Below are 115,343 nucleotides of genomic sequence, written 5' to 3'. Positions count from 1 at the left end.
CCAACGTTGTTTTAATCTGTTCATTATTTGTTTGTAGTGATTACAAATATACTAACATTTATCTGGAAGGAACATGCCCTGCCAGTTTTTGTTTGTAAGTATTTTGGAAGTAAATCATGTAATTGTATATCAGGTAGTTGACTTCGTATCCGTATCGGATATGTGGCTGATAATCAATGGTCATCTCATATAAATTTGGATTATAACGCTGAGGTTGTAAAACGCGATTGTTCCATTCTGTTACATAAACCTGATTTTTATTTTCCAGATAGCTGAGTGAATAATAATTTCTTGGCAATGCCATTGAGGCGAGCCAAAAACTAAATCCATTATCTATAATTATAACTTCATATTCTAAGGAATCATTTGCAATTCGTACTGTATCATTTACAGCTGCTTTTATTGGAGTATCAGTTGTCGCAATTTTGTTCTTAGAAGATGTTGAACATGCAATGATTGTAAATAAAACCCCTATCGTGTAAACAAAATTCTTCATGGCTTAAATTTTGAATATTAAATTTACGGAAAAACAGATAAAGGTTTCTATTATTTAACATTTGTGATTATAATGATAGTGTTATCAAATAAAAACAAGAAAACTTTCTATCAAAAAAAAGAAAGGGGATTTATTAATCAGTGTTAATAAATCCCCCAAAGTTATTAGTTATAATAAATTAACTCAATAAAGTAATGATTTGTGAAGCTAATTCAGTACCAATTCTGTCCTGAGCTTCTCCTGTTGCAGCCCCAATATGCGGAGTCAGTGAAATTTTAGAGTGCATTAAGATTGCCATTTCAGGTTTTGGTTCGTTTTCAAAAACGTCTAATCCAGCAAATGCTACTTTTCCTGAATCTAATGCTTTTACAAGTGCTACTTCGTCAATAACACCTCCACGTGCACAGTTTACGATTCCAACACCATCCTTCATGATTTCAAATTCTTTCTCACCAATGATATAACCATCCTGAGCAGGAACGTGCAAAGTGATGAAATCAGATTCTTTTAATAAAGACTCTAAAGACTGAGGAACAATAGTAGTCGTAATAGACTGACCATCAAAAAACTCCACTTTTACATCTACAGACGGAATAAATCCATCAGCAGCAATAACTTTCATGCCTAAACCAAGAGCCATTTTTGCAGTTGCCTGACCAATACGGCCAATTCCAACAATACCTAATGTTTTTCCTCTTAACTCAGTTCCGTTTGCGTAAGCTTTTTTCAAACCGTCAAAGTTTGAATCACCTTCCAAAGGCATATTTCTGTTTGAATCATGTAAAAAACGAACGCCGGAAAGTAGGTGTCCGAATACTAATTCAGCAACTGATTCTGATGAAGAAGCAGGCGTATTAATTACGTGAATCCCTTTGCTTTTAGCATAATCAACATCGATATTGTCCATACCAACACCACCACGTCCGATGATTTTGATACCAGGACAAGCGTCGATAATATCTTTACGAACTTTAGTTGCACTACGAACTAAAATTACGTCCACATTGTTTTCATTAATAAAGTTAGCAACTTGTTCCTGAGCTACTTTTGTAGTGATAACTTCAAATCCACCTTTTTCTAAAGCTAGAATTCCGCTTTTAGAAATTCCGTCATTGGCTAATACTTTCATTTTAGTCTATTTGTTTTGATTATTATTAATCGTTTAAAATAAATAATAATATGAATGATATAATTTTCTTTTTTATTTAGAAGCTAATTCCTGCTATTCATTTCAATCTTTTATGTTTTAAAAGAAAACATAAAAGGATTTCCATTTCTATCAGGGCTATGGCTCCGGTATTCAATTGATGTTTTTCGGAAATTAAACTTTACTTTCCAAAGCTTTCATTACATCTACCAATACCTGTACACTTTCGATAGGCATTGCGTTGTAAATAGAGGCTCTGTAACCACCAACAGAACGGTGTCCAGGCAATCCTGAGATTCCGGCTTCTTTCCATAATTTATCAAACGTTTCTGTATGATCAGGATTTGTAAGAAGAAAAGTAACGTTCATGTTAGAACGGTCTTCAACAGCTGCAGCACCTTTAAATAATGGGTTTCTGTCGATTTCATTATAAAGCAACTCAGCTTTAGCGTTGTTTAATTTTTCAACAGCAGCGATACCGCCTTTTTCTTTAATCCATTGTAATGTTAATAATGAAACATAAACAGCAAATACAGAAGGTGTATTGTACATACTTTCTGCTTTGATATGTTTGGTGTAATCCAGCATACTCGGAATTGTTCTTCCGTTTTTCCCTAAGATTTCTTCCTTAACTACAACTAAAGTAGTTCCTGCAGGCCCCATGTTTTTTTGAGCTCCGGCATAGATTAAGTCAAATTTAGAGAAATCTAATTCGCGTGAAAAAATATCAGAACTCATGTCGCATACAACCGGAATATTGGTTGCAGGGAATTCTTTCATTTGGGTTCCAAAAATGGTGTTGTTGCTTGTACAGTGAAAATAATCTGCATCGGCCGGTATTTCATAACCTTTTGGAACATAAGTATAATTGTCGTCTTTTGAAGAACCTACGATAACAGTATCCCCAAAAAGTTTAGCTTCTTTGATGGCTGCTGTCGCCCATGTTCCAGAATCTAAATAAGCTGCTTTTCCGTTTTCTTTCATCAGGTTGTAAGGAGCCATTATAAATGCTGTACTTGCTCCGCCCTGTAAAAATAAAGCCTGGTATCCTTTGTCTGTAAGGCCTAATAAGTCTAAAGCCAATGCACGGGCTTCGTCCATAACCGCAACGAAATCTTTGCTTCGGTGCGAAATTTCAAGAATTGATAATCCTGAATTATTAAAATCTAAAACTGCTTTTGATGCTTTTTCAAAAACTTCCTGAGGTAAAATACTTGGTCCTGCGCTGTAGTTGTGTTTTTTCATGGTATAGTTAAAAGTCCAAATTTTAAAAACGCAAATTTCGGGAATACAAGCCGAAAAACCGTTAAATTATTCGCAATAATTACAATTTTTTATCCGATGTTATTAACAAAAACGATATAGTATCTACGTTGTCTGCATAATCCCATAATTGCGGAGTCTGAGTTTTTCCGAATGAAATACTGTCTTTAATCAGATTGTTGCTTACAATACACTGAATTTGCTCAGATTCAGCTTCAAGACGATTTTTAAGATCCTCAATATTTTCATAAAATTCATAAAAAACGCTTGAAATAGGAGAAGCATAACTGGAATCTTCTTTAATTGTCAAAAAGCCATTGTCAAGTAATTTGAAATTACTCATTAAAAAAACAGCCTTATTGTAGTCGTAGTTATTCGCATATTTTTCATAATGGATAACATCCTGATATTTGAAAATAGCTTCAAAAAAAATATCGAATTTGTAATCTTTCGGAACAAAAATTTTGGATACATTTCGGCATCCTAAACCAAAATAGCGAAAAATATCTTCTCCTAAAGCTTCTAAATCTTCTTTTGTTTCCTGACCGTTTAAAACAGCAACAGAATTTCTGTTCTTGCGGATTATCGAAGGTTTATCTTTAAAATAATATTCAAAATAACGGGCAGTATTATTACTTCCGGTTGCAATGACGGCATCAAAATTTTCTAATTTTCCTTCCACGAAAACAATCTTGTCTTTTAGACTGTGATCAGTAAAAATTAAATATTTGGCTAAAAATGGCAATAAATGCTGATCATTTGAAGATGTTTTTACGAGAGCTTTATTCCCCGTAATTAATACGCATAAAAAATCATGAAACCCTACTAACGGAATATTTCCGGCTAAAATTAAGGCTACTGTTTTTTCTTTTTTATTATCCTGAGAGAACTCCGTAGAATAGCCCGAAAGCCATTTGTCGATATTTTCTTCAGTCAAAGCATCTGTCCATGATTTTATGGCGAAATATACTTGCTCAGGTGTGTACCAACCATTGTGTGATTGCGAAAGTTCAATGAGTTTTATAAAATCATCAAAAAACAAATCATTACCTAAAACAGATTCATTTTGAGTGTTTTTTTCTTCTGAAAACTGACTCAAAAACCGACCAAGTGCTATAAAAGATTGTTTTTTTTCGTTTTGTAACATAAGTAATTTGTTTATGAAAGGTTTTGATTGTAATTTTGCACAAAAATAAGCTATATTAAGTTATAAGGCAAAGCAGAATAAAATGTTTGGCATTTTTAGTAAAGTCTTGTAATTTTTAACCCGTAACCAAGAAAAAAATGGCAATAATTATAACCGACGAATGCATCAATTGTGGGGCTTGTGAACCAGAATGCCCTAATACAGCAATTTATGAAGGAGCTGATGACTGGAGATATAAAGACGGAACAAGTCTTTCCGGAAAAGTAATTTTACCTGACGGAACAGAAGTTGACGCAGATGATGCTCAAACACCAATTTCTGATGAAGTGTACTATATCGTACCCGGAAAATGTACAGAATGTAAAGGTTTCCATGATGAACCTCAATGTGCAGCTGTATGTCCTGTTGATTGTTGTGTGCCAGACGAAAACCACGTTGAAGACGAGGAAACACTATTAAACAGACAGGCGTTTCTACACGCAGAATAATATTCAAAATTATACTATATCAAAATCCTGAGTGTTAAGCTTAGGATTTTTTTTATTTCTAATAAAATATTCAATTATTTCGTATTTATCTGGTTTTTAATGTTTTATTTTTGTTAAATTTGGCAATAATTTTTGTATTTTTATAATAACCATGAGAAGACTAATAGTTATATTTATTCTGTTATTTAGTGTTGATTTTTTTGCGCAAAGCACTGAATATTCTATTGTTATAAAAGATATAGAAACGTTGATGCCTATTGAAAATGCTACGGTTTTTATTATGAAAACTAAACAGACTTTAATAAGTAATAAAGATGGAAAAGTAACTTTTGAATTGAATGGGGCTTCAAATGTTCAGGTTTCTGAAACAAATTATGAAAAACTAACGCTACGCTGGGCAACTTTAAAGGAAGATCAGTTTGTAGTTTATCTTAAAAATACCCATAATAAATTAGATGAAGTAGTTGTATCAACTGAAAATCCTCAAAAAACACTTCAAAAAATCGTTTCTAATTCAAGGCACAAATTAGCTGATTCTTACCGCTTAAAGGTGTACGTGAGAGAGTTTTTTTTGTTAGATAACAAATACTCATATTATAATGACGGACTTGTAAATTTTCAGTTTTCTGTTAGTCAGAAAAAAGCAACAACAACATTGCTTGTTGAGCAAAACAGGTCTTATGGTTTGTTGGAGGCTGATATCAGTGCAGATTTACGAGGTTATAATTTGAATAATATTATGGAAAATTATTGCAATTTAAATTATTTCGATCCTCTTTTAGATTCAAAAGCAAAAAAAGAATACAGTTTTACAACCAAGGGACATCCAAACAATAAAAGTTATTATATAATGTCTATAGCGCCTTTGGATAATTCAAAAACAGCTCTTGATACTTACGAAATAGTCTATGATCCCGAAAAAAAGCTGATTATAGAATTTAGTGTCATTATTGAGCCAAAAAATTTATCGGAAATAGTCGAAAATGAACAAATTGGTGCTAAAAATGTAACACGATCAATTGTAAAAGTGAGCTATAGGGCAGAAGGTCAGGATTATTATCTCTTGACTGCGAATGAAGAGATAGGGTATGATTTGGTTTTAAAAGAGGAAATCAAGAATATTCAGGTCCGTAATAATTTTATAACAACCAGCTTCAACAGACAGAATTTTACTTATAAGGAAAGCGATGTTTTTAAAGAAAAATCACTTTTCAACAAAAAAAATAAAGTGCTGACTAAATATTGGGACATTTCCGGATTTACAGCAACAGATGAAGAAAAGGCAATTATAGATGCCTTAGAATTTAAATTATAACTTTATAAAAAAAATCCTGAGTTTTATAGCTCAGGATTTTTTTGTTTAGATAATATGATTTAAAAATTAAATCCAAGCCTTGCATAGTAATATGCTCCACTGAATCCCATTTGTACTGCATCCCAGTAACCGCCGGCTTCCACCCAGTCATCTTGCTGGTCTGGATAAATATTTAGTAAGTTGTTGGCACCAATACTTAATTTGGTGGATTTACAAAGTTTAAAACCTAAAGTCAGATCGGTTACTATTTTTGCTCCATAAGTATCTGTAGCAGCTTTTTTTCTGTTAGCAAATAATTGAGCAGCAGTTTCTGATGGATCAGTTCTGAAATCTTCATCGGTTAAACTGGAATCAGTCATTTGATAATCTAACAGCTTTACTTCGCTAAACCTCGTAAATGCTAATCCGGCATCAAACCATTTTCTACCATAATTTAAGTTTAGACCAAATTTATTTGGAGGTGCTGAGGCTAATAAAAATGCTTTGTCACGTTCCCCAAAAAACGTTTGTTCATCTAAATTGCCATTTTTCACCTTATCGATTTTCATATCATTAATGTTTCCAACTAAAGTAGCTCCAAATCTGTTTTCGTTAATTGTTTTTTTCCAACCTAAAACAATATCTACACCTTTAGTTTTGGTATCTACTCCATTTACGAAAAACTGTGCTGCATCAACACCAAGGTTATATTGAGTTGCATCAAAATATCCTGTTAGTACAATTCTGTCTTTTACATTAATCAAGTAACCATCAACAGTGGCTGTAAAATCGCCAAAACTTGCTGTGAATCCTAATGAGGCATTAATTGCCTTTTCTTCATTTAAACTACCAATTCCAAATGCTTTAGTTACAGGACTATTGTTTGAAGATAACAATACTTCTGTGGCTCCTGCAGAACTAAAGTTGGTAAAACGTAAGTTGTAATAAATCTGTGCTAAAGATGGCGCACGGAATCCGGTACTTACTGAACCTCTTAAATTAATTTTATCTGTAATTTTAAGGCGTGATGCTAATTTACCATTTATAGTGCTTCCAAAATCACTGTAATTTTCAAAACGTACTGCACCGCTAACCATAAAAGCCTTGGAAATATCTAATTCGGCATCACTATAAAGGGAGAAGTTATTGCGGCTTTTATCAACCTGATTCGCAGGACTATATCCAGGAAAGCCCTGAGAACCTCCCGGTCTTGCAATAGTTGGCGATGAATCAGGATCTGTAGGGTCATAATCAGGATTTGGAATAGTTGGAGGACTTTGAGTTGTTGGATTAGTAATCGGATTGCCATTTGTATCATAAGTTGCGTAAGAACCTATTTCTCCGGCAAAAATTTCAAATTGCTCCACTCTGAATTCGGTTCCAAAAGCTATATTTAAGCCTTCAAGAATGTCTCCATAGTTTTTCGAAACATCTAAATTTGTAGTATTTTGCAGCAAACTATGACCTCCGGCATCAAATTCTGTCGGGGAATTTTCTTCAAGGGAAGCATTCAGAGTGCCTTTTATATCGTAATGAAATTTGTTTTTCCCCAGGGTATTGCTAAAATCCCATTTCCATCCTCCGGATGTTTCGGTCCTTATTCCGGCAGCAATGGAGTTATCATTAATTTTTGAGGTAATTCTTGGCGTGTATCCTCCGGGATAAATTTCTTCTACAACTCTTTCGCCATCATTTCGGGTAAAGGCATAAGCATCGGTATTTCTAAAGTTACTTCCTCCAAAAGCATAAAATTGAGTTTTATCAGAAATGGGAACAGCCAGATTTACAAATAAATTTACCCCCTGAATAGATGCTTCACCAAACCCTTTTCTGAAATCAAAACCAGGACGTAATGTTTTATTTTTATTTAGAAACTCTCCTGTTACATTCACATAACCGCCTTTGTTACCAATTGGAACTCCGTAATTAGCAGATACTTTGACAGAACCACCGTCAAAATCCTGATCTTTTCCAAAAGAATTACCATTTCCGTTTTGGTCTAATCTATAACCTTTTGTATTTGCAGTACCTTCTGGAAAATCTCCTTTTGCATGTGTATTAAATGCCCCGTAAGTTATGGCTCCGGTAAATTCTTTTACATTATCATTAGTGACAATATTGATAACCCCTGCAATGGCATCAGAACCATATTGCGCAGCAGCTCCATCTCTCAGTATTTCAATTCTTTTGATGGAAGCAGCCGGAATTGCATTTAAATCAGTTCCTGTATTTCCACGTCCGCGTGTTCCAAATAAATTAATCAAAGAGGATTGATGTCTTCTTTTTCCATTAATTAAAACCAAAGTCTGATCTGGCCCCATTCCTCTTAATGAAGCAGGATCAACGTGGTCAGCGCCATCAGAACCAGATTGCTTATTCGCATTGAATGAAGGAGCGACATATTGTAGCAATTCGTTAATTTCAAGTTTTCCACTTTGGGTGGTAACCTCTTTCACATTGATTACATCAATCGGAACAGCCGAGTTTACAACGGTTCTTTTGGTGCTTCTTGAACCAACGACTACGACATCGCTCAAGATCTGGCCACCGTTTTCGTCAAGGGTGACCTCTATTTTATTGCCAGATGCCGGTTTTTCTACGGAAGCATAACCAACATATGTAAAAATTAATACAGCACCTTCCTTCACTTTAATAGTAAAGCCGCCTTCATAATCGGTAGAGACACCGTTTGTTGTTCCTTTTTCGACAACATTTACACCGGGAAGAGGTGTGCCTGACTTATCCTTAACGAAACCCGAGACTTCTGTTTGTGCAAAAATAAAAGCTGAATTTATCAGAAATAGTAATAATACAATCTTTTTCATGGTTGGTTTAATTTTTTGGTTTGTTTTTGTTTGTTGTTTGTATAAAATTAATGTTTTTTAACAAAATAGTAACAAAAAGTTTAAAAATTTCAATGTAAGCTATAATAAATACATTAATGCACATTTTTGATTCAATCAAGAGTTATTAAATCTTATATTTGCAAAATTTTTATGCTAAAAAATATCAGTTTGGCAAAAAATAAACAAACAGAGAATTCATAAAGGATTAAATTACAAGCATTAAAGCATACCCTGAATAAAAAGGGCTAATAAAATAAATAGAAACAAACAGATGAAAGCAGGAATTGTAGGATTGCCAAATGTTGGAAAATCAACATTATTTAATTGTTTATCTAATGCAAAAGCGCAAAGTGCCAATTTTCCGTTTTGTACAATCGAACCGAATATTGGAGTTGTAAACGTTCCGGATCCGAGAATCAATAAATTGGAAGAATTGGTAAAGCCAGAGCGTGTACAAATGGCAACTGTAGATATTGTTGATATTGCAGGTTTGGTAAAAGGCGCAAGTAAAGGAGAAGGTCTTGGAAACCAGTTTTTAGGAAACATTAGAGAGTGTAACGCTATCATTCATGTACTGCGTTGTTTCGACAATGATAATATCGTACACGTTGACGGAAATGTAAATCCAATTCGTGACAAAGAGACTATTGATATCGAATTGCAGTTAAAAGATTTAGAAACAATCGAAAAACGTCTGGAAAAGGTAAAACGTGCTGCAAAAACAGGAAATAAAGAAGCGCAGACAGAAGAGGCTTTATTAAACCGAATCAGGGAAGCATTATTGCAGGCAAAATCAGCCAGAACAATCATTCCTCAAAATAATGACGAAGAAGTTTTGATGGAAAGCTTTCAGTTAATTACAGCAAAACCAGTTTTATACGTTTGTAATGTTGACGAAAGTTCTGCAGTAAGCGGGAATAAATATGTAGACCAGGTTCGTGAATTGGTAAAAGATGAAGATGCTGAAGTTATTATCCTTTCAGTAGGAGCAGAGGCTGATATTACAGAATTAGAAAGCTACGAAGAGCGCCAGGTTTTTCTTGAAGATATGGGATTGACCGAACCGGGAGCTTCCGTTTTAATTCGTGCAGCTTACAAACTTTTAAAACAACAGACTTACTTTACAGCAGGTGTAAAAGAAGTTCGTGCCTGGACCATCAATATTGGCGCAACAGCACCTCAGGCAGCCGGAGTTATCCATACCGATTTTGAAAAAGGATTTATTCGTGCAGAAGTTATTTCTTATGACGATTACGTTCAATATGGTTCTGAGGCAAAAGCTAAAGAAGCAGGAAAATTTAAAGTAGAAGGAAAAGAATATGTGGTGAAAGATGGAGATGTTATGCACTTCCGTTTTAACGTATAGTTTTCTTAGAGAATAGAATAAAGAAGAAAGAAAATAGAAAAAACTGCTGGAGAAATTCAGCAGTTTTTTTATGCTTTAAAATATTAAGACACGAATAAAAAAATCCGTTTAAATCCGCGCTTTCGCGAAAGCGAATCAGTAAAATCCGCGTGCTATTTCAAAAGGCAAAATTTTTGGCTCAAAAATTGGTTAAAGAAAAATCAACCAATAACTAAATCTAAAACCAATCAAAATGCTAAAAAAAACTTTCAAATTTATCGGGTGGACACTTTTCGGGATTTTTACTTTTATCGCGTTGTATATTTCATCAGTTCTGCTGATTTCAAAAATAACTGTGAATTCAGATATCACCGCCTTAGAAGAACAAAATGCTATTCCAATTTACATCCTTTCTAATGGGGTTCATACAGATATTGTAGTTCCGGTTAAAAACGAAATCAAAGACTGGCGAAACGAAATCCAGTTCAGTCAGACGCAATCAAAAGATTCTTTGATGAATTATATCGCTTTCGGATGGGGAGACAAAGGATTTTATCTGGATACGCCGGAATGGTCAGATTTAAAGGCAAGTACAGCCTTAAAAGCCGCATTTGGTGTAAGTTCATCTGCAATGCATACCACCTTTTTTAAACAATTAAAAGAAGGAGATGACTGCAAACGCATTCTGATCTCAAAAGAAAACTATCAAAATCTGGTGACTTATATTTCAGGTAGTTTTAGTGATTCTGTCCATCCACAATGGATTCAAGGGCACAGTTACGGAAAAAAAGATGCTTTTTACGAAGCAAAAGGGAGTTATAGTCTTTTTTATACCTGCAATACCTGGGCAAATAATGCTTTAAAAGCGGCAAACCAAAAAGCTAGTTTATGGACGGTTTATGATAAAGGGATTTTTTGCCATTATAAATAAACACATGGCAAAAATGTAAAATTAGGTTAAAAATCAGAAATTAATTTTTTTTAATTATTGTTTAAATTTGAGAGAATATCAAAAAATCAGCAAATGAAAAATCATAATATTCTCTCTAAAACGTGGTATCTGCTAAAAAGGACTTTTTTAGAATTTATAGAGGATGACGCTATAAAACTAAGTGCTGCCTTATCGTATTACACCATTTTTGCTTTGCCACCACTATTGATTATTATTATCACTATTTGTGGTTTCTTTTTTGGAGAAGAAGCAGTAACAGGGCAGTTGTATGGCCAGATAAATGAACTGGTTGGAAACGATGCGGCTAAACAAATTCAGGAAGCAATCAAAAATGTGCAGCTTTCAGACAGTAATGTTTTTGTAACGGTTTTTGGTGTGATTATGCTGCTTATAGGGGCTTCAGGAGTTTTTGCTGAGATTCAGAGTTCTATTAATTATATATGGGGATTGCGCGCAAAACCAAATAAAGGCTTACGAAAATTCATTCAAAATCGATTGATGTCGTTTTCGATGATAGTGTCAGTAGGGTTTTTAATGCTGGTTAGTTTAATGCTTAATGCCACTTTGGACATTTTGAATGCCAGGTTAAAGATTTATTTCCCTGAAAGTACTGTTTATCTCTTTTATGTTATCAATATTTTAATCGTTTTAGGAAGTATCGCACTTCTTTTTGCTATTATTTTCAGAACATTGCCTGACGGAAATATAAAATGGAAAGATGCCTTTATTGGTGCCGGATTTACCTCAATTCTATTTATGATTGGTAAGTTCGCTATCGGGTTTTACTTAGGTAGTTCTACCATTGCAAACGTTTATGGTGCTGCTGGATCAGTAGTTATCATATTAGTTTGGGTATATTATTCGGCTATTATCTTATATTTTGGAGCAGAGTTTACCAAAGTTTATGCGAAAACTTTTGGCGGTAATATTTCTCCTAACGATTATTCGGTAGAAATTAAGAAAGAAATTTTAGAAGTATCTCAATAAAAAACTGGGTGCATATTTGACACCCAGTATTCTTATAAGTTATTGATATTTTTTATCAGTCAGGGTTTTCATAAACGCCACCAAAGCAGATTCCTCTTTTTTGCTTAGTTTAAGCTGGTCAAAAGGAAGAGTTTGATTCTCAACTGGGTAACCTAAACCTTTTCCGCCTCCTTTATTATAAAAATCGACAACTTCTTCTAATGTGGTAAATACGCCGTTGTGCATATAAGGTGCAGTTTTGGCTACATTTCGAATAGAAGGTGTTTTAAAGGCATTCTTAAGCTGATCCATTCTAAACTGATTGTATTTCCCTAAATCCGGACTTATTTCTTTTGCGGTTTTATCTTTTGGTGTTCCAATTACTTCCTGTTCGGTTTTACTGTAATTTGGAGGCACAGTTCCGTTAAATAAAGGAATAAAGTGACAGGTTGCACATTTTGCTTTACCTGCAAAAAGATTAAATCCGAGTTTTTCTTCTTCACTAAAATCATTTGATTCCCCTCTCATATATAAATCAAATCTGGAATCAAAATCATTCAGTGAACGGATATAAGAAGCGATAGCATTCTGCAATTGCCATTCTTCGATTTTATTGTTTTTAGGAAAAGCTTTTTCAAATAGACCTTTGTACTTTTTATCTTTATTCATTAAAGGAATAATCTGGCTAAACGAACCATGCATTTCCTTTTCGTTTTGTACAACATCTACGCTTTGCTTTTCTAAATCGATCTGTCTTAAATCCCAAAACAATGCATTTTGTAAACCTGCATAAGTAAGGGTTGGGGTATTTCTAGGCAAATCGAATCCGTCTAAAGAAAGATTTGTTTTGCGTCCGTCTGTAAACGCTTTTTCAGGAATATGGCAGGTTGCACAGCTTCTTTTTTGATCTTTTGAAATGGTAGTATCATAAAATAACTGATTTCCTAAAGCAACTTTATCCTCTGAATAAGCATATTCTGAAGAAGGAATAAAAGCATTAACATTAAATGCACTTTTTTCAAAAAGAGTAGCAGCATTTGAGTTGACTGCACTGTTTTTATTTACAGTATCAATGTTATTTTGCTTTTGTAAATCAAAAATGATTTTTGATATTGTATTTAGATATTCTTTAATAAATGTTGTTCTGTCAAAGTTGTTAAAAACTTTGTTTTTAGTACAATACAAAATACTATTTGAAATTGTTTTTTTTAATTTTGATTTTAATTCTAAGGATTGCTTAGAGTTGTTTTTGCAGGTTTTTAAAATGATTGTTTGAATCGAAGCAAGGGCAGGAGCAACTTCATTTATTGATTCCTGAGCTATGGGCGAATCAAAACCTGTGATTCCTAATGCTAAAATTCGGTAAACCTCAAATCGGGCAGCATCGATGATATGTTTGTCTCCAATACTTATTGCTTCTAAATGTTGTTTTACCTGAAGGATATTGGCGCGCATTATCGTTATTTCCCTCAACAAATCTGTTTTATTACTTGTATCATATTCAGGAAAAATAAATTCTTCAATGACCTGAAAACCATTTGGCGGGAGAAATTTGTTTTCTTCGACTTCAAGTTCATCCAAAGCGGGACCATTAATAAATCTGGCTGTTTCAGGTACAAAATACTCAACTGCCCATTCTGTTTTTTTGTATAAAACTCTTGTTTCCTTAAAACAATCCTGAATTTTTTTGGAATCTTTTTCGTTTTCAGCAAGCTTTTTGAAAAGCACTATTTTGTTTTCAAGTTTTTCCAGATCAATCAAAAGATCCTGTTTAACAGAAGTTTCAGTTTTTTCTTTTGTACAGCTTGTAAAAAAAGTCAGAAAAGAGAAAAGAATAGAAAAAAATATGTTTTTGATAAAATCAATTTTCATTGTAGGATACTTTAATAAATAACAAAAACAACCCAATAGAAAATTGGATTGTTTTTGTTGCAATTGTGGTAAATTATCTTTGTACGTTACGAATAATTACGGTTTGACCTCCTTCTTTATTTGTACTCACTCCTGAACCATCAGCATTTTTGAATGTATCATTTTGCCAGGTATGGGCATGAATATTCAATGTAAAAGTATTTGGAACACCAATAACATCTGAGATATCTTCCATTGCGCCATATTCCCAGCTTCCAAATCTCATTTCGCCAGATTGGTTGTACAATGAATTCCATGCAGCGTCTGTACGTTTATGGTTCATGGTTAACCACGGTTTATTTGTTTTGGAAGCAATATTATATTGCCAGATGTAAGAGTCATGTTTGGCATCTGCATAATAACTATCGCCATCTTCCTGAATGTAAACATAATTTTCAGTTACACAAAGGTTATCCGGATTAATAACGCCTGTACCTGGTGTAGAATCACCTTCAACCACTAGCTCAAGTTTTCCTTTTAACGGATCTTTTTCATCCAAAACTAATTTATATACTCTTCCCCACATAGTATAGCCTTCTACAGGAGTAGTTCCGTTTGAAGACTGACCAGTAGCGGTAAAATAAACTTCTCTGTTGTTTTTTGCTGATCCTTTTCTGTAGTCGATATCCTCTACTCTTGAAAAACGGATTGCTTTTAAATCGTTTACAGTAGTATTGATTTCGGCTCCAGTTATATTTTTGGCATTTGGAATTTCAACAAATGAAACGTCGAAAGAATTTCCAATAGTCATTGTCGTTTCTACCTGAACGTTATCATTTCTTTTCAAAGCGTATAATTTTCCGTTATTCAGATCACCAACTGTAGAAACGTACATAATGACCTGACCGGCACTTGCATGTGATGCTGCATACGATTGATCTTCACCCATGATAATGACACTTTTGCCCGGGTAAGCTTGTTTTGTCAGCGGAACAGCATTTTCCATGCTTGCTTTTCCTAAAGCTGGTAAAACCCTGTCTTTTCTGTTTTTATCAGATGCTGGTGCAAGTGGGTTGATACCGTGAACCATACTTTCCTGTCCGCTTTCTCCTGCAGTTAAAAATATAGGACCAAAACCGTGAATTTGAGGTGTAGCCAAAGTTGCCGAGCAAAGTCTTGTCTGGCCTCCGACAGCATCAACGATATAATCTCCTTTTACAGGTTTTAAAGTTTTGTCAAAATAAACTCGTGAAACAGATTGTATAATTTCATGGTTGGTAATCATTACATAACCATCACCATTAGGATCTTTCATAAATCCGGCACCATCAGGCTGACCAGCGTAAACGAAAGAAGGACTTTCCGGCAATACATCGGTTGTAGAGATTAAAGTTGAAATTTGCAGATTTTCGAAGCCAGGTTGAGCTACTACAAATGCAGGAACTTTTGATTTTGTTGTAAAATCAATGTTTTTGTTTGTTTTGTCACCATCATCGTCATTTTGACAACTGATTACAGAAATACCTGTAATTCCAAGTAATGCAATAGATTTTAAAAAATTAAATTTCATAACTGTTTTTTTGTTTTTTTGATTGAAGCAAAGCTATCGCTGAAAAACAAAATGTATGTTATGTTAATTTTTTCTTATTGCTAATAAATAATAGGGTATATATTACGAAATGGTAAAATTTTATTCATAATGTAAATTTAAGTTTCATAAAATACTCTTAAATTATTTGAATAGTTGATTTAAAGAAACTTCTTTTTTCTCTCGCAGTTTTTTTACGATTTTCAAAAAAGCAATAGCTGTGATGTAAGCGTCTCCTAATGCAGTATGACGGTCTTTTTTTGAAATATCAAATTTATCTGCCAGGTCATCTAGTGAGTAATGGTCTTTTCGTTCAAAAAGATGAGATTTTATCAAAGTTCTCTTGTACAAAACTCCGGTATCAAGTGCTTTGTTTTTTAATTCGGGTAAGCCATTTCTTTCAAGGGCTTTATTAATCATAGTAATATCAAAATAAGCATGATGTGCAATAATAACAGCATCCCCCAAATAGTCTAAAAACTGTTTTAAAGCTTCAGATTCAGAAGGACGCTTTACAACAAAATCTTTTAAAATGCCATGAATCTGGGCAGACGATTCATCGTAATGATCCTGTTCGATATAAACTTCAAAACTGTCCTGAACTGAAATAGTTCCGTTTTGTAATACTAATGCGCCAATACATAAAATGCGGTCGTTTGTGAAATCAAAACCAGTTGTTTCAGTATCCAGTACAACAAAACGGGTTTCTTCAATGGTGATGTTTTCATCGAAAAAATTTTCTTCTTCCTTTTTCCAAAAATCAAATAAACTCATCCTTATACAATATTAGAAACATTAAAACGTACCGAAATCAATTCCTGAAGTTCTTTGATGGTTTTAAAAGTTCTTTTCAGCTTTATTTTTTCCATTTTCGAAAGGGATTCCAAAGCAATAAACTGACCCGAATCATGGTGCAAAAGACCTTGCTTGGTTCTGAATTTCAATAAGGCTTTAAACGAATAAGAACATGACAAGTAAAGTTCACTGTTTTGAGGTTCAAGTTCGGCTAACTTTTCAAAACGTTCGGCCGTATTACTGATTGACTTAACTGAATGTGACAATATTAAAACCCTTGCAGCATCTGTAAGTGGCATTAAAGCTCTACGTTTAATGTCAAACTGGTCTTTATTAGCACCATCCTGTTCCACTAAAAACTGTCTGAAGAAACCGGTTGGCGAAGGACTCTGCAAAGCGCCGCTCACCAAATGAACATAAAAAATAGGATTGGCCTTTACGTTTTCAAATATCGAATCTGATAATTGGTCTACAAGCTCACGATTACCATATTTTACACTATAATCAAAAAAGATGAACGATAACAAAACTTCATTTTTACCCGGATTTTTAATCCAGTAAGTCACCTGATCCTTCCATTCATCAAGGCTCATGCACCATTTTGGATTGGATGCCATCATTTCAGCAGGACAATATTCGTAGCCAATAGTAAAAAGACCTTTATTGATGTAGGTTGCTAATTTTAGAAAATAAGCTTTGGTTTCATCCTTAAAAACTTCCGAAACATTTTCATACACAATCGCATTATCCTGATCGGTATGGAGCATCTGCTCGTCACGACCCTGACTTCCCAGTGCCAGCCATGTAAACTTTACAGGAGGAGGGGTATTCATTTTTTCTAATGAAATGTCAATAACACGCGTTACGCAGGCATCATTTAATTCGGTTATGATTTTTGTAATCAGCGTCATCGGGATATTTTGGTCTAAATATCCCTGCAATAATTGCATGATTCGAGCTCTGATAGGTTTGATTTCCTTAACTTTTGTGGTTCTTTTTAAAGCTTTGATCAATACTGCCGGATTATTTCCCAGTGAGACCATAAGATCGTGTTTGGATAAGATACCTACAGCTTTTGTATTGACTGTCCCGTCTTTCGTAAGACATAAATAACTGATATTACTTTTGATCATCGCCATCTGTGCTTCAGTAACTGTCAATTTTTTAGAATACGTAATAACGGGCGATGTCATAATCGTTTCAGCAGTCGTAGTAATTGGGTAATCACCTGAAACGATTTTGTTGCGTAAATCTTTATCGGTAATAATTCCAATTGGGAGCATTTCATCCACAATTAATATTGCCCCGACTTTTTTCTTGGTCAGGATTTTAGCGATTTCTTTTGCCGTGGTTGAAGGACCGCAGGTAACAATCTTTTTCGAAAATTTTATCGGCTGTAAATCAAATATTTCTTTTTCATTATTCAGTTCATGCTGCGCAATGACTTCACCGTATAAATTGTTTTTATGGACTTCTGAATAGGGGTTTTTAGTATTCGAAGCATAACTTTCGATTAGGAAATTCCCAATGGCTTTGTTTTCTAATGCGTAGGGTTTGAAAACCGCAATCGGAATCGCATATAAAATACTCTCTTCATAAGTACTGGCCTCCATAACATAATTTTCCTGGGCAAGGAGCGGTCTTAATCCAAAAATGTCACCTTCATCACACATGTCCAGTGTTTTCTGATTCTTTTTAAGAGCAACTGCGCCTTTGTGAACTACATAAAACGAATCATGTGTCTTTTCATTTTCAGAAAAAATAACCGAATCTTTTTCCTTATATATGATAGAAATCTGTTCAGATAATTTTTCAAGGTCTTTTTGATTTAAAAGATTAAAAGGAGGGAAGTGCTTCAAAAAATCGGCAACTCTATGTGAAATGGTATTTTTCATGTTGGATTACGTTCTGAATTTAGAATTAGAAAACAGTATTGTAAAAGAAACAAATTTCAGTATCTATTCAAACTATATTTTTTGAAAAATCAGGTTTATTTGTGAAACAAAAAAGTTCCGCAAAGGGAACTTTTAAATTTACGATCATGATTTTTTCTTTCGGATTCGCATATTGATAAATTCGACAGCAAGAGAAAAGGTAATGGCAAAATACAAATAGCCTTTCGGAATGGCTCCAATATGTTCGCCAATCAGCTCGGCATTAGATAAATGCATACTTTCGGTAATTAGCATAAACCCAATCAGGATTAGAAACGAAAGTCCCAATATTTGGATAGAAGGATTTTTATTAACGAAATTTCCAACCGGAACCGCAAAAAGCATCATAACAATTACAGAAATAATAACTGCTGTAATCATGATAATCAGCGCACCTTCAACGCCATTCGTCATACCAACAGCGGTTAAAATGGAGTCAACAGAGAAAATTAAATCGATTAACAGGATTTGTAGGATCACATTCGAAAAAGATTTCTTTGCAGCGGTTTCAATGCTTTTTTCCTCTTCTCCTTTATGATCCACCTTTTCACTGATTTCTTTGGTGCTTTTGTAAATCAGGAACAAACCTCCTAAAAATAAAATAATGGCCTGTCCGGTAAAATCAGCTTCGAGCCAGCCCCAGTGAATACTGAAAACAGTTGCTTTCATGGCAATCAAATACGAAATCCCTAACAAAAGTGCAATTCGCATAAACATAGCCAGAAACAAACCAATACGGGTGGCTTTTTTGCGATCCTGTTCTGGTAGTTTGCCTGTAACGATCGAGATGAAAATAATGTTGTCAATTCCCAGAACAATTTCCAGAAATGTCAGGGTCAGTAATGCAATCCAGGCATCAGGGTTTAAAAATACTTCCATGTAAATCTTAATTTACATTCAAATTACTATTTTTTATTCGATTTTAAAAACTTTTCCGTGCTGTTTTTCTTCAGAGCCTACCATGCCGAATTCAAAAGTATATGAATCTTTCGAAGTCGTTAATATTTTCATGCTGATGGCTTTTTCTTCTGCCATGTTTTTCGGGTGTTTTTTCTGCAGAACATATTCGCAGTCACTTACCCAGCGTATCGTTGAAGTATCGGTTTTTCCTTCAAAAGTTTCAATTTCTATGCTGTCTTTGCGTTCAAAAATCGTTGTTTTTTTTACGCCGTTTACTTCAAACTCAAATTTGAATTTTCCGTTTTTGAAATCTTTGCAGTTGTGCTGTGCTTCATAGCACGATACTAAAGCAAGTATTGGCAATAAGAATATAATTTTTTTCATTTTAAATAAGTTGTTTTATAAGGAGCTGATTCCTGCTTTCCACTACAATCTTTTTATTTTTAAAGGAAAAATAAAAAGGATTTCCGTTTCAATCAGGGCTAGGGCAATCGTTTTCATCAGAAAAATTAAAAGACAATTAATTATTTCAGTCGGTTTAACTCATCATCTGTAAAATTCTTTATTTCTTTTTCTTTGGCAAACTTTTCGGCATTGTAATTCCCTGATTTATTTTTCGGAATCGACAAACTGTCCCAAGAGCTATTTTTTAACTGCTTTGCATAAAAAACAATCTGCCCGATATGATACGGATAATGTGCCAATTGCCTGTTGATTGCTTCAATAACCGTATGACCTTCGTTCCGAATATAAATGATATCCGAAAGCTGTTCCGGTTTCAAATTGTTTAAAGCGTCTAAAAAAACATCCCACCCTTTATTCCAGACTTCCAAAACTTCATCTTTTGACTGTAAATCATTTTCGAATTCGGCATCACGATTGCGCCATTCTTTTTCACCGTCAGAAGTTAAAAAGTCTGTCCATCGCGACAGCATATTTCCTGAAATATGTTTGATGATAGTTGCAATACTGTTAGTGTCTTCATTTGAAGCTATAAATAGCTGTCCGGGTTCAAGCTGATCGATGGCTTTTTCGCCCAGCATTTTATAATACAAAAACTGCTTTTTAATGCTTTCCAGATAAGATTCATTCGTTTCCATGCTTATACAATTTTAATGTCGTATTTATCTAAAAGTCCTACAATTCCCTGAGTCGAAAATTGAGCTTTTTTCATCGGGTTAAATTCGGGATCGATTTTATAATTGTAAGCTGTTCTAAAATCAACCGCGGCTAGTTGTGTTTCATTAAAAATAGCACCATCCAAATCACAATTATCAAAAACCGAATTCGTTAAATTGGTTCCTATAAAAGTAACTTCCCTTACAGAGCAATTCATGAATTTGGTTTTCGGCATTTTTTTATTCGAAAAGATGGCATAATCCAAAGTGCTTTCTTCAAAATAAACCTGAAATAAAAAGTCATCACATTCGTTAAAGGCAATTCCTAAAAGCTTGCAGTTTTTGAAAGCCACATTCTTTAAACTCGTTCCTGCTAAATTCGTCATTGACAAATTACAATCGATAAACTCGCAGTCTAAAAAAGTATTGTAGGCAAAATTGCTATTCGAAAAATCACAGTTTTTAAAGACACAATCTTCAAACTCACGGTTGTTTATTTTTTTGTCAATATAAATGACTTTCTCGAATGTTTTTTGAATGTGGATTAGGCTTTCCATTGTGATTGAATAAGGAATTAAAGTTAGGAGGGATTTGTTATGGGATTAAAATATTAGTCATTAAACAAACCTTTCATAATAGTTTTCAATCCGTAGAAAATCAAAAACATAGAACTTAAGCAAGCTAAAATCCCGATTCCTAAAACCAGATAATGCCAGTTGGTGTGCTGATTCATAAATGCGTTATAAATCAATGACGGCCCGATAAACATCAACGGGAGTGCACCGGTTAAATATTTTATACCTTTTCCTAATAATTGTTTATTTGTTGCCATTTGTTTTTTGTTTACTTCGTCTGTTGGGCTTTCAGCCTCGAGTCAGGTTTGAAAAAAGTTTCGGGTTTCAGGTTTTTTTAGTTCAGTTTTGTTGCAATCTTGTCATTTCGAGGAACGAGAAATCACACGGGGGATTACACAAAGATTGGATTCTCTTTGTGAAGCTACTAATCTGATTTCTCGTTCCTCGAATTGACAAACTTATGATATAAAAAAGCCATTTTACATTTCACAGAAAACTTCTTACTTCAAATAATTATCAACCGCATTCCTCACGCTGCCGTATTTATTTAATAATTCAGAAGCTTCTTCATACGAAACCGGAATTTCTCCCATAATCATTTTCACGCCGCGGTCAACCAGTTTGCTGTTGCTCAACTGCATATCGACCATTTTGTTACCTTTTACTTTTCCAAGCTGAATCATCGATGCAGTCGAAATCATGTTTAAAACCAGTTTCTGAGCAGTTCCGGCTTTCATTCTCGAACTTCCGGTTACAAATTCCGGTCCTACAACGACTTCAATAGGAAATTTTGCTGTCAAAGCCAACGGACTTCCAGCATTACAGGTAACACAGCCTGTAGTAATATTGTTTTCGTTACAGGTTTCTAAACCGCCAATAACATAAGGAGTAGTTCCTGATGCCGCAATTCCAATCACGATATCATTTTGATTGATATTATGTGCCTGTAAATCAATCCAGGCTTGTGTTGCATTGTCTTCGGCATTTTCTACGGCACGGCGAATCGCAGTGTCACCACCCGCAATGATTCCGTTTACTAAATCAAAAGGAACACCGAAAGTAGGAGGACATTCTGAAGCATCTACAATCCCTAAACGTCCGGATGTTCCGGCTCCAATGTAAAAAATACGTCCGCCTAATTTTAAATTTGAAACAGTCTGTGCCACTAAAGCTTCGATTTGTGGTAACGCTTTTTCGACAGCATTGGGTACAGTTTTATCTTCGTTGTTAATATTAGTGAGCAGTTCCTGAACTGACATTTTCTCTAAATGTTCGTATTTTGAAGATTGTTCGGTAGTTTTTGTAAACGTCATTTTTTGTAGAAATAGTTATCCTCCAAAATTAAACTTTTTTGAGCAAATGAGCGAGAAGTAAAAGTCAAACTTATAAAGATTTTAAATCTTTTTTTTATGTTTTCTTTGTAGGGAAACCAATTTTATAAGCCTCTTTCTAAAAGAACTAAAATAGTATATTTGTTAAATAATTAAGACAATAATGGATGTAATAAGCTTTTTAACCGGCATGGCCAAAATCTCAGTTTTTGTTTCATTATTGCTGGCATTTTTTTTACTTACTGTAAAAACAAAAAATAAATTAGCAAACAAATTATTTGCTTTCTATTTAATATTTTTTGCCATTGATAACAGTGGTATTTTTATTGAGGAAGGATTTATAAAAAGTCATTTTAATTTAGAATTTTTCAGATGGTCTGTTTGTACTTTGATATTACCTGCCTTTTATCTCTACGTACTATCAGTTTGTTTTGCTGATTTTCGTTTAAAAGGAAAGCATTTAGTACATTTAATTCCATTCCTAATTACAAATGTTGTATTTGTACTAAGACTCTACTTTTTAAATACAACAGAAAAGCAACTATTTTATGATCAGCGTGATCAGTCTCCTGAGATGTACATTTTGTTTCTTATTTTGGGAATACAAACCATAGCATATAGTCTGGGAATATTTGTGGTCCTGAAAAAGTATAAGGAAATATATCAGGAAAATTATGCGAATCCCCGAACTTCTATTTTTATATGGTTATTTCAAATAGCAAGTGTGCTCTTTGTTTTATATTATCTGTCAATAGTTAAAAATATCGTGAGATATGCTGATTTAGATTTTCTCTGGATTTGGTCCAATACCATATTGCAATTTCTGGTTTTAATCGTAACATGCTGGTTTGTACTAAAAGCCCTGAATTATCCGGAACTTTTTCGCGGTATCGATTCTAAATTACAGCTGGCAAAGGATATTCTTCCCAAACAAAACGAGAATATTGTAGAAATAAAAACCAATCATAACGAGCTGATTGCAACTCAAATTACTGCTTTAAAAGACTATATGAAAGAAAAAGAACCATTTCTGGATCCCTCTCTTACAATTCAGGAACTTTCGAACCAAATTGATATTCCGGTTCGTGATTTATCTGTTTTAATTAATCATCATATGGACCAGCACTTTTTTGATTTTGTAAACGAATACCGCATTCAAAAAGCAATGACTATTTTAAAAGATCCTTTAAAAAGGGATTTGACCGTTTTAGAAATTCTATACGAAGTAGGTTTCAATTCAAAATCTTCGTTTAATACTTCTTTTAAAAAATATACAAATTTAACGCCCACGGCTTACAGAAACGCTTTATAATTAGGGTTTTGTAAAAAGTCGTACGTCAGGATTAATAAAGTCGTACTAATTTCTTAGGCAGAAATTGGTTCGACTTTTTTTTGTCGGTCGAATCTGGAAAATTTCTAAGGCAACTTTGCTTCATATTAATTGAACAAGTTGAAAAAATTAGAAATCATGAAAAAAACAAACCTCCTCATCTTTTTAGTATTACCATTATTTTGTTTAGCACAATCAATAAAATTAAGAGGTAAAATATCCAGCGAAACAACTTTACTGGAATGGGCAGATATTTCAGTATCCGATTCAGAAGGAAAAATAATAGGCGGAACAACAAGTAAACAAGACGGAACTTTCGAAATTAATCTTAAAAAAGGTTTTTACAAAATAAAAGTCAGTCTTTTAGGATTTACAGATTACCAAAATGAAATTGTTATTGAAAAAGATATCGATCTGGGTACGATTATATTAATAGAAAATGTAACAAAATTGGGAGAGGTTGTCATTCAGTCGAGAAAAAATACAATTGAACAAAAAATAGACCGCCTGGTTTATAATCCTGAGAATAATGCAAACACTGTTGGAGGCGATGCCTTGAGCGCATTAAATACAGCACCTGGAGTTGTAGTACAAAATAATGCTATCAATATACTGGGAAAAGGTACTTCCCGTGTCATGATTGATGGAAGGATGATTGAATTAACTGGCGAAGAACTGAATAATTTCCTGAAATCAATTTCTGCGAGTGATATTAAAAACATCGAAATTATTAGTAATCCTTCATCGAAATATGAAGCGGAAGGAAATGGCGGACTGATCAATATTGTGATGAAAAAAGGCACTCGTAATTCCTGGAAAAATACAACAACAGCTTCCTGTGATCAAAGTAAATACGGAATTTTTGCGCTGAGAGATAATTTCTTTTACAATAAAAATAAATTTCGATTTTCTGCTAGTGTTAATGGGAAAACAGGTTATAAATACATTAATGAAAACCTGGATATGTATTTTACAGAAGGAACTACAAAAATGGATATAATGACCAAATTAAATGAAGATAACCTTTCCGGAAAAATAGCTTTTGATTATGATTTTTCAGAAAACACCACCATTGGTTTTCAATTTTTAAGAGATAAAAGCAATCCGGATTTTGACTCGGGTATAAGGATTGATAAATATAATGCTCAAAATGAATTAGAGAGTTATATAATTAATAAGAGTCCTTTAGACAGGAAATCCGGTAATAAGACTTATAATCTGCATTTGATTGCTAAATTAGATTCCCTAAACCGAAAATTATCATTTGATGTCGATTACTTTAATTATAATTCAAAATTCGACAGAGATTTTACAGCTAATAATTATGCACCGGACGGAACCTTTGTTGGTGTAAATCAGTCAGGAAAAAATATTTCGAATCAGGAGATTGACAATGTGAGTTTCAAGGCTGATATTGAACATCCGCTCCGATTCCTAAACTTATTGTATGGCGCAAAAGTAAGTTATACCACCAGTAATAGCGATGTTACTTTCTTTAATACGATTACCGGAACTCCTGAATTAGATACCAACCAGTCCAATCAGTTTAAATACACTGAAAATAATCAGGCAATTTATGTTAGCGGAGACAAAAAAGTGAATGAAAAATGGAATTTTCAATTCGGTTTGCGATTAGAAAATACACAGACAAATGGTTTTTCAAAAACGCTAAATCAGGAAACGGTAAACAATTATTTTAAACTGTTTCCAACGTTTTATGCTTCGTATGAGAGGAATGAAAACAACAATTTTAGTCTGAATTATGGAAGGAGAATCAGAAGACCGGGTTTTTCACTTTTGAATCCGTTTCGTATTTACATCAGCAGCAACAGTTATTCTGAAGGAAATCCATTTTTGAAACCTTCATTTAGTGACAATTTCGAGTTTGCACATTCGTATAAAAAAATATTGAAAACCAGTGTTTTTTTAAATTCGATTACAGATGGGTATGGCGTAATATTCAATGCAAATCCGGAAACATTGACGCAGGTCATAACGAGAGAAAATTATTTTAAAGGAATTACTTATGGAGTTGGGGAAATCTATTCAGCCAGTTTTGCAGATTGGTGGCAGAGTGAAAATTCCGTGTATTTTTTAGGTTCAGATATTAAATTTATAAACAATATCAATGCAACACCGGTAAATGGTCTTCAGGTTGATTTCGCAACAAAAAATAACTTTTCGTTAGGTAAAACAACTAAATTACAACTAGATTTCAATTATACAACACCTTACAAAAGCGGTTTATACGAAACAGGATATACAGCAAGTTTAAATATTGGCCTTAATCAGGATTTATTAAACAAAGCACTCCAGATTTCTTTTTTGATAAATGATATTTTCAATACGTCTTATTTAAAAGATGATATTTCAGTTGTAAATGGTGTAAGGCAGGTCTATAGTCAAAAGGAAAGCAACAGATTTGCCCGTTTATCTTTAGTTTACAATTTTGGAAATAAAAAGATCGATATGAAGGAACGTAATTCTGGAAATGAAGAAGAGAAGAAAAGAACAGGCAATTAAAATGAGGGAATTAGTCAATTTGATATTTTTTTGGGTGTGACCGCATTTACAAAAGGCGCTATTTAACAAACCTCTTATGCGCGCCTTCTGTAAATGCGGTCGGGCTATCCGCACTACTTCGGTAGTTTGCTGCTATCCCTCACACAAACAAATAGGATATAATTAGATAATACGTCAATATTAGGTAATTAGATAATGTTTTGGAGGTCTTAAAAATGATTAGATATTATCAATGAATGTAAATGATTTTCTAATTGACAAATTTTCTAATTCGCTATTAAAGAAAAAAAGCCAATAGGATTCCGAGAACAATCATGGAGACTTTGGCAACATTAAATTTGTGTCCTTCGCTGCTTTCGAAAATAATGGTTGATGAAATGTGGAATAATATTCCAATTACGATTGCAGTTATTTCGGTGTAATATTCGTTTAAAATGGGTAAAAATTCAGAAGCGACAGTTCCTAGTGGAGTCATTACCGCAAAAGTCAGCATGAAAGCGAAAATAGCTTTTTTGTTTAAATCGGCGTTGATAAAAAATGTCGTCAAAATCACGGCAATCGGCAAATGATGAATTGCAATTCCGATAGCCAGACCATGATGATGGCTTACCGGAAAACCTTCCAGAAATGCATGAATACAAAGACTTATGAAAAGCAGCCATGGAATCTGAGACATTTTTGCATGTCCGTGAACATGACCGTGTTCTGCACCTTTTGAGAAAAATTCCAGAATAATCTGGAATAAAATCCCAACCATAATAAATAAACCAATATTATGATTGTGTGATTCGTAAACTTCAGGCAGAAGATGCATTACGGTTAACGACAATAAGAATGAACCGCTAAAAGCAAGCAATAATTTTAGATTGGTCTTGTTTTTTGGTTTTATAAACAAAGCCACCGCATAACCTAAAAGTACAGAAAATAAGGGTAATAGATAATTCATTTGTTGATTACCAAATTATTTAAAAATCATGATTAATCGTTCGCTTTCGGTTTTATGGAATTTTTTAAGTTTGTAATCGCCAAAAATATCTAAAAGATAAATACCGGCCTCCTCCATCAAATCCTGAAAATTCTGCAAGGTGAGTGCTTTTACTTTTTCTGTAAAATGGTATTTTTTGCCCTGATCTTCAAAATCAATTTCCTTAAAAATATGCCCGTCTTCTACATATCTTTTGATGTTGAAATCAATTCCGTCCACTGTTTTAACTTCTTCCGGAACCAAAGTTTCAATAACCTGATTTACGTTCATGAAATCAATTACGGCAAAACCATATTCAGATAAACTTTCTTTGATTGCTTTTAAAGTGGTGAGATTATCAGCGTCATTTTCGAAATAACCAAAACTCGTAAACAGATTGAAAATAGCATCGAATTTTTCCTCAAAAGGCTCACGCATATCGTGTACCTTAAAATGCAGGGTTTCATTGCTGTTTTTGCTGGCTTCGGCAATGCTGTTTTCAGATAAATCGGCTCCTAAAACGTTAAAACCTAACTGATTCAAATAAATAGAATGACGGCCTTTTCCACAGGCTAAATCCAATACTTTTGCTTTTTCAGGCAAGTTTAAGTAATGCGTAAGATTATCCATGAAAATCTGAGCCTCTCTGTAATTACGATCCTTATAAAGAATATGATAATACGGTGTATCAAACCATGATGTAAACCAGTTTTCGGTGTTACGGTCCTGATTAGGTGTTGATGGGTTAGGCGCTTCAGACATTTATTCTATTTCAATTAATTCAAAGTCCGGCAAATTTAGTGTATTTTTGCCGAAAAATAACTATTTCGTGACTATACCTGAATAATCAGATATACGTATGCGATCGGAGTTTTTTTTAAACAAAAATAAAGATGGAAGAAAATTTTAGAATGATAGCCAAATGTTTTTTTGGTTTTGAAGAAATATTAGAAAAGGAATTGCGTGATCTTGGTGCGCAGGAAGTGGAAAAAGGGGTAAGAATGGTAAGTTTTAAAGGGGATAAAGGTTTTATGTACAAAGCCAATTTGTCACTCAGAACAGCCCTTAAGGTTTTAAAGCCAATTTATTCATTCAGAGCCAATAATGAACAGGCATTGTACAAAGGAATTTCGGGTATAAACTGGTCAAAATTGCTGAATGCCAATCAGACTTTTGTAATTGACGCTACGGTTCATTCGACTTATTTTAACCATTCTGAGTTTGTTTCTCAAAAATGTAAAGATGCGATTGTAGATCAGTTTAGGGAAAGAACAGGACAGCGTCCGAGTATTGACAAAGCTTTTCCTGATTTGAGAATCAATGTTCATATCGATAAAGACCAGGTTTCAGTAGCTTTGGATACTTCCGGGAATTCGCTGCATCAGCGCGGTTACAGGACGGCTACGAATATTGCTCCTATTAATGAAGTTCTGGCAGCAGGAATTCTGTTATTGTCAGACTGGGATGGGCAAACTCATTTTTTAGATCCAATGTGCGGGTCAGGAACATTTCTGGCTGAAGCCGCAATGATTGCCTGTAACATTCCGGCTAACATCAACAGAAAAGAATTTGCTTTTGAAAAATGGAAAGACTGGGACAATGATTTGTTTGATAAAATTGTAGATAGTCTGATGAAAAAAACAAGAGAATTTCATTATACAATTAAAGGTTTTGATAAAGCGCCAAGTGCAGTGAACAAGGCCAAAGACAACATCAGAAATGCAAATCTTGAAGATTATGTAACAATTTCTGAAAACAACTTTTTTGATACTGAAAAAGCAGTTGAAGGAAAACTGCATATTGTATTCAATCCGCCTTATGATGAACGTCTGGATATTCAAATGGAAAGATTTTATGCTAATATCGGCGATACTTTAAAGAAAAATTACCCGGGTACAAATGCCTGGTTCATTACAGCAAATCTTGAAGCCTTGAAATTTGTTGGACTAAAACCTTCCAGAAAAATCAAGCTCTTTAATGGAAGTCTCGAAGCCCGTCTGGTCAAATACGAAATTTACGAAGGAAGTAAGAGAACAAAGTTTCAGGTTAACGAATACTAACAAAGAGACAAAGGTTCAAAGATGTACAGGGAAAAACTTTGTAACTTTGAGACTTTGTAACTCTGAACCTTAAAAAGAAAAAAATGACAAAATTACAAATAAGAGCTTTTTTGTATCAATTAGGATGCTTCGCAATTTTATTTATTCTTGGAAGATTTATAATTTCAGAATACACAGCATTAACCGGAATATGGATTCCGATGACTGCTTTTATTGTTGCTACTTTGATAGCTCCTCAGTTTAAAGCATTAAAGACAAAAGATGGTGAAAAGCTTTTCATGAAATGGATATTCATAAAAGGAATTAGAGAAATTGGATAGATAATTATCGAATTCTAAGTAAATTAAAGCCATTGATTCTGAATCAAATAATATTCAGAATCAATGGCTTTTTTAACAAATGGCATAAAAAATTATTTCTTAGGCACTTTTTTTTCTGCTCCCGGAATTGTTATTTGCTTTTTATAAAGAGGAATAAAATAGGAAACGGTATAATTAAATCCAACTCCGAAACTTCCATCATAAGTTCTGTTAAATCCAGGAATATAAAGGTTTTCAAAATCCTCAGGTTCTTTGTTGGCTAAGAGCAATTTTAACTGGACCCCGAATCCTACAAAAAGGTTATTAAAAACCTTAGCTTTCATTCCAACAGCAACTTCGGCCCATGCAGCTGTTAAACCAGTATATTTTTTAGCATCAGTAATCACTGGAGTTTCTCCCCAATATTTATCAGGACTATAAATTTTGTAGCTGTTGAGTTCCTGGCTAAATGTACTAAAACCACCTCGTAAACCTACTGATATAAGATTTTCCATATCCAGCCAGTTATTATACAAGTTGTAGTCAAAACCTCCTTTTATGTAAGTTCCTGTTGCTGTTGAATTTAATCGGTCATCATCAGTTGTTTTATCTTCTATACCGAGTTCGGCGGCTATGTAATATTTTTTAGTAAGGCGAAAATCACCCACAAACTCGACTCCTTTATAGTCTTTATCGTAAAAACCTCTGGTAAGTTTATATAAATCAACACCTACGCGTAAACCGTAGCGGTCTTTTTTTACAGGAACACTGTCTGTTGTGGTTTCTGCAACAACCTGAACTTTATTAGGTTTTGGTTTTGTCCCGCTTATTTCTTTTTTAAGCGTATCATTAGCTATTTCCTGGGCCTGACCAAGAAATACTGCTGTAAAGAATAAGCAAATACTAAAAAAATATTTTGACATGTGTTTCATTTTCTAATTCGACATTAGGATTAAATAAACTAATGTTACTTATCCAGTAGTTACTTGCATCTTCATTTCCTGCACGCTGAATTGAAGTTAAAGTGTATATGGTTTTAAAACCGCAGGCTCTTGAGACATATACATTTTTTCGTGAATAGTTAAATGTCAGCATATCTGTATTGCTTAAGCCAGGATTTGCGGTGCTGAAATTAGATATAAAACTATAAGTGACAGCATCTTTTGTAGGATCTAATGGAATTAAAACCTGATTCGCACTAGTGGTGTATTTTATATCATCAGTTGTAGCGGTTTCGTTAAAAACAATTCCATTTTCTACATTTTCTCCCTGTACTTTCAGGCGAGTTACATTTTTTACAACTGCTGGTCGGTCGGCATAGAAAAAAGAAATCAACATTCTTGGTGTTGTGGGTGTATTTGCATCACAAATATCATCTTTTTCACAACTGGATAATCCAAATGTTAAGACCAATAAAAAATACAGTATTTTTTTCATTTATAAGTGTTATCGAAGTTCTAAAAGTACAACATTTTCAACATGATGTGTCTGCGGAAACATATCTACCGGACGAACGCGTGTTACTTTGTATTTTTCATTCATTAAAGCCAGATCCCTTGCCTGAGTAGCAGAGTTACAGCTTACATACACTACTTTCTTAGGAGCAATCTTTAAAATTTGTTCAATAACATCCTTGTGCATTCCGTCTCTAGGCGGATCTGTAATGATAACATCCGGTTTGCCATGCTGGGCGATAAAGGCTTCATTAAATACAACTTTCATGTCTCCAACAAAAAACTCACAATTCGTAATATTATTGCGCTCAGCATTTGCCTTAGCATCTAAAATTGCTTCAGGAACACTTTCTACACCAATTACTTTTTTTGCTTTTCTGGATACAAATTGTGCAATAGTCCCAGTTCCGGTATATAAATCATAAACAATTTCGTTGCCTGAAAGTCCTGCGAAATCCCTGGTTATTTTGTATAATTCGTACGCCTGATCTGAATTGGTCTGGTAAAATGATTTAGCATTAATACTAAACTTTAATCCTTCCATTTCTTCCAGAATATAATCTCTTCCTTTATAAAGCTTTATGTCCTGATCGTAAATAGTATCATTTTGTTTTGAATTGACCACGTATTGCAAAGAAGTAATTTGTGGAAATTTTTCGTATAGGTGATCCAGAATTAATTCACGACCGGCTTCGTCATTTTCGAAAAACTGTATTAAAACCATGATTTCACCTGTCGAAGCAGTACGAATCATAAAAGTTCTCAATAAACCTGAATGTTCTCTTGGATTAAAGAATGTTAAATTATTTTCGTTTGCAAATGCCCTGATTTCGTTGCGGATTGCATTGGAAGGATCTTCCTGTAAATGACATTTTGTAATATCCAGAATTTTGTCCCACATTTTCGGAATATGAAAACCTAAAGCATTTCTATTTCCTAAATCTTCGGTACTTCCTATCTCTTTTTCGGTTAGCCAGCGGCTGTTTGAAAAAGAAAATTCCATTTTGTTTCTGTAAAAAAACTGTTTCTCAGAACCTAAAATATCTTCAAATTCAGGTAAGTCAATTTTGCCTATCCTTTGGAGATGGTTTTTTACTTCATTTTGTTTATAATACAGCTGTTGGCTGTATTTCATATTTTGCCACTTACATCCACCGCAAACACCAAAATGTTCGCAAACCGGATTTACACGTTGCTCTGATAATTCATGAAATTTAACAGCTTTTCCCTCGTAATAAGCTTTTCTTTTTTTAAAAGTCTGCACATCAACCACATCGCCCGGAACTACATTCGGTATGAAGATTACTTTTCCGTCTGGTGCTTTTGCAACTGATACGCCTTTTGCGCCTGCATCAAGAACTTGTATTTGATGAAAGACGACTTTATCTGTATTTTTTCTTCCCATAGCGCAAAAATAAGGGTTTGTAAACTTTTATAAATTTAATTTTTAAAATATTTTATCAAATTCTATAATTTGCATCTCTAAATCAGCTTTTAAAGCTAACTTTGTTGCATCAAATGCTTCGATAGCCCCATTAAAAGTCTAAGTAATTGTTATTTCGTATGAAGTTGTATCATAATCTTTCAAAAATTGGCTTTTTAAAAAAAAGTTATGCATTGAAATTTCTGTTTGTTGCTTTTATAGGTATTCATATTCCTTTAATCGGAATTTTGCTTTTTGCTTTATATTTCGACACAGTGATTCCGGCGACATCGGTTTTAATTTTTTCATTAATTATGACCTTGCTTGCAACTGGAATTACCCTACTGGTTTTAAATCAGCTGATTAAACCCATTGCTGTAGCTTCAAAATCATTGGATGACTACAGAAATCAAAGAAAATTATCGGTTTTGCCTACAGAATATAATGATGAAGCCGGTCTGCTAATGAGTAATATCCAGGAATCTATATTTGAAGCAGAAAGTTTTATAAATGAAAAACAGGATTTAATTTATATGCTTTCACATGACTTGAGAAACTTTGCAGGAAATCCTCAGGGACTTGCAAAACTCATTATAGAAGAAAAACCTTCTGAAGCAATAAAGGATTTGGCCGAGTTGATTTGTGAATCAACAAATCTGCAATTCAGATATATAGAAAATTTCATCAAATTACTGGCGGAACAGGATCAGGTTCCTAAAATAAATCCTGAGCTAAAAAAAATATCTTTTCCGGATGTATTGGATTTTGTCAACGAACAGGTAGAGCAGCGTCTTATAGATAAGAATATTAGTCTAAATGTGAGTATTGAAACTGAAGAGACTAAGCTTAAAATTGATGAGGGATTATTAATTCAGGTTTTAGTAAATTTAATTAGCAATGCTGTTAAGTTCTCTTATTTTGACAGCGAAATTAAATTAAGAATATTTACTGAAGGTAGTTCCCTGATTATAACGGTTTCTGATAATGGAATAGGTTTCAGCCAGCATCAGATTGAAGAGTTATTCAAGAAATTTACAAAAATGAGCCGACTAGGAACAGCCAATGAGTCTTCAACAGGAATTGGTTTATACTTGTGTAAAAAAATCATCGAAAGAAATAAAGGAACACTCACAGCTTCCAGCGAAGGAACAAACAAAGGTGCCGAGTTTAAAATTGTATTTGAAAATTGTTGATTATTTTTTTTTGATTAATTCATAGTTGATAATTGCAAAAAAATAGAAACACAAATCAGCTGAAATTTTCCCGAAAATAATTCCGAAGAAATAATTCCCGAAAAGTATCGGCATCCAGTACATACAAAAAGGACGAATTATCAAAAAATCCAAAAACGCAGGGTAACCAAATTCCAAAATAAGATTTTTCACAAGCCTGAAAATTTCATGAGAAGAAGTCTTTTGGTTTAAAAGGCTGTTTTGTTTGTGTAATTTTTTATAAGAAGAGAATAAAATTACACTATAAAAAGCCAGATATTCGGCAAATGTAATCAAATAAGCCGTTGTTAATCCGCTGTAGATTTTGCTAAAAAGCGAAGTAGTAAGTGCGGCACTTGTACTTGCTAATTCAGCGTACTTATACCGGTCAAACCATTCTTTAAAATTTGATTTGTTAAACATTGTTTTATGTTGTGAATAAAATTCTAAGGTACTAAAGTTATTTTAGGATTTTAAATTTTTAGGATATAGTGCCTTAGGATTATGAAGAGTTAATTGTAAACGTTGTTTAAATTAAAAAGTTTCTAAGATTTTAAAATCTTAGAAACTTAAATGTTTCATTTTTCAATTTTTTAAGACAGAATTACCACAACTGATGAACATAGGGTTTTATATATTCTTTATAAATTTTATTCATTGCTTCAATTTTTTCTGAAGACAATTTAGGTAAATCATAAACAGATAAATTAGATACTACATGACTTTCTTTTGAAGCTCCGGGAATGATGCAGCTAACATCTTCAAAACTCAAAATCCACTGTAAAGCATAAGGAGCCAGATTTGTAGCTTCAGGAAATAATGCTTTTAATTCTTCAACAGCTTTTAATCCTAATTCGTAATCAATACCGGAAAAAGTTTCTCCTTTATCAAAAGCATCGCCGTTTCTGTTGAAATTTCTGTGGTCTTGCGGCTCAAAGGTTGTTTTTGCATCGAATTTACCGGTTAAAAGCCCGCTTGCCAAAGGAACCCTTGCAATGATCCCGATATCTTTTTTTCTGGCTTCAGAAAAGAATAGTTGTGAAGGGCGCTGACGAAATAAATTAAAAATAATCTGCACTGTAGTAACATTCGAATATTCGATTGCTTTTAAGGCTTCTTCTACTTTTTCTACGCTAACGCCAAGATTTAAAATTTTACCCTGTTCTTTAAGACGATCAAAAAGTTCAAAGATTTCAGGACGATAAAAAACTTCAGTAGGAGGGCAGTGTAATTGAATTAAGTCAAGAGTTTCTAATCCCAGTCTTTTTAAACTTTCTTCTACATATTTCTGCAATACTTTTGGCTGATAGCCTTCGTTAATATGCGGATTGATATGTCGGCCGCATTTTGTAGCGACATAAATTCGTTCAGATCTCGAACGAACAACTCTTCCAACAGCAGTTTCACTTAAACCATTTTCATAAACATCAGCAGTGTCAATAAAATTAACACCATTATCAATTGCAGTATTTAAAAGCTCATCTGCAGTTTTGTTGTCGAAAGCTGATCCCCATTTTCCTCCAACCTGCCAGGTGCCAAGTGAGATTTCGGATATATTAAAATTGGTTTTGCCTAGTTTGCGATAGTTCATTTTGTGTATTTTAAGGTTCTAAGTTGCCAAGATGCTGAAGTGCTAAGATTTATAAGCTCAATAAAAAAAACTTAGATTCTTAGTCGCTCAGAACCTTAGAGACTTTATTTTTAATCAAATAAATCAGAAGATAAATAACGATCACCACGATCGCAGATAATGGCTACAATCACACCCGATTCTACCTGTTCTGCAATTTTTAGGGCTACTGCAACAGAGCCGCCACTACTCATTCCTGCAAAAACACCTTCTTCAAGTGCTAATCTTTTCGTCATTTCTCTTGCTTCTTCTTCACTTACATCCACAACGGTATCTACTTTCGAAGCGTCAAAAATCTTTGGCAAATACTCCTGTGGCCATTTTCGGATTCCCGGAATTTGTGATCCGTCGCTCGGCTGGGCACCAATAATCTGAATGTTTGGATTTTTTTCTTTCAGATAAGATGAGGTTCCAATAATAGTTCCTGTTGTTCCCATAGCCGACACAAAATGCGTTACACTTCCTTCAGTATCCTCCCAAATTTCAGGACCGGTAGTTTTATAATGTGCTTTCCAGTTATCGTCATTTGCAAACTGATTTAGCATTACATAACCGCCTTCGGCTACTTTTTTGTCGGCATAGTCACGAGAGCCGATTATTCCTTCACTGGCGGGCGTTAAAATAACCGTTGCCCCATAAGCGCGCATGGTTTGTGTGCGTTCTTTCGTGGAATCTTCAGGTAAGACTAATTCTATTTCAACCTGAAACAATTGGGCAATCATCGCCAGTGCAATTCCGGTATTGCCGCTTGTGGCTTCAATTAATTTATCTCCTTTTTTGATATCTCCTCTTTCCAAAGCCGATGCAATCATGTTATAAGCGGCCCTGTCTTTTACACTTCCGCCAGGATTGTTTCCTTCGAGTTTTAATAAAAGTTTTACGTTTTTATTTTTGACCAGATTAACAGTTTCCATCAATGGGGTGTTGCCAATCAGGTTGATTAATTTCTGTGGTTTCATTCTATTTTTTTTCTTTTATTTTAACTTCGGTTGTAGTCGTGTTCAGGACTATAGAATCTGCCGGGATTGATTTGGTAACCCAGGCGTTTCCTCCCACAATACTATTTCTGCCTATGATGGTTTCACCGCCTAAAATGGTAGCATTTGCATAAATACAGACATTTTTCTCGACAGTTGGATGACGTTTCGCATTTTTCATGTCCTTGCTTACACTTAATGCGCCTAAAGTAACACCCTGATAAATTTTTACGTATTTTTCGATTACGGTTGTTTCTCCAATAACAATTCCGGTAGCATGATCTATAAAAAACGGTGAAGCAATATTCGCACCAGCATGTATGTCTGTTCCGGTTATACGGTGGGCATATTCACTCATCAGTCTTGAAAATAATAGTAAATCGAGTTTGTACAATTCATGGCTTAGCCTGTAAATAGCAATTGCATAAAATCCCGGATAGCCTAAGTAAACTTCGTCGATACTATTTGAGGCAGGATCATTTTCCAGGATATATTCGGCATCCTGATTCAGTTTTTCTAAAACATTTGGTAGTTTTTCCAGAAAAAGATCCCACATCGAGCCGCATAATTTTTCGGGCTTTTTGCAGGCTAAAACAGCGATTTCTTTGAAGCGAAATTCAAGTTCGTCAATACTTTCATCTAAAGCTGCATTTGAATCAAACAGGGTATAAAAAAGCTTTTCAGTAAACGCTTCGGTTTTAGTTTTAATGCCGTAATTTATGTTTGAATGGCTTTTTAAAGCTTTGATATTTTGTATGATAAGATCTTTTGACACAATTGTAAAATTGAATGGATAATTTGAAACGTTAAAAGTAAGGTGTTTTTTGTAAATAAAGGCACGAATTCCCTAAAGAAATTTTCTATTGATGATTCTATTTGTGATAAATAAAAGAAATTTTGACGGTAGAAATTTATAAGATTGTTAAGAAGTTAAATGCGTAAATTAGCCAGTAAAACATAGTAAAATGAAAAATGATTCAACTTTTAAAAGTGCTATTTCCAATCTTTCATTCCCTGTCTCAGAGAAAGTTTCAGGTAAATCGATACATGATCCTGTCTTAGGTCTTATTCTTAAAGATCATCCTTCGTTTTGCGATACTGATTTTATTTCCTTTCAGGAATTAAACAAGTATCGACAGAAATATATTTCAGATTATATATCAAATGAAATCGGTGCACTTTCAGATCTTGAGAAAAGTGTTGTTGCCTCTTTGAACGAAGATAAATCAATTGTAAGCATTGTGGAAGATGAAGATGAAACGCGAAGTTTTGGTCAAAAAATAGCCGATAAGGTAGCAGACTTTGGCGGAAGCTGGACTTTTATCATTTCGTTTGTTGTTTTTATAGTTCTTTGGATAGGATCGAATGTTTTTGTTTTAATGAATAAAGGTTTTGACCCGTATCCTTTTATTTTACTGAATCTTATTTTGTCATGCATTGCAGCTTTGCAGGCGCCTGTCATTATGATGAGTCAGAATCGGCAGGAAGAAAAAGACAGGACGCGTGCTAAAAAGGATTATATGATTAACCTTAAATCAGAGCTTGAAATCAGAATGATTCATGATAAGATCGATCATTTAATAATGCATCAGCAACAGGAATTAATAGAAATTCAGAAAGTTCAAATTGAGATGATGGATGATATTTTGAATCAAATTAAAAAATGATTGCAAAAATTAAAGATAAAAATGTTTGTAGTAATATCCTGCAATCATAAACATGCCATTTATTATTCCGGAAATCCAAAGTAATTTGTTGTAATTTTTGGCTTTGTTTAAAAAACGTAAAGCTACAAAAGTTAAAAAAATAAGAGTTGTGTAGATTGCCGGATACATATTAAATGCAGCAAGAAAGTTACCACGAAAAAGTAAGAATAGTGCACGCTGAAATCCACAGCCCAAACATTCAATTCCGAACAGGGTTTTGCTAAAACAAGGCAGCATATATTTTTCTAAATCCAAAGTTTATTTTTTACAATTTTACAAAAATAGCGATAAGATTTAAATAGGATAGAGGTACTATTTTAAAGTTTCTTATTTTTGAAGTCTTATATTAAAAATATGAAAACTTTTAAAATTTTAATAATGGTTCTTGCAATTTCGGTTGCATTGTACCAGCAGGTTTCTGAAAATAAAAATATCTATATAATAGTAATTGCAATTGCAGTATTTATGTTTGGAATGATGCAGCTAAGCGCAAAAACACCAAGTAAGAATCAAGAAAAAGAAGAAGAGGATGCTGAATAAAGGAGATAAGGTTTCTGTTTTGGATGAAGCCATTAACGGAAAGGTAGTTTCTGTTAAAAATAATGAAGTTTTGATTGAAACAGAAGATGGATTTATGATGACTTTTTTTGTCAACGAGTTAATTAAAATTCAGGATTCCAATGATTTAATGAAATCTATCAAAAGAATTGATTTAGATTCTGTTTCAAAACAGAAAGAAGAGCCAAAACCACGAAGTTTTGTGAAAGAAAAGAAAGATAAGCGTGAAATATCGGCTCCTGAATTTGATTTGCATATAGAAAAATTAGTGCCAAATAAACGCGGGATGACAAATTATGATATTCTGACTTTACAGACCGAAACAGCAAGAAGGCATATTGAATTTGCAATTAAAAACCGTATTCCCAAGATTGTTTTTATCCACGGCGTTGGTGAAGGAATACTGAAAGCCGAACTTGATTTTTTATTAGGACGGTATGATGGAGTAGATTTTCAGGATGCCAATTATCAAAAATATGGTCTTGGTGCAACTGAAGTTTACTTTAGGCAAAACAATAAATAAAATCTTTAAAGCGTTAAAAGTTTTTTCAAAGCGCATAAAAAAACATCCTTTTCATTCTAATTGTCTTTCGGAATTAGTTGAGAAAAGGATGTTTTTTTGTAAGAATAAAATAAAAAATATATTCTGTAATTGGTTTTAAGGAAATTGTTACTGTGTAGTGATTTCGCCGAAAATAAAACTACTTGGAAGTTTAAATTTCAATCCTGCACTATTGCTGAGCTCGATATTTTTTAATGTAATAACATGGAGGTATTGTGTGCCACTTTTTGTGGTTACAACTTCTATAGTACCATTAACAGAAGCATTCCAGGTCTCGTCTATTTCTGGTGTAGCAGGTCTTGGAGTTTTACAGAAATAATCAGCCGTTATACTGGCGTTTTTATAAGTATTGAAAACAATTTTGTTCTGAGTCGCTGTTATGGTGCTTTTTCTAGGTTCTAGAGTTTCGGTGTTTTGAATTAATTCAGGATCTAAAGCGTCAATAATAATAGAGTTAGTAGCACTCCAATTATATAATTTTTGATTACAGTAACCTGCATTTGTAGCAGTAAAAGATACTACCGGAGAGGTATAAGTTGTTGTCTTCAGAGTGCCAAAGGGAAAAGACCGTGGATCAACTTGTACTCCTCCTACTATCTCGTAGCTAATATTGTTCATGTATATTAAATGATTGAAACCTTTAATTGTTGTACTTCCGTCAGACGCTGGTTCAGATATATCCGGAGTGGTTGTTATGGTTATTGTTCCGCCCTTAGCTTTAGAATCTCGTATGATGTTTGGTGAAGAGGGTCTTATGGCATCACAAATATTAGCACTACTAATAACGCCGTCAAAAGTTCTGTAAACAAGCTGGGGAAGTCCATTTTCAGTGATAGAGATTGTTTTTTCTCCTACTACATTGTCAAGTGTGTTTTCTCCCAATTGTAATATAAAAGCTTCTTGTGTTTTTAACTTATAAATCAGTTCATTGGTTTCTGTATCACAACTTTGAGGTGTTACTTCATCAAAATCAATTATTTCAGGTGTTAAATCTCCGTCATCGCAACCGTTAAGCATAATGGCGAAAAGTAACAGGCAGGCATATTTTTTCATCTTAATTTTTATTTGGTTCAAAAATAGTGAAAAATTTCGCAAATGATATTTAAGAAATCACAATTGATATTTCATAACTTTGCTGCAATGAAAAAAGTATACCTTGATAACGCTTCTACTACTGCCATGCGACCTGAAGTTGTTCAGGAAATGACAAAAATTATGATGGATGATTTTGGAAATCCATCATCAACTCACAGTTTTGGGAGAAATGCAAAAACGATTGTTGAACTTTCCAGAAAGAATATAGCTAAATATCTTAATTGTTCGGCTCAGGAAATAATTTTTACGTCAGGCGGCACCGAGGGAAATAACTGGATACTTCGCTCTGCTGTAGAAGATTTGAAAGTACAGCGAATTGTCACGTCTAAAATTGAGCATCACGCAGTTTTATATACAGTTTTGGCTTTACAGTCAGATTATAACATTCAGGTCGATTATGTTACTATAAATCCTGATGGCAGCATCGATTCAACGCATTTATCTAACTTATTATCAAAAGAAAAAAAGACAATTGTAAGTTTGATGCATGTAAATAATGAAACAGGAGCTATTTTAGATATTGACAGAGTAAGTGTTATCTGTAAGCAGTATAATGCACTTTTTCATTCTGATACCGTTCAATCTGTTGGGAAAACCGAAATTGATTTACAAAAAAGCACTGTCGATTTTATGGTGGCCAGTGCTCATAAATTTCATGGACCAAAAGGAGTTGGCTTTGCTTTTGTGCGAAAAAATTCAGGCTTGCAGCCTTTGCTTTTTGGCGGGGAACAGGAAAAAGGATTACGTGCAGGAACCGAAGCCGTACACCAGATTGCAGGAATGGCAAAAGCTTTGGCTATTTCATATGAAAACCTTGAAACCGACAGGCAATATGTTTTGGATTTAAAAATGTATTTGATAAATCAGCTTGAAAATTATTTCCCGAATTTTAGAATCGTAGGTAAAAAAGAAGATTTTTATAATATTATCAATATTATTTTGCCTTTTTCTGAAGATAAAACTGCTATGTTATTGTTTAGTCTGGATATGAAAGGAATTGCAGTTTCAAGAGGAAGTGCCTGTCAGTCCGGAAGTATAAAGCCTTCACATGTTTTAAAAGAGATACTTTCGGAGACCGATTTGAAATTACCTAATCTCCGAATTTCTTTCAGTCATTATAATACTAAAGAAGATATTGACTTGCTGATAGAGAGCCTCAAAACAATATAGTTGTCAATTACTTGCGTATTATTTTTACCTGAGAATCATTTGTTAGTTTAATGATTGTTGAAGGTTTTCCACCAACTTTATCACGATACAAATCCACGACATAATCAACTCCTTTTACAATTTCAGGATTAATATCTTTGAAAGTTAATGGTGTTGGTTGTCCTGAAATATTAGCAGATGTAGAAACTAATGGTTTCTTCATTCGCTCTAATAATTTAAAACAAAAAGGTTCTTTTACAAGTCGTATTGCTAAAGACTTATCTGAAGCGATAATATTAGGAGCTACATTTCGCGGTTCGTCTAAAATTAAAGTGGTTGGTTTTTCAGATAAATCAAGGATCTGCCAGGCTACTTCGGGAATGTTTTTAAAAACATTGTACATCATTTTTTCGCCATTCATTAATACAATCATGCTTTGTGTTTCTGCACGTTGTTTAAGTGTGTATATTTTAGCAACTGCTTCGGGATTTGTGGCATCGCAGCCAATTCCCCAAACGGTGTCAGTTGGATAAAGAATGATACCGCCCTCTTTTATGATTTCAAAAGCTTTATGTACTTCTTCGTTCAGATTTTCCATTTTATAAATACAAGTAACAAATTTATAGCAGCAAAGTAACGAAAAATATTTCTGGAAATCTCCATAAATTAGAAAGCTTGTGCATGTAAGGATCATTACTAATGCAATTCATTTTGATTAAGAATCAGGAAATTTAGAAGTTCAAAATCATTGGGTTTTAGGAGGTGATTAGGTACTACTTTTCTGGTTTTAAAACTATTTTAATTTTATCTTTGCAAAAATAATATTGGCCTTAAAAATTAAATTAGGTTAGCCTTCAATTCAAAATAATTAAATGAAAAATTTTAAACGCTTTTTAAAGTATTTAATACCTCACAAGAAAAATTTAATAATCAGTATCATCTTTAATGTTTTATATGCACTTTTTTCTGCTATTTCGATGCTTTCGCTTTTTCCATTAATGAAGGTGTTGTTTTCTGATGGTGAAAAAATACATGTCAGACCTGTATATGAAGGGATTAAAAGTATTGATAAACGATATTTGGAAGATTCTTTAAATTATTTCATAACACACAATACTGAAGTAAACGGAGCTTTGGATACATTGATATGGATGGTAATATTTGTATTGACTACTTTTTTGCTGAAGAATCTTTTCAATTTCATTTCTATTGTGTACATGACTTATTTGAATAATGGAATTTTGAAAGATTTGCGAAATGATGTTTATCAGAAAGTAATTAGTTTACCTGTTTCTTTTTTTTCAAATGAAAGAAAAGGTGATTTAATTTCAAGAATGACCTCGGATATCAATACAATAAAAAGTGCTTTTTTAAGTATTCTGATGATGGTTAGTGAACCATTGACTATTATATTCACTCTGATATCGATGGTTTTTATAAGTTGGAAATTAACCATATTCGTATTTCTTTTTCTTCCTCTTTCAGGGATTTTAATATCCAGAATGAGTAAATCTATCAAAAGTCAGTCGGGTGATATTTTCTCTCTGGAGGGACATCTTTTATCAGATATAGAAGAAACTTTAGGCGGTATAAAAGTGATTAAAAATTTTACATCTGAGAATTTTTTTATACGACGTTATTTGAATTCAACAGAATTTATTAATAATCTAAACAATAAAATAGGCGTTAGGATGAGTCTGGCAGGACCTATGAGTGAGTTTTTAGGGATTTTTGTAATTTCTATTCTATTGGTTTATGGAGGGTCTTTAGTATTAATTGACGGATCGATGAGCGGTAGTGCTTTTATCGCATACATGGGTCTGGCCTATCAAATATTGACACCTGCTAAGGCTATAACCAAAGCCAATCAGGCTTTAATGGGAGGAAATGCAGCTTATGAAAGGGTTGCCTTCATTTTAGACGCAACCAATCCGCTAAAAGACAATCTTGATGCTATAGAGATTACCGAATTTAAGCATGAAATTAAATTTACGAATGTTTGGTTTAAGTACGATTCGGAATATGTTTTAAAAGATTTTAATCTAACGGTTCCAAAAGGTAAAAGAGTGGCGCTGGTAGGGGAATCAGGAAGTGGAAAATCAACATTGGCAAACTTAGTGACAAGGTTGTATGATGTCTCAGAAGGAAGCATCACTTTTGATGGTATAAACATTAAAGATGTTACTGCAGATTCTTTAAGAAAACAAATGGGAATTGTTGCTCAGGACTCTATTTTGTTTAATGATACTATTGCTAATAATATTTCGTTAAGTATAGATAATCCTGATATAGAGGCTGTTAAAAATGCTGCGAAAGTGGCAAATGCCCATAATTTTATTTCAGAATTTCCTGAGCAGTACAATAGCCCTGTTGGAGATGGAGGCGGAATGCTGTCCGGAGGTCAGCGACAGCGCGTAGCTATTGCAAGGGCGGTAATGAAAAATCCGCCTATTATGATTCTGGATGAAGCTACATCAGCGTTAGATACAGAATCTGAACAATTAGTGCAAATTGGTCTGGAAAACATGATGGAAAACAGAACTTCAATTGTAATTGCACACCGTTTATCTACCATTCAGAATGCTGATTTAATTGTGGTAATGAGTAAAGGGAGGATTGTTGAGCAAGGTACTCATGAGGAGTTATTAAATATGAATGGGATTTATGCCAATTTGGTGAGCCTGCAGTCTTTAGAGGTGAATTAAATTTTATATAAAAAAAGAATGAGTAATTTAAATGTCGGTGTTAATGTTATTGGTTATACTGATGGTGAATTTGGTTTAGGTGAAGCTGTACGATTAAATCTAAAAGCAATGGATGCTGCAGGGCTTCCTTATGCCAAAATTGATTATCTAAAATTAAAAAACGGAAATGTTAATGAAGATGCTTTTAAGTATAATATTAACCTGATACAATTATCATTATATGATGTTTCTGTTTTTTTTGCAGGGCTTAAAACGAATTCTTTTTCAAATAGATATAATATCTTATTTCTGGTTTGGGAATCAGAATATGTCCCTGATGAAATTCAAAAAACACTTCATTTATTTAATGAAATATGGACACCTTCCGGTTATTGCAGCGAAATTTTTAAAAAATATTTCTTAGGTTCAATTATGACAATTCCTCATCCGGTAGAAGTTGAATTGCTTCCTTTGATGAATACAGACTTTTTAAATAAATACGATGATAAAAAATATAGCTTTTTATTCATTTTTAATTTTGGAAGTTCTCTAATAAGAAAAAATACTTTGTTCTTAATTCAGTCATTTATTAAAGCATTTCCTTCCGAAACAGATGTTGAGTTAATTATAAAATGTTCTAATGCAAAAAAATATCCTAATGATTATGCCTTAGTGATGAATGAAATTGAAGGCAGGTCTAATATAAAAATTGTAGATATTAATTTAGAAAAGAACGAGTTAAATCATTTCATAAACCAATGTGATTGTTATGTTTCGCTACATCATTCAGAAGGCTTTGGACTCACTATTGCTGAAGCGATGTGTATGGGCAAACCAACAATTGCAACCAATTATTCAGGAAACTTAGAGTTCATGAATGGCAACAACAGTTTTCTCGTAGATTATGTAATTAATTCTATAGAAAATCCTGATGTTAATTTTTGTGAAAATACCATCTGGGCGGATCCTTTGCTGGAAGATAGTGTGGATAAAATGAGATTAGTCTACGATAATAGGGATTTAGCAAACGAAAAAGCTAAAAAAGCTCAAATCGACACACAAAATAAATTATCTTATAAGAGTATTGGTTATAAAATTCGTAATAGAGCGGAATCTGTTACACGAAATTTTAAAAATCCAAATGAGAATCAGTTGCTTTTGATTACTTATAAAAGTAGAGTAACAGAATTAGAAACAGAATTAAAAAAAATCAAAAAAAGTAAAATTATTAACTGTGTATTGGGTGTCAAACAGGCATTGAGAACAATAAAATCGAAATATAAAACTAAGATGTAATTAGTTTTAAGATTTTAAAATTGCTTTTAACTTTATAAATATGTTTTTTTCATATTTTTTAATGCTGTTTTTTAATCGTATGTTTTCGGTGATTAGGAAGTTCTCATTGTTTAAAGTAATAGTATTTCTTTTTTTCATAAAATAAGTTACTTTATCTAATCTTGAATACATCAATTCTCCAATCTTTTCCTTGCTAAAATAGGTTTCTATAGTTCGTTTCGCATTTTTTTGTATTTCTTCGATATTCTTATAATTATCATGAACATGCCTTAAAATTTTTTTTGAATTTTCGATATCAGGTTCAGCATATTGATATCCTTTTTTTATAAAGCCTGAATCTTTGTCTTTTGTCATCAACTCATAATTGATCAAGAAACTATTTTGATTGTTCATGAATTCTAAATTGCCAGAATATCCAGTTCCAATCACTACTTTCTTTCTTAACATAGCCTCTGCAAGTGTTAGGCCAAAACCTTCAGCCCGATGTAATGAAACATAGCAATGGCAGGCATCAATAAGGTCTGTAAGTTCTTTTTTAGTGTAGTTTTCGTTAATAAGGATTATATAGTTACAATTTTTTGTCTTTTCTGTAAGCTCCTTATGAAGTCTTTTGTTTTTTTCTAAGTTAACTGTTTTTAATACTAATACAACATTAGGGGTATCTTGGAAAGTGTCTAAAAAACATTCTATTAGACCATTAGTGTTTTTTCTTTCAGGAGTACTTAGTGAATCGAATATTGATAAAAACACAAACTTATTTTGTAATTCTATTTTAGGGTCATTTTCCTCAGTTTTGATTGCTTCAATTGGATGAGGGATTTTGATAACGGGTTTAAAAGAATAGGATGAAAATACATTTTGACAAAAACTGCTGGGAACCCATATTTCGTCAAACAGAGCGAGCAAATCTATAAATTCTTCGGGAAGTTTATTGAATTCCCAGGCCCAATAGGCAATATTATAAATGTGTGATGCGGTAGGTATGGTATTGTTTAAAAGAAAAAGAGGAATGTCATTAATATTGATATGATAAATGTTGATTACATTTCCGCTAATTTTATTTACTAAGTGATCATCTTCTCTAATCAGTAATTTTTCACTTTCATTGTAATTAACCTGATTAAGCGTAAAAGGGCAGTCTTTTAGTGCTGCAAAATTTGCTCTTGCAGCCTCAGAAATACCAGAAGTTTTTGAAAAAGTAGAATGATAATTAACAATGGTATTGATCATTTATATTTGCTTTAATACAGATTTTAATTTTTCTTTTGAAAAAGGATAAAGGCTTTCAGTAGAGTTAACAGATAATTTACACCACATTTCCTTATCGTTGTAAAGTGTAATTATTTGTTTTGAAAATTCATCTGCAGTTTCAGAAATAAAAGCATTTTTTTTGTTTTCTAAATACATTCCTTCAGCGCCTATAGAAGTCGTTACTACAGGTAAAAAGTATTCAAAAGACTGGCCTATTTTTCCTTTTACTCCTGCGCCATAACGTAAAGGAGCAACCATCAGTTTAGAGTTGATAAAATAGGACTCAATATTTTCTACAAATCCCAATAGTTTGAAATTAGGATGGGAGATAGAATGAATCTTATTTTTTACATTTCCAATTACATTTACTTTTAAGTTGGGTAATTTTAGCCAGACTTTTGGCATTATTTCATTGTATAAGTAATGAATAGCATCGATGTTTGGTTCATGTGAAGAACCAATAAACAAAATATCGCTTCTTTTTTCAAATGGGGCAATTTGACTTTCGTCGATTTTACAATAATGTATATTCGAAATTAACAATATCTGATTTTCTTTCAAATATTGTGACATGATTTCTTTTTCAACTTCAGATATTGCGATAACAACATCTGCTTTTTTTGCTAATTTCGTTTCTATTTTAAAATACTGATAATATTTTTTTCTTAACGAAATTCGATAAGGCTCAATTTCTATAGCTCTTTTATACCTTAAAAAATGAATATCTACCATATCAAATATGGATTTCGATTGTGGAAAACATTCAGAAAGTCTGGAGAGATATTTACTAAAGTTTTTCGGCCCATTATACCAGATGTAGTCGATATGAGGTATGGATTTTAAAAAATATAAATAATTTTTGTGCAGACTAGTCTCTAAATACACAATAATACCTAAATCACTATAAAACTTGACATATTTGTCTGTTTCAAAAATATTTTCAACACAAATAATACAGTTAAATCCTAAATCCTTATACAAGAGAATAATTTCTTTAAGTCGATTTGAGCCAGAATCTTCATCATATTTTGGCAGCGCATTACTCATAAAAACAATTGTTTTTTTCGCAGAGCTGTAGGTTTCAAAATTTGGTATAGAGATTATCGAATGTGTTTTGATTTTACTTTCTCTTTCAAGGTGTAATTTTATGGTTTTAAATACTCCCATGTTAAGTTTAAATTTATTTGGGTTTTGGGTAATCTTGATAATGAAAGACTAACTAATTAAACCTTAAAACATTCATTAATATTGTAGTATGCATAAAGTTTTAAGAAATAGTCAATCTAAAAATGAATAAAAAATAGAAAGTTTAATTATTGTAATAGAATTCAGATCTTATCTTAAAGATGAATATAACACATAATAGTTGCGTCTGATTACTAAATAATAATTGATTCAATCAATTAAGTACATTATTTAGATTGTGTAGAATAGTTTTTTAATTGAACTGTTTATGTTGATGGTTTTTCCGGCTAAATTCTTGCAATTTAATTTGTTTCATGTATCGCTCTTTTTTATGATCGAAGATTTTAAACCGATTAATACAGACTGTGTTGAATTGTTCCGAAGTAAGAATTCATGATTTCTATAGTTGAGTAGATTATCATTTCATTCATAGACTTTCGAAAAAAAAGTATTAATTTCAGGTTAGTATATTTAATATTAATTGTGGGATTTTATTAAATAAATTTAACTTTGTAAAAAAGTAACAGTAATATTTAGATTTAGCAACTACAAAAGTGAAGTGGTATTGCGATATAATAAATAATCGATTTTAAAGAAAAATAAAATATTTTTTTAAAAAATATAACAATTGAAGTAAATAGATTTATTTTTTTAATTAATAGCCAGTTTATATTTAAATTAATGATTTCATAATAATATTAATTTTGGAAAGGAAATCATATATTACCCATATTTTTATTTAATATTCATTTGTAATAATGGCAAAAAAAAATAAATCAATAAAATCAGAGCTGGTTAAATTTTGGTTTCGTCTTACTAATAAACTAAAGTATTTTGAATATAAACTGCATTTAAATGATGAGGTAGTATCGAAAAAATATACTGTGGATTTTCAAAACAAAACTGATGCAATTTCAAAAATAATATCTAATCCACCTTCTGAAATAAATTTCAAACATTCCGGACATTTAGGAGATTTGGTTTATGCATTACCTATCTTAAAAGAGCTTTCCTCAAAAACAAAATGTAATTTGTATATTCATTTAAATCAGATCATAGGAAGAAATTATTTTAAGCACCCCACAGGAAACGTAATGATAACAGAGCGATCTTACCAAATGGCTTTTTCTTTCCTAAAAGCGCAATCTTATATTAATGATGTCAGAAAATGGAATAACGAAAAAATTGATATTGATTTGGATATTTTTCGGCAGTTGCCAGTAGCGATGGAATTTCATTCAGTTAGATGGTATTATCATTTAACAGGACTTCAGCCCGATATGAATCTTCCTTTTTTAGAAGTAGAGCCACATTCAATAATTAAAAATAAAATTGTGGTAGTCAGAACTTTTAGAGGAAGAAACCCTTTGATTAATTATTCTTTTTTAAAACAGTATAAAGACTTATTGTTTGTGGGAACAAGAGCAGAATATGAAGAATTCAGTAAAGAAGTTCCTAACATTGATTTTTATGATGTTCCTAATTTCATGGAGATGGCACAAATAATTAAATCTTCACGGTTTTTTGTTTCCAATCAGACTTTTTCCTTTGCTATTGCGGAAGGCTTAAAGGTGAACCGATTGTTGGAAGCCAATCCGTTTTTACCTGCTGTTTTTCCAATAGGAGGAGAGGGATATGATTTTTATTTCCAAGAGCAATTTGAAAAATTATTTTCAAATTTCAATTCTAAATTTCAATAGAATTAATAGATAATAGTACAAAAGCTATTTGAATAATATATTTAAGATTATAAAAAATAAAAAATGGAACATGTAGTAAAAGTTCTTATACCTATATACAAAGATCATTTTGGATTTCTTGAAGAGAAATCTTTATTGCAGTGTTTACGTGTTTTGAAAGATTATCCAATTGTTTTAGTGCAACCGGAAGGACTTGATAATTCTTATATTACAAATGCGTTTCCGCATGTTTCGGTAGAAAATTTTTCAAAAAACTATTTTGAAAACATTTCCGGTTATAATGAGTTGCTTTTGTCTTCATCATTTTACGAACGTTTTTTAGATTCTGAGTTTATCCTGATCTATCAATTAGATGCTTTTGTTTTTAAAGACGCTTTAAAAGAATGGTGCCAAAAAGGATATGATTATATTGGTGCTCCGTGGATTGCAACTCAGCATAATAAAATAGTAACGAAGATCCTTGATCTTTTTGATTCTAAAAAGAAAAAGGAACGTAAACAAATTTTTTATAAAACAGGGAATGGAGGTTTCTCATTACGTAGGGTGAGTTCACATTATAAAATTACAAAAGAGAAAAAAAACTTTATTTCAGATTTTTTAAATGCAGAAAAGAAAGCAATATATGCAATAGAAGATGTTTTTTGGTCATTGAAAGCTCCTGAATTCAGTAAAGATTTTAGAATTCCAGACTATAAGGAAGCTCTACATTTTGCCATTGACCGTAAACCAGAAATTGCTTTTAAAATAATAAATAATGAAATTCCTTTTGGCTGTCATGGAATTAATAAACCTAAAGTTGTTGATTTTTGGAAACCGATATTAGATAAATATTAAATCTTCAGGCAGAGGCTGTCTTGTTTATTCCATTTTTCTATACTTCAGCCATAAAAATAAATATTTTTTAAAAGTCGCAAAAGCATGTATATAAGAGAGGATAAAACCTTTTTTACCTTTTAGTATTTTGAGTTTTAAAAAATAATTTAGGATAAAATTACCAAAAGGTATAATTATCAAATGAAAGTAATTTGGCCTGATTTTCTTTTCGTACAATTTATTAGCGAGCTCTTTGGCTTCAATTGTTAACTGCGAATTGTATTCATCAAAGCCGATACCTTTTTCTGAAAATAAATTATTTTCCTGCATAAAGAAGTTTATGAACTGCAAATGTAATAATTTTAAACTTAATTGCAATTTAAGATATGACACGTTTACCTATATTGATGTACCATAATGTTTCTGATAATATAAATAGTAAGGGCCTTACTATTTGTAGTAAAAATTTAGAAGAACAATTTCATTATTTGAAAGAAAAGGGATATGCAACATATCATTTTTCAGAATTAGAAAACAAAAAATCAATACATCCAAAAAGTGTAGTGATTACTTTTGATGATGTTACTGAAAATCAAATGGTTTATGCTCTTCCCTTGCTTAAGAAGTATAATTTAAAGGCTACTTTTTTTATTCCGTTTGCCTATATTGGAGAGGTTGATTCATGGAATTCAGGCCAAGAGAAGATTATGTCTCTTAAACAGCTGAAGGAATTGGATAATTGTGTAGAGTTAGGACTACATTCGTTTGCTCATAAAAGATATGCATCTTTAACAAAGGATGAAATCAATGCCGATTTTTCTGAATGTTTCGAGATTATCGAAAAAAATGATCTAAAAGTTTATAATGCTTTAGCTTATCCTTATGGTAATTATCCTAAAAAAGAACCTCAAAAATCAGTATTTACTACTGTTTTGCAGCAAAATAATGTTAAATTTGGATTGCGAATAGGGAATAGAACTAATAAATTTCCTTTTAAGAATCTGTACGCAATTCAGCGGATAGACATTAAAGGGGAAGATAGCCTGCTGAAATTTAAACTCAAGTTGCGTTTCGGTAAATTAAGATTATTTTAATCCCTTTTCAATTAAAATGATTTTGGCATATCTCGAAAAAACGCCATAAGCATTAACGCTCGCCAAAGCTAAACCGGGAACTCCATCCATGAATCCTCCTTTTAAAATATAAGAAGAGAAAAAGCGGTAAAAAGGTTTAAAAATTAATTGAAAATAACCTGCTTTTTTCCCTTTTTTGAAAGAAGTATTGGCCTGAAACCAGGCATAAGAATCTTTCTTTTGTAATAAATGAAAAAGCCCCTTATATGTGTAATGGATCATGAAGTTTTTCAAAGTGCCTAAAGTTCCCTGAAACAAAAGTTTTTCATGGACATCTCCGGAAAAAGAGACAGAATCATTTTTTACAAGCCTGACTACTTTATCTACCTTATGATATAAAAAACGATTCATATAAAAATGTGGGAACCTGAGCTTGTACCCCTGATGTTTTCCAGTTGCGATTACCGATAATATTTCGATTTTCAGTTTTTGGGAAACGCGTTCATCAGCATCAATAAATAGAATCCAGTCACCTGTTGCATAAGAAATAGCATGGTTTTTCTGGCTCGAAAAATTATCAAATTTTCTGTCTAAGACTTTACAGCCTAACTCAATGGCTTTTTCTTTGGTGCCGTCAGAACTAAAAGAATCAATTACAATAATTTCATCAGCAAATTCAACTGATTTTATAGCATCTTCAATATAATCAATTTCATTGTAAGTAGGGATTATTACGGTTAATCTGCTCATTTTTTTGTTTTAAGGAAAAACAAAATTAATAATTTTAGGTTACCTTTGCGGCATTATGCAAAAGAATATTTCCGTTATAATCAGCACTTATAATTCTGTCGAATGGCTAAAAAAAGTCCTTTGGGGATATAACACTCAGACCTATCGCAATTTTGAAATGGTAATTGCAGATGATGGTTCGCGTCAGGATACTTTCGATTTAATTAACGAATTGAAAAAAGAGGTTTTTTATCCTATTATTCATGTCTGGCATGAAGACAATGGCTTTCAGAAATCGCAGATTTTGAACAAGGCCATATTAGCCTGTACGACTGATTATATTATGATGTCTGATGGCGATTGTATTCCGCGTCCGGATTTTGTAGAACAGCATATTAAATTCAGGGAAGAAGGTTATTTCCTTTCAGGAGGTTATCATAAACTGCCATTAGAATTATCTAAAAAGATTACTAAAGAAGATATTTATTCAGGAAAATGTTTTGACATTTCATGGTTAAAGCTAAATGGAATGAAAACTTCTTTCAAAAATAATAAAGTAAGTGCAAAGGGTTTTAAAAGTACAGTCTTAAACTTTTTGACGCCAACCACTCCAAGCTGGAACGGCCATAATGCTTCAGGCTGGAAAACAGATATTATGGCAGTCAATGGTTTTGATGAGCGTATGCAATACGGTGGACAGGACAGGGAATTAGGTGAGAGATTAGTTAACTATGGCATAAAACCGAAACAAATCAGATACAGTACCACCTGCCTGCATCTGGATCATCCACGTGGTTATGCGACTCCTGAGTCAATAAACAAGAATAAAAATATCCGAAAGGAAACCCGGATTCAAAAGAAAAAAAGAACTGAATTCGGAATTTTAAAATAATAAAAAAGCATTCGTTACTCGCGAATGCTTTTTTATTATAGATTATTCTTCAGGAATTTGTCGAGCTCCGGAAGTATCATTTCCGGAGTAAGCTGTTTGTACAATTCGTCCGGGTTTTTTTCTATTTTTTTGCGTTCCTCAAAAGTAAAACTGTCAAATAAATTAGGTTTCATTTCCAGTAAATGGACAGAATGATGCAGTTTTCCATCTTCAAAACTTGCCCAGTGATCTTTGTTTACATAAGGAGAGAATATAGTAAATGTAGGCTTGTTTAAGGCCTTAGCAATGTGTACCGTTCCTCCTTCGTTAGAAACCAAAAGTGCAGATTGATTCATTAATTTAATGAAATCACGAATGTTTTTGGCATAAATATCTAAAATGATGTTGGATTTATTTTCACACATTTCATATATTTTCAAGGCTTCCTCTTTTTGATGCGGTGCATAATTGAAGAGGATATTTACATTATAGTTAGAAGCAATAAAATCAACCATTTTCGCTACATATTCATACGGCATTGATTTTTGTGGTGTACTTCCCAAAACTCCAAGAACAATCACTTTATCAGCGTATTTCCCCAGCCAGTCTTCTTTTTTTTCTTCGTCAGTCAAAAATATTTTGGGATGGTAATCTATTGGTTCAAAATTACCAGCCTGACTTAATAAATGAATCCGGTCTTCGATTGCTTTGCCGCAGATTTTGGTTTTTTCTTTAGATATAGTTACCGGATGCGTGTAATAACCCCAATTGCCTAGTTTTTTTCGGCTTTTATGGCCAATTGTCTGTTTGGCTTTAGAGAATTTACAAATCAGTTTGCTTTGTGTTTTTGAATAAGGATCAAAAATAATATCATATTTCTCTTTTCTGATCTGACGAATCAGTTTAAGTAAAACAGGCAATTTTTTCAGCTCTTTATCATTAATCGAAATGATTCTGTCAATGTTAGGATTCTTCAAAATTACGCCGTGGGTAAAATCATAAGCCATAAAATGAACTTCACTCTCTGGATATTTCGCCTTAAAATTATTAGCAATTACCGAACTGATCAGCACATCTCCAATTCGTTTGTTTTGTATGATTAAAACTTTCATCCTAAAGTTATTTGTTTTTTATTATTTGAGCTTAATTCTCAATATTGAGGTTGCGAATTTATCCTAAAAGAAAGTTCTCTTTCTTTATGACGCATTACTTGGTGCAAAGTACTATTTTTTATACTTTTAAACCAAATTATAATTGTAAGCTGTGCCAATAATCATTCATTCGAAATATAAAAACAAAGAAGAAGCTATACTTCAGTTAGTTGCTGATTTTTTTACCAAAGGGAATATGATTGTTGAAGGTTCCCGCAATACGATCAAGTCGAATTTTTTGGGTGATGAAAAAGTAAATATCAAATTTTTTCAGAAACCGGGACTATTCAAATCGATTATCTATTCTTTTTTTAGAAGTACCAAAGCTAAACGCTCTTTCGATTATGCCAATTATTTGATCGATAATCATATTTTAACGCCTTTTCCAATTGCTTATATAGAAAATAGAAACGGTTTAGGACTTTTGAAAGACAGTTATTATGTTTCTCAGCAGATAGATTATGATTTTACAATTCGTGAACTGATTCACGATCCTCTGTTTCCGGAAAGAAATGTTATTTTAGGGCAATTTGCGGAGTTTACTTTTAAAATGCATGAAGCCAAAGTTAATTTTCTGGATCATTCTCCCGGGAATACTTTAGTGGTAAAAAAATCTTCCGGTCAATACGAATTTTATCTGATAGATTTAAATAGAATGAATTTTAAAAACTTATCCATCGAAGAACGAATGGATAATTTTAAGAAAATGTGGCTGTCAAAAACAATGGTAAAAGTAATCGCAAGAACTTATGCCAAATTAAGCAGTGAACCTGAAGATAAATTACACGCAATTCTTTTGGAGAAAACAAGCCAGTTTAAAAGAAAGATAACAAAGAAAAAATACCTGAAAAGAAAGATAGGCAGAAAATAAATACTTTAATCCTCAAAATAAAAATTCCAAATTCCAATTAATAATTTTGGAATTTGGAATTTAAAATTATTGAAATTTAAATTATACTGCTACGTCATATTCGCGTAAAGCATTATTTAATGAAGTTTTCAAATCTGTAGATGGTTTACGTGTACCAATTATTAAAGCACAAGGAACCTGATATTCACCTGCAGCGAATTTTTTGGTATAGCTTCCAGGGATTACAACAGAACGAGCCGGTACGAAACCTTTCATTTCAACTGGTTCATCGCCTGTAACGTCAATGATTTTTGTTGAAGCAGTCAAACATACATTTGCCCCTAATACAGCTTCTTTACCTACGTGAACTCCTTCTACAACGATACAACGAGAACCGATAAAAGCACCGTCTTCGATGATAACAGGAGCAGCCTGCAATGGCTCTAAAACTCCTCCGATACCAACACCACCGCTTAAGTGAACGTCTTTACCTATCTGAGCACAGCTGCCAACAGTAGCCCAGGTGTCAACCATTGTTCCGGCATCAACATAAGCCCCGATATTTACGTAGCTAGGCATCATAATTACTCCGCTTGAAATAAACGAACCGTAACGGGCAGAAGCTCCAGGCACTACACGAACTCCTTTGGCTGCATAGTCTTTTTTCAATTCCATTTTATCATGGTATTCAAAAACTCCTGCTTCCCATGTTTCCATTTTTTGAATAGGGAAATACATTACAACAGCTTTTTTTACCCATTCGTTTACCTGCCATCCATCACCTTTTGGTTCGGCAACACGAAGTTTTCCAGCATCCAGTAATTCGATAACTTCTCTAATAGCATCTGTAGTTGCTGTTTCCTGTAATAAAGCTCTGTTTTCCCAGGCTTGTTCAATTATAGTTTGTAAAGAACTCATATGTTTAAATTTTTGGCAAAGATAGCGCATTTGAGTAAAATCAAAAAGGTAAATCAATTTGAAAATGTTATAAATACAACTTTTTGTTTTTAATTAAAAAAAATCCAATAAGTTGAAATGTCTCTGAAAATGAAACTTCTTTACTATTATTTCATGATAAAAATCAGATTTCTTGATTTTTATTCGAATTAATTTCGCACCATAATTCCTGAGGTAATTGAAGGAATTGCAAGTACTAAAATTAATCAAGCCAATATGAATCAGGAAAATCAACTTCAAAATCGCGTTACAGTTATTGATAAAGAGGTCACATGGGACAAAACGCAGGTAATTATGAGTAAAACAAATGCTTTTGGTATTATTGAATATGCCAACGAAGTTTTTGTGGATGTTTGTGGTTATGAAGATTATGAACTAATGGGACAGCCACATAATATTATTCGCCATCCGGATATGCCCAGAGTTATTTTTAAAGTCCTATGGGAAAATCTGAAACAAGGGAAAAATTTTCATGCAATCGTAAAAAACCTGGCAAAATCGGGAAGATATTACTGGGTAATAACGGATTTTGATATTGCAAGGGATGAAAACGGTGTGATTGTAAATTATTTTGCAAGAAGACAAGCCGTTCCTCAGGAAGTGATTTCGCTGCACATTGAACCTCTTTACAAAAAGTTACTACAAATTGAGGCTGCAAGTGGTGTTGAGTTTAGCGAAAAATATTTAATTGGATTTTTGGAAGAAAAAAAGAGAAGTTATATCGAGTATATTAAGGAGCTGATTTATGAACATGAAAAAGCCCAGTCAAAATTTGCTCAATATGAACTTAAAGAAGAGGATGAAGGAGAGGAAAAAGGCTTTTTTAGCAGATTATTCGGCAGATAATACTGCTTTATAATAATTTTTTAGTTGTTTTAAATTTGGTTAAAAATCCGTTTTGAATTTTCAGGACGGATTTTTTATTTGCTATTGTAAAAATAATTATACAATCAGTAATTAATAAAGTTTGTATTTCTATTTGCTGCTGGGAATTGGAAAATTAAAATAGTTTATCTTTGGAAAAAAATAAAAAGATGCCCAGAATTATCTGCATAGACTACGGACAAAAGCGTACCGGAATTGCTGTAACTGATGAAATGCAAATTATAGCTTCAGGTTTAACTACGATTCCAACAAATACTTTAATTGATTTCCTAAAGGATTATTTTGCCAAAGAAAAAGTAGAGGCGGTTTTAATTGGCGAGCCGAAACAAATGAATGGTCAGCCATCTGAAAGTGCATCTGTGATAAAAGGTTTTGCAACTCATTTTTCTAATATTTTTCCGGATATGAAGGTTGTTCGTGTAGATGAACGCTTTACTTCAAAAATGGCTTTTCAGACCATGATCGACAGCGGACTAAGCAAAAAGCAGCGTCAGAACAAAGGACTGATTGATGAAATTTCCGCAACGATTATGCTTCAGGACTATCTTTCTTCTAATCGTTTTTAGGTTTTAGGCCTATAAATTTCACTTTATTTAGAAAAAAATGTAATTATCTAACTATTATCTTTCAAAAATTAGTTTTTTTTTGGCATTATAAAAAGTACCTTTGCATTTTAAAATAAAATACTGTTATGCCTGACAATACAATACGTTCCAATAGTGATGTAGTGCTTATTGGTGCTGGAATTATGAGTGCTACACTCGGAGTAATTTTGAAAGAATTACAACCTGATATTAAGATTGAAATTTACGAAAGACTGGATGTTGCCGCAGCTGAAAGTTCAGATGCATGGAATAATGCAGGAACAGGACATTCTGCTTTTTGTGAATTAAATTACACTCCTGAAAAAGCCGATGGCTCTGTAGATCCTAAAAAAGCCATTAGCATTGCCGAAGCTTTTGAGGTTTCACGACAGTTTTGGTCTTATTTAGTACAGCAAAACAAGGTGCCTTCACCTGAAAATTTTATCAAAAGTGTGCCGCATATGAGTTTTGTATGGGGAGAAAAAAATGTAAAATACCTTAAAACCCGTTTTGAGGCTTTACAAAAAAATCCATTATTTTCTGAAATGCTTTTTAGCACTGACTTTGAGCAATTAAAACAATGGATGCCATTAGTTATGGAAGGAAGACAGCCTGACGAAAAACTGGCTGCTACTACAATGGCAATTGGTACAGATGTGAATTTTGGTGCTTTGACAAGAAGCATGTTTAATTATCTGGAAAAATTAGACGGTGTTTCTTTATATTTTAATCATGAGGTTAGAAAGTTAAAACAGCTTGAGAATAAATCATGGAGAATTAAAATAACAGATTTAGGTTCTGGTGAAAAAAGAAAGGCTTATACGAAATTTGTATTTATTGGTGCCGGAGGAGGTTCATTGCCATTGTTAGAAAAAGCAAATGTACCGGAAGGTCACGGTTATGGAGGTTTTCCTGTAAGCGGTCAGTGGTTGAAATGTACAAATCCGGAAGTTATTGCAAAACATCAGGCGAAAGTTTACGGAAAAGCAAGTGTTGGAGCTCCTCCAATGTCTGTTCCGCACATTGATACACGTGTAATCGATGGCGAAAAAGCATTGCTTTTTGGCCCTTTTGCAGGATTTTCAACCCGCTTCTTAAAAAATGGATCTTATTTAGATTTACCATTATCTATTAAGGCAAACAACCTGATCCCAATGTTATCTGCAGGATATAACAATATTCCGTTAACAAAATATTTAATAGAACAGGTTCGCCAGTCTCCAAAAGACAGAATAAAAGCTTTACGCGAATATTTGCCAACTGCTAGATCTAAAGACTGGGTTTTGGAAAAAGCAGGTCAGCGGGTTCAGGTAATAAAAAAAGGTGAAAATGGTGGTGGCGTTTTAGAATTTGGAACCGAAGTAATCAATACCCAGGACGGAACACTGGCTGTTTTATTAGGGGCATCCCCGGGAGCTTCTACCGCAGTTTCTATTATGGTTGATTTAATTGGAAGATGTTTTAAAGAGCAGATAAATACACCTGAATGGGAATCAAAACTGAAAAACATGATTCCTTCTTACAAACAGACTTTAAATGACAAGCCCGAGTTGTTAGAACAAATTAGAAAACAAACAGCTGAAGTTTTAAAACTGAACAGAAATTAATTATAGAAGAAAATCTTAGCTTATCATAAATAAAACAAATCCGGATCAATCAATCCGGATTTGTTGCTTTTAAATCTTTTGTAATCTTCAATATTTTTTCGGCTAAATTACTCATCCAGATCAGTTGTTCAATAACCATTTGAGCTTCCTGCATTTTAGCCTGTCTGGTTTCTTTATCCAATTCTTCATCTGTCGCCAGACGGGTAAAGTTTTTACGCTTCATTTCTTCAAATTGCAAAGTCACATCTTCTTTGTCAAAAAAAGTATCGGTTATGATGGTTTCATTTCTTAAAATTGAAATCGAATGATCTAAATTTGATAAAATGGTTTTAATGATATAATTAAATGATTCCGATGCAGATGTAGTCTGGTGTGCCTGAATATAAGTTGATAATGAAGCTAAGGCAGAGAGCAAAGAATGATTTAGAACTACTAATTTATTTACAATTGGCAGCGTTTTCTGCTTTGATTTTGGCTCCTGCATCATGCGCTGAAAAGAAGTCATCAGATTACCAATTTCTATAAAAACATTCTTTCTTGCCAATCGGTACGAAGTTGGGACTTCACCTTTTTTATTATAAAAATCTGCAATTTCCCTGAGGTAAGTCCTGTTGGCACGAATTGAGTTTTCAATATGGATAGGTGTATTTATAAATTCCCAGGCTGGCCATAAAAACTGATTGGCGAGGAAAGCGAGAATTGCCCCAACAAGCGAATCGAGAATCCTGAACTGAATTACTTCTACAACATTTGGAACTAGGATTCCATAAATGAAAACGACATACATAGTCACGAAAGTAGCACTGATTTTGTAATTAGCCTGAGCGAAAGAAATTCCAAGCAGCATACAAATTATGGAAAAGATACTTAGAAGCACATGATTTTGTACAACAGAAACAATTCCGAATGCCAGTAAGCCCCCTAAAATAGTTCCGAAAATACGATTGTAAGATCGTTCTTTTGTTAAACCGTAACCCGGACGCATGATGACAACGATGGTTAATAAAATCCAGTAAACATTTTGAAACGGAAGAAATTTTCCAACAATAAATCCAATTAAAATGGTTATAGTCAACCGTACAGAATGTCTGAAAATAGAAGAAGAAAAACTCAGGTTTTCAATCAGTGTGCGTAAAGGATAATATTGCGGGGTCAGGAATTTTTCAAGTTCCTTATCTTTGTCTTTAAGTTTGTAAGATTGCATTGCCAATGAAAAGGCTCTTTGTATGATCTTGATTTTTCCAACCTGATTTTTAGCATATTTCAGCATGTTGGTCAGCATCAGTACACCTTCTGCTGCTGCTTCTTTTCCTAATGTTTTTTCATAGTCAAAAATGGCAAATTCCAGAGCGTCAAGTTCATTTTTTAAATCATTTTTATCAACGTAAACCGCTATATGATGGACGTTTTTAGAAAGCTTTTTTAAGGTAGAGGCAAGTTTGTATGCTACATTTTGATAGGTTCTTAAAACATCCGGATGTTTGTCAAACTTTTCATGAATTTTACTGTGATCGAAAGAGGTGTATAAAGCCAGTTCCTGAATTTCAAGCAGCGTAATAAAAACCAGCAACATTTTTCGGTTCTGACTCGTAGCAGAGCTGCTTTGGTTTCCAATAAGCACTTTTCGTAAATCCTCATGAATCTCATTTAACTCTACCTGAATGCTTAGTTGTTTTTCAATAATTGTTTTTCGGTTAGCTTCAGGGCTCCATAAATCTCCTCTCAGTTTTAAATACTTTGCGGTTAATCTGATTCCACGGGCAATTTCAAGTTCGATATATTTATAAGGCTGTATGAAATGAAAAGAAAGAGAAATAATTAGATATAAAATTCCTCCGGTAAAAATATAGCCTGAGTAAGCAAAGGCCTCCCAGCCTTCATGTATATGTCCAAATGATAAAGAGATTGATATTAAAGCAGAGAACGAAACCAAAGTGGCTCTTTGACCATAGACAGAAATCATAGAGCATATAAAAAGTAAAAATCCTAAAAAGGGATAAAATAAATAAGGATAAGGATAGACGAGATTTACTAATAAATTAACACCGGCTACAATAAACGAAGCTACAATCAATCCTTTTATTTTGTGACTCAATGTGCTGGGAATATCACTGGGATACGTGTAAAAAGCACCCAACGCAATAGTAAAACCAATTTCAAAATGCCCTAAAAAATTAAAAATCAATACAGGAATAACAGAGGCTATTGTTACTTTTGAGGCATTTAAAAACGAAGTGCTGTTGGTGAATTTTACAATACGGTCAAACATATAAATTGGTTTAAAACAAAGGTAAGATAATTTGGCATAATTATGGCTGAGATTTCAAGGAACAGCCAAAAAGAGATTTAATATCTTATTTTCAAATGGTCATTGACTATTTTTTACTATTTTTGACTGCTTAATTTGAAAGACCAGATTAAATTTTTAGAAAATAAAAACAACCAATATAACATAGATGATTTTACCAATTGTAGGATATGGGGATCCCGTTTTGAGAAAAGTTGGTGAGGTAATTACACCTGATTATCCAAACTTAAAAGAAACAATAGCAAATATGTACGAAACCATGTATAATGCATATGGTGTGGGACTTGCTGCGCCACAAATTGGGCTGGCAATTCGTTTGTTTGTGATTGATACAGCGCCTTTTAGTGATGATGAAGAATTAAAAGAAGATGAACAAAAAAGCTTAAAAGGTTTCAAAAAGACTTTCATCAATCCAAGAATTGTTAAAGAAGAAGGCGAGGAATGGAGTTTTAACGAAGGATGTTTAAGTATTCCTGATGTAAGGGAGGATGTTTACAGAAAACCAACAGTTACACTAGAATATTGTGAGGAAGATTTTGTAATGAAAACAGAAGTTTTTGACGGACTAATTGCAAGGGTTATTCAACACGAATATGATCATATAGAAGGAATTTTATTTACGGATAAAATATCATCTTTAAAGAAACGCCTGATTCAAAAGAAACTAAAAAATATTACCGAGGGTAAAACTTTTCAGGAATACAGAATGAAATTTGCATCCGCTAAAAAAGGCAGATAATATAATACACCAAAAATTCTTAATACTAATTTAATAAACATGAATTTAGACAAAATTTTAGCCATTTCAGGAAAGCCTGGTTTATATGTATTGAAAGTGCAAACGCGTACAGGTTTTGTGGCAGAATCATTATTAGACGGAAAAAAAATTACTGTAAACTTAAAAAGCAACGTAAGTTTATTATCTGAAATCTCAATTTATACTTACGAAGGAGAGAAACCTTTGACAGAAGTAATGCAGCGTATTGCTGTTAAAGAAAATAAAGAACAGGCAATTTCACATAAAGAAGACAATGCAAAACTCACTGCTTATTTTAAAGAAATTTTGCCGGAGTACGATGAAGAAAGAGTGTATCCGTCTGATATTAAAAAAGTATTAAACTGGTATAACATGCTTCAGGCAAAAGGGCTGGTTACTGATGAAGCCCCTGCTGCAACTTCAACATCAGAAGAAATTGCTGTTGAAGAACCGGTAAAAAAAGCTCCTGCAAAAAAAGCAAAAGCTAAAAAAGAAGAATAGTAGTTTTACATTCAAATATAGTAATCCTGTTAAGATGTTTTCTTGGCAGGATTTTTTACTTTTACAGAATTCGGTTACCATAAAAACTTCAAAAAAAATGAGCAAAGAACTTCAGCTTAAAGCCTTCGAAAGATTATTAATTATCATGGATGAACTTCGTGAGCAATGTCCATGGGATAAAAAGCAAACTTTGCAAACCCTGAGACATCTTACTATCGAAGAAACTTACGAATTAGGAGACGCTATTCTGGATAATGATTTGAGTGAAGTTAAAAAAGAACTGGGAGATCTATTGCTTCACATCGTTTTTTATGCCAAAATAGGCTCTGAAACCAATGATTTTGATATAGCCGATGTGTGTAATGAAATCTGCGATAAACTGATTCACCGTCATCCTCATATTTACAGTAATACTGTTGTAAAAGACGAAGAAGAAGTCAAACAAAACTGGGAAAAACTAAAACTTAAAGAAGGAAAAAAATCTGTTTTGGAAGGTGTACCACGAAGTTTACCGGCATTAGTAAAAGCAAGCAGAATACAGGATAAAGTAAAAGGCGTGGGTTTTGACTGGGAAGAACCGCATCAGGTCTGGGATAAAGTACAGGAAGAACTGCAAGAATTACAAGTTGAAGTTAAATCAGGAAACCGGGATAAAATCGAAGCCGAATTTGGCGATGTTTTATTCTCAATGATTAATTATGCCCGATTTTTAAATGTAAATCCTGAAGATGCCCTGGAAAGAACCAATAAAAAATTTATCAAACGCTTTCAGTATTTAGAAAGTAAAGCAGAGGAATTAGGAAAACCGTTGATGGAAATGACTTTGGCAGAAATGGATGTATTTTGGAACGAAGCCAAAAAACTATAACTGTTCAGCCAGTTTTTTCAGGGCTTTTACGTTTTTAAGCACAATTTTTTTACCTACGAGTTCAATTAATTCCAGTTTGTTAAAATCAGATAGTAATCTTATACAACTTTCTGTTGCTGTACCAATCATACCAGCAAGCTCTTCTCTGGTTAGCTGTACTTTCAGTGTTTTATCCTCGTCTTCGCCAAAAGCATCGTGTAAATACAATAAGGTTTCTGCAAGCCTTTGTTTTACCGTTTTTTGAACAAGGGCAATTTTATCGTTTTCAGATTCTTTCAAATCTTCACAAACGGATTGCATCATATTCAATGAAAACTGATTGTTGTTATTAAAAAAGTTTATGATTTCAGATTTTGGGATAAAGCAAACTTCCATGTCGGCAATTGCTTTTGCAGATAAATTTGCAGGCTCGTTACTAATCATGGAGCGCTGTCCTAAAAGCTCTCCGGATTTTACCAGTTTTATAATCTGATCTTTTCCGTTTGCACTTAATTTAGAGAGTTTTCCAACACCGTCTTTCACACAAAAAACACCGTTGGTGATTTCCCCCTCCTCAAAGATTGCTTCTCCTTTTTTTATTTTATGAGTGGTTTTACTATTTGCTAGTTTTATAACTTCTTCTTTATTAAGTGCTTTTAAAGAAGAAAGCTGGCGTACGATACATTGGTCACATTTATTCATAGCAAAAAGTATTTACCGCAAAATTAACTATTATTCGCTTTGGTAGGTTAAATTATTTTAAAAAAAAGAAACATAAAATCTCTTATTAAAGTCCGGCTATTTTATTTCTGAAGTCTGAAAATCAATTTAATAAAACATGATAAATGTCATATTTATAGAGTCTTATTATTTTGAATATTTGCTGCAATAAAACAAACAAATTATGAGCGGGCAGAGTTGTTTTCATTGTGGACTTACAATTCCTAAAAATGAGGTAATCAATTTTGATGAAAAAAAATTTTGTTGTACAGGCTGTAAAACAGTTTACGAAATTTTTAGTCTTAATGATCTAACCTGCTATTATGATTTTGAAAACTCGCCAGGTGCTACTCCGCAGGACATTCAGGGAAAATATGACTTTTTAGACAATGAAGTCATCATCTCTAAAGTTTTGGAATTTCAGGAAGGTTATACTTCAATTGTATCTTTGAATATTCCGCATATTCACTGCAGTTCATGTATCTGGCTGCTTGAAAACCTTAATCGGTTGCAGCCAGGAATCAGTATGTCGCAGGTTAATTTTCCTGAGAAAAAAGTTAGAATCACGTTTAACTCTGAAACAGTTTCTTTAAAATCAATTGTCTATTTGTTAAGTTCAATTGGTTACGAACCTTATATCAGTTTAGAAAATTACGAAACTGGAAAAACTAAGGTCGACCGAAGTCTTACTTATAAATTGGGTGTTGCTTTTTTCTGTTTTGGAAATATAATGCTATTGTCATTTCCGGAATATTTTGAAATGAAGGAATTTTGGCTGGACAGCTATAAACCTTTCTTCAGGCTTTTGATTTTTCTTTTGGCATTGCCAAGTTTTATCTACTCTGCGAGTGGTTATTATATTTCAGCCTATCACAGTATTAAAACGAAGATGTTAAATATTGATATCCCGATTGCACTTGGAATTATAGTGATGTTTATCCGCAGTTCTTATGACATGTTGATGGATCATGGGCCGGGATTTTTTGATAGTCTGGCGAGTCTGGTTTTCTTTATGCTGCTGGGTAAAATGTTTCAGACTAAGACCTACAGTTTTCTGAGTTTTGAAAGGGATTTTAAATCCTATTTTCCAATCGCTGTTACCCGAATCAATCCCAATACATCTGAAGAAAGTGTGCCGATTTATGATGTTTTAAAAGGAAACAGGTTATTAATCCGAAATCAGGAATTGATTCCGGTTGATGGAATCCTTATTAGCGAAAAAGCCGAAATAGATTATAGTTTCGTTACCGGAGAAGCAGTTCCTATTACTAAAAAATCAGGTGACAAAGTTTTTGCCGGCGGAAAACAAATTGGAAAAGTAATCGAAATGGAAGTCCTGCATTCGGTTTCACAAAGTTATCTGACGCAGCTTTGGAGCAATGAGATTTTTCAGAAAAAAGTAGATCAAAAGCATAAAACCATAACAGATGCAATAAGCCGGTATTTCACCCCAATCTTACTGCTTATTGCATTTGCTGGTTTTGGTTACTGGATATTTATTGATGCAAATACAGCTTTTAATGTTTTTACAGCAGTTTTAATTGTCGCCTGTCCTTGTGCACTGGCACTTACAGCTCCGTTTACTTTTGGGAATATTCTCAGAATTATGGGAAAACAAAAAATGTATCTTAAAAATGCTTTGGTAATTGAACAGCTTGCAAAAGTTGATACCATTGTTTTTGATAAGACCGGAACGATTACGACCAACAAAAAATCAAATATAGCTTATGAAGGAAATACACTTTCTGATGAAGATTATGTGTTGATTAAAAATGTGCTTCGGGCATCGAATCACCCTTTGAGCAGAATGTTGTATGATTTTCTGCCGGAAGTAAAAAGAATTAAAATTGATGCATTTGAGGAAATTACCGGAAAAGGTATTTTGGCTTCTTTTGAAAATAAAACAATCAAAATTGGTTCGGCTTCATTTGTTGAAAGTGCTAATCATAGTAATGAAATAGAAAAAACAGCACTTCATATTAAGATTGATGAGGTATATTACGGGCGATTCAATTTTCAGAATCAGTATAGAGATGGTCTCGGAACGTTATTTAATACTCTGAATAAAAATTATGAAATAAAAGTTCTTTCCGGTGATAATGATGGTGAAAGAGCTAATCTGGAAGCTATTCTGCCAAAAGATACCGAACTTATCTTTAATCAGAAACCGGAACAGAAGCTGGAATTTATTAGAAAACTACAAGAAAGCGGGCACAATGTAATGATGGTAGGCGATGGACTGAATGATGCTGGTGCTTTAGCCCAAAGTAACGTTGGGATTTCTATTTCAGAGAATGTCAATGTGTTTTCTCCGGCTTGCGATGCAATACTGGATGCAGGTGAATTTTCGCGACTAAATTACTTTTTAAAATTATCCCACAAATCGATCAGGATTATCAAAATGAGTTTTTGTTTATCACTTATTTATAACGTAGTCGGGCTTTTATTTGCTGTTACAGGCAATCTGCTTCCGCTGGTTGCTGCGATTATTATGCCATTAAGTACAATTACGATTGTAAGTTTTGTGACTTTGATGTCTAACTATTTCAGCAGTAGTAATTTAAAATTATATAAATCATAAGTTTTTAAATTGCCTGTTTATGAATTTAACATACGTTTTTGACTATGATAAATATCATGTTTTATCAGGTATCAAGGCTATAATTTTGTTAGTATAAAATTTAAGGATATGAGTGTTATTTATCTATTAATTTCAGTAAGTATTTTTGTTGCAATCTGTTTTTTTATTGCCTTTATAGCTGCTGTAAAATCCGGGCAATATGATGATGATTACACGCCCTCGGTCAGAATCCTCTTCGATGATGAAACCAAAATTACCTCTCAAAATAATAATTTACCAACAGAAGAAAAACAAGTTTAATTATGGAAATGGAACAATTTTACTACGACAACAAAATCGTAAAAAAATTCATTTATGCCACCATCCTTTTTGGAGTAGTGGGTATGTTAGTGGGGCTGACCCTGGCGGTTATGTACCTTTTTCCCAACATGACCGATGGGATTTCGTGGCTTAGTTATGGCCGTTTAAGGCCTTTGCACACCAACGCTGTAATTTTTGCTTTTGTTGGGAATGCCTTTTTTGCGGGAATGTATTATTCGCTGCAAAGATTACTGAAAGCCAGAATGTTCAGTGACTTTTTAAGTAACCTTCATTTCTGGGGATGGCAGCTTATTATTGTTGCTGCAGCCATCACATTACCTTTAGGATATACTTCTTCGAAAGAATATGCTGAACTGGAATGGCCTATTGATATCGCCATTGCATTAATTTGGGTGGTAATGGGAATCAATATGATAGGTACAATGATTCGTCGTAGAGAGCGCCATTTGTATGTAGCTATCTGGTTTTACATTGCGACATTCGTTACAGTTGCGGTTTTGCATATTTTCAATAACATCGAAATTCCGGTTTCAGGATTAAAAAGTTATTCTGTTTACGCTGGTGTTCAGGATGCTTTGGTGCAATGGTGGTACGGACATAATGCTGTTGCATTTTTCCTGACGACTCCATTCTTAGGATTGATGTATTACTTTATTCCCAAAGTAGCCAATAGACCGGTTTATTCGTATCGATTATCGATTATTCACTTTTGGTCATTGATTTTCATTTATATCTGGGCAGGACCACATCATTTATTGTATTCTGCTTTGCCAAACTGGGCTCAGAATTTAGGGGTTGCATTTTCTGTAATGCTAATTGCTCCGTCATGGGGAGGTATGATCAACGGATTGTTGACTTTAAGAGGTGCCTGGGATAAAGTTCGTGTAGAACCGGTATTAAAATTCTTTGTAGTAGCCATTACAGGTTACGGAATGGCAACTTTTGAAGGTCCAATGCTTTCTTTTAAAAATGTAAACGCTATTGCGCATTATACAGACTGGATCGTAGCACACGTACACGTAGGGGCTTTGGCCTGGAACGGATTCATGTCTTTCGGTATTATTTACTGGCTGATTCCGCGAATGACAAAAAGCACATTGTTCTCTACTAAATTAGCCAATTTCCATTTCTGGATTGGAACTTTAGGAATCATCTTGTATGCTTTACCAATGTACGTAGCCGGTTTTCAGCAGGCATCTATGTGGAAACAGTTTAACCCGGATGGGACATTAACTTACGGAAACTTCCTTGAAACTGTTACAGCCATTATGCCATTGTACTGGATGAGAGCTATCGGTGGTAGTTTGTACTTAATCGGAATGCTGACTTTAGTTTACAATATTATAATGACTGTCAGAGCGGGGCAGCCTGTAGAAGACGAATTAGCTCAGGCTCCTGCATTACAGACCATTAAAAGCGGCAGAATCAGTGGAGAAAAATTCCATTCCTGGTTAGAAAGAAAACCGATTCAGTTATCCATTTTGGCTACGATTGCCATTTTAATTGGGGGTATTATTCAGATTGTACCAACTATTATGGTGAAATCGAATATTCCAACCATTTCAAGTGTAAAACCATACACACCGTTAGAGTTGGAAGGACGTGATTTGTACATTCGTGAAGGCTGTGTGGGCTGTCACTCACAATCGGTTCGTCCGTTTAGAAGCGAGGTAGAACGTTACGGTCCTCAGGCCAAAGCAGGAGAATTTGTATACGATCATCCATTCTTATGGGGATCAAAACGTACAGGTCCTGATTTGCAGCGAGTAGGTGGCAAGTACAATGACAACTGGCACTTTAACCACATGTGGAATCCACAAAGTACATCTGCAGGATCAATTATGCCGGGTTATAAATGGCTGTTTGATAACAAACCATTGGATATTTCCTTAATCGAAAAGAAGATGAAAGTTATGGTTACGCTTGGGGTTCCTTATTCAGAAGCAGAAGTTGCCAATGCTCAGAAAACCTTGAGAACTCAGGCTCTTGCAATTGAAAAAAGTTTAGAAAATGACCCTGACTATGTGAAAAGTTATGAGGATAGCAGGAAAAAAGCCGCTGCAAAAGGAGAGAAATTTGTTCCTATGAACGAAAGAGAAATTGTAGCCCTGATTGCTTATATACAAAGGCTTGGAACTGATATTAAAGTAAAAGAAACTTCAAAATAACAGCATTATGTTTGAACAGATAAAACACAATATGGAAACGATATCGGGTATAGAAATTTACCCGATTCTTTCCCTTCTGATTTTCTTCATCTTTTTTGTGGGATTAGGTTTTTGGGTGTTTTCATACACAAAAGATAAAATCAGGGAGATGAGTCAAATTCCTCTCGAAGAGGGAACTATTATAATTTCAAAAGATAATTAAAATGAAAAAGTTTTTCCCAGTATATGTCAGATTGCCGTTGGTTTTCTTCATCGTATTTGCTTTGATGGAATATTTTATAGACTCAGGCGACAGACCTGCCTTTATCAAATATCCAATGGTTTCAGTTTTTTTATTTGTCTTTTTGTTTATTCTGATTGCGATCGAAATTACACTTCATGCTGTAAATCGCGTCATGTATCAATTATTATCTCCGGAAGAAAAAGAAAAGCTGGCGTACGAAGAAAGTCTGAGTTTCAAGGAAAGTATCTGGTTTAAGAACCTGATGCACAAACTTACGAAAACAGAACCAATTGAAAAAGAAGGCGACCTGTTGATGGATCATGATTATGACGGCATCAAAGAATTAGATAATAATTTACCGCCATGGTGGGTGTATTTATTCTATATCTGTATCATCTTTGGCGTCGTGTATGTCTTTTATTTTGATGTTTTTGGCGGAGACAATCAGGAAATGGAATTGAAGAAAGAAATGGCGCAGGCAAAAATTGAGGTAGAAGAATACCTAAAAACCGCTCCGGATCTGATGGACGAAAAAACAGTAGTGCTACTTACTGATGATGCAAGTCTGGCCGCCGGAAAAGAAATTTTTACTACGAATTGCGCAGCCTGCCACAGAGCAGATGCCGGAGGGCAGATTGGTCCAAACTTAACAGATGATCATTGGATTTTAGGTGGAGGAATCAAAAATGTCTTCCATACCATTACGAATGGCGGACGTGACGGAAAAGGAATGGTTTCATGGAAAACGAACGGTATGAAACCAAAAGAGATTCAAAAAGTAGCAAGTTATATTTTGTCTTTACAGGGAAGTAATCCTAAAGACGCAAAAGAAGCTGAAGGTGAAGTTTGGGTAGACGAAAGTGCTCCAAAAAATGATGCCGCAGCAAAATAAACAAGAGTTAATACAGCAGTTTAAAAAATAAATACCATGTCAAATTTACCAGACGAAACTTTTAGAGATACCATCGGAACCATTGATGAAGGCGGAAAACGAAAGTTTATTTTTCCTAAAAAACCGTCTGGTAAGTTTTACGAGTATCGCAAAATAGTCAGTTATGTTTTATTGGCGATTTTAATTGCCAATCCGTTTATAAAAATTAATGGTAACCAATTCATGATGTTCAATATCATGGAACGCCGTTTCAATATTTTTGGATTCCCTTTCTGGCCACAGGATTTTTACCTTTTTGTGATTTCGATGCTCGTTGGGGTTGTGTTTGTCATTTTGTTTACCGTTGTTTTTGGAAGAATATTTTGCGGATGGATTTGTCCTCAGACGATTTTCCTCGAAATGGTTTTCCGCCGAATCGAATATTGGATTGACGGAGACCGTGGTGCACAATCCCGTTTGGCAAGACAGGAATGGAACGCAGAGAAAATCCGAAAAAGACTTACCAAATGGTTTGTTTTCTTCCTGATTTCTTTCGGAATTGCCAATGTTTTTCTGGCGTATTTAGTCGGCAGTGATACCTTGTTTTTAATGATGGAACAAGGACCGATTGAACAAGCAGGTAATTTTACTGCACTATTGATTTTTACAGGCGTTTTCTATTTTGTTTTTGTTTGGTTCCGCGAGCAGGTTTGCATTATTGCCTGTCCGTACGGCAGATTGCAAGGGGTACTTTTAGACAATAAATCGATAAATGTAGCTTATGATTTTGTTCGTGGCGAAAAAGAGCAGGGTCGTGCCAAGTTCAATAAAAAAGAAGACAGGGCTTTAACCGGAAAAGGCGATTGTATCGATTGCCATCAATGTGTGCATGTATGCCCAATGGGAATCGACATTCGAAACGGAACGCAGTTAGAATGTACCAATTGTACCGCCTGCATCGATGAATGCGATTCGATTATGGAGTCCGTTGGTCTTCCAAAAGGATTGATTCGTTATGCTTCTGAAGATGAAATAGAGAAAAAAGAGCCTTTTAAATTCACAACCCGAATGAAAGGGTACACGGCAGTTTTATTTATTTTGTTGAGTGTTTTTGTCGGAATGTTGTTTTTAAGAACCAATGTCGAAGCGATTATTCTGCGTTTGCCGGGACAGCTTTTTCAGCACAAAGGTGATAAAATCAGTAATGTTTATACGTATAAAATCGTAAATAAGACCATGAAAGATTACAGCGATATCCATTTTGAATTGATTGATCAGAAAGGTGAAATCAGCAAAGTTGGTGAACAGCATTTTAAAGTAGCAAAAGAAGGAATTTCACAGGGCACCATATTCATCGAAATCAATGAAGTCCTTTTGGAAAGTGACAAAACCAAAGTTAAAATTGGTGTGTACAATGGTAAGGAATTACTCGAAACTACCACTACAAATTTCTTAGGACCGAGAAGTTTTAATTAAGGAATAAAAAGAATGAAACACATAGAAACATAGATTTTAATTAAAAAAAGAATATAAAAAGAAACTAGTTTCTATCACATAGACTATGTGTTTTTATGAGAGTGAAACGCCTTTTGTATTTTTTTAATTCTATATCTCTATGTGTTTAAATTAAGCGTAAAGTATTTGACAATAACAAAACAAAATCAACAAATATGAAAATCAATTGGGGAACAGGAATTGTCATAGCATTCGGATTGTTTATGACCTTTATTTTATATTTTGTTTTTGAAGTACAGTCCAACAGCAAATACGACAACGATTTGGTTGTTGAAGAATATTACAAGCACGATTCACATTTTCAGGAAGAAATGGCGCGGATTCAGAACGCACATGATTTGCAGTACAAACCTTCGATTAAATATGTTGAAGATGGAGTAAAAATCACTTTTCCGGAAACTTTCGAAAGCAATAAACTAAAAGGAAACGTTTTGCTGTATCGTCCTTCAAACAAAAAGTTTGATTTCAATACCCAAATTGCCCTGACCAATTCATCTTTGCTTATTCCGCAAAAGAAATTGGTAAAAGGACGCTGGGATGTCAACATGGAATGGCAGTACGACGGCAAAAAATATTTGACGAAAGAGGTTATTTACGTTAATTAATGTTTTCAATGAAAATCATGAATAACGTTTTAAAGACAATCTTGTCATTCCGTAGGAATCTCAACGCACAGTAAATTCAAAGTTTAGAGATTTCCTACGAAATGATAAGTTTATCAAATCTTATTGACGTGATTAACAAATCCGTAAAAATCCAAATTTAATACAGATTAATCATTTTAAATCCGTTTAATCTGAGGCTAAAAACAAGAAATAATGTTGTATTCCGCTTTTATATTAGGACTTATCAGCAGTTTACATTGCGTTGGGATGTGCGGTCCCATTGCGATGATGCTTCCGGTTGACCATCAAAATGAAGCTAAAAAAGTAACGCAGATTATTACCTACCATTTAGGAAGACTAACAGCCTACGCTACAATCGGATTAATTTTCGGATTATTGGGAAGAGGTTTTTTCCTGGCCGGATTACAGCAAAAAATGTCTATTTTTATTGGTCTGGCGATGATTACTGCAGTTTTGATTCCGGAAAGGATTTTTTCAAAATACAATTTCTCTAAACCGGTTTATAAAGTGATTTCAAACCTAAAATCAACTTTAGGCAAACAGTTTAAAAACAAAAGCTATAAATCTCTTTTCACCATTGGATTATTAAACGGTTTCCTACCCTGCGGAATGGTATATGTAGCTTTATTTGGAGCCATAGCAATGCAAAGTGCCGGTTTTGGCGTCTTATACATGCTCTTATTCGGATTGGGAACTATACCTTTAATGACGATTGTGGTTTACATGCATTCTTTACTGAAACTGCCCTTTCGAAATAAAATTCAAAAAGCAATTCCTTATGTCGCTGTGATAATTGGGGTTTTATTTATCCTCAGAGGTTTAGGATTAGGAATTCCGTATGTTTCTCCTTCTAATATGAGTTTGTTTGTACAGGGGAGTCCTGATTGTCATTAGATGAGATGTTATTATGGGGCGTTCTCTATTTCAAGTGTTTTGGAAAGTCCATCATCTTGTGGAGTTATTCTAATTATATCGATTTTCTCATCTCCATATTTGAAAAATACATAATGAGAGAATGTACGAAAATAATAAAACTCTGAATTTACCATTTCCAATTTCTTTGCCTTACTAGGATTCTCGCTAAAAAGTGCAATTTCTTCAATTATGGATTCGAAATATTTAGTGGCTTGAATTTCTGACCATTCTTGAAATGTATAAAGCCAAATATCATTTAAATCTCGATAAGCAGCTTCGGTTATTCTATATTTCATAAATATTTTTTCTTGATTTCTTCGAGATGTTTTTTCGGATCGTAGTTTTCGAAAAATCCGCTTTTTTCTCCAATTTCAAGTTCATTTTGCAACCACTTATTTTTGTTTTCTTCAACTTCTAATAATCTAAGTGCCGATCTAACTACATCACTTGCTGAGCTGTAGCGTCCAGATGAAACCTCATTATTTATGAAATTATAAAATGGTCTCCTAGTAGTATTGATATGTTCTTTGCGATAATAAATATTTTTAATTCCAATATACCAAACTATGGTATAAATTGAGATGCTTTGAGGATTTTTAATAAAATGGCTCATAACTTTCTGGTATTAAGGTGGTTTGAAATTCTTCGGATTTGCTAAATCATTCAAATAGGAAATCATTTATTAAGCCAATTGCCCAAATCTGTTGTCGTTGTTATGTTCAGTTTATTCCTTATCAATTAAGTCGCCATCTGTTATATCCAACATTACGTATGTATCTTTCACAAGTAACGAAAATTTTTCAATCGATTCATTCGACATTTTCATAAAGTCTGCTTTTTTCATAAAAACAACTTCGTCATCACTAAGTGTTAAGAATGATTTTGTGATTTCAGTTCCGTGTGCTACGTAGTTCCTCGTATAAATAATTTCTGCAAGATTTTCTTGAATTACTTTATAAAAATTTGATAAATCACTTACTGGGAAATTTTCGACGGTTTTCAATTTAGCCATTACTTTACCTTGGTATCTTCCTGTTTTTAAAACTTGCTTATAAAGGTTTATTTTTTGACCAAAGGTTAAAGGCAAAATAAAATTCTGTAAAAAGATGCTTTTGGTGTCATCATCTTTTGAGCGTTGAGCGAAAAAGTTATACAAAATTCTATTTAAACTATCTTCAATTTTTAAACTTAAGGCTAAGATTCTGCCTCTGAATTCTACTTCTTTGTTTTCTAGGTTCATTTTTTGCAGTTAAGTTATTGTGAATTGCACATAACGTTCTTAATCTGGTGCTCGTTTGCAACGAGTATCTGGTTACTTATAAAAACTAAATAAAGCGTTTCAAACGAGGCTATTTAATAAATTGCCTATCAAAAACTTTAATAGGTTTTGTGTTAATAGCCGCGTTGCAAACGCTACCACTCATATTTTAATTTATGTAGGTACTCGTTGCAAACGAGCCAGAGTGGAACGGCAATTCCACTAAAATCCCACTAGCTCAAAACGCCTGTTGTGCGATTGTTGTTTAGAATTCACTTAATTCAAATAATTTGTTTTTAAACTCTTCAATTCTTGAAAAAACTGTACTTCCAGAATCATTAATTTTCTTTTTTGGAGAATCTATTTCTAATCTTTCTAACCTTGATTTTATTGCCATTCGGCCATAGAAAAAACGCCATTTTTGAGTGTTAATTTGTGTTGCGAACCATAATAATTCATTAAAAGACATTTGGTATTTAGGGATTAATACTCGAACAGAACTTCCTCCATTCCCACGCGCCATAAAACGCCAAGGCTGAATGTATGCTTGTCCAAATGCTGTAATAGTAATCCCTCCATTTTCAAAAACTTCACCATCATCCTCCGCTACTAACCGTATTATACTGTTTGTCAAGTCACCGCTCGAAACATATGGGCAATTTCCCTCTGAATAATTTTTTTCTCCAGACGATCTACCGTTAACAATATAAAAATAATCTGTTAATACTCCAGATGTTCCATATTTTATAGAAGTAGCTGTTTCAAAATTTAAAGGGAAGTCAGGTAAGACTTCGTCTGCCAACTCAGGTATACTTGATACAGCTTGAAAAAGGGAAAGTATTAACTTTTGTTCTTGTTTTTTAAGTTCTTCTGTAGTAATTGATGGTTGGGGTAACCATTGTTGAGGACTAAATTCTTGTCCATCAATTATTTGTAAACCTAAAATTGTTGTTGCTAAATCAGACGTAAAATCATTTCCAGATTTAAATGTTTCAAAAGCAGTTAATATTTCATCCAATTGTGAACCGTCACACTCAACTCTTTTTCCTTTGAGTTTTTCGTAACCGTCATTCCAAATTCTGCCCATAAAAATTTTGTCTGAGTCAGACTGTGGGATGTGCGCTCTAGCAATCAGAATTGATGATGGTGCGGCTGTTGGGTAAAATAAATCTTCGGGTAAGCTGATAACACCTAGAATACTGTGACTCTTTACTAGACGTTGTCTCCAATTTTTATTATCATCATCAGCAAAAATTCCTGCTTTAACAACAACTGCAATTAATCCTCCTGGCTCGAGAGATTCTAAAGCTAAATCTATAAAATCCCTTTCAGGTTCTTCTTCTTGTGAAAATGGGGGATTAAGAAATGCTCTTGTAAATTTGCCTTCGATTTCATCTTTGTTATCAAAGCAGTTACTATTTTCAATATGACTTTTACCATCTCCCCTGAAAAACATATTTAAAGTAGCTAATGCCCAAACAGTAGGATTTGTGTCGAAGCCATATAAAGAATTCTTCACTTTTAAAATCGCTTTTGGACCTTTAGCTTTTGACATCATCTCATCAAATGCCGCTACAAGGAATCCTCCTGTACCGCTAGCGATATCAATTACTCTGTCTGATAATCTTGCTCCAATTAATTTAACACAGTATGTAGTTATGTGCCTAGGCGTAAATACAATTCCTAAAGCATTATTGTCATAACCGTATCTTAAAAATGCTTCATAAAATAGACCCAAAAAATCTGTGTCAGATTGTAAAACCGAACGTATGTTTAATCTTTTTAAGATAGAAATTATTCTTTGAATTTTAGAACTAAGTCTATTAAAGTCTGCACCACTTAGTCGTAAAGCTTCTTCAAGTCGTAGCTTTGTATTTTCTCTTAAATCAACGCTCTCGTTAATCGCTTCTTTAACTAATTTATTTAAAGAATTAAGTTCATTCCCTGTAGAGGTATCAACTTCACCTTGATAAATTGCTAAAGTAATTGCTCCAATTACTTTTGGTCTGAGAGGAGCTTCAATTTTAGCATAACGTAAAATTTTAGAAAGTTCGATTGCTGCATCTATAAATTCAGAGCTGCTTGGAACAGTAACATTTGTTGTACCATCATCAGCTATTATAGCTAATTCAATTTCTTTTTTTGAAGGGATAGTTGATAACTCATAACCATTAGATTTTAATTCTTTCCAAGTGTTACCTTGTAAATACCTTACCTTTACAAAAAAACCATTATCTTCTTCACCGGCAACACCTACAGCAAATTTTATTTTGTATTTTTTGGTTCTATTGATAGTCTCACAATATCTTATAGATTGCTCAATCGCTTCCTCGATTTTCTTTGCGTCATTTTTGGCTTCAATAACCATAATTGGCTCTCCTTTAAAGCAAACTAGAAAATCTGGTTTTTCAAGGGCTAACCCTATATCGGAAAATGAATTAATAATCTCTTGTTCTTCTACAAAATCTCCGCCTTTAGAAATATGTGAAACATTCCAAAGTCTTTTTTCACTTTGATTTCTTATAAAATATCTTGTTCTGCTTTCCGCTCTTTTTTTTGCCATTTAAATTTATTCTTTAATGCCCTCAAATGTATTCAAATGGTTTGAAAAATGAAAGGTTGGTTAATTGGATTTGGTTTCGTTACAATGTCGCACAACTCGTATATACTAGTTATAAAATAGTGACAATCTACCCAATTTTAGGTATATCTGCGAAATTTTACTTCGTTTTATGTTTTTATCCAAATATAATCTTTTTCGTTGTATATTATACTTTCGCCTTAATTACCTGAGACAAAAAAATTCTTTGCTTCGGGTTTTCTTTAAAAATCTCAATTTTGTAGGTTTACGTAGTTTATAAGATAGATTGTATTATCTGAATCGCATAGAAAAAAAATCTTCCTTTTAAACCGTCATAGAAAACAAATTCGTCTCAGGAGATTTTCTTTTTAAATGCAGATCAAAAGCCATACAGATGTTGCGTACAAATGGTCTTCCGGCTTCTGTAATGTTTATTTTTTCTTCTTCAATTATAATCAACTGATCTCTTTGCATTTCTTTTAAATCCAATAAAACAAAAGGAAGTTCTTCAAAGTAAAGGGCTACATTGTTCCAGGAAGTTTCAAGGGTACAGGTTAAATTCAGGATGTGTTTTCTAATCATCAGGTCTTCGTCATTTAAGATATGGCCTTTCACAACCGGAAGCTGGTCTGCGTCTATCAATTGATAATATTCTTCGAGGTTTTTGTTGTTTTGGGCAAAACTATACCAGCTGTCGCTAATAGAAGATACACCCAAACCAATCATCAATTGCGTTTTGGAGGCACTGTAGCCCATAAAATTTCTATGCAGCGTTTTGTTCTGCGCGGCTTTATACAAACTGTCAGAGGTTAAAGCAAAATGATCCATGCCAATTTCATGATAACCGTATTTAGAAAGCATTTTTTTTCCAATTTCATATAGGATTCTTTTTTCGGCATCTTTGGGCATGTCTTCGTCGTTAAAACCGCGCTGTCCGTTTCCTTTGATCCACGGCACATGAGCGTAGCTGTAAAAAGCGAGTCGGTCCGGTTTTAGGGAATTTGTTTTTTCAATAGTGTCAATAACATCTTCAATTCTCTGAAAAGGCAATCCGAAAATAATATCATGCCCGATAGAAGTATAGCCAATTTCTTTTGCCCAAAAAGTAACTTTGGCTACATTATGAAACGGCTGAATACGATGAATCGCTTTCTGGACTTTTTCGGAATAATCCTGAACTCCAAAACTCACTCTGCGAAAGCCCAGATCATGTAATTTTTGAAGCTGTTCATAAGTCGTATTGTTGGGATGCCCTTCAAAACTGAATTCATAATTCCCGGCTTTATCGGCTAAATCAAAAATGCCGTTTATAAGATTTTCTAAATTATTTACAGAGAAAAAAGTTGGGGTTCCACCACCCAGATGAATTTCTTTTATAATGGGTCTTTCAGAAAGTAAATTGCAGTATAGTTTCCATTCTTTTAAAACAGACTGAATATATCTTTCTTCAACAGTATGGTTTTTTGTAATTCGTTTGTTGCAGCCGCAAAAAGTACACATGCTTTCGCAGAATGGCAGATGAATGTATAAGCTTATTCCGTTTTCTGAATTGCTTTCTGCAAATGATTTTTGAAGGGTTTTAATCCATTTTTGCTGGGTAAAATCGGCTTCATTCCAGTAAGGAACTGTGGGATAGCTGGTATATCTAGGCCCGGGCACATTGTATTTCTGAATCAGTGAAGTTTCCATAACAAAGCATTTAGAAGGCCAAAATTACTTCGTCACTGGAAAGATAAAAATGATAAATATCATATTAGTCCCTAAATAAAAAGAGACTCATTACGAGCCTCTTTTCTGAATTAAATAACTAACGTGAAATAGAATCCTGGATGATTTTAAGCCATTTTTTTGCAAACATATGATCCTGGTATGCGCTTATTTGCTTGATGCGGTCATCATCAAAATCATAGAATGGTATTGTAATTTTTTTAGAAGTTTCTTTGTCCTGAAATTCAAAATCAATTTTAAGAATAGTATCCGAGTTTTCATCATGGGTTAAAACCAATTTACAGGAAGAAACACTTTTTAAATCTACATAAGTTGATTCCTGTTGATTCGGGTTGAAATTCATCAGAATGAATTTTCGGTGTTTTTGATCTATAGTAAGTGTTTTATTGCTTTGGGATTCAGTCAAATCAAAATCCTGCGGATGTGTTGGATTGAATTTCTTTTTAATATTGAGGATTTTTGATTTGTTTGCAGCGCTCGATCGTGCTGAATAATAAATGGGAATGGCCACTATGATCGCAATCACAATACCAATTATGGTTACACTTGTTTCCATGTTTTTTTGAATTAGGTGAATAAATGAATTATAAACAGTTTGTATAGAGCTGTTTATTGTTTTAGAAGAATGGATTCTTCACGTTAAAATTCATGTATTTGACTACCAGAAAAAATGGAAGGGATAGAGCATCAGTAAGACCTTTTTGCTCTGGGTGAAAAATTGATTTGAAAAGTTTGAAACTGATTCTAAAGCTCTATGTTGAGGTACAACAACTACTAATGCATCAAACCATCTGATTACAGCGGGATATTCAGTTTTTATGTTTGCAGCAAACTGATAACTTGTCTGTGGCTGTATAAAAGCTTGTGAATCTGTAAAATCTTTAGAAAAATTGGTATCCGTTTTTTGACTTTCGATTTTTTGTACAGCGATCTGGTTTGCCTGAGAAGCAAAAAATCCCATAATCAGAAGGGCAACAAAAATAACGACCTTACGAATCCAATTCATGGTGGCGAATTTAATTCATAAAACACAATTAATGAAATTTTAATTGCTAATTACTTCTTAAAAGTTATCCTCAACTTTTTATGAGCTGAGGATAAGGTATGTTATTGCTGCATTTTGAAGTAATAATCGGCTGAATGTTTTCCTCCTCCGTAGAACAGGAAGAATATGCAAAGTAACAATACTACTATTGCTAAAATCAGGCTTTCGGAGTGCATGCGTCCCATAAAATTTACAAGTACGGCACCAAATAATATAGGTAACTGAGCTGCAATTGCCCAACGGGTCAGTAACCCAAAAACAATCATTATCCCTCCAATCATATGGGCTGGTGCGATATAATGTAACAGAAACATTCCGCCTCCATACTGATCAACAGGAGAAATTAAATCATGCAGGTACTGTGCATTCGTGACAAATGAAACGCCTTTCATGAATAAAAAAACACCCAATACAATACGTACTAAATCCAATGGTAAATAAGTATGCGCATTTGCCCACTTATTCAAACTTTTTACATTTTCCATGATGTTACGGGATTAAAAATTATATACACTAAGTTACTGATTTTTAATCGTATATTTATTTTTAACCCCCTGAAAATAAGTTTTTTACTTTTTATTTAACGTATTATTGAGAAATCCTGAAACATTTATACCTGAATTACACCTAAATTGAATGGTTTTTGAATAGGGGCGTGGTTAGCTGCTTCGATTCCCATAGAAATCCAGGTACGGGTTTCTAACGGATCAATGATTGCGTCTGTCCACAACCTTGAAGCGGCGTAGTAGGGTGAAGTCTGTTCGTCGTAACGTGCTTTTATTTTGTTGAATAATTCAGCTTCTTTTGCCTCATCTATGATTTCTCCTTTCGCTTTAAGCGAAGAAGCCTCAATTTGCGCTAATACTTTTGCAGCCTGAGTTCCTCCCATAACGGCAAGTTCTGCACTTGGCCAGGCAAAAATTAATCTCGGATCATAAGCTTTTCCACACATGGCGTAATTTCCTGCTCCGTATGAATTTCCGACTATAACAGTAAATTTTGGGACAACTGAATTGCTGACAGCATTGACCATTTTGGCCCCGTCTTTTATGATGCCGCCATGCTCAGATTTTGACCCAACCATAAAACCTGTAACATCCTGCAAAAATACTAATGGAATTTTCTTTTGATTGCAGTTGGCAATAAAACGGGTGGCTTTGTCCGCACTATCTGAATAAATAACGCCTCCAAACTGCATTTCGCCTTTTTTGGTTTTAACTACTTTTCGTTGATTCGCAATAATTCCAACAGCCCAGCCGTCAATTCGGGCATAACCTGTAATTAAAGATTGTCCATAACCATCTTTATAGGCCTCAAATTCAGAATTGTCAACCAGGCGATTGATGATTTCCATCATGTCGTATTGCTCGTTTCTGGCTTTTGGCAGGATTCCGTAAATGTCCTTAGGTTCTAAAGCCGGTTTTTCAGCTTTGATTCTGCTATAGCCAGCCTTATCGTAATCTCCAATTTTATCTACAATATTTTTGATTTTATCTAAAGCGTCTTTGTCGTCTTTTGCTTTATAATCGGTCACGCCTGAAATTTCGCAGTGTGTAGTTGCCCCGCCTAAAGTTTCATTGTCAATGGTTTCTCCAATAGCGGCTTTTACCAAATAACTTCCGGCAAGAAAAATACTTCCCGTTTTATCGACTATCAAAGCTTCGTCACTCATGATAGGAAGGTAGGCTCCTCCGGCAACACAGCTGCCCATAACGGCAGCGATTTGGGTGATTCCCATACTGCTCATTTGCGCATTATTTCTAAAAATACGCCCGAAATGTTCTTTGTCAGGGAAAATTTCATCCTGCATGGGCAGATAAACTCCCGCACTGTCTACCAAATAAATAATCGGAAGTCTGTTTTCCATCGCAATTTCCTGTGCACGTAAATTTTTCTTTCCTGTAATAGGAAACCAGGCACCGGCTTTAACTGTCGCATCATTCGCAACAACAATACATTGCTTTCCTCTGATATATCCTATTTTAACGACAACACCTCCTGATGGGCAGCCGCCATGTTCAGCATACATTCCTTCGCCTGCAAAGCCACCAATTTCAATACTTTTAGCATTTTCATCTAATAAATAAGCAATTCTTTCACGGGCTGTCATTTTGCCTTCGGCATGCAATTTCTCGATTCTTTTTTCGCCTCCGCCTAATTTTACCTTGGCAAATTTTTGTTTTAATTCGGAAAGTAAAAGTTTATTGTGATCTTCGTTTTTATTGAAGTTTAAATCCATAAGATATTGATTTTTTTACAAAAAAGTGTTGGCTAATTTACAAAATCGACTGAAATAAATAGACCTTCTTATCGGTATAAAAATGAAAAATTGTAAAGTCTGTTGCTCGTACATTCTAAGGATGAAGTTTGTGGGAACTCTTTTTTTTGGCTTAATTTGTTTTTTCATACTAATCAGTATCTTATGTCTAAAGCTGCTAACACCCGTTTAACCATTCTTCAGAAAGCATTTGAATTAATTTATTCAAAAGGATATCAAACCACCAGTATAGATGATATTATTGCAACCACTCAGGTTACAAAAGGGGCTTTTTATTACCATTTTAAAACAAAAGATGAAATGGGTGTAGCTATTATCGAGGAAATTTTAAAACCGACCATGCTGGAAAGTTTTATAAGACCAATTGAAAATTCAGAAAATCCTCTGGAAGATTTTTACAATATGATCTCGTATTTGCTTCTTGAAGATCCTTTTTTGCAGGTAAAATATGGCTGTCCGGTTGGAAATTTAACCCAGGAAATGACACCGTGGAATAATCAATTTAGCAATGCATTGCTTGAATTGGTCAACCAATGGAAAATTACTATAGTGCAAGCCGTTGTGAATGCTCAAAAATCCGGATTAATAAAGAAGGATGTAAACGGGGAACAAGTAGCTTTTTTTATAATGTCCGGCTATTGGGGGATTCGGAATTTTGGAAAATTGCAAGATGATAAAAAATGCTATTTGGTTTATTTAAAGGAGTTTAAAAACTATTTGAATAGCCTGAAATAATTTTTATTCAAAAACATACTACTTGGTATGTTTTTAAATATATTTGCATTGTCTAAATCAAAAAACAATGTATCAATCACTATTAGAATGCCATTCTTTCACAAGATGGTTCGTATTGGTAAGCTTGTTATATTCTATTTACATTGCTTACAAAGGTTACTCTCAAAAACTTCCTTTTACCAAAAAAGAGAATCTCATCCGGCACTGGACAGCTACAATTGCCCATATTCAGTTAATTTTTGGGATATTAGTTTATGTACAGAGTCCTGTTGTGAAATATTTCTGGAAAAACTTTAAAGAAGCAATTCAAAATTTAGATGCTTCATTCTTCGGAATAATTCATATTGTTTTAATGCTTACGGGGATAGTTTTTATTACAATTGGTTCGGCTTTAGCCAAAAGAAAACTTTCTGACGAGCAAAAATTCAAAACCATGCTTCTGTGGTTCTCTATCGCTTTATTTATCATTTTTATTGCCATTCCGTGGCCTTTTTCACCACTTGCAAACCGACCTTATTTTAGATAATTATGAAAAATTTACTTCAGACTAATACCGGAAGATTACGAATTATTGGATTTCTTGAAGGTACTTCTCTTTTAATTTTGCTTTTTATAGCAATGCCAATGAAATATATTTTTGAAATGCCTTTTTTAACGAGATCTGTGGGAACGATTCACGGAGCTTTGTTTCTGCTTTTTGTTTTTAATACTTTGAGCGTAGGAGTAGAGCAGAACTGGAAATTTAAAGAAATAACATGGAAAGTACTTTTGGCCTGTATAATTCCGTTTGGAACTTTTTACATTGATTCTAAAATTTTAAGTAAAATTCAAAATTAATAATAGTTATGATTTTTGTATTCAGGACAAATGTTGACAACATTTCGAAAGTGAAAAAAGTGACTCCAAAGTTGAATAAGTTATTTCCAAACTCTAAATGGAATTTTGATCTTGAAGATTGTGACTGTATTTTGCGGTTTGAATCAGAAAGCGATATATTGAAAGAGATTATTTTTTTAATGAAAATCTTAGGCTTTGAATGTGAAGCCTTGTAAATTATTTTTTTGCTATTATGGATGTAAAAAACAGAAGCTAGCTTCTGTTTTTTTATAAAAATCTAAAATCTAAAATCTAAAATTATTTCTTAGAATCACAAACTAATCTTTTTAAGATTGCCCATTGTTTCAAAGCATCACGAGCTTCAACAGCAGGATATCCCAACATTGTTTTTCCTGCAGGAATATCTCCGGTAACGCCTGAACCGGCACCTACAATTGCACCATCGCCAATAGTAGTATGATCTTTTATGGATGCGCTTCCGCCAATAATAACCCCGTTGCCTAAGGTTACAGAACCGGCTAAACCGCTGTTTCCGGCCATAATACAAAACTTGCCTAAGTTACTGTTATGTCCAATTTGGACTAAGTTATCAATTTTACAGCCATCACCAAGAACGGTTGAACTGAATTTCCCACGGTCAACACATGAATTTGCGCCAATTTCTACTCCGTTTCCAATAATTACATTTCCAATTTGCGGAATTTTTACCAAACCTTTTTCTTTACATGGGCGGAATCCAAAACCATCGGCACCAATGGTTGCATTTGGATGAATTATACAGTCATTACCAATATGGCAGCGTTCGCGAACTACAGCTCCGGACCAGATAACAGTATTTTTTCCGATTGTGCATTCATCCAGAATAGTAACATTTGGATAAATAGTAACATTAGCAGCAATTTCTACTTTTGGACCAATATAACACCCCGCTCCAATTTTGGTTCCTTCGCCAATAACAGCTGTTTCGTCTATAACTGCTGTTCTGTGAATTTCATTATGAAATATTGGAGTTGGAGGAGCAAAAAGTGCCAAAATTTGAGACATGGCAAGATCAGCATTTTTAACTTTAATGAAAGCACGATTATTCCCGGGTTCAATAGAGATGTCTTCATTAACAACTGCTACAGGGGCTTTTGAAGCTTCCCAAAATTTTTCGTATTTTTTATTCCCTATAAATGAAATTTCAGAATTCGTTGCTTTTTCTAATTGCTCAGTTCCGGTTATAACTTGAGATGTGTTACCGTAAATTTCACCATTTATAACTTCGTTAATTTCTTGAATTGAATAGGATTTCATTTATTGGATTAAATTGATTAAGGATTAATTTTTGCCAAATAAAATAAATTAGATTTAAATTACCTAATCCTGTTTTGAAGTTTTTCAAATATATTTTTAATTAAAAGCTTTAAAATTATTTTTTTTAACATTTAAATAATTGAATTGATAATTGTTTGGTAAATTATTAATTATGTGTTAATGTTTGGTTATTTAAAAGCTGATAGCTAATGAAGGATTTTTGTTTTAATACTTTATCGTGTTTTGCTGTTTAATTGGTTGATAATTAAATGTTTAATTGTATGTTTTTTAGTTTAGGGAAATTTGTAGGTTAATGTGGATATTTCTAATAAGGCATCTTACTTTTATTTAACTTAATTCTATAATTTTCTTAGAAGAAATAAATGATATGAGCTAAATTTTGCTTTTTAAGATTAACATCCTGTAAATGAAATATTAACAGGGTAAGTTTTAAAAATAATATTTTTTGCTAAAGAGATTTTCGATCTTATTTGTACTTATTGGAATAAATTTAAAACAAAAAAAAGCGATTCATTTTTTACGATGAATCGCTTTATTAATAGTAGCTTCTTACTTTTACTCTTTAACTTTGGTAAGAGAAACAGCATTAATACAATATCGTAAACCGCTTGGTTGAGGTCCATCAGGAAAAACATGACCCAAATGCGCATCGCAGGTATTACATACTACTTCAACCCGAATCATTCCGTATGATTTGTCGGCATGATAGGCAATTGCATTTTCTTTGACCGGCTGAGTAAAAGACGGCCAGCCAGTTCCTGATTCAAATTTTTCAGAAGCATCAAAAAGCAAAGTGCCGCAGCATTTACATTCGTAAATTCCAGGTTCAAATAAACTGCACATTTCAGAACTAAATGATCTTTCAGTTCCTTTTAGGCGTGTTACCTGAAATTCTTCGGGAGTCAATGATTGTTTCCATTCTTCCTCCGTTTTTTCCACTCTTTTATCCGGAGTTGGATTTCCTTTATTTGTAAAATGAATTACATCTGCCCATTTTATCATAACTTTTTATTTTTAGTTAAATGCTTCAAGTTTCAGGCTTCAGGTTATTGTAAATACAAAACTGTGCCTGAATACTTAATCTGAACCTTGAAAATACTATTTATTCTTCTTCTTTTTGTCCCATCATCATTAAATATGCTTTAAGAAATGGGTCAAGATTTCCGTTCATAACGCCATCAACATCACTGGTTTCATAGCCAGTACGAACATCCTTAACTAATTTGTAAGGCTGCATTACGTAATTACGTATTTGCGAACCCCATTCGATTTTCATTTTGCCGGCTTCGATATCGGCGCGTTGGGCCTGCTGTTTCTTTAATTCGATTTCATACAATTGAGAGCGAAGCATTTGCATAGCACGCTGTCGGTTGTCCTGCTGAGATCTCGTTTCAGAACACTGAATCTGTATTCCGGTTGGTTTGTGGACCAGCTGAACTTTGGTTTCAACCTTATTTACATTCTGTCCTCCCGCACCACTCGAACGTGAGGTTGTAATTTCAATATCGGCAGGATTAATGTCAATTTCGATACTGTCATCAACAAGCGGATAAACATAAACGGATACAAATGATGTATGACGTTTGGCATTACTGTCAAAAGGCGAAATTCGAACCAAACGATGTACCCCGTTTTCTCCTTTTAGGTAACCAAAAGAATAATCACCTTCAAATTCTAATGTTACAGTTTTGATACCGGCAACATCACCTTCCTGAAAGTTAAGTTCTTTTATTTTATACCCATAACTTTCTCCCCACATCATGTACATACGCATTAACATTCCGGCCCAGTCACAACTTTCTGTTCCACCAGCACCGGCAGTAATCTGAACTACAGCGCTTAAACTGTCGCCTTCGTCAGAAAGCATGTTTTTGAATTCGATGTTCTCAATGTGCAGCTGGGTTGCGTTGTAATTTTCATCTAACTCTTCAACAGAAAGTTCTCCTTCTTTATAAAAATCATAAGCGAGCTGGAGTTCATCTGTAAGTTCGACTGCTTTGTTATAATCTTCAATCCATTTTTTCTTGTTTCGAAGATTTTTTACAATTATTTCTGCTTCTTTTGGTTTGTTCCAAAAATCAGGAGCAAAAGTTTTTTCTTCTTCGTTTGCAATTTCGATTAGCTTGGCATCAACGTCAAAGATACCTCCTCAACGCACCAAGGCGCTCCACAATACCTTTTACTTGTTCGGCTGTTGTCATAAATTAATAATAGTTTTATATGTTTTTTACAAATATTACGTTAATTTGGTACAAGTTAAAATTTATTAAAACTCGCAGCTAATAACTAACAGTAATACGTAATTTTGCTGTACAAAAATAAGATATAGTTTTTAGAATATGGAAATAAATTTAATTAGCGATACCATTACCAAACCTTCATACGAAATGCTGCAGTATATGTTCAACGCTCATGTTGGCGACGATGTATACAGACAAGATCCGACGGTTATCGAATTAGAAACCAGGGTGGCTGATTTTTTTGGAATGGAAGCTGGACTTTTTTTTCCTTCAGGAACTATGGCAAATCAAACCGCAATTAAACTGCATACGCAGCCTGGAGAACAATTAATTGCTGATAAATATGCGCATATTTATAACTATGAGGGTGGGGGTGTTTCTTTCAATAGTGGCGTATCATGCTGTTTGCTGGATGGAGACCGTGGTATGATAAATGCTGCTCAGGTCGCTGCAGCCATAAATGATCCCGAGTTTTATCACAGTCCGTTAACGACTTTGGTTTGTGTAGAAAACACTACGAATAAAGGGGGCGGTGCCTGCTATGAATTAGAAGATTTAAGAGAAATAAAAAAAGTTTGTGATGCCAATAATTTAAAGTTTCATTTAGATGGCGCCAGAATTTGGAATGCCTTGGTCGCAAAAAGACAAAATCCGAAAGAATTTGGAGCGATTTTCGATACTATTTCAGTTTGTTTGTCAAAAGGTTTAGGGGCTCCGATAGGTTCTATTTTACTGGGAACCAAAGCAGATATTCACAGGGCGTTAAGAATCAGGAAGATATTGGGAGGCGGAATGCGTCAGGTTGGTTATTTAGCCGCCGGAGGATTATATGCCTTAGCGCATAATATTGAACGAATGGCCGAAGATCATCGAAGAGCTAAGGAAATTGCATCAGTTTTAAAAACAAAACCATGGGTGGCTGCGATCGAGCCAGTTGAAACTAATATTTTGATTTTTTCATTGGCTGAAGGTTACAGTGATCAGCTTTTAATAGAAAAATTGAAACAGAAGAATATTTTAATAAGTTCAATGGGAAGCAATAAACTTCGAATTGTTACTCATTTGGATTATAAAGAAGTTATGCACACTTATGTGATGGATACACTTCAGAAGTTTTAAGTTTAGTTTCAGGTTTCAGGTTCGCATTGCGATTAACTTGAAACCTGAAACCTGAAACGTTTTTAACTTTTTACTTAAAAAGATTATCCATTCCGGGAATCATCGGCATATCCATTTTTGCAACTGCATCAAGTTCTTGCTCGTTTACGCTTGTTGCTTTTTCGATAGCTTTATTCAGGGTTACAATTAAATAATCTTCTAACTGTTCCTTATCTTCAAGTAATGAATCATCGATAGAAATTGTTTTTATTTTTCGGCTGGCTGTAATAGTAATTTTCAATAATCCGTCAGCGCTTTGTTCGTTAATTAAAACAGTATCCAGGCGTTTTTTTGTATCTTCAATTTTTTGCTGGGTTTCTTTAAGTTTGCCCATCATTCCCATTAAATCCATTTTTGCTTATTTTAAATTATTTCATACAAAATTAGTATATTGCTATATGAAAACAATAGAATATTTTATGAAAAAATTAATTTTCGTTCTGTTGTGATTGTGTTATTTTTGCTCTTTATATTTAAAAACTAATGCCTAATTAAATAAATGCTAAACGATATAGTAGCTCCAAAAGCAAAAGAAATTCCAAAATTATTAAAAAAGCATAAAGAAACCCGCATCGATAATTATTTCTGGCTAAATGACAGAGAGAATCCTGAAGTTATTGATTACCTGAATAAGGAAAACGATTATTATCAAAAAATGACTGCACATACAAAAGATTTACAGGAATCTTTGTATGAGGAAATGAAAGCAAGAATTAAAGAAGATGATTCGTCTGTTCCTTACTTTTACAATGGTTATTATTATATTACCCGTTTTGAAACAGGACAGGATTATCCCATTTTCTCAAGAAAAAAAGGAAGTCTTTCTGCTGAAGAAGAGATTATGTTCAATTGTAACGAATTGGCAAAAGGTCATGCGTATTTTAAATTAGGAGGCTTAAGTGTAAGTCCGGATAACAAATTTGCCACTTTTAGTGTTGATATTGTAGGAAGAAGAATTTACACCATTCAGATTAAAAATTTGGAAACCGGAGAAATCCTGCCCGAGAAAATCGAAAATGTAACCGGGGAATCAGTTTGGGCAAATGATAATACTACTATTTTCTATGTCAGACAAGACGAAGTAACCTTGCGGTCAGATAAAGTATTCAGACATAAATTAAATTCAGATTCTGCAGCGGATGCTTTGGTTTTCAATGAAACCGATGATACATTTAGTGTTTCGATAAGCAAAGAAAAATCCAGAAAATATATAGTGATTGGTTCAGGGAGTACTTTAACAACGGAATACAGAATTTTAAACTCTGATAATCCCGATGGTGAATTTGAAGTGTTTCAGCCTCGTGTTCGTGGTTTAGAATATAGTATTTCTCATTACGAAGATTCATTTTATATTTTGACGAATAAAGACAAGGCGACGAATTTTAAGCTGATGAAAACGCCTGAAAACAGAACCGAAAAAAAATTCTGGAAAGACCTTATTCCACATCGTGAAGATGTCTTATTGGAAGATATCGAAATATTCAAAAATTACTTAGTTGTAGAAGAGCGTTCGAATGGATTAAATCACATCCGGATAATGCCGTGGAATGGTGAACCAGATTATTATTTGCCTTTTGGAAGCGAAACCTATAATGCTTATACCACAACCAATATTGATTTTGATACAGATGTATTGCGTTATAGCTACCAATCACTGGCAACACCATCATCTGTAATTGATTTTAATATGAAAACCAAAACCAAAGAAATCTTAAAAGAACAAGAGGTTTTAGGAGGGAAATTTGATAAAAACAATTACATCGAAGAAAGAGTCTGGGCAACTGCCAGAGATGGCGTGAAAATCCCAATTTCGATGGTTTATCGAAAAGGATTGGAGAGAGATGGTAAAAATCCGTTGCTGCTTTATGCATATGGATCTTATGGGATTACGATGGAAACTTATTTTTCTTCAACAAGGCTTTCTTTACTTGACCGCGGATTTGTGTACGCAATCGCTCATGTAAGGGGAGGTGAAGACTTAGGAAGACAATGGTACGAAGATGGAAAACTGTTAAAAAAGAAAAATACCTTTACAGATTTCATCGATTGCTCTAAATTTGTAATAAACGAGAAATATACTTCTGCGAAACATTTGTATGCAGAAGGAGGCTCTGCAGGAGGACTTTTGATGGGAGTTATAGCGAATGAGGCACCGGAATTATACAACGGGGTTATTGCTCAGGTTCCTTTTGTAGATGTTGTGACAACTATGCTTGATGATAGTATTCCATTGACAACAGGGGAATATGACGAATGGGGCAACCCAAACAATAAAAAATATTATGATTATATGTTATCCTATTCGCCGTATGATAATGTAAAAGAGCAAAAATATCCTAATATGTATGTCTCTACCGGATTACATGATTCTCAGGTTCAGTACTGGGAGCCTGCTAAATGGGTGGCAAAACTTAGAAATCTAAAAACAAACGATAATGTATTGTTTCTGGATACTAATATGGATGCTGGTCATGGAGGGGCTTCAGGACGTTTTCAGGCTTTAAAAGACTTAGCAAAGGAATTTAGTTTTTTATTAGATTTAGAGAAAATTCAAAGCTAATTAGAAATTTTTTGTTAAATTTGCAACCTATCGGGGTTATCAAAAAATTACCTTGATTAACTATTTTTTTATGAAAGAAGAAATAAATGCTTATAATAATGTTTTAGAGTTAATAGGTAACACCCCACTTATTAAGCTAAATAAAGTCACCGAAGGGCTAGAAGGCAATTTCTACGCAAAGGTAGAAGCTTTTAATCCGGGACATTCGTCAAAAGATAGAATAGCATTATATATCATTGAAGAAGCAGAGAGAAGAGGGATTTTGTCTCCAGGTGATACCATAATCGAAACGACATCCGGAAACACAGGTTTTAGTTTGGCTATGGTGAGCATTATAAAAGGCTACAACTGCATATTGGCAGTAAGTTCAAAATCATCCAAAGATAAAATTGATATGTTGAGGAGTTTAGGGGCAAAAGTATATGTTTGCCCGGCTCACGTTTCAGCAGATGATGAAAGATCCTACTATAATGTTGCAAAACGTTTGCATGAAGAGACAAAAGGTTCTGTTTATATTAATCAATATTTTAACCAGTTAAATATTGATGCGCATTACAATACTACCGGACCGGAAATTTGGCAGCAAACCAAAGGTCAGATTACACACTTAATTGCTTGTAGCGGAACAGGAGGAACAATCTCAGGAACTGCAAAATACTTAAAAGAGCAAAATCCAAACATTAAAATCTTAGGTGTTGATGCTTTTGGGTCGGTTTTGAAAAAATACCACGAAACAAGAGAATTTGATACTAAAGAAATTTATCCGTACCGTATTGAAGGTTTAGGTAAGAATTTAATTCCTTCAGCAACTGATTTCGATATTATCGATAAGTTTATGAAAGTAACGGATGAAGAAAGTGCTCATACCGCAAGGGAAATTACACGTAAAGAAGGATTGTTTGTTGGGTATACTTCGGGTGCAGTAATGCAGGCCATTAAACAATACGCAGAAGAAGGCGAGTTTACTAAAGACAGTAATATTATTGCTATATTCCCTGATCATGGTTCTCGTTATATGAGCAAAGTATTTAGTGATGACTGGATGAATGAACAAGGATTCTTTGATAGCGTAAACGAAGAAGAAGCTCAAAAAATTGAATTTGTAAAGTAATAAAATAAATTACTTTTTAAGTATACAAACAAAAAAACTCCAGATGAAAATCCGGAGTTTTTTTGTTTGTATTGTATTTTACTTATTTTCCTAAAAGTTCTAAAACTTTTGCTCTTAATTCAGGACCTCTTAGGTCTTGTGCAACGATCTTGCCTGATGAATCAAGTATAAAGGTTGCAGGGATAGATTCAACACCGTATTGCTTTGCAATTGGTTCATCCCAGAATTTCAAGTTAGAAACGTGTGTCCAGGTTAAATTGTCTTTTGCAATGGCTTCTTTCCAGGCTGATGCTTCCTTATCTAGTGAAACACCAATGATGTTTAGCCCTTTTGAATGAAGTTCTTTGTAAATGGCTACCACATTAGGATTTTCTTTTCTGCATGGTCCGCACCATGAAGCCCAAAAATCCACAATTGTTACTTTTCCTAAACTTTCCTTAAGTGATACTGTTTTTCCTTCTGGGTTAGGAGCTGAAAAATCTGACCTTCATTTAGCGCTGCCAACAGGTGGAGCTGATGCACCTACTGCAGGCAATTTCATTTGGCCAATTTTTTCTTTAATTGCTTTTCCTGGCTTAGTATTTTTTAAAGACTCGTCTAGAGAGTTGTATAAGCCTTCTGTTTTTTTGAAATCAGAACTTGGGTCATTGATCAGACTTTGAACAATTAAAACTGAAATAAATGATTTTGGATGTGTTTCAGCGTAAGCAGTATATTTCTTTTTAGATTCAGCCTGAACATCAGTTTGAATAGCCATATATTCTTTCATTAAACCATTGATAACAGCTGTATCTTGTTTTTGTTGAGCAGTCTGCATAGCCTGAGTATTTTTTTTCTGAAAGTCAATTAGTCTTTTTTGAACTTTTGTGACATCTTCGTTGAACTTAACATACTCATCATTACTGTAAGTTCCTGAAATTTTTGATTTATGAATACTGTCTTTATCCACTTCAATTTTAATTTCACCGGTTTCTAAGATAAACGGAATTGGGCCTTGTAAATCCTGAATTACTAAAGTGTGAAAAGCAGGTTCAGTAACTTTTCCTTTTATTTCAAATTTTCCATTTTCAACTTTTACAGTATCTAATGGTAAAACAGCCATTGTTGTTGGATCCTGCCCCTGAAGGATTATTGTTTTTCCGTTCTCAATTCCCTTTGCAGTTCCTGTAATAAGGAATTCTCCGTCTTTAACTTTGCTGCAAGAAATTATCGCTGCAGAAGCGGTAAGTAAAAAAAATATTTTTTTCATTATAAAAAATTAATTAGTTAATTGATTTGCGCAACAAAAGTATTTAAAAATATAGAACATCAATAATTTTACTACCTAAAATTTTGTTATAGTTTTATTTATTTTAAAAGGCTTGTAGCTAAGTATTTACTGGTTTCTGAAACCTGGTAAAACAAATAATTCTTTCGCTATTCAGAATCAAATTAAACAATTTGGTGTTTTTGAGCATAAAAAAAGCATTCTGTCATCAGAATGCTTTTAAAATAATATATAATGGAATTTTATTCCTGATTTGTTTTCTTTCTCCATGTAAAAGAGTTCAAAATGTGTCTTTTTGCAAATCTGGCTGGAGAATCTGCATTTACCATTTTTACATAAGTAGCTTTAGGAACGCTAATATATTCGTAAACGCTTCCATTAGAAAAATCAATAATTAAACGCCCTTCCACAAATTTGAAATCTGTAATGGTACAAGTTGAAATTGTTTCTGTGTACTCAGGTAAGTTAATCTTAATGGTATCTGGATGTATGCTTACTAAAAAGTGGTAAGCTTCAATGATCGTTTTGCTTTTTTCTTCTGCAGCTTTTAAACCAGCATCATCTCCCTGAAATTTGTCAGGGTGAGCTTCTTTCATCGCATTACGATAAATGGTTTTTAAATCTTTTAGCTCTACAGTTTTCTCTACGTTTAGTAACTTACGGTATTCAACTATTTTTTTCATAAATAAAAGGTAACTACTTGTCTATTAGTTTGAAATCGATATTAGTTAGTTCAAATCGACAAATTTTTTGCAAAGGTACACTTTTTTTTAACTTTTTAGTTTTCATCTAAAAAATATTCGGGAAAGTTGGTTTATTAAAATGTTAACTGTTATTGCCAGGTTGTTTTTAACTGCAGACAACGCTAAGGTTTTTAGCGGCTTAATAAAAAAGAAAAGTTCCCAAAGCTTTATCAATACAAAACTTTGCGAACATACTATTTAAATCACGTGTAATAGCCATTTAAAATGTCTTACCTGTAAAATGAAACAACAAAAACCAGAAACAAAATTATTCCGGTTTATGGTTGGCTTTGTCGAAGTTTCTTGATTTTTTAGGATATTGTTTATAGCTCATATCACTTGGGTTTTCAATAACAGATTTTATTGTAATCCAATCACCCTCTTTAAATTTTGCCTGAACCATTTTGTAGTCTAAGAGATAGGTACCGCAGAAATAATTATTGTTTTCATCTTTTTCGATAATACCTGTAAAAACTCCTTTTTGAGGCATTTTTTGTTGCGAATCTTTAGACATGATTTTTTATTTTGAAAATTAAGAGACAAAGGTAAGAAATTAATGTTTTAGGCAGTTCGCTGTAATGTGCGTATATTTGCATATGCAGAAAAATTATAAGCCACATCCTAATTCTTTTAAAAATACGTTCTGTGTTTTTAGGGAAGTGCTTCCAGATCAAATTGAAGGTTTGAAAAAGCAGTTCGAAAGTAAAGCCGGAAGTACTTACTATTATACTGAAGAAGGAATGTATCGTGTTTCGAACCACTGGGGAAGGCTCGCAAACAGTAAATGGCGTCTGATAGCGCGAAATCCTGAAACGGAATCTAAAACGAAAATTGGGTTTGCTAAATGGGAAGAATTTTATGCAGATAATCCACAGGAAAAATTGTATTATATTAAAGCTGATTTCGAAAATAATCTGGCGAATTATGAACACAAAAATAATCCGCAATATGATGGTAAAGCAATTTTAAGAACCAGCTTTGAAACAACAAAAAGATTAAAGCAAATCAGGAATCTCCAACAATTGACTTCCTGGGCAAAATATTTTGATTACGATGATATTCATGATTTGAGAAAAAAAATGATCAATGAATTAATTTTTACTGAGAAAACTTTAGAACAAATAAAAAGAGAAATATAATGGGCCGCAATAACGAAAGAAACATTAAAAAACATAACGATAAATTGCATAAAACCCAGGCAAAAGCGAAACAAGCTGAAATTGCCCGTAAAGAAAAGCTGAAGGAAATCGTAAAAAAGTTTAACGAAAATAAAAACGAAGAGTGATAAAAAATAGTTTCAAGTTTCACGTCGCAAGTTAACGTCATGAATGTAAAACCTGAAACCTGAAACAAAACAAACAAACAAAATATATGAGTAATAAATTCGAAACTTTAAAGGCAAGTGTACAGGAAATTATTGATTTGATTGCTGCACAAAATAACAGAGAAGCTAATAATAAACTGCTTGAAGTAAGTGAAGTTCTGGATGAAATGATTGATTTTGCTGAAGAAGATGAAGAAGTGCGTGAAATAACCCGATATCAGGTTTTACTGAATCAGCTTCATGTAAAAATTAATGGAGAAGAACCAGTTGATGGAGAATAAAACGTGTTTCTGTGATACAGGATTGCCTTTTGAGAAATGTTGCGGATTATACCTTCAGAATAATCAAAAAGCACCAACAGCCCTGGCTTTGATGCGCTCCAGATATTCAGCTTATGCCACTCATAATGCCGATTACCTTTTGGAAACTACTTATATTTCTGAAAGAAAACAGTACTCAAAAGCTGAAATTCTGAAATGGGCAACAAGTAATAAATGGCGCCAACTTGAAATCTTATTTTACACGGAGAATAAGGTGGAGTTTAATGCCTATTTTTTGGATGAAAATCAAAAATCGCAAATTCATCATGAGTTTTCAACTTTTAAATTTGAAAATGGTGAGTGGTTTTATCTGGATGGAATTTGAATACTCGTCAGTATTATCGTTGATTTCTAGTGGTTTTAATCAATACTTTAACTAAAAATTAATAACTGTTTCTTTTTTCATAGTTTCAAAAAAGATTAATTTTAGAATCATGAAAAACGAATTTAAAAAAGGTTTTTACTTTAAGACTTACGAAGCACCTTTTCAGTCTCCGTTTGAAAAGCTTTTTGGTATTTTCAAAGAACTGATTACTCATACTTCGGGTGATTTTGATGAAGCTATAGACTGGCTTCGGGAGCTGGATAAAGAATATAAGCTAACCGACGAAAACTACACGATTGATAATTTTATCGACGATTTAAAAAAGAAAGGTTATATAAAAGACGAAGCAAAACCTGACGGTACATCTGGTTTTGGAATCACGGCAAAAACAGAACGCGCTATCAGGCAACAGGCTTTAGATCAGATTTTCGGGAATTTAAAACGTGCCGGAAACGGTAATCATAAAACCAAACATGCCGGAAACGGTGACGAGCATACTGGAGAATTTCGTGAATTTAATTTTGGTGATGGTTTAGAGCGTATTTCATTGACAGAAAGTCTCAGAAACGCACAAATCAATAACGGCGTTGAAAGTTTCATGCTGACCGAGAATGATCTGGTTGTTGAAGAAACACAATTCAAAGCACAAATGAGTACGGTTTTGATGATCGACATCAGTCACAGTATGATTTTGTATGGCGAAGACCGAATCACTCCGGCAAAAAAAGTTGCCATGGCTTTGGCCGAATTAATTACAACCCGTTATCCAAAAGATACATTAGACATTCTGGTTTTCGGAAACGATGCATGGACAATTCCGATTAAAGATTTACCGTATCTTCAGGTTGGGCCTTATCACACCAATACCGTTGCAGGATTGCAGTTAGCGATGGATATTTTACGTAGAAAGCGAAATACCAACAAACAGATTTTCATGATTACAGACGGGAAGCCAAGCTGTGTGCGCGAGCGTGATGGTTCTTATTATATGAACAGCAATGGTCTGGATGAGTATATTGTGGATAAATGTTACACTCAGGCACAGCAGGCGAGAAAATTACATATCCCGATTACGACTTTTATGATTGCCAGGGATCCTTATTTGCAGCGATTTGTAAATCATTTTACCGAAGCCAATCAGGGAAAAGCATTTTACACCGGACTGAAAGGTCTTGGAGAAATGATTTTTGAAGATTATGAAACGAATAGGAAAAAGAGAGTTAAATAAGTTTCAAAGGTTTAAAGATTTTCCTGTAGAGATTGTACAGCAGTGCATCTAAAACAATCCATATAATTAAACAACAATCGATATTTCAATAAAAAATGGAAATAAACAATATAAAAACATTAGGTCAGTTAAAAGCTGCAGGATATAAAAGTACGAGTATAAAAGATGAGTTAAGAAACAATCTTCGTGAAAAAATCAAATCCGGCAAGCCTGTTTTTGAAGGAGTTCACGGATTTGAAAATACCGTAATTCCTGAACTGGAACGTGCCATCCTCTCTCGTCATAACATCAATTTACTAGGACTTCGCGGGCAGGCAAAAACACGCCTGGCACGTAAAATGATCGAATTATTAGACGAGTATATTCCGTTTGTTGAAGGCTCAGAAATTAATGATGATCCGCTGAATCCGATTTCCCGTTTTGCGAAAGATTTAATTGCAGAGAAAGGCAATGAGACTCCAATTTCGTGGTTGCACCGGAACGAGCGTTTTTTCGAAAAACTGGCAACACCAGATGTTACAGTAGCCGATTTGATCGGAGACGTTGACCCAATAAAAGCAGCAAACTTAAAACTTTCGTATGCCGATGATCGCGTAATTCACTTCGGAATGATTCCGAGAGCGAATCGCTGTATTTTTGTGATCAATGAATTACCGGATTTACAAGCCAGAATTCAGGTTGCACTATTTAATATTTTACAGGAAGGCGATATTCAGATTCGTGGTTTTAAATTGAGAATGCCGCTTGATATGCAGTTTATTTTTACGGCAAATCCGGAAGATTATACCAATCGTGGAAGTATTGTAACGCCTTTAAAGGACAGAATTGGATCTCAAATCCTGACACATTATCCGGAAAGTGTAGCTGTTGCCAGAACCATTACAGAGCAGGAGTCTAAATTAGATCAAAACCAGGCAGACACTGTTTATGTTCCGGGTCTGGCAAGGGATATTTTAGAACAAATTAGTTTTGAAGCCCGTGAAAGCGAATATATAGACAATAAAAGTGGTGTAAGTGCCAGAATGAGTATTACAGCTTTTGAAAATTTAATAAGTACTGCAGAACGACGTGCTTTAATTTCTGGTGCTGAGAAAACTACACTTCGCTTATCAGACTTTATCGGAATCATTCCGGCTATTACCGGAAAAGTAGAATTGGTTTACGAAGGGGAGCAGGAGGGAGCTGCTGCGGTAGCACAGAATTTAATTGGTTCTGCAATTAAAACGTTGTTTGCAGATTACTTTCCGAAAATTGAAAAATTAGAAAAACCCGGAGAGAAAACACCTTATTCTGATTTAATAGAATGGTTTTTTGCAGAAAGCGGTTTCGAATTGTTAGATGAAGCTTCAGACGCTGAATATCAGGCTATATTAGATGAAGTAACTCCTTTGGATGTTCTGATCAAAAAATACCAGCCACAACTGGATAAAAAGGATCTTTATTTCATGAAAGAATTTGTTTTATGGGCGTTGGTAGAGTATAAAAAACTAAGCAAAGACCGTTTTGCAACCGGACATCAGTTTAAAGATATGTACGGAAGTTATATTAGTAAATTATAATTGATAAAATTTTAAAAACCTGATAACAGCAATGTTGTCAGGTTTTTTTATTTTAAGTTTAGTAACCTATTTTGCGATTCAATGCTTATTTTTGTTTCAATACACATATTCTGATGAAATTACTCATAGTTGAAGACGAGCCAAATCTGCTTTCTATTTTACGTAAAGGATTCGCTGAAAATAATAACGATGTCAGCGTGGCCCTTGACGGTACTACAGCATTAGAGATGATTCATAATTATACTTTTGATGTAGTAGTTTTGGATGTAATGTTGCCGGATATTAACGGAATTGAAATTTGCAGAAGATTGCGTGCCGCCAAAAATTTCGTTCCAATTTTGCTTTTAACAGCGCTTGGGACTTCAGAAAATATTGTAACCGGACTCAATGCGGGTGCGGATGATTATCTGGTGAAGCCATTTAAATTTGGAGAACTCGATGCAAGGGTCAATGCCTTAAACCGAAGAGCCAATCAGGATACGGAAAAAATGGATACGATAATAATTGGTGATCTCGAAATAAACGGCAAAGCCAAAACAGTAAAACGCGATGGCGAACCGATTGTTTTAACGGCCAAGGAATTTAAATTATTATATTATTTAGCAAAGAATACGGGCAGAATTGTATCCAGAGATCAGATTTTAGATAATGTCTGGGATATCAATTTTGATATGAATACCAATGTTGTGGATGTTTATATCACCTATTTAAGAAAAAAAATAGATAAACCTTACAAAACTAAACTTATTCATACCATGAAAGGTTTAGGTTACGTTATACAGCTATAAATGGATATCAGGAAAAGAATTACTTTTACTTACGTAGCACTTTCTACCTTTAGTACTTTACTATTGAGTGTCATAGTATTCGTTTTATTCAGGGAAAATAACCGCTACCATTTCTTAAAAAGGCTCGAAGACCGATCCAAAATTGTGGCTTCTATTCATTTTCAGCATGATCCTGAAAAAATAAAATATTACAGTAATTTAAAGAAAAACGGACTCGAAGAACTTATCGAAGAAGAAGAATATGTTCTTAAAATAAACAGTGCGAATAGTTTTGATTACAATACAAAACTGAATCTGCCGAATGAATTTTATTCCAATATTCTAAAAACCGGAAAAGATTATTTTGAAATTAACAGTAAATATTATCTGGGGCAGGTTTTTACAGAAAGAAATCAAAAATACATTGTAATTGTTGGTGCTCGTGACCGTAGAGGAAAAACCACAACCGTTTACATTGTAAAAATATTACTTTTCGGAGGTATCGGATTTATATTTCTGGCTTTCATATTAGGACGCTTCCTTGCAAAGCGTGTCATTAACCCGGTAGCCAGAATTACTAAAGAAGTAAACAGAATCAGCGCATCAAATCTTCATAACAGATTACCAGAAGTTAAAAACGAAGATGAAATTTCAGACCTAACACATACTTTTAACGATATGTTAGACCGGCTGGAAACCTCTTTTGAAATCCAGGCAAATTTTATCAATAATGCATCCCATGAATTAAAAACGCCTATTACAACTATAATTGCCGAAGCTGAAATTATGCTTTTAAAAGAGCGTGAAAAAGAAGAATATGTTCAGTCTTTAGAAAATATTTATAGTCAGGCATCTAAATTAGGCAACCTTACAGAAAGTCTACTTAAACTCACTCAGACAGGTTACGATGGCAATAAACAGGTTTTGGATATTGCCCGAATCGATGAATTGTTGTTGGAGGTAAAATCAGATTTGGACAAGATTTTTCCGGACAACCGGGTTAGTATTAAACTTAATTTTGCCCCAACAGACTCTAATTTGCTGTTAATTGCGTGTAACAAGCCACTTTTAGAGCTGGCAATCAATAATATTATTACCAATGGTGTAAAATATTCTGATAATAATGAGGTTTTTGTAACGCTTTCCGCAAATAATGATGCGATTAAAATTTCGATAAATGATATTGGCATCGGCATTCCGCCAGAAGATATTCCGCACTTATACGAACCTTTCTTCCGTGGTAAAATTGCAGCAAAATATATCGGTTATGGCTTGGGGCTTCCTTTGGCTTCCAAAATCATCCGCATGCATGATGGAGAAATACAAGTACAATCGGAACAGAATAAAGGCACGATTGTAACGATTATTTTTAAAAAATCAAAAGACAAAAAGAAGAACATTAAAAATTCTAATGTTGAATCTTAGAAAATTCTAATTTTAAATTAAGACCTCTCTAATTATCAGGTTGTTATTTTGTCTGTATAAACTAAAAGATTATACATATGAAAAATTTCCTGATACCTACGACTTTAAAAGACGATACAATTTCTGCTGTAAAATCGGCAATCAGCCAGTCAAAAAAATCGGAGTGTGAAATTATTTTGATGATGGTTGCCGAAACGCCGGATTCATTTTCATCCTCTCATTTTTTGCGTGTAATGCGAACCGGACTTACTAAAAGTCAGGAAGAAGTTTTAGCAACATGCAGATATTTGATTGATCATACTAAAAACTGCAAACTTAAAATCCATAATCAATACGGACTTTCATTACCTATTTTTAGAAGGGTGATTGAAAATTTCTCTATAAAATTAGTTATTCTGCCACATTCTTATAAACAGGAAACCAAACGTATCCACCAATATCTGGTACAATTAGCAGGAAATCAAAAATGCCCTATTCTGCATTTGGGTAACGAACAATTCAAAGATTTCAGTAAAGCACTTTATATAGAAACCAGCAGCGCTAATGTGCATGTAAAAGATGTTCAGCAGTTTCTTAATGAAAATTTTTCTTATGAAATTGTAAGTCAGGCTTCAAAAACTGAAGATTACGAAAATATAGCTCCTTTATCTGAAGCAATTTCAAAATACGAGATTGATTTATTAGTTGAAACCCGCAAAGGAGAAAAAATCAAATTCAAAAAAGTAAAAAAACAGCATATTAATGAGAAACTGGGACTTCCGGTACTTTCATTATACGAAGAGCTGGTTTAATTGTTTTAGTGAAGAGTAATTAGTAAAAAGTGATTAGTGTTTCGGGGCAATATGAAATAACTACAAAGCTAATTACTAAGGACTAATCACTAAGGACTCAATATTAATTTAAAACCGAAAATATGTTATTAAAGAAAAGAATACCAATGAAGTACGTTCTCGGGAAAATTAAAGTAGAACTTGGACTTGTAGCAGCCTACACTATAGTATTTGAGGTTTTTCACCACTATTTTGTTACGCTTCCCGTAGATATTCCAATAGCTATTCCAACCATGATTGGAACTATTATATCGTTGTTATTAGCTTTTAAATCAAACCAGGCTTATGACAGATGGTGGGAAGCCAGAATTGTGTGGGGAGCTGTTGTAAATGATTCAAGAACGTTAATTCGTCAGGTACTGACATTTTATAAAGACCCTGATTTTTCTGTTGAGGCCAGTGAATTTAAGGAGAATTTTGCCAAAAGACAGATAGCATGGTGTTATAGTTTAGGTCAGTCACTTCGAAACAGGGATGCGATAAAACCGCTTAAAGGCCTTTTGAGTGAAGAAGAAATAAAGTATATAAAAAATCACCAAAACGTACCAAATGCTATTTTGATGCTGCATGCAAGAGATCTTCGAAATGCAAAAAACGATAAGCGTATTAATATGTATCAACAAGTAGAAATTGACAATACACTTTCGAGATTATGTGATGAAATGGGTAAATGTGAACGAATTAAGAATACTATTTTCCCAACAACCTATAGTATGTATATTCGATTAACACTGTGCTTATTTATTTTATTACTGCCTTTTGGCTTAACAAGTGTATTGAGCTGGTTTGCAATTCCATTAATTACGGCAATTGCCGGAGCTTTCTTTTTAATCGAAAAAATGGCGATTCATTTGCAGGATCCTTTCGAAAACAGACCAACAGATACGCCTGTTACGACTATTGCAAATACAATCGAAAAAAATATTAAACAAATGCTGAATGAATATCAAAGTGAATTCGATATCATTAAAGAATTTGATTTAAAAGAAGAATCAAAAAAAGCGGACAGTAACGCTTATTACGTGTTGTAAATTAATTCTTGGTTTTAATTGTTGACCGGACAGTAAGTAGTTGTACTGTCCGGTTTTATTTTTTATGCAAAGTACTTATAAAGTTTGCTGAGCCAGTTTGCCTAATGTTTGGATGGAATGTCTTAATTCATTTGTCCATGGCAAGCCAAAACTCAGTCGCATGCAATTTGAAAATTGATCCTGAAAAGAGAAAATTCGTCCGGGTGCAATGCTGATATTGTGCTTCATGGCCAAATGATAAAATTCGGCAGTATCTATTTTTTTATCAAGTTCTGTCCAAAGGAAAAAACCGCCCTGAGGCTGGCTAACTTTTGTACCTTTTGGGAAAGATTCTAAAATCGTGTTGATATAATTATTGCAGTTATGATTCAGAATCTGGCGAATTTTACGAAGATGATTTTCATATCGCCCATTTTTTAGAAAATCACCCACAACTTCATGCGTAATGGTAGGAGAGGAGATGGTGTGGTATAATTTTGTACGTAAAATTTCTTTTTTAAATTTCCCCGGAATAACCCATCCCACGCGATATCCGGGTGCTAAAGTTTTAGAAACCGAACTGCAGCACATTACAATTCCGCTTTTATCATACGTTTTGCAGTTTGTTGGTCTGGCTGAGCCAAAATACAAATCACCATGAATATCATCTTCAATCAGCGGAATATTGTGTAATTCCATCAAACGAACGGCTTCTTCCTTATGTTCGTTTGGCATCATACTTCCTGACGGATTACTGAAGTTACTGATTAATACACAGGCTTTTATTTTTTTTGAAGAAATAGCCTTTTTTAAAGCTTCCAGTTCAATTCCGGTAGTTATGCTGGTTGGTAATTCCATCACATGCAAACCTAATGATTTGGCCAGCTGCAGTACGCCAAAATAAACCGGACTTTCTGTAATAATTGTATCGCCCGGTTTTGTTATGGCCATCAAGCAATGCGAAATAGCACTCACACAACCCGGAGTGGTAATAATATCCTCTTCGGTTAAAGTACCGCCCCAGTTAAATGACCAGCGGGCAATTTCTTTTCTAAGATTAACATTGCCTAGCATTTCTTCATAACTGGTTCCGCTGTTGGGTAACTGTCGCATTGCCTGAATCATGCCTTTATTTAGTTTCGCTATAGGGAAAAGTTCATTGGATGGAAATCCCAGCGAAAGCATGGTAACTTTCGTATTGGTCATATTTCCGTAAACCAGATCGATTAAATCTTCACGGTCAATATTTTGAGTGGTCAGAATAGGTGAGCTGGGAGTTGGCTCAGGAACGCTTCTTGCCGAAATATTACTTACATAATAACCTGATTGCGGTCTTGATTCGATTAACGAACGGCTTTCAATTTCGTAATACGCTTTGCTCACGGTACTCATGCTGTAGCCTGTTTCGGCGCAGGCTTCCCTGATTGAGGGAAGTTTGTCCCCAACGCTTAAAAGACCCGACTTTATTTGTTTTTCGATAACATCCGCAAACTGTAAATAGAGATAATTTGAATTTTTCATAAAAAAAACTGTTCTGCTGCAATTTACAAAAACTGTATCTGTGTTGCTGTTTTATTTTTATGAAATTTGCTGTATCAAAATATCAAACAAAAAATCCCATGAAAACAACAAAATATTATTTAGCTGCGATTACAGCTTACACGACCTGGGGTTTTTTCAGCCTTGTGCTAAAACCAATACATGAATATGCTTCGCTGGATATTTTATTCTATCGTGTTTTTAGCTGCAGTATTTTAATGCTGTTGATTTCATTTGCTTTTAGAAGAAAAAAAGTACAGGAAACGATTGAGATTTTCAGTACTTTATCCCCTTCAGGAAAAAGGAAAACCATTTTATTAAACATTGGAGGAAGCTTTTTTCTGATGGCAAACTGGTTTACTTTTATTTATGTCATGAATCATGTTAGTGTAAAAGCGACTTCGCTGGCTTATTTGGTTTGTCCCATTTTAACAACTTTGCTGGCCTATTTTATTTTACATGAAAAACTGAAAAAAACACAATGGCTCGCAGTTGGATTAAGTATTTCAGGCTGTTTGTTGTTATCCTATACTGATATTATGGATATGTTTTTTAGCATCATTATCGGATTTACATATGCTTGTTACTTAGTAAGTCAGCGTGTGAATAAAGGTTTTGATACGTTTATTGTACTGACATTTCATATTACATTGGCGGCTTTATTTTTATTGCCGTTTTATCCGGTGTATAGTGGTCCTGTACCTACAGAGTTCACTTTTTATTTTTGTATTGAAACGATAGCCATATTTTTTACAATTATACCATTGTTCCTGAATTTATATGCACTATCGGGAATCAATTCTTCAACAGTCGGAATGTTGCTGAATATCAATCCAATGATTGCTTTTGGGCTGGCTTGTTTCGTTTATAAAGAGAAAATTACGCCATTGCATATCCTGGCATACAGTATTATTTTTATGGCTGTACTTGTTTTCAATTCACACCATATTTTTTCCAGGAAGCAAAAAAGTATAGTAGGAGCTAAAAATTAAAATATAGAAACCGGTTGGGTGAAATTTATTTTTTTTCAATTCTGTCGCATCAACTTAGATATAAATCTGTCTAAATCTGCTTTAATCTGTGTAAATCTGCGTGAAAAATTAATACGCAAAAGTATTTCACGCAGATTTTAAAGGATTTTCGCAGATCAAATTAGATTTAATCCTTAAATGAAGCTATTTTATCTATTTCAACCAACGGGTATATAGAAATTAAATATTTGTCCGGAGGATTTATCATCTGTGCGGACTTTTTTTTGAATGATTTTAAAATATTATTTTTGCAGAAAAAAGGAGTATGTTGTTTCTGATTTTAAGTATTATTTGCAGTGTGACAGTTGGGATAATTTTTAAATTAACCCGTCATTACAATTGTAATCCGGTGCAGATTATTTCTTTTAATTATGTATTTGCTCTCTTATTTTGCTACTTGACTTATTGTCCAAACCTGGATGAGGTTTCCAAAAACGATCCATGGAATATTTATGCTGCGGTAGGGATTTTGCTGCCGGTTATTTTTCTTTTTTTAGCAGCTTCTATCAAACATATGGGGATAGTAAAGACAGATGCGGCCCAGCGTTTATCTCTTTTCATTCCGATCCTGGCAGCCTGGTTTATTTTTAAGGAAGAATTTAATTCTTATAAAATAATTGGACTTTCGGTTGGCTTTTTAGCTCTTTTATGTATTTTAAGAAAACCTTCCGAAAACCAACAGAATAAGTGGATTTATCCTGCGATTGTTTTATTAGGTTTTGGAGTAATCGATATTCTTTTTAAACAAATTGCACTTTACAGCACTCTGCCTTATACAACTTCTTTATTTATTATTTTTTGTATCGCTTTACTGATCTCTTTGGGAATTGTCATTTATAATGCTGTAGTGAAAAGAGTAAAGTTAGAAACTAAAAATATCCTTTTTGGAGGATTGGTTGGACTCTTTAATTTTGGAAACATATTGTTTTACCTTAAAGCGCACAAAGCATTTTCTGAAAATCCTTCTACTGTTTTTGCCGGAATGAATATGGGTGTCATTGTTTTGGGAAGTCTTGTGGGAGTACTTTTTTTTAAAGAGAAATTATCCAAAATGAACTTTTTAGGAATCAGTTTAGCTTTAATTGCAATTATTTTTATTGTTTTTTCTCAAATTAAGTAAATTTTGTTAATCTATAATACCTTAATTTACAACGTGTGTGTAAGTTTTTTAACTTTTTTTAAAAATAACTCTACCAATTCTATAGGATTTATAAAATATATTTATAAATTTGCCATAACAATGAAAAACTATAATCGAAATATGATGTCTTTCAGATGCAGCTTAGCGATGTGCTGCATGTTGAATCATGTCCTGAAATGGCGTTAATAGAGAAAGTACTTGTTAGTTATTTTTTTTTTTTAGCCTTTCATACCCATGAAAGGCTTTTTTTCGAATTTATTTAAAAACATAGATATGAGGTCAAATAAATATACTAATACGCACATGCGATGTATTCTTACGAAGATTCCATGTTGTATTTCTAGCAATTAAGTGTAGAAAATGCATCCATACTCTTTTGCCAATGAGCAGAAGAATTTAAAATATAAAGTTTCAAAATCAATTGAATCAAATCTTAAACCAAAAAATATGAGCCTAGAAATAATTAAACAGAATCCTTTTCAGTCAATGATTGACCGTTTTAATATCGCAGCCGATATCTTAAACCTTGATGAATCGATCAGACAGAAATTGCAGAAACCGGAAAAGCAAATTGTTGTAAATTTTTCGATCACACTTGATAACGGGACAACTAAAAATTTTGAGGGATACCGTGTTATTCATAACACAGCCTTAGGGCCATCAAAAGGTGGCATTCGTTATGATACCGCTGTAAACCTTGATGAGGTAAAAGCACTGGCAGCCTGGATGACCTGGAAATCTGCCGTAACAGGAATTCCGTTTGGAGGTGCTAAGGGCGGAATCATTTGCGATCCGAGAGAGCATTCAAAAACAGAATTAGAGAAAATTACCAGAGCCTACACAAAAGCATTAGCAGATATTTTTGGTCCTGAAAAAGATGTTCCTGCACCGGACATGGGGACAGGTCCTGACGAAATGGGCTGGCTAATGGATGAATTTTCTTTGGTTCACGGCAAAACGATTCATGCTGTGGTGACAGGGAAACATTTACATTCCGGAGGTTCTTTGGGACGAGTAGAAGCTACTGGAAAGGGAGTAAGCATTATTACGCTTCTGGCGCTTCAAAAATTAAAACTTAGACCAGCAAGATCGACAGTTGCCATTCAGGGATTTGGAAATGTGGGCTTGCATTCGGCTTTGTTTTTATATGAAAAAGGATTAAAAGTAGTGGCTGTCAGCGATGTTTCAGAAGCTTTCTACAATCCCGATGGACTTAACATTCCGGAATTGATTTTGTATTATAACCTGAATAATAAGAGTATTAAAGGATATCCAAATTCGGTAGCCATCAAACATGAAGAATTATTGCTTCTGGAAGTTGATGTACTAATTCCGGCAGCAAAAGAGGATGTTATAACACAGCAAAATGCAAATGATATTAAAGCCAAAATTATTGTAGAAGGTGCAAATGGCCCTGTTTCATCAGATGCAGATCAGATTTTGCATCAAAATAATGTTTTGGTTGTGCCGGATATTCTCGCAAATGCAGGAGGAGTAACGGTTTCTTATTTCGAATGGCTTCAGAATTCACTTTTAGAGTCCTGGAGAATTCATCAGATTAATAAACGTTTGGAAGATATACTCGAAAAAGGTTTTGAAACTGTTTTTAGAATTGCAGACAAACATAATGTTACCCCTAGAATTGCAGCCTACATTATTGCTTTGCAAAAAGTGGCAGAGACACAATCTGTAAAAGAAGTAGCTTTTAAATCACCAAAATTCAAACAGAATTAAGAATTGAAACCATTAAGTAAAAAGAACATTTTCATTAGTTGTCAGAAATAGTAATTAATGAAAATGTCTTTTGACTTAAATCTTGAATTGAATTATAAATAAGTTGTTTATCAGTCAAAAAGTAATTTTTAAAAAATGGAACATATTCATTTTCTGGCGTTTGCTATGCCTGCGTTTTTCATTTTTTTATTTTTAGAATATAAACTCGCAAAGCGCAGAAAGCAACCTGAGATTTTTAATTATGAAAGCTCGGTTTCAAACATTAGTATTGGTATTGCAGAAAGATTAATTAATCTTTTTGTAGCAGGGAGTTTTTATCAGCTGTATTATTTTATATATCATAACTACCGGCTTTTTGATATTCCGGGCAATGTTTTTGTATGGTTTGCCTTGATTTTAGCGACTGATTTTGTTTGGTATTGGTATCACAGGCTTGGACATGAAGTTAATTTTTTCTGGGCAGCACATATCGTGCATCACCATAGTGAAGAATTTAATTTTACCGCAGCAGCCAGAATTACCACTTTACAGGCAATCGTAAGAACAGGGTTCTGGTGTATTCTTCCTTTCGTCGGGTTTCATCCTGCTATGGTAATCACGATGTTAATTGTGCATGGAGCCTATTCTTTTTTTACGCATACACAGCTTATCGGAAAAATAAGGTGGCTTGAATATGTTTTTGTAACGCCATCAATCCATGGTGTCCATCATGCATCTGATGAAAAATACCTGGATAAAAATTACGGTGACATGTTTACTTTTTGGGACCGTATTTTTGGGACTTTTCAGGAGGAGGAAGAGAAACCAAAATACGGTTTAACCCATCCGTTAAAAAGTTATAGCTTTTTGTGGCAGCATTCGCATTATTACTTCGAGATTTATGAATTATGGAAACGATCCAAAGGCTTTAAAGCCAGATGGAAAGCTGTTTTTGGAAGTCCGGCCCATATGGATCAGGATATTCGGCCTATGTTAGAAAAGCGTTTTTTGCAGGATAAAAGCAATCCGCATCAAAGGCTGAGATTTCGTAATTATCTTTATATTCAATTAGGAATCTGTACTTTATTCTTAACTGTTTTTACTTATTATTTTGAGCTTTTAAATCTTTTGGACAAAGTTTTTGTTTTGTCTTTTATTCTAATTACACTGATAAATTGCGGTGCTTTATTGGAACAGCGAAAGTGGATGTATTATCTGGAATATGGCCGGATATTTATTGTAACCACTTATTTTTTATACGAAGAAAATTTACTGACATTTTTATTTGTTCCGATTGCCATTATGATTTTTGCAGAACAATTGTTTTCGTTGAGTAAACATTATCAGAAAGTGGTGCTGCAGCTGGAAAGTTCAGAATAAGGAAATGTAAGTTTTGGTAAACAGATTAGCATTATAAAGGTTTATTCCTATATTTTTTTTAAGTTTCAGGGTTTGTTTAATGTTCTGTATCGTGTGAGGGACAGAAGCAAATTACCGAAGTAATGCGGATAGCGCGACAGCATCGCGATAAGAGGGCGAATAATAGCAATGTATGTTGCCCTCTTATCGGGATGGTGGCACACCCTGAATGTAATTTAATCATACCCGGTTATAATCGCCTTTCCAGTGTTTTATTGCCTTTTTTATATCGTCTCCAGAAAGGTTTTCTGTAAGCGCGCGTTCGATTAGCGGTAAAAATTCAGCATCAGGCGCAAAGCGGAATGCAAATATCTGATCGTCTGTAAACTTGTGTTCAATGGTTTCAAAACGGGTTCCGGTAAGTTCAAAATAACGGTATCGAAGTTCCAGTTTAACAATTCTGTTTTGTAAGATCAAGGCATAATGCTGGCGCAGCATAAACGCGAGACAAAACAGGAATATAAAAACTACAGCAATGAAACCCCAGATGAAGTGTTGGGGAGTGGTAAATGCAAAATAAATGCTAAAAGCCAGAAAAACAATCAGAACAGGGTAATAGATGAAATGATGTGGTGTATAAAATCGAATATGATTTTGATAAGATTGCACTTTCATGATAGGTTTTGTTTTTGGTGAAACGTAAAAAAGCTATTTAAAAAAATAGCTTTTTTCCAAAGAAATGAACAACCAATACGGTAAAGTACTGTTTTTCGGTATTATTTTTTATCTAAAGCCTCTTTAAGCTGTTTAGCATGCTGTAGATGTGCAGTTAATGCAACCACGTTTTTTGAAGCCCATGCTTTAATTTCCGCATCGTTAGCAGTTTCAGATGCTTTAGTAAATTTATCAATTGCTTTTTCATGCCCGTCAACCATCATATCGGCAAACTTCTTGTCAAAATCAACTCCTGTTTTTTCGTTAAGTTTATCGTATTCGTCTTTACCTTCTTCAGTGATAGAAGTTGGCAATGAAAAATTACGATTATCTGCGATGGCTTTAACTTCTGCAGTTGATTTAGTATGCTCATCAACCAGCATTTTACCAAATTTTTTAACTTCAGGATTGGTACTTTTTGTTTGGGCAAGTTTTCCAATTTCGATTTCAGCCAGATTAATTTCAGCTGCATCCACTAAAAATTCAGAATCATCTTCTTTAGAATCTATGGAGTCAAATTTTGTTTCGTTTTGATCCTCTGCAACCTCTTTTGGGTCTTCTTGTTTTGCTTCATTTTTGCAAGAGTTTAAACTCAGTAAAACAATTCCTGCTCCTAAAACTACTTTGCTTGCTAAAAGTATCTTTTTCATGATTTTTTATGTTTAAAATTTATGATGGTAAAATTATTTAAACATGAATTAGATATTTTATACTTTGATTTGATAATGTTATATCATTCAAACTTTGAGGTAATGACTAATGATTTTCCATTCATTCAGTTTTGATTCAAAAGTCTTACTGACGTTAGCAGGACTTGTAGAAGGCAATGTGATGAACTCATACTTATTTTCTAATGTGACATATTTTTTAAAAAAGGCAGCTGCTTTCTGTCCGTTGAAGAAGATGGTTGTAATGTTTGGGTGCTGTTTTAGAAATAGCTCAAAATCATTTGTTACTTCATTTTTAATAGCACTGTCAAGGCTTCCTATCCTTTCACAAAATTGCAGAACGTCCCATAAGGCGATGTTGTTTTTGATTAAAAGATTTTTTCTTGTTTCATAATCTTTAGAAAAATCTTCATTTAAAATTTCAAATATAAAGCGCCAGAAATTGTTTTGTGGATGACCGTAATATTGTTGTATTTCCAATGACTTTGTACCTGGCATTGTTCCTAAAATTAAGATCGTGGCATCAGTGGGAGCGATAGGAGAAAAAGAAAAACTTTCCATATTTCATTATTTAAAAAGCAAATAGAAGTAATTATAAAACAAATCTGAAAAATTATATAACATTTTTGAAGGTGTTTTAAACGAATTTTGAAATTCAACATTAGAAGAAAAATATTGCAAATCAGTTCTTAAGGTATAAAAATAGTTTTAGAATTTTAAATCCGAGCAAAATGAAAATAGTAACTATACATAACGATAAAATTAAAAATATATTCGAAGAGCTAACCCAAAGTTTAGGAGGTAAGATAATTTTTGATTCAGATGAATATGGTTTAGAAGTCAGCAATAATTTTGCCAAAGGTACTATTGTAGGATCTTCTTTTGGTGATGCTGTTTCCTGTTTGCAATTTGATATGGTTTTTTCTGAAGATGTGAGAATCTGTATCGGAAATCCGGATATCTCTCCGGTATATTTCGCTTATTGTTCAAAGGGAAATTTAGCACATAGTTTTGGAATGTCCGGTGTTGAAAGAAGGCTGAAAAAGTTTCAGACAGCTATAGTTTCATCCAGACAAAATGAAGATAATATTTTGTTTTTTGAAAAGAATAACAACACGAAAGTGACTTTAATCGTGGTCGGGACTCAAAATGCTGATTCTGCTGAAAATAATTTTTTGAATCGTAAAGTAAAAGAAACTTTTTTCGAAAAGAACCCTTCAGGTAATTTTTTCTATGTAGGTTCTTATAATTTAAAAATAGCCGAAAAAATAGAGGAATTAAATGCCGTTACCGAAACCGGAATTGTTCGTAATCTATTAAAAGAAGGTATCCTGAAAATTATTCTTGCAATGGAAATCCAACAGCATTCTGATGATATGAATAACTGCTTAAAAGAATCTGGTTGTCTTACATTAAAAGAGATGGAAGAAATAAAAAAACTTTCAGATCTTATAAAAGAAAGTCCGGAAGAACCATTTACTATAAAATCGCTTAGTAAGCTTTCTGGTTTGTCACCTAATAAGTTACAGGAAGGTTTTAAAATGATTCATGACAGAACGGTAAATGATTTTATCACACATATGCGAATTTTAAAAGCCGAATTTTTAATTAAAAATTCCGATTTAAATATTTCTGAAATAGTGTATTGTATCGGATTTACCAGCAGAAGTTATTTCTCTAAAATCTTTAAGCAAAAATTTAATTGTAGTCCAAAGGAATATAAATTCAGTCAGAATCAGCTGGCTATTACAGCATAATATAAAAACGCTGAGAGGCTAAGGTTTATTATTTGATTATTTAGTACTTTTTTGATAACAGACTATTTTTGGTCTAAAAACCTTAGTTTCTCAGTTTTTTATTATTTTGAGTTGTTTGAATTTGAGAAAGTATAGGTTTCAAAAGCCACACGAAAGGATTCTTGCTGGAGCGGGGAAAACACGACAAAACCATCTTTAAAACCACTTCAAAAAAAAAAGAGGACACTAAATCCTCTTGAAATTCTCTATCAAAACTTTACGATAACCTCAATCTAGTGCTCGTTTGCAACGAGTACCTGTTTACTTCTGGAAACTAAATAAAGCGTTTGCAACGCGGATTTTAGATAGATTGCCTAAATAAGTAAAATTACTAAGAACTTTTTGTTTTAATAGCCGCGTTACAAACGCTACTATTTTCATCTAAATTTATGTAGGTACTCGTTGCAAACGAGCACCAGTTTGGAACCAGCTTTAAATTAAGCCCAAAACCCGCCATTTCTGCAAACTGCTGTTAGCAGATGGTTTTGTTTTTACGACTATTTTTGAACAATCGTATCTTTTAAAATTTGTATTTCTTCTTTCGGTTCTTTAATTCGTATGTTTATTTTTTTATACTCCCATTCTTTTCCATTTTTTTCAGCAGAAATATCCATTTTCCCTTTTCCTTTATTTCCTTTTACTCTTATTGACAATTCGACTGAATTATTATTGTTTGAGTAAACCGCATTTCCTTCCAAAATTGCTAATTTATCTATCGGTTCAATTTCTCCTATAAGTTCAATAACTCTTTCATTAGTTTTTGCTTTCTCAATCGCTTTTTCATAAAGTGAATTATCCGAATATGCCTGAGCAATATCTGTAACATTTCCTTCAATACTTGAACTTAAAATTACTCCAAATAAAAGTAAAAAAACTAGCAAGGAAGTTGGTAAAAACCATTTCCAATTTCTTTTCCACCAACTTTTCTCAACAATTAATTCATTATCCATTTTCTATATTTTAATTTATGTTTTTAATTATTTTTTCTGCGATATTTCTGTTCAAACTATCTGCTAACGTCAGTCTGTGAAAAAACCTCCGTTTGTATTACCTCAAATATAACAAAAAAGTTGTGCTAAAACAGGAAATTTCGTATTTTTAGATATGCAACATATCACAGGAATTTCCCGCCACCAGATGCGTATTTCAAGTTTAGAAGACGCTATCGCACTCGATAATCAAGTACGTTTTATAGATGCATTTGTGAGCTTTGTAGACCTTACCAAACTTGGTTTTGCCGTACAAACTATCAAGAGTGAAGGCCGTCCAAGCTACGACAGTAAAATGTTTTTAAAAATCTATTTATACGGCTATCTTAACGGAATAAGAAGCTTTCGAAAATTAGAAAAAGAATGTTTTAGAAATATAGAGATGCAGTGGCTATTGGAAGACATTCGTCCGAATTACCACACGATTTCAGATTTTAGAAAAGATAATCCTGTTGCATTGAAGAAACTATTCAAGCCATTTGTTTCGTTCTTGAAAGATGCCGAATTAATAGCAGGAGAAACTATTGCTATTGACGGCACCAAGAGCCGCGCTCACAACAGTAAAAAAGCTAATTTTAATCAAAAGAAAATTGACAAACACCTGGAATATATTGAAACTAAAACCCAGGAGTATCTTGATGCTTTGGAAGAAAATGATGCAAAGCAGAACCCTGAAAAAATCAAAAACATCAAGCAAAAAATTGAACGTTTAAAACAAAACAAAATCCGCTATGAATTACTGGAAGAAAAACTAAAAGTAAGCGGCGAACCTCAAATAAGCACTACCGACAGCGATGCCAGAGCCTTATTAGTGCAAGGGCAAGTGGTTGAAATTTCGTTTAATATGCAGGCTGCAGTCGATGCCAAGCACAATCTTGTGGTAGCCACCCATACCATCAACAAGAACGACCGCAGTGCTTTATCTGCCATTGCTATTGAAGTACAAGAGAATTTAGGCATAGAAACATATACTGCTTTGGTAGATAAAGGCTATCATAATGGCAAACAAATAGAAATCTGCAAAAAAGCGAACATCACTACAATTGTAGCACAGCCCGAACAGGGGAAAAATAAAGAAAAGATAGCTGAGGGTTATTTGATATCAAAGTTCAAATACGACCAAACCACCGACACCTACACTTGCCCACAGGGAGAAACCCTTAAAACCACAGGTCACTGGCACAAGAAAACCGATAGCGATAGTTATGAATTCAAGAGATACCGAACACCCAAGTGCAGGGAATGTCCCGTAAAGCAGTTATGTACCAGCAGGGCGGCTGGACGGGATATAGACCGCAGTCAATATGCCGATGCCGTAGAAGAAAATAATAAACGCTATCACGCAAATGCACAACTCTATCGCAAGCGACAGGAAATCAACGAGCATATCTTCGGGACTATCAAAAGACAATGGGGCTACAACCACACTAATTTAACGGGATTAGAAAAGGTAAACGGAGAACACAGCCTGATTATGCTGGTCTATAACATCAAACGCAGTATCAATATACTGGGCGTTCCCGAACTGATTGCAAAACTCCAAAAATGGAACTCACCTTATAAGGCAAAAGTCTTGTTTTTACTAGAAACGATCTATTTAAAGCTAAATAGAGCTAACAATTTTTGTCAAACCAAATTAGCAGCCTGAAAAAAGAGAGGCTGTCTCAAAAGGACAGCTTCTTTTCGTTTATAAAAAATTAAGATAGCTATAAAAAATTAATTCGGTTTTCGGAATTCGGCTTTAAAGATGATTTTCCTTTTTTTGACTGATTTTTAGGCAA

Annotated in this window: 114 protein-coding genes and 1 pseudogene (1 of these 115 running past the window's edge); 57 read left to right on the top strand and 58 right to left on the bottom strand. The window is 33.7% G+C overall.

Going from position 1 to position 115,343, the window contains the following annotated elements:
- The 5 genes from K8B81_RS11205 to K8B81_RS11185 form a co-directional block, all read right to left on the bottom strand.
- Window positions 1-24, bottom strand: the 5' end (the start) of a protein-coding gene (locus K8B81_RS11205; protein ID WP_223681555.1) for a DUF6787 family protein. Its footprint begins 279 nt before the window's first position; only the first 24 of its 303 coding nucleotides appear in the window; it begins with the start codon at window positions 22-24; its stop codon lies beyond the left edge, outside the window.
- A gap of 34 nt (window positions 25-58) precedes the next feature.
- Window positions 59-496: a DUF6146 family protein gene (locus K8B81_RS11200; RefSeq protein WP_223681554.1), complete on the bottom strand. Its 438-nt coding sequence runs from the start codon at window positions 494-496 to the stop codon at window positions 59-61.
- A gap of 178 nt (window positions 497-674) precedes the next feature.
- Complete coding sequence (locus tag K8B81_RS11195; protein WP_223681553.1) at window positions 675-1,625, bottom strand: D-2-hydroxyacid dehydrogenase; 951 nt, start codon at window positions 1,623-1,625, stop codon at window positions 675-677.
- 192 nt (window positions 1,626-1,817) lie between these two features.
- Window positions 1,818-2,888 carry a 3-phosphoserine/phosphohydroxythreonine transaminase gene (gene serC / locus K8B81_RS11190; protein WP_223681552.1) on the bottom strand — a complete coding sequence of 357 codons (1,071 nt, stop codon included), beginning with the start codon at window positions 2,886-2,888 and terminating at the stop codon, window positions 1,818-1,820.
- Between the two features lie 79 nt (window positions 2,889-2,967).
- A complete protein-coding gene (locus K8B81_RS11185) occupies window positions 2,968-4,053 on the bottom strand; it encodes an acyl-CoA reductase (RefSeq protein ID WP_223681551.1) in 1,086 nt (361 codons plus the stop codon).
- A 137-nt stretch (window positions 4,054-4,190) separates the two neighbouring features.
- Here K8B81_RS11185 and K8B81_RS11180 point away from each other — a divergent pair, with 137 nt between their 5' ends.
- Together K8B81_RS11180 and K8B81_RS11175 are read left to right on the top strand one after the other, a co-directional pair.
- Window positions 4,191-4,541, top strand: coding sequence for a 4Fe-4S dicluster domain-containing protein (locus K8B81_RS11180; RefSeq protein ID WP_223681550.1), 351 nt, complete (start codon window positions 4,191-4,193; stop codon window positions 4,539-4,541).
- A 151-nt stretch (window positions 4,542-4,692) separates the two neighbouring features.
- Window positions 4,693-5,856 carry a carboxypeptidase-like regulatory domain-containing protein gene (locus K8B81_RS11175; RefSeq protein WP_223681549.1) on the top strand — a complete coding sequence of 388 codons (1,164 nt, stop codon included), beginning with the start codon at window positions 4,693-4,695 and terminating at the stop codon, window positions 5,854-5,856.
- A gap of 59 nt (window positions 5,857-5,915) precedes the next feature.
- Here the strand turns inward: K8B81_RS11175 and K8B81_RS11170 are convergent, their stop codons facing one another.
- Entirely contained in the window at window positions 5,916-8,660 is a 2,745-nt protein-coding gene (locus K8B81_RS11170) for a TonB-dependent receptor (RefSeq protein WP_223681548.1), read from the bottom strand.
- Window positions 8,661-8,952: 292 nt separating this feature from the next.
- Between K8B81_RS11170 and ychF the strand changes: the two genes are divergently transcribed.
- From ychF to K8B81_RS11155, 3 genes are all read left to right on the top strand, one after another.
- Window positions 8,953-10,047, top strand: coding sequence for a redox-regulated ATPase YchF (ychF, locus tag K8B81_RS11165; RefSeq protein WP_223681546.1), 1,095 nt, complete (start codon window positions 8,953-8,955; stop codon window positions 10,045-10,047).
- A gap of 232 nt (window positions 10,048-10,279) precedes the next feature.
- Window positions 10,280-10,957, top strand: coding sequence for a TIGR02117 family protein (locus K8B81_RS11160; RefSeq protein ID WP_223681545.1), 678 nt, complete (start codon window positions 10,280-10,282; stop codon window positions 10,955-10,957).
- A gap of 93 nt (window positions 10,958-11,050) precedes the next feature.
- Window positions 11,051-11,965: a YihY/virulence factor BrkB family protein gene (locus K8B81_RS11155; protein WP_223681543.1), complete on the top strand. Its 915-nt coding sequence runs from the start codon at window positions 11,051-11,053 to the stop codon at window positions 11,963-11,965.
- 39 nt (window positions 11,966-12,004) lie between these two features.
- On the opposite strand, the gene K8B81_RS11150 is transcribed toward K8B81_RS11155, so the two are convergent.
- From K8B81_RS11150 to murQ, 10 genes are all read right to left on the bottom strand, one after another.
- Window positions 12,005-13,816 carry a cytochrome-c peroxidase gene (locus K8B81_RS11150; RefSeq protein WP_223681541.1) on the bottom strand — a complete coding sequence of 604 codons (1,812 nt, stop codon included), beginning with the start codon at window positions 13,814-13,816 and terminating at the stop codon, window positions 12,005-12,007.
- Window positions 13,817-13,889: 73 nt separating this feature from the next.
- Window positions 13,890-15,365: a PhoX family protein gene (locus tag K8B81_RS11145; RefSeq protein WP_223681539.1), complete on the bottom strand. Its 1,476-nt coding sequence runs from the start codon at window positions 15,363-15,365 to the stop codon at window positions 13,890-13,892.
- A gap of 162 nt (window positions 15,366-15,527) precedes the next feature.
- The gene (locus K8B81_RS11140; protein WP_223681537.1) at window positions 15,528-16,157 is read right to left on the bottom strand and encodes a 3'-5' exonuclease; all 630 of its coding nucleotides are present in this window, start codon (window positions 16,155-16,157) and stop codon (window positions 15,528-15,530) included.
- A 2-nt stretch (window positions 16,158-16,159) separates the two neighbouring features.
- Complete coding sequence (locus tag K8B81_RS11135; RefSeq protein WP_223681535.1) at window positions 16,160-18,073, bottom strand: DUF294 nucleotidyltransferase-like domain-containing protein; 1,914 nt, start codon at window positions 18,071-18,073, stop codon at window positions 16,160-16,162.
- Window positions 18,074-18,217: 144 nt separating this feature from the next.
- Entirely contained in the window at window positions 18,218-18,991 is a 774-nt protein-coding gene (locus K8B81_RS11130) for a TerC family protein (protein WP_223681533.1), read from the bottom strand.
- A gap of 33 nt (window positions 18,992-19,024) precedes the next feature.
- A complete protein-coding gene (locus K8B81_RS11125) occupies window positions 19,025-19,396 on the bottom strand; it encodes a DNA topoisomerase IV (RefSeq protein WP_223681531.1) in 372 nt (123 codons plus the stop codon).
- 140 nt (window positions 19,397-19,536) lie between these two features.
- Window positions 19,537-20,112: a DUF1572 family protein gene (locus K8B81_RS11120; protein WP_223681529.1), complete on the bottom strand. Its 576-nt coding sequence runs from the start codon at window positions 20,110-20,112 to the stop codon at window positions 19,537-19,539.
- A gap of 2 nt (window positions 20,113-20,114) precedes the next feature.
- The gene (locus K8B81_RS11115; RefSeq protein WP_449536200.1) at window positions 20,115-20,705 is read right to left on the bottom strand and encodes a pentapeptide repeat-containing protein; all 591 of its coding nucleotides are present in this window, start codon (window positions 20,703-20,705) and stop codon (window positions 20,115-20,117) included.
- 35 nt (window positions 20,706-20,740) lie between these two features.
- Window positions 20,741-20,962 carry a DUF6095 family protein gene (locus K8B81_RS11110; protein ID WP_223681525.1) on the bottom strand — a complete coding sequence of 74 codons (222 nt, stop codon included), beginning with the start codon at window positions 20,960-20,962 and terminating at the stop codon, window positions 20,741-20,743.
- A 243-nt stretch (window positions 20,963-21,205) separates the two neighbouring features.
- The gene (murQ, locus tag K8B81_RS11105) at window positions 21,206-22,018 is read right to left on the bottom strand and encodes an N-acetylmuramic acid 6-phosphate etherase (protein WP_223681524.1); all 813 of its coding nucleotides are present in this window, start codon (window positions 22,016-22,018) and stop codon (window positions 21,206-21,208) included.
- Between the two features lie 181 nt (window positions 22,019-22,199).
- Here murQ and K8B81_RS11100 point away from each other — a divergent pair, with 181 nt between their 5' ends.
- Both K8B81_RS11100 and K8B81_RS11095 read left to right on the top strand, forming a co-directional pair.
- Window positions 22,200-23,348, top strand: a complete 1,149-nt coding sequence (locus tag K8B81_RS11100) for a helix-turn-helix domain-containing protein (protein ID WP_223681523.1) — start codon at window positions 22,200-22,202, stop codon at window positions 23,346-23,348.
- A gap of 156 nt (window positions 23,349-23,504) precedes the next feature.
- Window positions 23,505-25,889, top strand: a complete 2,385-nt coding sequence (locus tag K8B81_RS11095; RefSeq protein WP_223681522.1) for a TonB-dependent receptor domain-containing protein — start codon at window positions 23,505-23,507, stop codon at window positions 25,887-25,889.
- A gap of 277 nt (window positions 25,890-26,166) precedes the next feature.
- On the opposite strand, the gene K8B81_RS11090 is transcribed toward K8B81_RS11095, so the two are convergent.
- Together K8B81_RS11090 and K8B81_RS11085 are read right to left on the bottom strand one after the other, a co-directional pair.
- A complete protein-coding gene (locus K8B81_RS11090) occupies window positions 26,167-26,835 on the bottom strand; it encodes a ZIP family metal transporter (protein WP_223681521.1) in 669 nt (222 codons plus the stop codon).
- A gap of 15 nt (window positions 26,836-26,850) precedes the next feature.
- Window positions 26,851-27,615 (bottom strand): class I SAM-dependent methyltransferase, encoded by a 765-nt coding sequence (locus K8B81_RS11085; RefSeq protein WP_223681520.1) that lies wholly within the window; start codon window positions 27,613-27,615, stop codon window positions 26,851-26,853.
- Window positions 27,616-27,746: 131 nt separating this feature from the next.
- Between K8B81_RS11085 and K8B81_RS11080 the strand changes: the two genes are divergently transcribed.
- Both K8B81_RS11080 and K8B81_RS11075 read left to right on the top strand, forming a co-directional pair.
- On the top strand, window positions 27,747-28,913 hold the full coding sequence (locus K8B81_RS11080) for a THUMP domain-containing class I SAM-dependent RNA methyltransferase (RefSeq protein WP_223681519.1): 1,167 nt from the start codon (window positions 27,747-27,749) through the stop codon (window positions 28,911-28,913).
- An 83-nt stretch (window positions 28,914-28,996) separates the two neighbouring features.
- Window positions 28,997-29,233, top strand: a complete 237-nt coding sequence (locus K8B81_RS11075; protein WP_223681518.1) for a hypothetical protein — start codon at window positions 28,997-28,999, stop codon at window positions 29,231-29,233.
- A gap of 92 nt (window positions 29,234-29,325) precedes the next feature.
- Here the strand turns inward: K8B81_RS11075 and K8B81_RS11070 are convergent, their stop codons facing one another.
- The 3 genes from K8B81_RS11070 to rlmD are packed head-to-tail and all read right to left on the bottom strand — an operon-like array spanning window position 29,326 to window position 32,071.
- On the bottom strand, window positions 29,326-30,144 hold the full coding sequence (locus tag K8B81_RS11070) for a DUF6048 family protein (RefSeq protein WP_223681517.1): 819 nt from the start codon (window positions 30,142-30,144) through the stop codon (window positions 29,326-29,328).
- Window positions 30,116-30,649: a DUF6452 family protein gene (locus K8B81_RS11065; protein ID WP_223681516.1), complete on the bottom strand. Its 534-nt coding sequence runs from the start codon at window positions 30,647-30,649 to the stop codon at window positions 30,116-30,118. The genes K8B81_RS11070 and K8B81_RS11065 overlap by 29 nt, the downstream gene beginning before the upstream one ends.
- Window positions 30,650-30,658: 9 nt before the next feature.
- Window positions 30,659-32,071 (bottom strand): 23S rRNA (uracil(1939)-C(5))-methyltransferase RlmD, encoded by a 1,413-nt coding sequence (rlmD, locus tag K8B81_RS11060; RefSeq protein ID WP_223681515.1) that lies wholly within the window; start codon window positions 32,069-32,071, stop codon window positions 30,659-30,661.
- A gap of 212 nt (window positions 32,072-32,283) precedes the next feature.
- Here rlmD and K8B81_RS11055 point away from each other — a divergent pair, with 212 nt between their 5' ends.
- Complete coding sequence (locus K8B81_RS11055; protein WP_223681514.1) at window positions 32,284-33,282, top strand: sensor histidine kinase; 999 nt, start codon at window positions 32,284-32,286, stop codon at window positions 33,280-33,282.
- On the opposite strand, the gene K8B81_RS11050 is transcribed toward K8B81_RS11055, so the two are convergent.
- The 4 genes from K8B81_RS11050 to K8B81_RS11035 all read right to left on the bottom strand — a co-directional run bounded on the left by K8B81_RS11050 (window position 33,283) and on the right by K8B81_RS11035 (window position 36,682).
- Window positions 33,283-33,723, bottom strand: a complete 441-nt coding sequence (locus K8B81_RS11050; protein WP_223681513.1) for a hypothetical protein — start codon at window positions 33,721-33,723, stop codon at window positions 33,283-33,285.
- A 181-nt stretch (window positions 33,724-33,904) separates the two neighbouring features.
- Window positions 33,905-34,891 (bottom strand): aldo/keto reductase, encoded by a 987-nt coding sequence (locus K8B81_RS11045; RefSeq protein WP_223681511.1) that lies wholly within the window; start codon window positions 34,889-34,891, stop codon window positions 33,905-33,907.
- A gap of 110 nt (window positions 34,892-35,001) precedes the next feature.
- Entirely contained in the window at window positions 35,002-35,889 is an 888-nt protein-coding gene (gene cysM, locus K8B81_RS11040) for a cysteine synthase CysM (protein WP_223681510.1), read from the bottom strand.
- 1 nt (window position 35,890) lies between these two features.
- The gene (locus K8B81_RS11035; protein WP_223681509.1) at window positions 35,891-36,682 is read right to left on the bottom strand and encodes a serine O-acetyltransferase; all 792 of its coding nucleotides are present in this window, start codon (window positions 36,680-36,682) and stop codon (window positions 35,891-35,893) included.
- Between the two features lie 190 nt (window positions 36,683-36,872).
- On the opposite strand from K8B81_RS11035, the gene K8B81_RS11030 reads away from it, so the two are divergent.
- Window positions 36,873-37,574, top strand: coding sequence for a DUF1003 domain-containing protein (locus K8B81_RS11030; RefSeq protein ID WP_223681508.1), 702 nt, complete (start codon window positions 36,873-36,875; stop codon window positions 37,572-37,574).
- 9 nt (window positions 37,575-37,583) lie between these two features.
- Here K8B81_RS11030 and K8B81_RS11025 read toward each other — a convergent pair whose 3' ends face one another.
- The gene (locus tag K8B81_RS11025; RefSeq protein WP_223681507.1) at window positions 37,584-37,868 is read right to left on the bottom strand and encodes a DUF2752 domain-containing protein; all 285 of its coding nucleotides are present in this window, start codon (window positions 37,866-37,868) and stop codon (window positions 37,584-37,586) included.
- A gap of 99 nt (window positions 37,869-37,967) precedes the next feature.
- Between K8B81_RS11025 and K8B81_RS11020 the strand changes: the two genes are divergently transcribed.
- Together K8B81_RS11020 and K8B81_RS11015 are read left to right on the top strand one after the other, a co-directional pair.
- Entirely contained in the window at window positions 37,968-38,153 is a 186-nt protein-coding gene (locus tag K8B81_RS11020; protein WP_223681506.1) for a hypothetical protein, read from the top strand.
- Complete coding sequence (locus tag K8B81_RS11015) at window positions 38,143-38,694, top strand: Smr/MutS family protein (RefSeq protein ID WP_223681505.1); 552 nt, start codon at window positions 38,143-38,145, stop codon at window positions 38,692-38,694. Before K8B81_RS11020 ends, K8B81_RS11015 begins: the two co-directional genes overlap by 11 nt.
- Before the next feature lie 147 nt (window positions 38,695-38,841).
- Here the strand turns inward: K8B81_RS11015 and K8B81_RS11010 are convergent, their stop codons facing one another.
- The gene (locus K8B81_RS11010; RefSeq protein ID WP_223681504.1) at window positions 38,842-39,786 is read right to left on the bottom strand and encodes a hypothetical protein; all 945 of its coding nucleotides are present in this window, start codon (window positions 39,784-39,786) and stop codon (window positions 38,842-38,844) included.
- Between the two features lie 87 nt (window positions 39,787-39,873).
- Between K8B81_RS11010 and K8B81_RS11005 the strand changes: the two genes are divergently transcribed.
- A complete protein-coding gene (locus K8B81_RS11005) occupies window positions 39,874-40,998 on the top strand; it encodes a cysteine desulfurase family protein (protein ID WP_223681503.1) in 1,125 nt (374 codons plus the stop codon).
- 7 nt (window positions 40,999-41,005) lie between these two features.
- Here the strand turns inward: K8B81_RS11005 and K8B81_RS11000 are convergent, their stop codons facing one another.
- Entirely contained in the window at window positions 41,006-41,575 is a 570-nt protein-coding gene (locus K8B81_RS11000; RefSeq protein WP_223681502.1) for an L-threonylcarbamoyladenylate synthase, read from the bottom strand.
- A 274-nt stretch (window positions 41,576-41,849) separates the two neighbouring features.
- Here K8B81_RS11000 and K8B81_RS10995 point away from each other — a divergent pair, with 274 nt between their 5' ends.
- Together K8B81_RS10995 and K8B81_RS10990 are read left to right on the top strand one after the other, a co-directional pair.
- Complete coding sequence (locus K8B81_RS10995; RefSeq protein WP_223681500.1) at window positions 41,850-43,682, top strand: ABC transporter ATP-binding protein; 1,833 nt, start codon at window positions 41,850-41,852, stop codon at window positions 43,680-43,682.
- Between the two features lie 18 nt (window positions 43,683-43,700).
- Window positions 43,701-44,957, top strand: a complete 1,257-nt coding sequence (locus tag K8B81_RS10990) for a glycosyltransferase (RefSeq protein WP_223681498.1) — start codon at window positions 43,701-43,703, stop codon at window positions 44,955-44,957.
- 6 nt (window positions 44,958-44,963) lie between these two features.
- Here the strand turns inward: K8B81_RS10990 and K8B81_RS10985 are convergent, their stop codons facing one another.
- Window positions 44,964-46,187, bottom strand: coding sequence for a glycosyltransferase (locus tag K8B81_RS10985; protein ID WP_223681496.1), 1,224 nt, complete (start codon window positions 46,185-46,187; stop codon window positions 44,964-44,966).
- On the bottom strand, window positions 46,188-47,375 hold the full coding sequence (locus K8B81_RS10980; RefSeq protein ID WP_223681495.1) for a glycosyltransferase: 1,188 nt from the start codon (window positions 47,373-47,375) through the stop codon (window positions 46,188-46,190).
- 776 nt (window positions 47,376-48,151) lie between these two features.
- On the opposite strand from K8B81_RS10980, the gene K8B81_RS10975 reads away from it, so the two are divergent.
- Together K8B81_RS10975 and K8B81_RS10970 are read left to right on the top strand one after the other, a co-directional pair.
- Complete coding sequence (locus tag K8B81_RS10975) at window positions 48,152-49,093, top strand: hypothetical protein (RefSeq protein ID WP_223681493.1); 942 nt, start codon at window positions 48,152-48,154, stop codon at window positions 49,091-49,093.
- 63 nt (window positions 49,094-49,156) lie between these two features.
- Window positions 49,157-49,927, top strand: a complete 771-nt coding sequence (locus K8B81_RS10970) for a DUF5672 family protein (RefSeq protein WP_223681491.1) — start codon at window positions 49,157-49,159, stop codon at window positions 49,925-49,927.
- 24 nt (window positions 49,928-49,951) lie between these two features.
- Here the strand turns inward: K8B81_RS10970 and K8B81_RS10965 are convergent, their stop codons facing one another.
- The gene (locus K8B81_RS10965) at window positions 49,952-50,257 is read right to left on the bottom strand and encodes a hypothetical protein (protein WP_223681489.1); all 306 of its coding nucleotides are present in this window, start codon (window positions 50,255-50,257) and stop codon (window positions 49,952-49,954) included.
- 35 nt (window positions 50,258-50,292) lie between these two features.
- Between K8B81_RS10965 and K8B81_RS10960 the strand changes: the two genes are divergently transcribed.
- Complete coding sequence (locus tag K8B81_RS10960; protein WP_223681487.1) at window positions 50,293-51,000, top strand: polysaccharide deacetylase family protein; 708 nt, start codon at window positions 50,293-50,295, stop codon at window positions 50,998-51,000.
- Here K8B81_RS10960 and K8B81_RS10955 read toward each other — a convergent pair.
- Window positions 50,992-51,729: a glycosyltransferase family 2 protein gene (locus tag K8B81_RS10955; protein ID WP_223681486.1), complete on the bottom strand. Its 738-nt coding sequence runs from the start codon at window positions 51,727-51,729 to the stop codon at window positions 50,992-50,994. The genes K8B81_RS10960 and K8B81_RS10955 overlap by 9 nt on opposite strands.
- Before the next feature lie 55 nt (window positions 51,730-51,784).
- Between K8B81_RS10955 and K8B81_RS10950 the strand changes: the two genes are divergently transcribed.
- Entirely contained in the window at window positions 51,785-52,600 is an 816-nt protein-coding gene (locus K8B81_RS10950; RefSeq protein ID WP_223681484.1) for a glycosyltransferase family 2 protein, read from the top strand.
- 35 nt (window positions 52,601-52,635) lie between these two features.
- On the opposite strand, the gene K8B81_RS10945 is transcribed toward K8B81_RS10950, so the two are convergent.
- Window positions 52,636-53,691 (bottom strand): glycosyltransferase family 9 protein, encoded by a 1,056-nt coding sequence (locus tag K8B81_RS10945; RefSeq protein WP_223681482.1) that lies wholly within the window; start codon window positions 53,689-53,691, stop codon window positions 52,636-52,638.
- Window positions 53,692-53,842: 151 nt separating this feature from the next.
- Between K8B81_RS10945 and K8B81_RS10940 the strand changes: the two genes are divergently transcribed.
- A complete protein-coding gene (locus tag K8B81_RS10940; protein WP_223681480.1) occupies window positions 53,843-54,601 on the top strand; it encodes a lipopolysaccharide kinase InaA family protein in 759 nt (252 codons plus the stop codon).
- Between the two features lie 81 nt (window positions 54,602-54,682).
- On the opposite strand, the gene K8B81_RS10935 is transcribed toward K8B81_RS10940, so the two are convergent.
- Complete coding sequence (locus K8B81_RS10935) at window positions 54,683-55,498, bottom strand: 2,3,4,5-tetrahydropyridine-2,6-dicarboxylate N-succinyltransferase (RefSeq protein WP_223681478.1); 816 nt, start codon at window positions 55,496-55,498, stop codon at window positions 54,683-54,685.
- Window positions 55,499-55,753: 255 nt separating this feature from the next.
- On the opposite strand from K8B81_RS10935, the gene K8B81_RS10930 reads away from it, so the two are divergent.
- The 3 genes from K8B81_RS10930 to K8B81_RS10920 all read left to right on the top strand — a co-directional run bounded on the left by K8B81_RS10930 (window position 55,754) and on the right by K8B81_RS10920 (window position 58,613).
- Window positions 55,754-56,383 (top strand): PAS domain-containing protein, encoded by a 630-nt coding sequence (locus tag K8B81_RS10930; RefSeq protein ID WP_223681477.1) that lies wholly within the window; start codon window positions 55,754-55,756, stop codon window positions 56,381-56,383.
- A gap of 188 nt (window positions 56,384-56,571) precedes the next feature.
- Window positions 56,572-56,988: a Holliday junction resolvase RuvX gene (gene ruvX, locus K8B81_RS10925; RefSeq protein ID WP_223681644.1), complete on the top strand. Its 417-nt coding sequence runs from the start codon at window positions 56,572-56,574 to the stop codon at window positions 56,986-56,988.
- A 125-nt stretch (window positions 56,989-57,113) separates the two neighbouring features.
- A complete protein-coding gene (locus tag K8B81_RS10920) occupies window positions 57,114-58,613 on the top strand; it encodes a malate:quinone oxidoreductase (RefSeq protein WP_223681476.1) in 1,500 nt (499 codons plus the stop codon).
- A 49-nt stretch (window positions 58,614-58,662) separates the two neighbouring features.
- On the opposite strand, the gene K8B81_RS10915 is transcribed toward K8B81_RS10920, so the two are convergent.
- On the bottom strand, window positions 58,663-60,882 hold the full coding sequence (locus tag K8B81_RS10915) for an FUSC family protein (RefSeq protein ID WP_223681475.1): 2,220 nt from the start codon (window positions 60,880-60,882) through the stop codon (window positions 58,663-58,665).
- Between the two features lie 187 nt (window positions 60,883-61,069).
- Here K8B81_RS10915 and def point away from each other — a divergent pair, with 187 nt between their 5' ends.
- The 3 genes from def (at window position 61,070) to mazG (ending at window position 63,047) form a co-directional block, all read left to right on the top strand.
- Window positions 61,070-61,660: a peptide deformylase gene (def, locus tag K8B81_RS10910; RefSeq protein WP_223681474.1), complete on the top strand. Its 591-nt coding sequence runs from the start codon at window positions 61,070-61,072 to the stop codon at window positions 61,658-61,660.
- A gap of 39 nt (window positions 61,661-61,699) precedes the next feature.
- Window positions 61,700-62,179, top strand: coding sequence for a DUF5606 family protein (locus K8B81_RS10905; RefSeq protein ID WP_163395075.1), 480 nt, complete (start codon window positions 61,700-61,702; stop codon window positions 62,177-62,179).
- Between the two features lie 97 nt (window positions 62,180-62,276).
- The gene (mazG, locus tag K8B81_RS10900) at window positions 62,277-63,047 is read left to right on the top strand and encodes a nucleoside triphosphate pyrophosphohydrolase (protein WP_223681473.1); all 771 of its coding nucleotides are present in this window, start codon (window positions 62,277-62,279) and stop codon (window positions 63,045-63,047) included.
- Here the strand turns inward: mazG and K8B81_RS10895 are convergent.
- Entirely contained in the window at window positions 63,042-63,728 is a 687-nt protein-coding gene (locus K8B81_RS10895) for a Crp/Fnr family transcriptional regulator (protein ID WP_223681472.1), read from the bottom strand. The two genes, mazG and K8B81_RS10895, sit on opposite strands and share 6 nt — an antisense overlap.
- Before the next feature lie 202 nt (window positions 63,729-63,930).
- On the opposite strand from K8B81_RS10895, the gene K8B81_RS10890 reads away from it, so the two are divergent.
- From K8B81_RS10890 to K8B81_RS10855, 8 genes are all read left to right on the top strand, one after another.
- A complete protein-coding gene (locus K8B81_RS10890) occupies window positions 63,931-66,327 on the top strand; it encodes a heavy metal translocating P-type ATPase (protein ID WP_223681471.1) in 2,397 nt (798 codons plus the stop codon).
- 108 nt (window positions 66,328-66,435) lie between these two features.
- Entirely contained in the window at window positions 66,436-66,627 is a 192-nt protein-coding gene (ccoS, locus tag K8B81_RS10885) for a cbb3-type cytochrome oxidase assembly protein CcoS (RefSeq protein ID WP_223681469.1), read from the top strand.
- A gap of 2 nt (window positions 66,628-66,629) precedes the next feature.
- The gene (ccoN, locus tag K8B81_RS10880; RefSeq protein ID WP_223681467.1) at window positions 66,630-68,816 is read left to right on the top strand and encodes a cytochrome-c oxidase, cbb3-type subunit I; all 2,187 of its coding nucleotides are present in this window, start codon (window positions 66,630-66,632) and stop codon (window positions 68,814-68,816) included.
- Between the two features lie 7 nt (window positions 68,817-68,823).
- Window positions 68,824-69,018 (top strand): CcoQ/FixQ family Cbb3-type cytochrome c oxidase assembly chaperone, encoded by a 195-nt coding sequence (locus K8B81_RS10875; protein ID WP_223681465.1) that lies wholly within the window; start codon window positions 68,824-68,826, stop codon window positions 69,016-69,018.
- Window position 69,019: 1 nt separating this feature from the next.
- Window positions 69,020-69,931, top strand: coding sequence for a cbb3-type cytochrome c oxidase N-terminal domain-containing protein (locus K8B81_RS10870; protein WP_223681464.1), 912 nt, complete (start codon window positions 69,020-69,022; stop codon window positions 69,929-69,931).
- Between the two features lie 36 nt (window positions 69,932-69,967).
- Window positions 69,968-71,386 (top strand): cytochrome c oxidase accessory protein CcoG, encoded by a 1,419-nt coding sequence (gene ccoG, locus K8B81_RS10865; RefSeq protein ID WP_223681463.1) that lies wholly within the window; start codon window positions 69,968-69,970, stop codon window positions 71,384-71,386.
- A 194-nt stretch (window positions 71,387-71,580) separates the two neighbouring features.
- Window positions 71,581-72,030: a FixH family protein gene (locus K8B81_RS10860; protein ID WP_223681462.1), complete on the top strand. Its 450-nt coding sequence runs from the start codon at window positions 71,581-71,583 to the stop codon at window positions 72,028-72,030.
- 213 nt (window positions 72,031-72,243) lie between these two features.
- The gene (locus tag K8B81_RS10855; protein WP_223681461.1) at window positions 72,244-72,945 is read left to right on the top strand and encodes a sulfite exporter TauE/SafE family protein; all 702 of its coding nucleotides are present in this window, start codon (window positions 72,244-72,246) and stop codon (window positions 72,943-72,945) included.
- A gap of 11 nt (window positions 72,946-72,956) precedes the next feature.
- Here the strand turns inward: K8B81_RS10855 and K8B81_RS10850 are convergent, their stop codons facing one another.
- The 9 genes from K8B81_RS10850 to K8B81_RS10810 form a co-directional block, all read right to left on the bottom strand.
- Window positions 72,957-73,262 carry a type II toxin-antitoxin system RelE/ParE family toxin gene (locus tag K8B81_RS10850; protein WP_223681460.1) on the bottom strand — a complete coding sequence of 102 codons (306 nt, stop codon included), beginning with the start codon at window positions 73,260-73,262 and terminating at the stop codon, window positions 72,957-72,959.
- Window positions 73,259-73,579 carry a type II toxin-antitoxin system ParD family antitoxin gene (locus K8B81_RS10845; protein WP_317196955.1) on the bottom strand — a complete coding sequence of 107 codons (321 nt, stop codon included), beginning with the start codon at window positions 73,577-73,579 and terminating at the stop codon, window positions 73,259-73,261. Before K8B81_RS10845 ends, K8B81_RS10850 begins: the two co-directional genes overlap by 4 nt.
- 111 nt (window positions 73,580-73,690) lie before the next feature.
- Entirely contained in the window at window positions 73,691-74,206 is a 516-nt protein-coding gene (locus K8B81_RS10840) for a hypothetical protein (protein WP_223681459.1), read from the bottom strand.
- A gap of 283 nt (window positions 74,207-74,489) precedes the next feature.
- On the bottom strand, window positions 74,490-76,787 hold the full coding sequence (locus K8B81_RS10835) for an N-6 DNA methylase (protein WP_223681458.1): 2,298 nt from the start codon (window positions 76,785-76,787) through the stop codon (window positions 74,490-74,492).
- A gap of 342 nt (window positions 76,788-77,129) precedes the next feature.
- Window positions 77,130-78,494, bottom strand: coding sequence for an oxygen-independent coproporphyrinogen III oxidase (hemN, locus tag K8B81_RS10830; protein ID WP_223681457.1), 1,365 nt, complete (start codon window positions 78,492-78,494; stop codon window positions 77,130-77,132).
- Window positions 78,495-78,612: 118 nt separating this feature from the next.
- The gene (locus K8B81_RS10825) at window positions 78,613-79,089 is read right to left on the bottom strand and encodes a hypothetical protein (protein WP_223681455.1); all 477 of its coding nucleotides are present in this window, start codon (window positions 79,087-79,089) and stop codon (window positions 78,613-78,615) included.
- A gap of 102 nt (window positions 79,090-79,191) precedes the next feature.
- Window positions 79,192-79,539: a hypothetical protein gene (locus K8B81_RS10820; protein ID WP_223681453.1), complete on the bottom strand. Its 348-nt coding sequence runs from the start codon at window positions 79,537-79,539 to the stop codon at window positions 79,192-79,194.
- Window positions 79,540-79,640: 101 nt separating this feature from the next.
- Entirely contained in the window at window positions 79,641-80,063 is a 423-nt protein-coding gene (locus tag K8B81_RS10815) for a DoxX family protein (RefSeq protein ID WP_223681451.1), read from the bottom strand.
- A gap of 125 nt (window positions 80,064-80,188) precedes the next feature.
- Window positions 80,189-81,817 (bottom strand): acyl-CoA carboxylase subunit beta, encoded by a 1,629-nt coding sequence (locus K8B81_RS10810; protein WP_223681450.1) that lies wholly within the window; start codon window positions 81,815-81,817, stop codon window positions 80,189-80,191.
- Window positions 81,818-82,000: 183 nt separating this feature from the next.
- Between K8B81_RS10810 and K8B81_RS10805 the strand changes: the two genes are divergently transcribed.
- The 3 genes from K8B81_RS10805 (at window position 82,001) to K8B81_RS10795 (ending at window position 83,428) form a co-directional block, all read left to right on the top strand.
- Window positions 82,001-82,591 (top strand): TetR/AcrR family transcriptional regulator, encoded by a 591-nt coding sequence (locus K8B81_RS10805; RefSeq protein ID WP_025572353.1) that lies wholly within the window; start codon window positions 82,001-82,003, stop codon window positions 82,589-82,591.
- A gap of 67 nt (window positions 82,592-82,658) precedes the next feature.
- Window positions 82,659-83,117, top strand: a complete 459-nt coding sequence (locus K8B81_RS10800) for a hypothetical protein (RefSeq protein WP_025572351.1) — start codon at window positions 82,659-82,661, stop codon at window positions 83,115-83,117.
- A gap of 2 nt (window positions 83,118-83,119) precedes the next feature.
- Complete coding sequence (locus K8B81_RS10795; protein ID WP_223681448.1) at window positions 83,120-83,428, top strand: DUF3817 domain-containing protein; 309 nt, start codon at window positions 83,120-83,122, stop codon at window positions 83,426-83,428.
- Between the two features lie 297 nt (window positions 83,429-83,725).
- Here the strand turns inward: K8B81_RS10795 and lpxD are convergent, their stop codons facing one another.
- The 3 genes from lpxD to prfB form a co-directional block, all read right to left on the bottom strand.
- On the bottom strand, window positions 83,726-84,724 hold the full coding sequence (gene lpxD / locus K8B81_RS10785) for a UDP-3-O-(3-hydroxymyristoyl)glucosamine N-acyltransferase (protein ID WP_025572347.1): 999 nt from the start codon (window positions 84,722-84,724) through the stop codon (window positions 83,726-83,728).
- Between the two features lie 576 nt (window positions 84,725-85,300).
- Window positions 85,301-85,747, bottom strand: coding sequence for a peptide-methionine (R)-S-oxide reductase MsrB (gene msrB, locus K8B81_RS10780; RefSeq protein WP_025571273.1), 447 nt, complete (start codon window positions 85,745-85,747; stop codon window positions 85,301-85,303).
- A 100-nt stretch (window positions 85,748-85,847) separates the two neighbouring features.
- A protein-coding gene (gene prfB / locus K8B81_RS10775; RefSeq protein WP_223681444.1) for a peptide chain release factor 2 occupies window positions 85,848-86,946 on the bottom strand; the annotation gives its coding sequence in 2 pieces (ribosomal slippage) (window positions 85,848-86,882 and window positions 86,884-86,946; 1,098 coding nt in all).
- Between the two features lie 138 nt (window positions 86,947-87,084).
- On the opposite strand from prfB, the gene K8B81_RS10770 reads away from it, so the two are divergent.
- Window positions 87,085-88,104 carry a threonine aldolase family protein gene (locus tag K8B81_RS10770; RefSeq protein ID WP_025571278.1) on the top strand — a complete coding sequence of 340 codons (1,020 nt, stop codon included), beginning with the start codon at window positions 87,085-87,087 and terminating at the stop codon, window positions 88,102-88,104.
- A 70-nt stretch (window positions 88,105-88,174) separates the two neighbouring features.
- On the opposite strand, the gene K8B81_RS10765 is transcribed toward K8B81_RS10770, so the two are convergent.
- Window positions 88,175-88,495: a YbaB/EbfC family nucleoid-associated protein gene (locus K8B81_RS10765; RefSeq protein ID WP_223681442.1), complete on the bottom strand. Its 321-nt coding sequence runs from the start codon at window positions 88,493-88,495 to the stop codon at window positions 88,175-88,177.
- 147 nt (window positions 88,496-88,642) lie between these two features.
- Here K8B81_RS10765 and K8B81_RS10760 point away from each other — a divergent pair, with 147 nt between their 5' ends.
- Window positions 88,643-90,703 (top strand): S9 family peptidase, encoded by a 2,061-nt coding sequence (locus K8B81_RS10760; RefSeq protein ID WP_223681441.1) that lies wholly within the window; start codon window positions 88,643-88,645, stop codon window positions 90,701-90,703.
- Window positions 90,704-90,773: 70 nt separating this feature from the next.
- Window positions 90,774-91,814, top strand: a complete 1,041-nt coding sequence (locus K8B81_RS10755) for a PLP-dependent cysteine synthase family protein (RefSeq protein WP_025572030.1) — start codon at window positions 90,774-90,776, stop codon at window positions 91,812-91,814.
- Between the two features lie 82 nt (window positions 91,815-91,896).
- Here the strand turns inward: K8B81_RS10755 and K8B81_RS10750 are convergent.
- From K8B81_RS10750 to K8B81_RS10735, 4 genes and pseudogenes are all read right to left on the bottom strand, one after another.
- A pseudogene (locus K8B81_RS10750) lies at window positions 91,897-92,283 on the bottom strand (peroxiredoxin family protein); the annotation flags it as partial.
- An 18-nt stretch (window positions 92,284-92,301) separates the two neighbouring features.
- A complete protein-coding gene (locus tag K8B81_RS10745) occupies window positions 92,302-93,063 on the bottom strand; it encodes a DUF4369 domain-containing protein (RefSeq protein ID WP_025572027.1) in 762 nt (253 codons plus the stop codon).
- A 260-nt stretch (window positions 93,064-93,323) separates the two neighbouring features.
- Window positions 93,324-93,764 (bottom strand): KTSC domain-containing protein, encoded by a 441-nt coding sequence (locus K8B81_RS10740; RefSeq protein ID WP_025572025.1) that lies wholly within the window; start codon window positions 93,762-93,764, stop codon window positions 93,324-93,326.
- Window positions 93,765-94,092: 328 nt separating this feature from the next.
- The gene (locus K8B81_RS10735) at window positions 94,093-94,338 is read right to left on the bottom strand and encodes a hypothetical protein (RefSeq protein WP_025572023.1); all 246 of its coding nucleotides are present in this window, start codon (window positions 94,336-94,338) and stop codon (window positions 94,093-94,095) included.
- 82 nt (window positions 94,339-94,420) lie between these two features.
- Between K8B81_RS10735 and K8B81_RS10730 the strand changes: the two genes are divergently transcribed.
- From K8B81_RS10730 to K8B81_RS10685, 10 genes are all read left to right on the top strand, one after another.
- Window positions 94,421-94,963: a hypothetical protein gene (locus tag K8B81_RS10730; protein ID WP_223681439.1), complete on the top strand. Its 543-nt coding sequence runs from the start codon at window positions 94,421-94,423 to the stop codon at window positions 94,961-94,963.
- Window positions 94,963-95,109, top strand: a complete 147-nt coding sequence (locus K8B81_RS10725) for a hypothetical protein (protein ID WP_223681437.1) — start codon at window positions 94,963-94,965, stop codon at window positions 95,107-95,109. Before K8B81_RS10730 ends, K8B81_RS10725 begins: the two co-directional genes overlap by 1 nt.
- 86 nt (window positions 95,110-95,195) lie before the next feature.
- Window positions 95,196-95,429, top strand: a complete 234-nt coding sequence (locus K8B81_RS10720) for a hypothetical protein (RefSeq protein ID WP_223681435.1) — start codon at window positions 95,196-95,198, stop codon at window positions 95,427-95,429.
- Window positions 95,401-95,793, top strand: a complete 393-nt coding sequence (locus K8B81_RS10715; protein WP_223681433.1) for a YchJ family protein — start codon at window positions 95,401-95,403, stop codon at window positions 95,791-95,793. Before K8B81_RS10720 ends, K8B81_RS10715 begins: the two co-directional genes overlap by 29 nt.
- Before the next feature lie 109 nt (window positions 95,794-95,902).
- Window positions 95,903-97,021 (top strand): vWA domain-containing protein, encoded by a 1,119-nt coding sequence (locus K8B81_RS10710; protein WP_223681432.1) that lies wholly within the window; start codon window positions 95,903-95,905, stop codon window positions 97,019-97,021.
- 95 nt (window positions 97,022-97,116) lie between these two features.
- Window positions 97,117-98,580, top strand: a complete 1,464-nt coding sequence (locus tag K8B81_RS10705; RefSeq protein WP_223681430.1) for an AAA family ATPase — start codon at window positions 97,117-97,119, stop codon at window positions 98,578-98,580.
- A gap of 113 nt (window positions 98,581-98,693) precedes the next feature.
- Window positions 98,694-99,368, top strand: coding sequence for a response regulator transcription factor (locus K8B81_RS10700; protein ID WP_223681428.1), 675 nt, complete (start codon window positions 98,694-98,696; stop codon window positions 99,366-99,368).
- Window positions 99,369-100,772 carry a sensor histidine kinase gene (locus K8B81_RS10695; RefSeq protein WP_025572011.1) on the top strand — a complete coding sequence of 468 codons (1,404 nt, stop codon included), beginning with the start codon at window positions 99,369-99,371 and terminating at the stop codon, window positions 100,770-100,772.
- Window positions 100,773-100,849: 77 nt separating this feature from the next.
- Window positions 100,850-101,563, top strand: a complete 714-nt coding sequence (locus K8B81_RS10690) for a hypothetical protein (RefSeq protein ID WP_223681427.1) — start codon at window positions 100,850-100,852, stop codon at window positions 101,561-101,563.
- Window positions 101,564-101,685: 122 nt separating this feature from the next.
- A complete protein-coding gene (locus K8B81_RS10685; RefSeq protein ID WP_025572009.1) occupies window positions 101,686-102,633 on the top strand; it encodes a bestrophin family protein in 948 nt (315 codons plus the stop codon).
- Window positions 102,634-102,708: 75 nt separating this feature from the next.
- Here K8B81_RS10685 and K8B81_RS10680 read toward each other — a convergent pair whose 3' ends face one another.
- A complete protein-coding gene (locus K8B81_RS10680) occupies window positions 102,709-104,133 on the bottom strand; it encodes an aminotransferase-like domain-containing protein (protein WP_025572007.1) in 1,425 nt (474 codons plus the stop codon).
- 98 nt (window positions 104,134-104,231) lie between these two features.
- Between K8B81_RS10680 and K8B81_RS10675 the strand changes: the two genes are divergently transcribed.
- From K8B81_RS10675 to K8B81_RS10660, 4 genes are all read left to right on the top strand, one after another.
- Window positions 104,232-105,143: an EamA family transporter gene (locus K8B81_RS10675; protein WP_025572006.1), complete on the top strand. Its 912-nt coding sequence runs from the start codon at window positions 104,232-104,234 to the stop codon at window positions 105,141-105,143.
- Window positions 105,144-105,447: 304 nt separating this feature from the next.
- On the top strand, window positions 105,448-106,302 hold the full coding sequence (locus tag K8B81_RS10670) for a DMT family transporter (RefSeq protein WP_025572645.1): 855 nt from the start codon (window positions 105,448-105,450) through the stop codon (window positions 106,300-106,302).
- A gap of 468 nt (window positions 106,303-106,770) precedes the next feature.
- Window positions 106,771-108,057 (top strand): Glu/Leu/Phe/Val family dehydrogenase, encoded by a 1,287-nt coding sequence (locus K8B81_RS10665; RefSeq protein WP_025572644.1) that lies wholly within the window; start codon window positions 106,771-106,773, stop codon window positions 108,055-108,057.
- 135 nt (window positions 108,058-108,192) lie between these two features.
- Window positions 108,193-109,416 carry a sterol desaturase family protein gene (locus K8B81_RS10660; protein ID WP_223681424.1) on the top strand — a complete coding sequence of 408 codons (1,224 nt, stop codon included), beginning with the start codon at window positions 108,193-108,195 and terminating at the stop codon, window positions 109,414-109,416.
- Between the two features lie 219 nt (window positions 109,417-109,635).
- Here the strand turns inward: K8B81_RS10660 and K8B81_RS10655 are convergent, their stop codons facing one another.
- From K8B81_RS10655 to K8B81_RS10645, 3 genes are all read right to left on the bottom strand, one after another.
- Window positions 109,636-110,070, bottom strand: coding sequence for a DUF6526 family protein (locus K8B81_RS10655; RefSeq protein ID WP_223681422.1), 435 nt, complete (start codon window positions 110,068-110,070; stop codon window positions 109,636-109,638).
- 101 nt (window positions 110,071-110,171) lie between these two features.
- Window positions 110,172-110,759, bottom strand: a complete 588-nt coding sequence (locus K8B81_RS10650; RefSeq protein ID WP_025572641.1) for a DUF4142 domain-containing protein — start codon at window positions 110,757-110,759, stop codon at window positions 110,172-110,174.
- A gap of 87 nt (window positions 110,760-110,846) precedes the next feature.
- Entirely contained in the window at window positions 110,847-111,338 is a 492-nt protein-coding gene (locus tag K8B81_RS10645) for a DNA-deoxyinosine glycosylase (protein WP_223681421.1), read from the bottom strand.
- Between the two features lie 170 nt (window positions 111,339-111,508).
- On the opposite strand from K8B81_RS10645, the gene K8B81_RS10640 reads away from it, so the two are divergent.
- Window positions 111,509-112,534 (top strand): helix-turn-helix domain-containing protein, encoded by a 1,026-nt coding sequence (locus K8B81_RS10640; RefSeq protein WP_223681420.1) that lies wholly within the window; start codon window positions 111,509-111,511, stop codon window positions 112,532-112,534.
- 536 nt (window positions 112,535-113,070) lie between these two features.
- Here the strand turns inward: K8B81_RS10640 and K8B81_RS10635 are convergent.
- Entirely contained in the window at window positions 113,071-113,523 is a 453-nt protein-coding gene (locus K8B81_RS10635) for a cytochrome c oxidase assembly factor Coa1 family protein (RefSeq protein ID WP_223681419.1), read from the bottom strand.
- A 154-nt stretch (window positions 113,524-113,677) separates the two neighbouring features.
- On the opposite strand from K8B81_RS10635, the gene K8B81_RS10630 reads away from it, so the two are divergent.
- The gene (locus K8B81_RS10630; RefSeq protein ID WP_223681418.1) at window positions 113,678-115,210 is read left to right on the top strand and encodes an IS1182 family transposase; all 1,533 of its coding nucleotides are present in this window, start codon (window positions 113,678-113,680) and stop codon (window positions 115,208-115,210) included.
- The last annotated feature ends 133 nt before the right edge of the window (window positions 115,211-115,343 follow it).

Origin of the sequence: Flavobacterium hibisci (assembly GCF_020026925.1) — a bacterium.
In the GTDB taxonomy this organism is placed as follows: Bacteria; Bacteroidota; Bacteroidia; order Flavobacteriales; family Flavobacteriaceae; genus Flavobacterium; species Flavobacterium hibisci.
Note: the sequence above shows the minus strand (reverse complement) of the source record. Positions and strands in the feature narration are given on the sequence as shown.

Coding starts and splice junctions, on each gene's coding strand:
- K8B81_RS10855 (WP_223681461.1), top strand. CDS start 72,244: ATGTTGTATTCCGCTTTTATATTAGGACTTATCAGCAGTTTACATTGC.
- K8B81_RS10935 (WP_223681478.1), bottom strand. CDS start 55,498: ATGAGTTCTTTACAAACTATAATTGAACAAGCCTGGGAAAACAGAGCT.
- ccoS (WP_223681469.1), top strand. CDS start 66,436: ATGAGTGTTATTTATCTATTAATTTCAGTAAGTATTTTTGTTGCAATC.
- K8B81_RS10820 (WP_223681453.1), bottom strand. CDS start 79,539: ATGAATTGGATTCGTAAGGTCGTTATTTTTGTTGCCCTTCTGATTATG.
- K8B81_RS11125 (WP_223681531.1), bottom strand. CDS start 19,396: ATGAAAAAAATTATATTCTTATTGCCAATACTTGCTTTAGTATCGTGC.
- cysM (WP_223681510.1), bottom strand. CDS start 35,889: ATGAAACCACAGAAATTAATCAACCTGATTGGCAACACCCCATTGATG.
- K8B81_RS11130 (WP_223681533.1), bottom strand. CDS start 18,991: ATGGAAGTATTTTTAAACCCTGATGCCTGGATTGCATTACTGACCCTG.
- K8B81_RS10875 (WP_223681465.1), top strand. CDS start 68,824: ATGTTTGAACAGATAAAACACAATATGGAAACGATATCGGGTATAGAA.
- rlmD (WP_223681515.1), bottom strand. CDS start 32,071: ATGGGAAGAAAAAATACAGATAAAGTCGTCTTTCATCAAATACAAGTT.
- K8B81_RS10710 (WP_223681432.1), top strand. CDS start 95,903: ATGAAAAACGAATTTAAAAAAGGTTTTTACTTTAAGACTTACGAAGCA.
- ccoG (WP_223681463.1), top strand. CDS start 69,968: ATGTCAAATTTACCAGACGAAACTTTTAGAGATACCATCGGAACCATT.
- K8B81_RS10720 (WP_223681435.1), top strand. CDS start 95,196: ATGAGTAATAAATTCGAAACTTTAAAGGCAAGTGTACAGGAAATTATT.
- K8B81_RS11080 (WP_223681519.1), top strand. CDS start 27,747: ATGGAAGAAAATTTTAGAATGATAGCCAAATGTTTTTTTGGTTTTGAA.
- K8B81_RS11150 (WP_223681541.1), bottom strand. CDS start 13,816: ATGAAAATTGATTTTATCAAAAACATATTTTTTTCTATTCTTTTCTCT.
- K8B81_RS10950 (WP_223681484.1), top strand. CDS start 51,785: ATGCAAAAGAATATTTCCGTTATAATCAGCACTTATAATTCTGTCGAA.
- K8B81_RS11135 (WP_223681535.1), bottom strand. CDS start 18,073: ATGAAAAATACCATTTCACATAGAGTTGCCGATTTTTTGAAGCACTTC.
- K8B81_RS10905 (WP_163395075.1), top strand. CDS start 61,700: ATGAATTTAGACAAAATTTTAGCCATTTCAGGAAAGCCTGGTTTATAT.
- K8B81_RS10765 (WP_223681442.1), bottom strand. CDS start 88,495: ATGGATTTAATGGGAATGATGGGCAAACTTAAAGAAACCCAGCAAAAA.
- K8B81_RS10630 (WP_223681418.1), top strand. CDS start 113,678: ATGCAACATATCACAGGAATTTCCCGCCACCAGATGCGTATTTCAAGT.
- K8B81_RS10770 (WP_025571278.1), top strand. CDS start 87,085: ATGGAAATAAATTTAATTAGCGATACCATTACCAAACCTTCATACGAA.
- K8B81_RS10895 (WP_223681472.1), bottom strand. CDS start 63,728: ATGAATAAATGTGACCAATGTATCGTACGCCAGCTTTCTTCTTTAAAA.
- K8B81_RS11045 (WP_223681511.1), bottom strand. CDS start 34,891: ATGAACTATCGCAAACTAGGCAAAACCAATTTTAATATATCCGAAATC.
- K8B81_RS10995 (WP_223681500.1), top strand. CDS start 41,850: ATGAAAAATTTTAAACGCTTTTTAAAGTATTTAATACCTCACAAGAAA.
- K8B81_RS11145 (WP_223681539.1), bottom strand. CDS start 15,365: ATGAAATTTAATTTTTTAAAATCTATTGCATTACTTGGAATTACAGGT.
- K8B81_RS10890 (WP_223681471.1), top strand. CDS start 63,931: ATGAGCGGGCAGAGTTGTTTTCATTGTGGACTTACAATTCCTAAAAAT.
- K8B81_RS10745 (WP_025572027.1), bottom strand. CDS start 93,063: ATGAAAAAAATATTTTTTTTACTTACCGCTTCTGCAGCGATAATTTCT.
- K8B81_RS10870 (WP_223681464.1), top strand. CDS start 69,020: ATGAAAAAGTTTTTCCCAGTATATGTCAGATTGCCGTTGGTTTTCTTC.
- K8B81_RS10955 (WP_223681486.1), bottom strand. CDS start 51,729: ATGAGCAGATTAACCGTAATAATCCCTACTTACAATGAAATTGATTAT.
- hemN (WP_223681457.1), bottom strand. CDS start 78,494: ATGGAAACTTCACTGATTCAGAAATACAATGTGCCCGGGCCTAGATAT.
- K8B81_RS11030 (WP_223681508.1), top strand. CDS start 36,873: ATGAAAAATGATTCAACTTTTAAAAGTGCTATTTCCAATCTTTCATTC.
- K8B81_RS10800 (WP_025572351.1), top strand. CDS start 82,659: ATGTATCAATCACTATTAGAATGCCATTCTTTCACAAGATGGTTCGTA.
- K8B81_RS10685 (WP_025572009.1), top strand. CDS start 101,686: ATGTTATTAAAGAAAAGAATACCAATGAAGTACGTTCTCGGGAAAATT.
- K8B81_RS10795 (WP_223681448.1), top strand. CDS start 83,120: ATGAAAAATTTACTTCAGACTAATACCGGAAGATTACGAATTATTGGA.
- def (WP_223681474.1), top strand. CDS start 61,070: ATGATTTTACCAATTGTAGGATATGGGGATCCCGTTTTGAGAAAAGTT.
- K8B81_RS11065 (WP_223681516.1), bottom strand. CDS start 30,649: ATGAAAAAAATACTGTATTTTTTATTGGTCTTAACATTTGGATTATCC.
- K8B81_RS11075 (WP_223681518.1), top strand. CDS start 28,997: ATGACAAAATTACAAATAAGAGCTTTTTTGTATCAATTAGGATGCTTC.
- K8B81_RS11020 (WP_223681506.1), top strand. CDS start 37,968: ATGAAAACTTTTAAAATTTTAATAATGGTTCTTGCAATTTCGGTTGCA.
- msrB (WP_025571273.1), bottom strand. CDS start 85,747: ATGATAAAATGGGCAGATGTAATTCATTTTACAAATAAAGGAAATCCA.
- K8B81_RS10680 (WP_025572007.1), bottom strand. CDS start 104,133: ATGAAAAATTCAAATTATCTCTATTTACAGTTTGCGGATGTTATCGAA.
- K8B81_RS11100 (WP_223681523.1), top strand. CDS start 22,200: ATGGATGTAATAAGCTTTTTAACCGGCATGGCCAAAATCTCAGTTTTT.
- K8B81_RS11175 (WP_223681549.1), top strand. CDS start 4,693: ATGAGAAGACTAATAGTTATATTTATTCTGTTATTTAGTGTTGATTTT.
- K8B81_RS10725 (WP_223681437.1), top strand. CDS start 94,963: ATGGGCCGCAATAACGAAAGAAACATTAAAAAACATAACGATAAATTG.
- K8B81_RS10845 (WP_317196955.1), bottom strand. CDS start 73,579: ATGAGCCATTTTATTAAAAATCCTCAAAGCATCTCAATTTATACCATA.
- K8B81_RS10760 (WP_223681441.1), top strand. CDS start 88,643: ATGCTAAACGATATAGTAGCTCCAAAAGCAAAAGAAATTCCAAAATTA.
- K8B81_RS10915 (WP_223681475.1), bottom strand. CDS start 60,882: ATGTTTGACCGTATTGTAAAATTCACCAACAGCACTTCGTTTTTAAAT.
- K8B81_RS11090 (WP_223681521.1), bottom strand. CDS start 26,835: ATGAATTATCTATTACCCTTATTTTCTGTACTTTTAGGTTATGCGGTG.
- K8B81_RS11010 (WP_223681504.1), bottom strand. CDS start 39,786: ATGAAAAAATATGCCTGCCTGTTACTTTTCGCCATTATGCTTAACGGT.
- K8B81_RS11050 (WP_223681513.1), bottom strand. CDS start 33,723: ATGTTTAACAAATCAAATTTTAAAGAATGGTTTGACCGGTATAAGTAC.
- K8B81_RS11005 (WP_223681503.1), top strand. CDS start 39,874: ATGAAAAAAGTATACCTTGATAACGCTTCTACTACTGCCATGCGACCT.
- K8B81_RS11155 (WP_223681543.1), top strand. CDS start 11,051: ATGAAAAATCATAATATTCTCTCTAAAACGTGGTATCTGCTAAAAAGG.
- K8B81_RS11170 (WP_223681548.1), bottom strand. CDS start 8,660: ATGAAAAAGATTGTATTATTACTATTTCTGATAAATTCAGCTTTTATT.
- K8B81_RS10715 (WP_223681433.1), top strand. CDS start 95,401: ATGGAGAAGAACCAGTTGATGGAGAATAAAACGTGTTTCTGTGATACA.
- K8B81_RS11000 (WP_223681502.1), bottom strand. CDS start 41,575: ATGGAAAATCTGAACGAAGAAGTACATAAAGCTTTTGAAATCATAAAA.
- K8B81_RS10920 (WP_223681476.1), top strand. CDS start 57,114: ATGCCTGACAATACAATACGTTCCAATAGTGATGTAGTGCTTATTGGT.
- murQ (WP_223681524.1), bottom strand. CDS start 22,018: ATGACGTTTACAAAAACTACCGAACAATCTTCAAAATACGAACATTTA.
- mazG (WP_223681473.1), top strand. CDS start 62,277: ATGAGCAAAGAACTTCAGCTTAAAGCCTTCGAAAGATTATTAATTATC.
- K8B81_RS11160 (WP_223681545.1), top strand. CDS start 10,280: ATGCTAAAAAAAACTTTCAAATTTATCGGGTGGACACTTTTCGGGATT.
- K8B81_RS10655 (WP_223681422.1), bottom strand. CDS start 110,070: ATGAAAGTGCAATCTTATCAAAATCATATTCGATTTTATACACCACAT.
- K8B81_RS10810 (WP_223681450.1), bottom strand. CDS start 81,817: ATGGATTTAAACTTCAATAAAAACGAAGATCACAATAAACTTTTACTT.
- K8B81_RS10675 (WP_025572006.1), top strand. CDS start 104,232: ATGAAAACAACAAAATATTATTTAGCTGCGATTACAGCTTACACGACC.
- K8B81_RS10930 (WP_223681477.1), top strand. CDS start 55,754: ATGAATCAGGAAAATCAACTTCAAAATCGCGTTACAGTTATTGATAAA.
- K8B81_RS10755 (WP_025572030.1), top strand. CDS start 90,774: ATGAAAGAAGAAATAAATGCTTATAATAATGTTTTAGAGTTAATAGGT.
- K8B81_RS10635 (WP_223681419.1), bottom strand. CDS start 113,523: ATGGATAATGAATTAATTGTTGAGAAAAGTTGGTGGAAAAGAAATTGG.
- K8B81_RS10730 (WP_223681439.1), top strand. CDS start 94,421: ATGCAGAAAAATTATAAGCCACATCCTAATTCTTTTAAAAATACGTTC.
- serC (WP_223681552.1), bottom strand. CDS start 2,888: ATGAAAAAACACAACTACAGCGCAGGACCAAGTATTTTACCTCAGGAA.
- K8B81_RS10860 (WP_223681462.1), top strand. CDS start 71,581: ATGAAAATCAATTGGGGAACAGGAATTGTCATAGCATTCGGATTGTTT.
- K8B81_RS10695 (WP_025572011.1), top strand. CDS start 99,369: ATGGATATCAGGAAAAGAATTACTTTTACTTACGTAGCACTTTCTACC.
- K8B81_RS10700 (WP_223681428.1), top strand. CDS start 98,694: ATGAAATTACTCATAGTTGAAGACGAGCCAAATCTGCTTTCTATTTTA.
- K8B81_RS11200 (WP_223681554.1), bottom strand. CDS start 496: ATGAAGAATTTTGTTTACACGATAGGGGTTTTATTTACAATCATTGCA.
- K8B81_RS10980 (WP_223681495.1), bottom strand. CDS start 47,375: ATGGGAGTATTTAAAACCATAAAATTACACCTTGAAAGAGAAAGTAAA.
- K8B81_RS10665 (WP_025572644.1), top strand. CDS start 106,771: ATGAGCCTAGAAATAATTAAACAGAATCCTTTTCAGTCAATGATTGAC.
- K8B81_RS10670 (WP_025572645.1), top strand. CDS start 105,448: ATGTTGTTTCTGATTTTAAGTATTATTTGCAGTGTGACAGTTGGGATA.
- K8B81_RS11085 (WP_223681520.1), bottom strand. CDS start 27,615: ATGTCTGAAGCGCCTAACCCATCAACACCTAATCAGGACCGTAACACC.
- K8B81_RS10805 (WP_025572353.1), top strand. CDS start 82,001: ATGTCTAAAGCTGCTAACACCCGTTTAACCATTCTTCAGAAAGCATTT.
- K8B81_RS11120 (WP_223681529.1), bottom strand. CDS start 20,112: ATGGAAACGAATGAATCTTATCTGGAAAGCATTAAAAAGCAGTTTTTG.
- K8B81_RS10825 (WP_223681455.1), bottom strand. CDS start 79,089: ATGGAAACAAGTGTAACCATAATTGGTATTGTGATTGCGATCATAGTG.
- K8B81_RS10660 (WP_223681424.1), top strand. CDS start 108,193: ATGGAACATATTCATTTTCTGGCGTTTGCTATGCCTGCGTTTTTCATT.
- K8B81_RS11185 (WP_223681551.1), bottom strand. CDS start 4,053: ATGTTACAAAACGAAAAAAAACAATCTTTTATAGCACTTGGTCGGTTT.
- K8B81_RS10740 (WP_025572025.1), bottom strand. CDS start 93,764: ATGAAAAAAATAGTTGAATACCGTAAGTTACTAAACGTAGAGAAAACT.
- ccoN (WP_223681467.1), top strand. CDS start 66,630: ATGGAAATGGAACAATTTTACTACGACAACAAAATCGTAAAAAAATTC.
- K8B81_RS11180 (WP_223681550.1), top strand. CDS start 4,191: ATGGCAATAATTATAACCGACGAATGCATCAATTGTGGGGCTTGTGAA.
- K8B81_RS10960 (WP_223681487.1), top strand. CDS start 50,293: ATGACACGTTTACCTATATTGATGTACCATAATGTTTCTGATAATATA.
- K8B81_RS11095 (WP_223681522.1), top strand. CDS start 23,505: ATGAAAAAAACAAACCTCCTCATCTTTTTAGTATTACCATTATTTTGT.
- K8B81_RS10985 (WP_223681496.1), bottom strand. CDS start 46,187: ATGATCAATACCATTGTTAATTATCATTCTACTTTTTCAAAAACTTCT.
- K8B81_RS11015 (WP_223681505.1), top strand. CDS start 38,143: ATGCTGAATAAAGGAGATAAGGTTTCTGTTTTGGATGAAGCCATTAAC.
- K8B81_RS10975 (WP_223681493.1), top strand. CDS start 48,152: ATGGCAAAAAAAAATAAATCAATAAAATCAGAGCTGGTTAAATTTTGG.
- ruvX (WP_223681644.1), top strand. CDS start 56,572: ATGCCCAGAATTATCTGCATAGACTACGGACAAAAGCGTACCGGAATT.
- K8B81_RS10945 (WP_223681482.1), bottom strand. CDS start 53,691: ATGAAAGTTTTAATCATACAAAACAAACGAATTGGAGATGTGCTGATC.
- K8B81_RS10640 (WP_223681420.1), top strand. CDS start 111,509: ATGAAAATAGTAACTATACATAACGATAAAATTAAAAATATATTCGAA.
- K8B81_RS11110 (WP_223681525.1), bottom strand. CDS start 20,962: ATGGCAACAAATAAACAATTATTAGGAAAAGGTATAAAATATTTAACC.
- K8B81_RS10735 (WP_025572023.1), bottom strand. CDS start 94,338: ATGTCTAAAGATTCGCAACAAAAAATGCCTCAAAAAGGAGTTTTTACA.
- K8B81_RS10705 (WP_223681430.1), top strand. CDS start 97,117: ATGGAAATAAACAATATAAAAACATTAGGTCAGTTAAAAGCTGCAGGA.
- K8B81_RS10645 (WP_223681421.1), bottom strand. CDS start 111,338: ATGGAAAGTTTTTCTTTTTCTCCTATCGCTCCCACTGATGCCACGATC.
- K8B81_RS10835 (WP_223681458.1), bottom strand. CDS start 76,787: ATGGCAAAAAAAAGAGCGGAAAGCAGAACAAGATATTTTATAAGAAAT.
- K8B81_RS10970 (WP_223681491.1), top strand. CDS start 49,157: ATGGAACATGTAGTAAAAGTTCTTATACCTATATACAAAGATCATTTT.
- K8B81_RS10815 (WP_223681451.1), bottom strand. CDS start 80,063: ATGGAAAATGTAAAAAGTTTGAATAAGTGGGCAAATGCGCATACTTAT.
- K8B81_RS10840 (WP_223681459.1), bottom strand. CDS start 74,206: ATGAACCTAGAAAACAAAGAAGTAGAATTCAGAGGCAGAATCTTAGCC.
- K8B81_RS10850 (WP_223681460.1), bottom strand. CDS start 73,262: ATGAAATATAGAATAACCGAAGCTGCTTATCGAGATTTAAATGATATT.
- lpxD (WP_025572347.1), bottom strand. CDS start 84,724: ATGAAATCCTATTCAATTCAAGAAATTAACGAAGTTATAAATGGTGAA.
- K8B81_RS10990 (WP_223681498.1), top strand. CDS start 43,701: ATGAGTAATTTAAATGTCGGTGTTAATGTTATTGGTTATACTGATGGT.
- K8B81_RS10650 (WP_025572641.1), bottom strand. CDS start 110,759: ATGAAAAAGATACTTTTAGCAAGCAAAGTAGTTTTAGGAGCAGGAATT.
- K8B81_RS11140 (WP_223681537.1), bottom strand. CDS start 16,157: ATGAGTTTATTTGATTTTTGGAAAAAGGAAGAAGAAAATTTTTTCGAT.
- K8B81_RS11070 (WP_223681517.1), bottom strand. CDS start 30,144: ATGAAACACATGTCAAAATATTTTTTTAGTATTTGCTTATTCTTTACA.
- K8B81_RS11195 (WP_223681553.1), bottom strand. CDS start 1,625: ATGAAAGTATTAGCCAATGACGGAATTTCTAAAAGCGGAATTCTAGCT.
- ychF (WP_223681546.1), top strand. CDS start 8,953: ATGAAAGCAGGAATTGTAGGATTGCCAAATGTTGGAAAATCAACATTA.
- K8B81_RS10690 (WP_223681427.1), top strand. CDS start 100,850: ATGAAAAATTTCCTGATACCTACGACTTTAAAAGACGATACAATTTCT.